The organism is Sphingomonas sp. SP5, from assembly GCF_058313455.1.
This window is the reverse complement of record NZ_JBZFLF010000003.1, coordinates 545030-636177: the sequence shown is the minus strand read 5'-3', so window position 1 is coordinate 636177 and position 91148 is coordinate 545030. Positions and strand designations below refer to the sequence as shown.

At 67.1% G+C, this 91148-nt stretch carries 82 protein-coding genes, 1 tRNA gene, 2 pseudogenes and 1 riboswitch (1 of these 86 cut by a window edge); of the genes and pseudogenes, 39 read left to right on the top strand and 46 right to left on the bottom strand.

What is annotated here, in order from left to right; genetic code table 11:
- A pseudogene (locus tag AC4GY7_RS10830) lies at positions 1-157 on the top strand (IS3 family transposase); the annotation flags it as partial.
- A 292-nt stretch (positions 158-449) separates the two neighbouring features.
- Here the strand turns inward: AC4GY7_RS10830 and AC4GY7_RS10825 are convergent.
- From AC4GY7_RS10825 to gtdA, 5 genes are all read right to left on the bottom strand, one after another.
- Positions 450-689, bottom strand: coding sequence for a transposase (locus tag AC4GY7_RS10825; protein WP_491113702.1), 240 nt, complete (start codon positions 687-689; stop codon positions 450-452).
- Positions 690-1013: 324 nt separating this feature from the next.
- The gene (locus AC4GY7_RS10820) at positions 1014-2591 is read right to left on the bottom strand and encodes a sulfatase family protein (RefSeq protein ID WP_491113700.1); all 1578 of its coding nucleotides are present in this window, start codon (positions 2589-2591) and stop codon (positions 1014-1016) included.
- A 25-nt stretch (positions 2592-2616) separates the two neighbouring features.
- Entirely contained in the window at positions 2617-3252 is a 636-nt protein-coding gene (maiA, locus tag AC4GY7_RS10815) for a maleylacetoacetate isomerase (RefSeq protein ID WP_491113698.1), read from the bottom strand.
- Positions 3249-3944: a fumarylacetoacetate hydrolase family protein gene (locus AC4GY7_RS10810; RefSeq protein WP_491113696.1), complete on the bottom strand. Its 696-nt coding sequence runs from the start codon at positions 3942-3944 to the stop codon at positions 3249-3251. The genes maiA and AC4GY7_RS10810 overlap by 4 nt, the downstream gene beginning before the upstream one ends.
- The gene (gtdA, locus tag AC4GY7_RS10805) at positions 3941-4987 is read right to left on the bottom strand and encodes a gentisate 1,2-dioxygenase (protein WP_491113694.1); all 1047 of its coding nucleotides are present in this window, start codon (positions 4985-4987) and stop codon (positions 3941-3943) included. The genes AC4GY7_RS10810 and gtdA overlap by 4 nt, the downstream gene beginning before the upstream one ends.
- 189 nt (positions 4988-5176) lie before the next feature.
- Here gtdA and AC4GY7_RS10800 point away from each other — a divergent pair, with 189 nt between their 5' ends.
- Both AC4GY7_RS10800 and AC4GY7_RS10795 read left to right on the top strand, forming a co-directional pair.
- A complete protein-coding gene (locus AC4GY7_RS10800) occupies positions 5177-6226 on the top strand; it encodes a LacI family DNA-binding transcriptional regulator (RefSeq protein WP_491113692.1) in 1050 nt (349 codons plus the stop codon).
- A complete protein-coding gene (locus AC4GY7_RS10795; RefSeq protein WP_491113690.1) occupies positions 6223-7005 on the top strand; it encodes an IclR family transcriptional regulator in 783 nt (260 codons plus the stop codon). The genes AC4GY7_RS10800 and AC4GY7_RS10795 overlap by 4 nt, the downstream gene beginning before the upstream one ends.
- Here AC4GY7_RS10795 and AC4GY7_RS10790 read toward each other — a convergent pair.
- The 5 genes from AC4GY7_RS10790 to AC4GY7_RS10770 all read right to left on the bottom strand — a co-directional run bounded on the left by AC4GY7_RS10790 (position 6977) and on the right by AC4GY7_RS10770 (position 15164).
- The gene (locus AC4GY7_RS10790) at positions 6977-8320 is read right to left on the bottom strand and encodes an MFS transporter (RefSeq protein WP_491113688.1); all 1344 of its coding nucleotides are present in this window, start codon (positions 8318-8320) and stop codon (positions 6977-6979) included. The two genes, AC4GY7_RS10795 and AC4GY7_RS10790, sit on opposite strands and share 29 nt — an antisense overlap.
- Positions 8321-8392: 72 nt before the next feature.
- Positions 8393-10111 carry an arylsulfatase gene (locus AC4GY7_RS10785; RefSeq protein WP_491113686.1) on the bottom strand — a complete coding sequence of 573 codons (1719 nt, stop codon included), beginning with the start codon at positions 10109-10111 and terminating at the stop codon, positions 8393-8395.
- The gene (locus tag AC4GY7_RS10780; protein ID WP_491113684.1) at positions 10108-11463 is read right to left on the bottom strand and encodes a DUF1593 domain-containing protein; all 1356 of its coding nucleotides are present in this window, start codon (positions 11461-11463) and stop codon (positions 10108-10110) included. Before AC4GY7_RS10780 ends, AC4GY7_RS10785 begins: the two co-directional genes overlap by 4 nt.
- A gap of 71 nt (positions 11464-11534) precedes the next feature.
- Positions 11535-14051 (bottom strand): TonB-dependent receptor, encoded by a 2517-nt coding sequence (locus AC4GY7_RS10775; protein WP_491113682.1) that lies wholly within the window; start codon positions 14049-14051, stop codon positions 11535-11537.
- 192 nt (positions 14052-14243) lie between these two features.
- Positions 14244-15164, bottom strand: a complete 921-nt coding sequence (locus AC4GY7_RS10770) for a formylglycine-generating enzyme family protein (RefSeq protein ID WP_491113681.1) — start codon at positions 15162-15164, stop codon at positions 14244-14246.
- Positions 15165-15317: 153 nt separating this feature from the next.
- Between AC4GY7_RS10770 and AC4GY7_RS10765 the strand changes: the two genes are divergently transcribed.
- From AC4GY7_RS10765 to AC4GY7_RS10725, 9 genes are all read left to right on the top strand, one after another.
- On the top strand, positions 15318-17477 hold the full coding sequence (locus tag AC4GY7_RS10765) for a beta-glucosidase family protein (protein WP_491113679.1): 2160 nt from the start codon (positions 15318-15320) through the stop codon (positions 17475-17477).
- A 767-nt stretch (positions 17478-18244) separates the two neighbouring features.
- On the top strand, positions 18245-19636 hold the full coding sequence (locus AC4GY7_RS10760; protein ID WP_491113677.1) for an alpha/beta hydrolase: 1392 nt from the start codon (positions 18245-18247) through the stop codon (positions 19634-19636).
- A gap of 235 nt (positions 19637-19871) precedes the next feature.
- Complete coding sequence (locus AC4GY7_RS10755) at positions 19872-21902, top strand: L-dopachrome tautomerase-related protein (protein WP_491113675.1); 2031 nt, start codon at positions 19872-19874, stop codon at positions 21900-21902.
- Between the two features lie 12 nt (positions 21903-21914).
- The gene (locus tag AC4GY7_RS10750; RefSeq protein WP_491113673.1) at positions 21915-23000 is read left to right on the top strand and encodes a catalase family protein; all 1086 of its coding nucleotides are present in this window, start codon (positions 21915-21917) and stop codon (positions 22998-23000) included.
- Between the two features lie 38 nt (positions 23001-23038).
- On the top strand, positions 23039-23608 hold the full coding sequence (locus tag AC4GY7_RS10745; RefSeq protein ID WP_491113671.1) for a type 1 glutamine amidotransferase domain-containing protein: 570 nt from the start codon (positions 23039-23041) through the stop codon (positions 23606-23608).
- The gene (gene budC, locus AC4GY7_RS10740) at positions 23608-24369 is read left to right on the top strand and encodes a meso-2,3-butanediol dehydrogenase (protein WP_491113767.1); all 762 of its coding nucleotides are present in this window, start codon (positions 23608-23610) and stop codon (positions 24367-24369) included. The genes AC4GY7_RS10745 and budC overlap by 1 nt, the downstream gene beginning before the upstream one ends.
- Before the next feature lie 53 nt (positions 24370-24422).
- Positions 24423-24839: an ester cyclase gene (locus AC4GY7_RS10735; RefSeq protein WP_491113669.1), complete on the top strand. Its 417-nt coding sequence runs from the start codon at positions 24423-24425 to the stop codon at positions 24837-24839.
- On the top strand, positions 24832-25554 hold the full coding sequence (locus AC4GY7_RS10730) for an SDR family NAD(P)-dependent oxidoreductase (RefSeq protein ID WP_491113667.1): 723 nt from the start codon (positions 24832-24834) through the stop codon (positions 25552-25554). The genes AC4GY7_RS10735 and AC4GY7_RS10730 overlap by 8 nt, the downstream gene beginning before the upstream one ends.
- A 148-nt stretch (positions 25555-25702) precedes the next feature.
- Positions 25703-26335 carry a tyrosine-type recombinase/integrase gene (locus AC4GY7_RS10725; protein WP_491113665.1) on the top strand — a complete coding sequence of 211 codons (633 nt, stop codon included), beginning with the start codon at positions 25703-25705 and terminating at the stop codon, positions 26333-26335.
- A 122-nt stretch (positions 26336-26457) separates the two neighbouring features.
- Here AC4GY7_RS10725 and AC4GY7_RS10720 read toward each other — a convergent pair whose 3' ends face one another.
- Positions 26458-27144, bottom strand: coding sequence for a glutathione S-transferase (locus tag AC4GY7_RS10720; RefSeq protein ID WP_491113663.1), 687 nt, complete (start codon positions 27142-27144; stop codon positions 26458-26460).
- A gap of 123 nt (positions 27145-27267) precedes the next feature.
- On the opposite strand from AC4GY7_RS10720, the gene AC4GY7_RS10715 reads away from it, so the two are divergent.
- The 3 genes from AC4GY7_RS10715 (at position 27268) to AC4GY7_RS10705 (ending at position 29609) form a co-directional block, all read left to right on the top strand.
- Positions 27268-28149, top strand: a complete 882-nt coding sequence (locus AC4GY7_RS10715; RefSeq protein ID WP_491113661.1) for an alpha/beta hydrolase — start codon at positions 27268-27270, stop codon at positions 28147-28149.
- A 221-nt stretch (positions 28150-28370) separates the two neighbouring features.
- The gene (asd, locus tag AC4GY7_RS10710) at positions 28371-29222 is read left to right on the top strand and encodes an archaetidylserine decarboxylase (RefSeq protein WP_491113659.1); all 852 of its coding nucleotides are present in this window, start codon (positions 28371-28373) and stop codon (positions 29220-29222) included.
- A gap of 108 nt (positions 29223-29330) precedes the next feature.
- Complete coding sequence (locus AC4GY7_RS10705; protein WP_491113657.1) at positions 29331-29609, top strand: hypothetical protein; 279 nt, start codon at positions 29331-29333, stop codon at positions 29607-29609.
- Between the two features lie 399 nt (positions 29610-30008).
- Here AC4GY7_RS10705 and AC4GY7_RS10700 read toward each other — a convergent pair whose 3' ends face one another.
- Positions 30009-30338, bottom strand: a complete 330-nt coding sequence (locus AC4GY7_RS10700; RefSeq protein ID WP_491113655.1) for a DMT family transporter — start codon at positions 30336-30338, stop codon at positions 30009-30011.
- 186 nt (positions 30339-30524) lie between these two features.
- Positions 30525-30748, top strand: a riboswitch (cobalamin riboswitch).
- A 132-nt stretch (positions 30749-30880) separates the two neighbouring features.
- On the opposite strand from AC4GY7_RS10700, the gene AC4GY7_RS10695 reads away from it, so the two are divergent.
- The 4 genes from AC4GY7_RS10695 to AC4GY7_RS10680 are packed head-to-tail and all read left to right on the top strand — an operon-like array spanning position 30881 to position 33534.
- On the top strand, positions 30881-31867 hold the full coding sequence (locus AC4GY7_RS10695; protein ID WP_491113653.1) for a DUF1852 domain-containing protein: 987 nt from the start codon (positions 30881-30883) through the stop codon (positions 31865-31867).
- 31 nt (positions 31868-31898) lie between these two features.
- Positions 31899-32927, top strand: coding sequence for a methionine synthase (locus tag AC4GY7_RS10690; protein WP_491113651.1), 1029 nt, complete (start codon positions 31899-31901; stop codon positions 32925-32927).
- Between the two features lie 40 nt (positions 32928-32967).
- Complete coding sequence (locus AC4GY7_RS10685; RefSeq protein WP_491113649.1) at positions 32968-33231, top strand: DUF3253 domain-containing protein; 264 nt, start codon at positions 32968-32970, stop codon at positions 33229-33231.
- Between the two features lie 48 nt (positions 33232-33279).
- The gene (locus AC4GY7_RS10680; protein WP_491113647.1) at positions 33280-33534 is read left to right on the top strand and encodes a hypothetical protein; all 255 of its coding nucleotides are present in this window, start codon (positions 33280-33282) and stop codon (positions 33532-33534) included.
- Between the two features lie 48 nt (positions 33535-33582).
- On the opposite strand, the gene AC4GY7_RS10675 is transcribed toward AC4GY7_RS10680, so the two are convergent.
- Positions 33583-34047: a hypothetical protein gene (locus AC4GY7_RS10675; RefSeq protein ID WP_491113645.1), complete on the bottom strand. Its 465-nt coding sequence runs from the start codon at positions 34045-34047 to the stop codon at positions 33583-33585.
- A gap of 191 nt (positions 34048-34238) precedes the next feature.
- Here AC4GY7_RS10675 and AC4GY7_RS10670 point away from each other — a divergent pair, with 191 nt between their 5' ends.
- The 8 genes from AC4GY7_RS10670 (at position 34239) to AC4GY7_RS10635 (ending at position 44338) form a co-directional block, all read left to right on the top strand.
- Entirely contained in the window at positions 34239-36269 is a 2031-nt protein-coding gene (locus AC4GY7_RS10670) for an HAD family hydrolase (protein WP_491113643.1), read from the top strand.
- Positions 36266-37411, top strand: a complete 1146-nt coding sequence (locus AC4GY7_RS10665; RefSeq protein WP_491113641.1) for a glycosyltransferase — start codon at positions 36266-36268, stop codon at positions 37409-37411. The genes AC4GY7_RS10670 and AC4GY7_RS10665 overlap by 4 nt, the downstream gene beginning before the upstream one ends.
- Positions 37408-38340: a galactosyltransferase-related protein gene (locus AC4GY7_RS10660; protein WP_491113639.1), complete on the top strand. Its 933-nt coding sequence runs from the start codon at positions 37408-37410 to the stop codon at positions 38338-38340. The genes AC4GY7_RS10665 and AC4GY7_RS10660 overlap by 4 nt, the downstream gene beginning before the upstream one ends.
- A complete protein-coding gene (locus tag AC4GY7_RS10655; RefSeq protein ID WP_491113637.1) occupies positions 38337-39410 on the top strand; it encodes a glycosyltransferase in 1074 nt (357 codons plus the stop codon). The genes AC4GY7_RS10660 and AC4GY7_RS10655 overlap by 4 nt, the downstream gene beginning before the upstream one ends.
- Positions 39407-40309: a polysaccharide pyruvyl transferase family protein gene (locus AC4GY7_RS10650; RefSeq protein WP_491113635.1), complete on the top strand. Its 903-nt coding sequence runs from the start codon at positions 39407-39409 to the stop codon at positions 40307-40309. Before AC4GY7_RS10655 ends, AC4GY7_RS10650 begins: the two co-directional genes overlap by 4 nt.
- Entirely contained in the window at positions 40306-41259 is a 954-nt protein-coding gene (locus AC4GY7_RS10645) for a glycosyltransferase family 2 protein (protein ID WP_491113633.1), read from the top strand. The genes AC4GY7_RS10650 and AC4GY7_RS10645 overlap by 4 nt, the downstream gene beginning before the upstream one ends.
- Positions 41260-41531: 272 nt before the next feature.
- Positions 41532-43307 (top strand): glycoside hydrolase family 15 protein, encoded by a 1776-nt coding sequence (locus AC4GY7_RS10640; protein ID WP_491113631.1) that lies wholly within the window; start codon positions 41532-41534, stop codon positions 43305-43307.
- Between the two features lie 41 nt (positions 43308-43348).
- A complete protein-coding gene (locus tag AC4GY7_RS10635) occupies positions 43349-44338 on the top strand; it encodes an SDR family oxidoreductase (protein WP_491113629.1) in 990 nt (329 codons plus the stop codon).
- 127 nt (positions 44339-44465) lie between these two features.
- Here the strand turns inward: AC4GY7_RS10635 and AC4GY7_RS10630 are convergent, their stop codons facing one another.
- Positions 44466-44660 carry a hypothetical protein gene (locus tag AC4GY7_RS10630; protein ID WP_491113627.1) on the bottom strand — a complete coding sequence of 65 codons (195 nt, stop codon included), beginning with the start codon at positions 44658-44660 and terminating at the stop codon, positions 44466-44468.
- Positions 44661-44719: 59 nt separating this feature from the next.
- Here AC4GY7_RS10630 and AC4GY7_RS10625 point away from each other — a divergent pair.
- Both AC4GY7_RS10625 and AC4GY7_RS10620 read left to right on the top strand, forming a co-directional pair.
- Positions 44720-45481, top strand: a pseudogene (locus AC4GY7_RS10625) (4-hydroxyproline epimerase); the annotation flags it as partial.
- 25 nt (positions 45482-45506) lie between these two features.
- Positions 45507-46154 carry a GntR family transcriptional regulator gene (locus AC4GY7_RS10620; RefSeq protein ID WP_491113765.1) on the top strand — a complete coding sequence of 216 codons (648 nt, stop codon included), beginning with the start codon at positions 45507-45509 and terminating at the stop codon, positions 46152-46154.
- A gap of 166 nt (positions 46155-46320) precedes the next feature.
- Here AC4GY7_RS10620 and AC4GY7_RS10615 read toward each other — a convergent pair whose 3' ends face one another.
- The 7 genes from AC4GY7_RS10615 to AC4GY7_RS10585 all read right to left on the bottom strand — a co-directional run bounded on the left by AC4GY7_RS10615 (position 46321) and on the right by AC4GY7_RS10585 (position 59710).
- Complete coding sequence (locus AC4GY7_RS10615; RefSeq protein ID WP_491113625.1) at positions 46321-48756, bottom strand: glycoside hydrolase family 95 protein; 2436 nt, start codon at positions 48754-48756, stop codon at positions 46321-46323.
- A 14-nt stretch (positions 48757-48770) separates the two neighbouring features.
- The gene (locus tag AC4GY7_RS10610; RefSeq protein WP_491113623.1) at positions 48771-49586 is read right to left on the bottom strand and encodes a rhamnogalacturonan acetylesterase; all 816 of its coding nucleotides are present in this window, start codon (positions 49584-49586) and stop codon (positions 48771-48773) included.
- Between the two features lie 18 nt (positions 49587-49604).
- A complete protein-coding gene (locus AC4GY7_RS10605) occupies positions 49605-52217 on the bottom strand; it encodes a glycoside hydrolase family 3 C-terminal domain-containing protein (protein WP_491113621.1) in 2613 nt (870 codons plus the stop codon).
- Positions 52214-53815: a family 43 glycosylhydrolase gene (locus tag AC4GY7_RS10600; RefSeq protein ID WP_491113619.1), complete on the bottom strand. Its 1602-nt coding sequence runs from the start codon at positions 53813-53815 to the stop codon at positions 52214-52216. Before AC4GY7_RS10600 ends, AC4GY7_RS10605 begins: the two co-directional genes overlap by 4 nt.
- Positions 53812-55065: a family 43 glycosylhydrolase gene (locus AC4GY7_RS10595; protein WP_491113617.1), complete on the bottom strand. Its 1254-nt coding sequence runs from the start codon at positions 55063-55065 to the stop codon at positions 53812-53814. Before AC4GY7_RS10595 ends, AC4GY7_RS10600 begins: the two co-directional genes overlap by 4 nt.
- Before the next feature lie 83 nt (positions 55066-55148).
- The gene (locus AC4GY7_RS10590; RefSeq protein WP_491113616.1) at positions 55149-58739 is read right to left on the bottom strand and encodes a TonB-dependent receptor domain-containing protein; all 3591 of its coding nucleotides are present in this window, start codon (positions 58737-58739) and stop codon (positions 55149-55151) included.
- A gap of 29 nt (positions 58740-58768) precedes the next feature.
- Positions 58769-59710 carry a pectinesterase family protein gene (locus AC4GY7_RS10585; RefSeq protein WP_491113614.1) on the bottom strand — a complete coding sequence of 314 codons (942 nt, stop codon included), beginning with the start codon at positions 59708-59710 and terminating at the stop codon, positions 58769-58771.
- 270 nt (positions 59711-59980) lie between these two features.
- Between AC4GY7_RS10585 and pelA the strand changes: the two genes are divergently transcribed.
- A complete protein-coding gene (gene pelA, locus AC4GY7_RS10580) occupies positions 59981-61261 on the top strand; it encodes a pectate lyase (RefSeq protein ID WP_491113612.1) in 1281 nt (426 codons plus the stop codon).
- A gap of 13 nt (positions 61262-61274) precedes the next feature.
- Here the strand turns inward: pelA and AC4GY7_RS10575 are convergent, their stop codons facing one another.
- Together AC4GY7_RS10575 and AC4GY7_RS10570 are read right to left on the bottom strand one after the other, a co-directional pair.
- A complete protein-coding gene (locus AC4GY7_RS10575; protein ID WP_491113610.1) occupies positions 61275-62621 on the bottom strand; it encodes a sensor histidine kinase in 1347 nt (448 codons plus the stop codon).
- Positions 62618-63280 carry a response regulator transcription factor gene (locus tag AC4GY7_RS10570; RefSeq protein ID WP_491113608.1) on the bottom strand — a complete coding sequence of 221 codons (663 nt, stop codon included), beginning with the start codon at positions 63278-63280 and terminating at the stop codon, positions 62618-62620. The genes AC4GY7_RS10575 and AC4GY7_RS10570 overlap by 4 nt, the downstream gene beginning before the upstream one ends.
- Before the next feature lie 167 nt (positions 63281-63447).
- Between AC4GY7_RS10570 and AC4GY7_RS10565 the strand changes: the two genes are divergently transcribed.
- Positions 63448-64650, top strand: coding sequence for a glycosyltransferase family 4 protein (locus AC4GY7_RS10565; RefSeq protein ID WP_491113606.1), 1203 nt, complete (start codon positions 63448-63450; stop codon positions 64648-64650).
- The gene (locus AC4GY7_RS10560) at positions 64647-65351 is read left to right on the top strand and encodes a hypothetical protein (RefSeq protein WP_491113604.1); all 705 of its coding nucleotides are present in this window, start codon (positions 64647-64649) and stop codon (positions 65349-65351) included. Before AC4GY7_RS10565 ends, AC4GY7_RS10560 begins: the two co-directional genes overlap by 4 nt.
- Before the next feature lie 43 nt (positions 65352-65394).
- Here the strand turns inward: AC4GY7_RS10560 and AC4GY7_RS10555 are convergent, their stop codons facing one another.
- Both AC4GY7_RS10555 and AC4GY7_RS10550 read right to left on the bottom strand, forming a co-directional pair.
- Positions 65395-66273 (bottom strand): SDR family NAD(P)-dependent oxidoreductase, encoded by an 879-nt coding sequence (locus AC4GY7_RS10555; protein ID WP_491113602.1) that lies wholly within the window; start codon positions 66271-66273, stop codon positions 65395-65397.
- 75 nt (positions 66274-66348) lie between these two features.
- Positions 66349-66960 carry a TetR/AcrR family transcriptional regulator gene (locus AC4GY7_RS10550; RefSeq protein WP_491113763.1) on the bottom strand — a complete coding sequence of 204 codons (612 nt, stop codon included), beginning with the start codon at positions 66958-66960 and terminating at the stop codon, positions 66349-66351.
- Positions 66961-67165: 205 nt separating this feature from the next.
- On the opposite strand from AC4GY7_RS10550, the gene AC4GY7_RS10545 reads away from it, so the two are divergent.
- Both AC4GY7_RS10545 and AC4GY7_RS10540 read left to right on the top strand, forming a co-directional pair.
- A complete protein-coding gene (locus AC4GY7_RS10545) occupies positions 67166-68485 on the top strand; it encodes a spinster family MFS transporter (RefSeq protein ID WP_491113600.1) in 1320 nt (439 codons plus the stop codon).
- Positions 68482-70122, top strand: a complete 1641-nt coding sequence (locus AC4GY7_RS10540) for a carboxylesterase/lipase family protein (protein WP_491113599.1) — start codon at positions 68482-68484, stop codon at positions 70120-70122. Before AC4GY7_RS10545 ends, AC4GY7_RS10540 begins: the two co-directional genes overlap by 4 nt.
- A 297-nt stretch (positions 70123-70419) precedes the next feature.
- Here the strand turns inward: AC4GY7_RS10540 and AC4GY7_RS10535 are convergent, their stop codons facing one another.
- The 6 genes from AC4GY7_RS10535 to AC4GY7_RS10510 all read right to left on the bottom strand — a co-directional run bounded on the left by AC4GY7_RS10535 (position 70420) and on the right by AC4GY7_RS10510 (position 76381).
- The gene (locus AC4GY7_RS10535; protein ID WP_491113597.1) at positions 70420-71991 is read right to left on the bottom strand and encodes an AMP-binding protein; all 1572 of its coding nucleotides are present in this window, start codon (positions 71989-71991) and stop codon (positions 70420-70422) included.
- A gap of 3 nt (positions 71992-71994) precedes the next feature.
- Entirely contained in the window at positions 71995-74307 is a 2313-nt protein-coding gene (locus AC4GY7_RS10530; RefSeq protein ID WP_491113595.1) for a TonB-dependent receptor, read from the bottom strand.
- Positions 74308-74474: 167 nt separating this feature from the next.
- Positions 74475-74702 (bottom strand): hypothetical protein, encoded by a 228-nt coding sequence (locus AC4GY7_RS10525; protein WP_491113593.1) that lies wholly within the window; start codon positions 74700-74702, stop codon positions 74475-74477.
- Between the two features lie 9 nt (positions 74703-74711).
- Entirely contained in the window at positions 74712-74990 is a 279-nt protein-coding gene (locus tag AC4GY7_RS10520) for an Arm DNA-binding domain-containing protein (RefSeq protein ID WP_491113591.1), read from the bottom strand.
- A gap of 123 nt (positions 74991-75113) precedes the next feature.
- Positions 75114-75188, bottom strand: a tRNA-Gln gene (locus AC4GY7_RS10515).
- 86 nt (positions 75189-75274) lie between these two features.
- Positions 75275-76381, bottom strand: coding sequence for a branched-chain amino acid aminotransferase (locus tag AC4GY7_RS10510; RefSeq protein WP_491113589.1), 1107 nt, complete (start codon positions 76379-76381; stop codon positions 75275-75277).
- Between the two features lie 60 nt (positions 76382-76441).
- On the opposite strand from AC4GY7_RS10510, the gene AC4GY7_RS10505 reads away from it, so the two are divergent.
- Entirely contained in the window at positions 76442-76930 is a 489-nt protein-coding gene (locus AC4GY7_RS10505) for a MarR family transcriptional regulator (protein WP_491113587.1), read from the top strand.
- 13 nt (positions 76931-76943) lie between these two features.
- Here the strand turns inward: AC4GY7_RS10505 and AC4GY7_RS10500 are convergent, their stop codons facing one another.
- The 5 genes from AC4GY7_RS10500 to AC4GY7_RS10480 form a co-directional block, all read right to left on the bottom strand.
- Entirely contained in the window at positions 76944-77735 is a 792-nt protein-coding gene (locus AC4GY7_RS10500; protein WP_491113585.1) for a pyrroline-5-carboxylate reductase family protein, read from the bottom strand.
- A 5-nt stretch (positions 77736-77740) separates the two neighbouring features.
- Positions 77741-78244: a type III secretion system chaperone family protein gene (locus AC4GY7_RS10495; protein ID WP_491113583.1), complete on the bottom strand. Its 504-nt coding sequence runs from the start codon at positions 78242-78244 to the stop codon at positions 77741-77743.
- 97 nt (positions 78245-78341) lie between these two features.
- The gene (locus AC4GY7_RS10490) at positions 78342-78611 is read right to left on the bottom strand and encodes an accessory factor UbiK family protein (RefSeq protein ID WP_491113581.1); all 270 of its coding nucleotides are present in this window, start codon (positions 78609-78611) and stop codon (positions 78342-78344) included.
- A 33-nt stretch (positions 78612-78644) separates the two neighbouring features.
- Positions 78645-79163, bottom strand: coding sequence for a TspO/MBR family protein (locus tag AC4GY7_RS10485; protein WP_491113579.1), 519 nt, complete (start codon positions 79161-79163; stop codon positions 78645-78647).
- 121 nt (positions 79164-79284) lie between these two features.
- A complete protein-coding gene (locus AC4GY7_RS10480; RefSeq protein WP_491113578.1) occupies positions 79285-80019 on the bottom strand; it encodes a TlyA family RNA methyltransferase in 735 nt (244 codons plus the stop codon).
- Positions 80020-80208: 189 nt separating this feature from the next.
- Here AC4GY7_RS10480 and AC4GY7_RS10475 point away from each other — a divergent pair, with 189 nt between their 5' ends.
- Positions 80209-80880, top strand: coding sequence for an RBBP9/YdeN family alpha/beta hydrolase (locus AC4GY7_RS10475; protein WP_491113576.1), 672 nt, complete (start codon positions 80209-80211; stop codon positions 80878-80880).
- A 1-nt stretch (position 80881) separates the two neighbouring features.
- Here the strand turns inward: AC4GY7_RS10475 and AC4GY7_RS10470 are convergent, their stop codons facing one another.
- The 6 genes from AC4GY7_RS10470 to AC4GY7_RS10445 are packed head-to-tail and all read right to left on the bottom strand — an operon-like array spanning position 80882 to position 84577.
- A complete protein-coding gene (locus tag AC4GY7_RS10470) occupies positions 80882-81289 on the bottom strand; it encodes a PIN domain-containing protein (protein ID WP_491113574.1) in 408 nt (135 codons plus the stop codon).
- Positions 81286-81519, bottom strand: a complete 234-nt coding sequence (locus AC4GY7_RS10465) for a hypothetical protein (RefSeq protein ID WP_491113573.1) — start codon at positions 81517-81519, stop codon at positions 81286-81288. The genes AC4GY7_RS10470 and AC4GY7_RS10465 overlap by 4 nt, the downstream gene beginning before the upstream one ends.
- 51 nt (positions 81520-81570) lie before the next feature.
- Entirely contained in the window at positions 81571-81705 is a 135-nt protein-coding gene (locus tag AC4GY7_RS10460; protein WP_491113571.1) for a hypothetical protein, read from the bottom strand.
- Entirely contained in the window at positions 81702-83627 is a 1926-nt protein-coding gene (dxs, locus tag AC4GY7_RS10455) for a 1-deoxy-D-xylulose-5-phosphate synthase (protein ID WP_491113569.1), read from the bottom strand. Before dxs ends, AC4GY7_RS10460 begins: the two co-directional genes overlap by 4 nt.
- Positions 83628-83680: 53 nt before the next feature.
- Positions 83681-84145 (bottom strand): Fur family transcriptional regulator, encoded by a 465-nt coding sequence (locus AC4GY7_RS10450; RefSeq protein ID WP_491113567.1) that lies wholly within the window; start codon positions 84143-84145, stop codon positions 83681-83683.
- A gap of 42 nt (positions 84146-84187) precedes the next feature.
- Complete coding sequence (locus tag AC4GY7_RS10445) at positions 84188-84577, bottom strand: MerC domain-containing protein (RefSeq protein ID WP_491113565.1); 390 nt, start codon at positions 84575-84577, stop codon at positions 84188-84190.
- Between the two features lie 742 nt (positions 84578-85319).
- On the opposite strand from AC4GY7_RS10445, the gene AC4GY7_RS10440 reads away from it, so the two are divergent.
- The 3 genes from AC4GY7_RS10440 to rpsI all read left to right on the top strand — a co-directional run bounded on the left by AC4GY7_RS10440 (position 85320) and on the right by rpsI (position 87522).
- Positions 85320-86357 carry a COX15/CtaA family protein gene (locus AC4GY7_RS10440; RefSeq protein ID WP_491113563.1) on the top strand — a complete coding sequence of 346 codons (1038 nt, stop codon included), beginning with the start codon at positions 85320-85322 and terminating at the stop codon, positions 86355-86357.
- Positions 86358-86494: 137 nt separating this feature from the next.
- Positions 86495-86974, top strand: coding sequence for a 50S ribosomal protein L13 (gene rplM / locus AC4GY7_RS10435; RefSeq protein WP_491113561.1), 480 nt, complete (start codon positions 86495-86497; stop codon positions 86972-86974).
- Positions 86974-87522 (top strand): 30S ribosomal protein S9, encoded by a 549-nt coding sequence (rpsI, locus tag AC4GY7_RS10430; protein ID WP_491113559.1) that lies wholly within the window; start codon positions 86974-86976, stop codon positions 87520-87522. The genes rplM and rpsI overlap by 1 nt, the downstream gene beginning before the upstream one ends.
- A 66-nt stretch (positions 87523-87588) precedes the next feature.
- On the opposite strand, the gene AC4GY7_RS10425 is transcribed toward rpsI, so the two are convergent.
- The 4 genes from AC4GY7_RS10425 to AC4GY7_RS10410 form a co-directional block, all read right to left on the bottom strand.
- Complete coding sequence (locus AC4GY7_RS10425; RefSeq protein ID WP_491113557.1) at positions 87589-88191, bottom strand: ATP-binding cassette domain-containing protein; 603 nt, start codon at positions 88189-88191, stop codon at positions 87589-87591.
- The gene (modB, locus tag AC4GY7_RS10420) at positions 88181-88870 is read right to left on the bottom strand and encodes a molybdate ABC transporter permease subunit (RefSeq protein ID WP_491113555.1); all 690 of its coding nucleotides are present in this window, start codon (positions 88868-88870) and stop codon (positions 88181-88183) included. The genes AC4GY7_RS10425 and modB overlap by 11 nt, the downstream gene beginning before the upstream one ends.
- Complete coding sequence (gene modA / locus AC4GY7_RS10415) at positions 88870-89619, bottom strand: molybdate ABC transporter substrate-binding protein (RefSeq protein WP_491113553.1); 750 nt, start codon at positions 89617-89619, stop codon at positions 88870-88872. The genes modB and modA overlap by 1 nt, the downstream gene beginning before the upstream one ends.
- A 110-nt stretch (positions 89620-89729) precedes the next feature.
- Positions 89730-91148, bottom strand: partial view of a glycosyltransferase gene (locus AC4GY7_RS10410; protein WP_491113551.1) — the 3' end only. The gene runs 1953 nt beyond the window's last position; the window shows 1419 of its 3372 coding nt (coding positions 1954-3372); its start codon lies beyond the right edge, outside the window; the stop codon is at positions 89730-89732.

Here is a 91148-nt window from a genome sequence, read left to right as displayed (position 1 = left end):
CTACAACACCGAGCGGCCGCACTCATCGCTCGGCTACGCTACCCCGGCCGCATTCGCTGCCGGGCTCGAACAGCAACGGGCGGGGTTAACCCCGCCCGTTGCTTCACCTGCGCTCATGCGCGACAACACCGGTCGGTCTCTGGTTGCCGCTGGATGAGAGATTGGGGTCACGTCAACAGCCTGCCGTCCGATCTCCAATATGCGACACTTGTTCAGGTCCGAGGCGGCACCCCAATGGCGCGAAACGGTTCTGTCAGCCTCGACCACGTGGACAAGAGCAATGCTGAGGCGACACTGACGAAGGCGATATAGAGGTGGGCGGTTTTGTCGTAGCAGGAGGCGATACGTCGCCAGTTCTTCAGCTTGTTGAACACTCTCTCGATGGGGTCGCCAGCGGTACTTCGCGTGGTCGTGCGTTGCCGGGTTGCGACGATTTGCCTTGGCGGGGATCACCGCCTCGACCTGTCATGAGCCAGATCCTCCCGGATCGCGTCGGCATCGTAGCCCTTGTCGGCGAGCAGGGCATCGATCCGGTCTGCGACCATGCGCATGAGCGGGCGGAAGCCTTCGACGTCGTGCGCCTGTCCGGGCGTCAGCACCAACGCGAGGGGGCGCTCTTGAGCATTGCCTCTGGCGTGGAGCTTGGTCGTGAACCCGGCGCGCGAGCGGCGGAGCGCCTCGGCTGGCACAGATCCTCCTTTATCCCCACCGCGCAGCGGTCCGCCCGCACGAGCGTCCTGTCGATCATGTCGGCGCGGGCATCCCGCTCGACCACCTCGGCCAGGGTCTCGAGCATGGCGTCAAGCACGCCAGCCGTCATTTAACGCCGGTAGCAGCGAAACACGCTGTTCCACTTGCCGTACTCGTCCGGCAGCCGCCGCCATCCGGGACTAAGCTGGCCGCGAGCAAAGTTAACCAAGCTGGTCCCATGCGCCTCGCAGGTTTAACGCTGCCTCCGGGGCAAATATCAGCGCCCTGCACCGCCTGCCACGTTGGTTTGCCGGCGCCTAAGGTCAATCATCCAGTATCTGAGATACCGACTTTGCATCTGCATGCGGTGAAAGCGGAGGCGCGAAGTCGGGAACCCCGCGACTGTTGCGTGCATCAGTGGGCACACCGGTCGTGTTGATATACCAGTCGAGCAGACGCCGTTCGAGGTCAGCGCGCGTCGTCGCCAGGCGGCGGTCGTGGATCAGATTGCGCGTTTCGCCCGGATCGCGGTCACGATCGTACAGTTCGTCCAGACCCTGCGGCCGCTGGATATAGGTGTACCGGCGTGTACGGACGGACGCGGCACGCGACACCAGCACCGGCTGTGCCGCGGCGAGTTCGGACTTGTGCCGATAGAGTCCGCCCGATGCAGTATCAAACGCCTGGGGTTCGTAGATGTTGATCCCGGCCTCGGTGAAGGCGGCGCGCTCGGGATCGCCGGCACGGCCGTGCAACTGCGGCATCAGCGATCGGGCAAATTTAGTATGCGTGGCCCGAGTGCCGGCGAGGTCGAGGAAGGTCGGCATGACATCGAACAGTTCGACCATATCCTCCGCGATATGACCGGCCGCGCCATTGGGAACACGCCCGATCAGAGGCACATGCGTCAGGCATGTTTCGAGGCCGCCGTGCCATTTCTCAACCAGGCCGTAATCGCCCGCATAATCGCCGTGATCTGACGATACGAACAGCGCGGTATCACGGTCGCGGCCGGTTCGCTCCAGCGCTTCCATCAGTTCGCCGAGCAGCCAGTCCGAATAGGACACCTGGCCGTAATAGACAGCGCGAACCTTCCGGAGGACATTGTCGCTGACCTCGTCCAGTTGGTAGGTGCGACGGATCGCCTCGTGAAACGCCGGCTTGTCCTTCAGCCCCGGCGGGATCAGCGGTGGCAGGTCGGCGGGGCGATACATATCGTGGAAGCCGTCCGGCGCGCGGTAGGGCGGATGCGGCTGAAACATCGGCAAAAACAGGCAGAACGGGCGATCGCTCTCCTTGCGCTCGACCACCTCGATCGCACGGCGGATCACGCCGTAATCACTCGTTGCGCGGCGGTCCCCCGAGGCGGGCAGCAGCATCGTCGTCGGGCCGTCGCTGCTGCCGCGGCGCGCGCCGGGCGCGTGATCGCCGGGCGCTGCGCCGGGCGCCGGCGGGTCTGCCCAGTCGGTCAGGCTGGTCGCAAATGTCTCCGGCGCAAGGACATCGTTTTTGCCGAAGAAGTAGGTGTCATAACCGGCGGAGCGCAGCAGCGCGAACAGATTGGGCTCATGCGGCTGGATCAGATAGGAAAAACCACGATGCCCGGTCGCGCTGGTCGGCAATCCGGTAAGCATGCTGCACCGTGAGGCGGCACAAACCGGATATTGGACATGACAATTGCGAAACAGCGTTCCCGACCGCGCGAGCGCATCGAAGTTGGGCGTGCGCGTGACCGGATTGCCATAGCAGGCGAGCGCATCCGCGCGCATTTCGTCGGGAAAGAACAAGATAAGATTGGGGCAGCCACCCGCCGCGGCGCGCGCGATCGTGGGCGCGAGCGAGGACAGGAACGTCGCGCCTGCAGCACCGACCAACTGCCGCCGGGTGAAGCCTGTCGTCATCGCGCTCGTCCTTTCCTGTCCACGCTTACTCGGCGTCGGCCTGATTCTCGGGCCTCGCTCGCTCAAATGCATCCAATGCGAGGCATGCCGTCTCCACCGCCAGCAAACGCGGCCAGCGTAGCGCGACGCCGAATCGGCGGGCGTTGACCAACTGCGGCACCACGCAGATATCCGCCAGCGTCACTGCATCACCGAAGCAATAGGGCCCCTGGCGATCGGCGATCAACGCCGCGCAGGCATCCAGCCCGTCCTCGATCACGCCCCGCGCCCACTCGGTCACCTGATCTTCGCCGAGACCAAGGCCGCGAAGCCGAGCCAGTATTTTCAGGTTTTGCACGGGATGGATATCGCAGGCGATCGCCTGCGCAAAGGCACGGACCTGCGCCCGCAGGATTGGATCGCGGGGCAGCAGAGCAGGCTGGGGATAGATCTCGTCGAGATATTCGCAGATCGCGAGGCTCTGCGTCAGCACCGCGCCGTCGACCTCCAGCGCAGGTAGCAAGCCCTGTGGATTGATCGCGCGATACTCCGGCGCGTTCTGCTCACCCTTGCGCAGATGGTGAAAGGCATCGGCGTAAGCGATGCCTTTCAGGTTGAGCGCAATCCGAACCCGGTAGGATGCGGTCGAGCGGAAATAGCCGTGAAGGACAGGCTGGCTCATGCCGGCATGGGCCCCACCGTGACGGTCAGATCGGCCAATCCGTGGATGGCAACGGTGATCACGTCACCCTCCACGACGGCACCCACGCCTTCGGGCGTGCCCGTGTAGATGAGGTCCCCCGGCTCCAGCCGGTAGAAGCGCGAAACATAGGCGATCACTTCCGGCACGCTCCAGATCAGCGCCGCCAGCGTCGAATCCTGCCGCGTCGTGCCGTTGACGCTCAGTGTGATCCGCGCGTCGGCGAGTCCGTTCCAGTCGGCCGCGGGATGGATCATGCCAAGGGGCGAGGACTGCTCGACGTTCTTGCCGGTGTCCCAAGGCCGACCCTTTTCACGCGCGGCGATCTGAAGATCGCGGCGCGTCATGTCGAGACCAGTGGCATAGCCATAGACATGGGCAAGCGCGTCGCTTTCCGCGATCGCGCGTCCACCCGTCCCGATCGCGACGACCAATTCGGCCTCGTAATGGAAGTTCGCCGTTTCGGGCGGATAGGCGATCGTGCTGCCATCGGGCACGATCGTTTCCGCCCATTTGGTGAAGAAGAAGGGCGGCTCGCGATCGGGATCGAACCCCATCTCGCGTGCATGGGCGGCATAGTTGCGACCGATGCAGAAGATGCGCCGCACCGGAAATTGGTTACCGTCGCTCGTCCGGGCGAGGATGGGATCGGCAGGGGCGAACAGGATGGTCACGCGGTCTGTTCCTTGTAGAGGTTGAGCTTTTCCTGCGCCGCCTTGTCCGAATAGCCGAACAGGACGAGCCGGCTATCGGCAATCAGGCGCAATTCATGCCACGAGGGCACGACGACGATGTCGCGCGGGCGCAGCGACACCTCCGCGCCTTCGACAAGGGCAGTGCCCTTCCCCTCGACCACGACGAAGACGGTACCGTCGGTCGATCGCCGTGCGCGGGTTTCGAACCCGGCCGGCAGCAGGCGGACGTGTGCGCTGATCGTCGGCATCACCGGACCGCCATTGGCCGGATTCAAGAACTCCAAGGCATGGCCCAGGTGCGGATCGATTTCGGCGTGGGCCGCCATCGCATCCAGCGCCGGACGCCAGTCGGCATAGGGATAATGGAACAATGGCTGGTGCGCTGGACGCCGGTCGGCGATCGAGCCACGCAGCGGGCGCATGTTGTGACCGTAGCGGGCCAGCGTATCGCCTGGCGGCACGCTTTGCGCCTGCGCCTTCTCTGCGCCATGCTCGGCGAAGCTCGCATCGAAGTGGCGCACCGTCGGAATGTCCAGCCCGTCGAGCCAGATCATCGGCCGGTCGGTCGGATTGCCATGATCGTGCCACTGCCACCCCGGCGTCAGCACGAGATCGAACGGCCGCATCACTGCCTTTTCCCCATCCACCGCGGTGAAGGCGCCATCGCCCTCCATCACGAAGCGGAGTGCACATTGGGCATGGCGATGCGCTGGCGCGATCTCGCCCGGCAGGATGAGTTGCAATCCGGCATACAAGCTCGGGATGATCGCCGATTGCCCCGCAAGGCCGGGATTCTCGAGGATCAGCACACGCCGCTCCGCCTGCTCCGCGCTGATGAGATCGCCGGCGCGCATCAGATAGTCGCGAGCCGCGTCATACGACCAGCGATGAACATGCGCCGGCGAGCGCGGCTGCGGACGCACCAACTGCGCCAGCGATTCCCATAGCGGCGTCAGATGCGCCGGCGCCATTTCGGCATACAGCGCCTCGAGCTGGGCGCGTTGATCGTTGACCAGGGTCACGGTCGATCCTTCTCCATGCAATCATCTCGATCGCCTGCCTTTCATCTGCCCGCGGGAAACTCATTCCGCAATGACAAATCCGCTCCGACGCAAAGTTTATTTTAGCGTTATACCGCCAAATCATCGACGACGATCATTGCTTGAGCGTGACGATGCCGCCCGGTAGCAGGTCCAGGCGAAGGGAACAGAATGGCGCGTGCACAGCGACGATCTCAGCAGGCTGTAACCATCGATGCGGTCGCCCGGCTCGCCGGCGTATCGACGATGACCGTGTCCAACGTGGTCAACGGCACGAAGAAGGTACGCGATACGACCCGCGCCGCAGTACTCGCCGCGATCGAGGAACTGGGTTATGCGCCTAATGCCGCCGCCCGCACGCTGGCATCCGCAGGCGCGACGCGGATCGGCCTTGTCTATCAAAACGCACAGAATGCTTTTCTTAGCGCGATGCTGGTCGGAGCGCTCAATGCCGCTTCGCGATCCGGGGCGCAGGTCATCATCCGCAAATGCGACGCGCCAACGATCGACCTGGCCGCAGAGGCGATGCGCGCGCTCGTACGCAGCGGCGCCAATGCACTGCTGCTTGCCCCGCCTTATTACTCGCTCGTCAGCACCACCGATCTTCCACAGAAACTCGGCGTTCCGATCGGCGCGGTCGCCCATGGTACGCCCCTGCCCCATATCGCCAGCGTGGGGATCGACGAAGCCGCAGCGGCGCAGGCGATGACCCGCCTGTTGATCGATCGCGATCATCGCCGCATCGGCTTCATCGCCGGGCCACCGATCCATGCCTCCAGTAAGCTGCGGCTCGAGGGCTATCGCCTGGCTCTTGCCGAGAGCGGCATCGCGGCAGACGATGGGCTGATCCGACAGGGCGAATATACGTTCGAGTCCGGCCTGGCTGCCGCCGAGAGCCTGCTCAGCCTGCCAGATCGCCCCACTGCGATCTTCGCGAGCAACGACGACATGGCAGCGGCGGTCAGTTCGGTAGCCCATCGCCGGGGACTGGACGTGCCGCACGAACTTGCGATCGCAGGCTTCGACGATGCACCCATTGCGGTGAAGATCTGGCCACCACTGACCACGGTCCGCCAGCGCGTCGATCTGATGGCCGAACGCGCGACCGAGCGACTGATCGCATGCCAGCGCGGCATCGACCCTGATGAGCCGGATATCATCGACCTGATGCCGTTTGAGATCGTCGAAAGGGAGTCGACCAACCCCAGGGTGCCAGTATGAGCTCCGATCCCGATACCGGCGAAGTCGATGGTCCACGTCGCCGGGGTATTCAATCGGTCGAGATCGGCATGCGTGTGCTCGACGCGCTCGTCACCCTGGGTGAGGCATCGAGCCTGGGCCGGATTGCGCAGGCGAGCGGCATGTCGCTGCCTCAAGCCCACCGTTATCTCGTCAGTTTGATTGCCGCGGGAATGGCGGTCCAGGAAAGCGCGACCGGCCGTTACGATCTGGGACCGGCTGCCCTGCGCCTGGGCCTGGGGGCGCTTGCCCGTGTCGACGCGTTCCGCATCGCCGATACCGCGATCGGCGACTTCGCCCGCACCAGTGGGCGGACGGTACAGGTCGCTGCTCTGGGTCCGCTCGGGCCGACGATCGTACGCTGGAACGTGGGGCGCCCGCCGGTGATGACGTCGTTTCACGTCGGGTCGGTGCTACCGCTGCTTTATTCGGCGACGGGCCAGGCGTTCTACGCCTTTCTGCCGGAGGCGGAAACCGCGCATCTGCTCGAGGCCGAACTGGCCAGCGGGGGAATGACGCGTGGTGATGCCGAAGCGCTACGCGCGCGCGTCCGGGCCGCTGGGCATGCCCATGTCGAGGGCACGATGGTTCCGGGACTGCGCGCGACCGCCTTTCCGATCTTCGACCTGCAGGGCCGCGCGATCCTGACGGCGACCGCGCTGGCACCGGGCAGCGTAGCTCCCCGCGACGACGCGGCAACGATCGCCGAACTGGGCGAGGTGTGCCGGCGGATCAGCGCACAGTTGGGCTGGACGAGCTGACCGGGCCGGTCGCGCGATAATCGCAGAGGCCAATCCATAGCATGACAACCGACAGTGGCGATGCGACAGCGCAGACGAGGCTGATCGCCTGCGGCAGAGCATGCGGGTCCGCGAACACGTAATCGGTGACCAGCGCGATGGCAGTCGGCCCCAGCGCCGCGCCGATCAGGTTGATCGTCAGCATGTACATCGCCGAGACGAGCGCGCGCATGCGGTTCGGCGTCAGTTCCTGGAGTGCAGCGAGGCCGCCGCCGAAGTTGAAGCCTGCAAAGAAATTCATGCCGCCGATCAGGGTCAGCGCCAGCAGCGGCGTCGGCATCAGCGGGAAGCCGATCGTCAGCGGGATCAACACGACGAACCCGATCAGCGATGCCTGAAGGTTCGCTGCTGCACGGCCCCGCCGCCGCAACCACGACGCGAACAGTCCGCCCGCCAGCGCACCACCCATGCCGCACACCAGCACCACGGGGCCGTACAGCGCACCGACCTGCGCCGTCGTCCAGCCAAACTTGCGTTCAAAGAAGGCTGGAATCCACACCGCCGTGCCGTTGCCGACCAGTATCATCAGCGCGAAGCCGAGCATGAGTCCGGCATACGCGCGCCAACGCGCCCCGATATGGGCGGCAAACTGCGCCATCGGCACGCTCGCCTCGTTCGGTACGACGCCGCGCCGCGCCGGTTCGCGAATTGTCAGCATCGCCGCCGCCAGCACGACGCCGGGCAGGCCGAGCAGCAGGAAGACGATGTGCCACCCCTTCATCGCCCCCAGCACCGGCACCATGACCGTGGCGCTAGGCGGAACCATCGTGGAAATGAGTCCCCCGACCAGCAACGCCGCCGCGCTGCCAAGGTATAGGCCCATCTGGTAGACGCCCATCGCGGTCGCTAGCCGTTCTTTAGGGAAGTAGTCGGACAGCAGCGAATAGGCCGCCGGGGTCAGGCCACCCTCGCCTGCGCCGACCCCGACGCGCGCCAGGAACAGGCTGCCAAACGACCGCGCAAAGCCGCACAGGCTGGTCGCGATGCTCCACACCAGCACGGCGCCTGCGATGATGTTGCGCCGGTTCGATCGATCCGCGACCCGTGCGATCGGCAGGCCGACGATCACGTAGAACAACGTGAAACTCAGGCCGTACAGCAGGCTAATCGCCGTGTCGGAGATCTGCAGGTCCGCCTTGATCGGTTGCACCAGCAACGCCAGCGCCTGACGATCGACGAAGGCCAGCGTGTTGGCCAGCATCAGCAGGATCGCGACGCTCCACGCGCGGAATGCGCTCGGCCAGGGCAGATCGGCGGAGGCTTCGGGGTCGGTCACGACGAGGGGCGCCTTATGTCGGATTGACAGGAAAATGGAGACGGTCCGCTGGTCGGGCAGGCACTACGCCCATCAGTCGTCGCCCGCCTGTCCGGGGGCAAGGAATGCGTCGCGGTAGTGATCGAGCTTGCGGACGTAGGAGGGCCCCTCGCCCAGCGGCAGGTCGCCATAGCGCCGGGCCTCGCGCGTCCACAGCGCCTTCAGCGCTGCAACGCGTTCGGGATGGCGTGCCGCCAGATCGTTGGTTTCGGCGAAGTCGGCATCCGTGTCGAACAACTGCCAGCGGTCGCCGTCGAACGGCGTGCCGAGGCGGTGCATCGCAACCCCGCGCCACTTGCCCTGCCGGATCGCGCGATTGCCGCGCAGCTCAAAGAACTGGACGTCGCGCGGATTGGGCGCGCGCACCGATGCGACCGTCCGCGCGAAGCTGGCGCCAGCGACGGGAATCTGGGCGACCCCGTTCACGCGGGTGTCGAATTGGCCGCCTGCCGCCTCCAGCAGCGTCGGTGCGACGTCGATCGCGTCGACCACTTGCCGCCGTATCCCGCCAGGGTCGCGGACGTGGCCCGGCCAGCGGACGATCATCGGCGTGCGGACGCCCCCTGCGTAAGGCCATGCCTTGTACCGGCGCAGCGGCGACACGCTCGCCATCGCCCAGGGGCGCTGATACTCGATCATCGCGCGTCCAAAGGTATCCAGTTTGCCGAGCAGGTCCTCGGCACGCGGATGATTGGCCGGGTACAGCTGGCCATAGGCTCCCGCCTGCCCCGCCTCCGCAGCGGCACCATTGTCGGACAGCAGCACGATCATCGTGTTGTTCCAGCTGCCGTTCGCCTTCAGCATCGCGATCAGCCGTCCGATCTGTTCGTCGGTATGTTCCAGGAACCCGGCATAGGTCGCCATATAGCGGGCGTAGACGGTCTTTTGCGCCGGGGTCAGGCTCGCCCAGGCCCGGTCGCCGGGATTGGCGGGGGGCAGTTGCACGTTGGCCGGCACGATCCCCAGCCGCTTCTGGCGCGCCAGCCGCTCTGTGCGGATCGAGTCCCAGCCGCGCTCGTAAACCCCGGCGTAGCGCGCAATATAGGCGATCGGCACCTGCAACGGCGCGTGGGTCGCGCCGAAGGCGAGATAGAGGAAATAGGGTTTGCCCTGCGCCGCATCGATGTCATGGATCGCCCGGTCGACGATGGCGCGCGAGAAATGGTAGTTCGGGTCGGTCGGCTTGCCGATCGCGCGATTGCCGTCGACGAGATCGGGGCGATACTGATCCGCCCATCCCGACAGAAAACCGTAGAAGCGATCGAAGCCGCGCTGCAACGGCCAGGACGCGTTGTTGCCGGGGGCGCCATTCTCGCTTTCGGGCGCAAGGTGCCACTTGCCGATCGCATAGGTCGCATAGCCGCGGCGTTGCAGTGCCTGCGCCACGGTTTCGGCATTGGCAGCCAGCACTCCCGAATCCTTGCCCGGCCGGCCGTTGTCGCGCTCGCCCGCAGTCAGGTCGGCCATTCCCACCGTCTGGTTGTTGCGCGCGGTCAGCAACGATGCGCGCGTCGGCGAGCAGATCGCCCGGCTTTCAAACCGCGTGTAGCGCAACCCGTCGGCGGCGAGCGCGTCGATGTTGGGGGTGCGGATTTCGGATCCGAAGCTGCCGAAATCCGAATAACCGGTATCGTCCAGCACGATGAGGATGATGTTGGGGCGAGCCAGACCTTTGGGTGCGGGCGCGGCAGACGTCAGCATCATGCCGGCGGCAAGGCAGACAAGCCCGCGCGACAGGCGGGACAGAGTCACGATCGGACCTCCGGCGTGACGTCGACGATCAGGCGCCGGTATCGGGTGAGCGAGGGTGCGCCTTGGTCCCGGACTTCCAGGATCAGGTGGAGTTCGGTCGGCTGCGTGACGGACGGCACGTCGAAACCGGCCTGCATGGCGTCAGCGTTGCGGATCGTTAGCACGGGCTGCACGCCGATCCCTCCGACCTCCCGATACTGCCACCAGTGTATGTCGAGTGCATCGCCGTCGGGATCGCGCGTTCCGCGCGCGTCGAGTGCGATCTTCCATCCCGGCCGCGCCGTGATCCGCACCGGGGCCAGCCCGATCGCCCCCTGCAACACGGGTTCGGGCGCATGGTTTGCTGCCTCGCGCGTGTCGGCGATGCTCCACCCCATGCGCGCGGCAAAGTCGCTCTGAAACGCGGCACGCCAGCGATACACGCTCGCCTGGTTGCTCGACACCATGGCGCCATCGACCGTGATGGCATCGCGCACATCACCGAAATGGCCGGCATCGGGCGCAGTGCGCATGTAGCGTCCGCCCCAGCCGCCCCATTCGGGATGCTCGGGATCAGACAGGCCGTTTGGGATGAGGTGGAGAAAGCTCGGCGTGTCTCCCTCCATGATATAGACCGGTAGCGGATATAGTGCGCCGAGCGTCCCGCGCCGGATATGCGCCTGCAGCCAGGGATCGGACACGGTATCCGCATCGGGCCAGCGTTCGCCGTTACGGCGATCGCCCGAGATACCGCTCCACGCCGCCATGTTATACTGGCCCCAGCCATGGATGCTGGCGATCCAAAACAGATCGGGGAAGCTGCGCCGCGCCCAGGGTCCGGCATCGTCCTGATCGGAGATCGAATAGACGCGCAGCTTCTCGACAAAGCGGCGCACCTGCTCGGGTGATCGCTCTGCTCGTATCGTCCATAATGCTTGGGCAAGGTCGACCGCGCCGCCCCAGCACAGCACCCAGACTGGCGCGGGATCATCGCGGTCGACCGCCGCGATGATGAGCCGCGAGGCGTTCGTATCCTGCCCCGCCCCGACACCCGCCATCCCGTAAGCTGCTCGCCCTGAACGCACCACCGCTTGCAACGCGGCCATCGAAGGATAGCCCGGCGCATGGCGCACGAGCCGGTCGCGCACCGCACCATAAGCAGCGATCCGCTGGTCGATCAGAGGGCGCTGCACCCGATCGCGCTGCCAGACCGAGGTGGTGGCGACGAGCCCCTCGATCCGGAAGACGTTGGCGTACAGCAGGAAACGGACCAATGATTCCGAATCGTCGGGTTCGTTGCCGATATCGGTCAATACGATCACCCGCGGCCGCGCATCTGGCGACGCCGCAGCGACCGGCATCGGCAGCAGCACGGCGACCCCGATCAGAAGCGACGCCCGTCGCCACCATCTATCTCGTCCGCTATGCGCCGCCGCACCCTTCATCAGAAGCGCACGCCGAGTGTGGCACCGATATAACGGTTGGCATCCTTGTTGATGTTCGCCCACAGGTCCGTCGCGTTCGTGGCGTTGGCCAAGATCGTGCCGTGGTTGAGTTGAGAATAATAGGTCTGGTCGAGCAGGTTCCGAACGAAGAACGTCAGATTGTAGCGGTTGTCTAGGTCGTGGACGCCGACGCTCGCATCGACCATCACATAGCCGTCCTGCTTCAGCAGCGGATCCTGCGATAGCGAAAAGATGGTGTCGCTCTGATAGTTCATGCCGATCTGGACGAAGCCGCCAATGCCGCCAAACTCATGCTCCCAGCGCGGCGTCACCCCGATGCGGTAACGCGGCGTAGCCGGCAGCTGGCCACCGACCACATCCAGGATCGGCGCCGAATTGGTCGTTACCCCGTTCACCGTCGTCCGTCGGATATAGCAGGTGTTGACGGGGAAGTTCGCCGTATAAGCCTGGGCGGCATTCTGCAGCTGGAACGGACAGCTCTGGCCCGGCACGTCGATCGTAGCATCGATCAGCGTAAAGTTTGCCGCCACCGAGAAGTCACGCACCGGCCGGATGGTCGCCTCCAGTTCCAGGCCCTGCGAGCGCGAGGTGCCAGCATTGCCCAGCACGGTCTGGAACGTGCCCGTCGCGACATCCGTCACCAGCGCCTGCACCTGGAGATCGGTGAAATCCGAACGGAACAGCGCCGCGTTGATGTCGAACACGCCGCCGGGCGCCTGCCACTTCGCGCCGATTTCATACGCATTGACGTGTTCGGGCGCGATGCCCGTCTGTGTCGCGAAGTTGGTGGTCACGTCGATGTCGAGCGCGAACGCCTTATAGCCCCGCGTATAGGTGCCATAGACCTGCAGGTTACGCGTGAATTCATAACGCAGCCCGGCCTTGCCGGTCAGCGCGGTATCGTCGCGCGATCGCGTTCCGCTGGTCAGCGGCGTGCCCGGGAACACCGCGTCGCCCGCGACGAGCGGACCGAACGTCCGGCCGGTTACCGTCTGCTTCTCATATTGACCGCGCAGACCGCCGATCACATGCAGCCCACCGACCGCTCGCCAATCGATCTGGCCGAATAGCGAGGCGCTGTCGCTCTTGAAGTTGCCCGTGAAGCCCGACGAGTCTGCGGTCAGCGCAACGGTGCAGGGCTGCCCCACCACTCCGCTGCCGCACCGCTGGCGCCGCCGCTGCAAGCTGCGGTCCAGGTCTAGATGCGTGTAGAACAGCCCGGCGACATAGGTGAAGTCACTCGATCCATTCGACCCGATGCGCAGTTCCTGCGAATAGTTGCGATACCGGGTCTGCGATCCATTTTGATTCCACTGCGAATAGGGGAAGGCGCCGACATAGCGCACGGGATTTGACAGGATCTGGTCGGGTTCAAACTGGTCGACCTGCGAATAGCGCTGGTATGCGGAGATCGATGTGATCGTCGCCGGCCCGAGGTCCCAATCAGCCTGCAACGATACGATCGTCGCATCGGTATTGAAGAAGCTGAGGTCGTCATTCGACACCGATCGGTTGTCGGCATTCGGCACGATCGCGGGGTTGAGCAAAGTGCGCATCGCGGGCGTGGTGATCTGCACCGGCACGCGCGAGCAGCAATCGGCCTTGTTGGATCGATACTCGCCGGTCAGCAGAAGGTCGAGGTTGGACGCCGCCTGCCAGTCCAGCTTGCCGCGCACGCCCCAGCTTTCATAGCCGTTGACGTCGCGTTGCTTGTCGACATTGCGAATGTGGCCGCCGACGTTGTTGTAATAGCCGCTGACGCGCGCGCGTAGGGTGTCGCTGATCGGCCCGGTGACCGTGCCCTTGACACGATATTCGTCCTGCTCCGCCACCGTTACGTCGAACCGTCCGCCGAAGGTCGACGCGGGCCGGGCGGTGATGATGTTGATGACGCCGGCGGTCGCGTTCTTGCCGAACAGCGTGCCCTGGGGGCCACGCAACACTTCGACCCGCTCCAAGTCAGCCAGGTCGCTAAAGCCTTGCGCCTGACGCGGTGCGACGACGCCGTCGACCACCACGGCGACCGCAGACTCGACGCCTTGGCTGAACAATTGCGTGCCGACGCCGCGGATGCGGAAGCTGTTGTTGCCCGGATTGTTACCAGCTTGGAACGTCAGCGACGGGATCGCGCGAGTCAGGCTATTGGTATCGCTGATCTGCTGCGTCGCCAGCGCATCGCCAGTTACTGCGGTGACGGCAAGCGGCACCTGGACGAGGCGCTCGGAGCGCTTCTGTGCCGTGACGACGATGTCTCCACTATCCTCTGGCGCCGGGGTTTGAGCATCGGAGTCGCCGGCGATCGTGTGGTCGGCGGGAGTGGCAACCTCGCTCGGCAGCGCGCCCGGACCGGTGGCGGAGGCCGCGGCACCGGGGCCGTTCGCCGGGACCTGCCCTGCCGAGGCTTGGGCGGAGGCAGGCTGTGCGACGAGGCCCCCCATCATGAAAGCGAGAGCGCTAACCCCCGCCAATGCGCCGATGCGTTGCATCCCCATCATGACACCCTCCCTTCGCAGCACGTCATTGCAGGACGCGCTGATATGCAGCCACGAGGGGCGAGGATCATGAACCGACCACCCCTAAACCCGCTTAGTCGCCGATGATTAGCGCTAAACTTGTGACCCCCGTGTTGCCGCGTTTATCCGCCTTGTCAATAGGGCAACTCCTTATCCGATGGGAAACTTGGGTCTCTAGCCGCGGACGATGCACCGGAAGCCGATATGGCCGGTGGCCGAATCGATCGCCTGCGGATGGCGCGCCGCGGGCCGATAGCGCTGGCAGTAATTCGGTGCGCACAGATGCGATCCGCCCTTCAACACCTTTCGCGCGATGCGGACTTGCGGCGTCGCGGGATCGAAGCTGTCGCGTTCGCGTCCACCTCGTGGATTGGCCGGCACGCAGCAGGCAGGCCCCCGCTTGCCCCGGCCGCTAAGCGGCCTGTCGGCGTACCAATCGTCTGTCCATTCCCAGACATTGCCGATCATGTCCCACAGGCCAAAGCCATTGGCCGGGTAGTTCCGCACCGGCGACGTCCGCTCCCAGCCATCCAGCAACTGGTTGGCGAAGGGGAACAGCCCCTGCCAGTAGTTGGCGAGCATCGTGCCCTGCGGCGCCAAGGTGTCACCCCAGGCATAATCGGCATCAGGCAGGCCGCCCCGCGCCGCATATTCCCACTCCGCTTCGGTCGGCAGCGCCTTACCCGCCCAGGCGGCATAGGCCTGCGCATCGCCGAAGGCGACATGGACGACCGGATGCTCGTCCATGTCGTCGATCGAGCTGTCGAGTCCCAGAGGATGGCGCCAATCCGCGCCGAACCGGAAATGCCACCATTGCGACGGATCGGTCAGGTCGACCGGACCGACGGTGCGTTCAAACACCAGCGAGCCTGCGTGCGCCATATCGAGGGACATGCCCGGATAGTCAGCGGGATCGGGCGCGACTTCCGCCAAGGTGACATATCCGGTCGCGGCGACAAAGCGCGCAAAGTCGGCATTCGTCACGGGCACCGTGTCGATCCAGAAGCCATCGACCCGCACTTCGCGAGCTGGCGCCTCTTCGGGATAAAAGCGATCGGATCCCATCCGAAAACGCCCTCCGGATACGTAGCGCATACCAGTCGGCGCCGTAGCGCTTGCCAAACCACTGACCCGCGTAACCGCTGCCATTCCATCGTTTTGCATCGGAACGTTTTAGAGGATCGACACATTGCCAACAATAGTTTAGCGCTAATATAATCATGCGCCGGTTGGTGCGAGAGAGGACCGATGCCCGAAAATCACCCTGCCCGGCCTCTTGCCCAGGCTTCTATCCCGTCAAACGCCGCCTTCCCGCTTCGAAACGGTGCCAGCGCAATTGAGATCGAGACTGCGGTCGAGGCGGTGATCGCCGACCTCAGCCTCAGCGAAAAGGTCACGATGATGTCGGGCAAGGGCTTCTTCGCGGCCCTTCAGGAGGATGATCGTGTATGGGGCGCCCGCCCCTATCGTGCCGGTGGTGGAATCGAGCGGCTCGGCATTCCGCCGTTGCTGTTCACCGATGGACCCCGGGGTGTGACGCGGGGCGGATCGACGTGTTTTCCATGCACGATGGCACGCGGTGCGACCTTCGACGCCGATCTCGAACGCCGCATCGGCGAAGCGATGGGGATCGAGGCGCGCGCGCAGGGGTGCAGTTTTTCGGGTGCCGTTTGCATCAATCTGTTGCGCCATCCCGCATGGGGCCGGGCACAGGAAACCTACGGTGAGGACCCCTGGCATTTGGGCGTCATGGGCGCCGCGATGGGCGCGGGCATCCAAGCGCACAACGTCATTGCGACCGTGAAGCATTTCGCGCTCAATTCCATGGAGAATGCCCGCTTCACCGTCGACGTCCGCGTCGACGAGCGTGCCTTGCACGAAGTGTACCTTCCTCATTTCCGGCATTGCCTCCAAGCGGGGATCGCCAGCGTAATGACGGCCTATAATCAGGTGAACGGCGAATATTGCGGACAAAACCGCATGCTTCTGACCGACATCCTCCGCGGCGAATGGAATTTTACCGGCTTCGTCCATTCCGACTGGGTGCGCGGCGTCTACAAGACCTATGGCGCCGCCGCCGGACTGGACATCGAGAACCCCGAACCGCTGGTGTTCGGGGACAAACTGATCGCCGCCGTCGACGACGGCACGATCGAGCCACAGGTGGTCGATCAGGCCTGCCGCCGGATCCTCCGCACGCAATTCCAATTCGCTTCGCGCGAGGATCCCCTGCCCGCCTATCCGCCCGAACTCGTCGCGTGCGAGGCGCACCGCGCCCTGGCGCTGGAAGCCGCAGAGAAGTGCGCTGTGCTGCTCGAAAATGACGGCGTGTTGCCGTTCGACCGCCGGCGGGTGCGCAAGCTCGCCGTGCTGGGTACGCTCGCCGATCTGGAAAATACCGGAGACAACGGATCAAGCCGCGTGCGCCCGCCCTATGTCGTCACGCATCTGGAAGGCCTGCGTCGCTACCTCGGCGAGGATGCGGTACTCTTTGCGAACGGCGACGATTCAGCGCTGGTAACGCAGGCGACCGAGCAGGCGGACGCGATCGTCGTGGTCACCGGCTATACGGCGAGGGAGGAAGGCGAGTATATCCTGGGTGATATCGCGCTGGGCGCAGACAAAGGGAACGGTGGTGCGCCTGCAGGTGCGCCACCGAGACCCAGCCTGTCGGCCACGCCGATCGGCGGTGATCGCGTATCCCTCGATTTGCCCGATCATCAGGTCGCGCTCATTCGCGCCGCTGCCGACACAGGCAAGCCCGTCGTCGTGGTGATCGTCGCGGGATCGGCGGTACTCGTCGAGGCGTGGCGGGAACAGGTCAATGCGATCCTGATGGGATTTTACGCCGGCATGGAAGGCGGTACGGCGCTCGCGCGCCTGCTGTTCGGCGACGTCAGTCCGTCGGGCAAACTACCCTTCACCATCGCGCGCGACGCAGCCGATTACCCCTTCTTCGATCGCGACGCCAAGCGGATCGATTACGAATACTGGCACGGCTATACCCTGTTCGATCGGAACGGGACGGAGCCGCGCTATCCCTTCGGCCACGGCCTGTCCTACACTCGCTTTTCCTATCGCGCGCTGCAGGCGCGTCAAATGGAGCGAGGTATCGAGCTCTCCGTTGCCGTCTGCAACGAAGGCGAGACCGCCGCTGACGAAATCGTGCAGTGCTACGTCACGTTGCCCAACACGGTCCCGGACCGCGCCAACAAAATGCTGCGCGCCTTCGATCGTGTAACACTCTTGGCCGGCAAGGCCAAGATTGTCCGTATGTTCGTGCCCTTGGAAAACCTGCATTGGAGGAACGCAGATCTGCATAGTTGGGTTCTCGAGGAGGGATACTACCGCTTTGCAGTAGGCGGGAACTCCGCAAACCTGATCGAAACCGACATTTTTCTAAAGTAATTTTAGGCACAGTGCATTATTAGCAGTGGTGTTGCCAAAAGCAATGTCCCTCGCCGATCGCTGCTTCATCCCCCTTGCCTGCTGTTTCGCAGGCAAGGGAGATGGACCTCGAGAGATACGAGGCAACTTCGCGGCTCTGGCGGCGGGCCTGTATAGCTCAGGCGACTAGGCCGCGTGGCTTAAGATCGCCGACCCGATGCGACTTTGGAGCAAGGCGGCACAAGGGTTTGACATCACCATCGACGACGTTTTTCGCAGGGCAAGCGCAGCCAAAAACGCGAGCGACCCACTTCCGGTCATTCGGGAGGGTAACGGCTCAGCCTAAAAGCGGACGCTCGTACATGTTGGCGAGGCATACCGTATAGCCGCTGCCAGCGTACCCAGCGAAAGGCTTAAGTTGGGACAAAGCGGTCGATCCGGCTGGGCGGCTCGAACGTCCGGTCGTCCCAGGAACCCGACGTTCGCTGGCATAGCCTCTCACTTTCATGAAGTAGAAGGTCTGGCTGTTTGAAGGCGGACTCCTTTCGGGAGACCGCAGGACGGCTTGAGCCGCCAGACGTTCGGAAAGTATCTCGTGCAACGCCGCAGCCGATAGCCTCATCACCGTGCCGTGTTCGGCCCTCATCACCACGTCATGCGACCAGCGCCCGTTGCCAAGCAGTAGCTGCCAACCGATGAACCCTTCGCTTCCAACCAGCGCGACCGCGTGGCGGCGGTCATCCTCGAGAAAGTCGAGTACCGGGGCGATGCCGGTCGACGGGTAGCAGATGCTTTCCGCCGCGTACGATCATGTCGCCGTTGCGAAACGGCACCAGTTCCAGATGCTGCGCGGGGACGACGCGGTCAGCGTCGTTCAAGACACGCAGCAGCGCATTCGCCTCACCCGGCAGCACCGTCGGAACCGCGTGTTCCAGCCGCTTTCAAAGCCTGATCATCCATGCCGCGGCCCATACTCCCAAACTTCGCTGCTCAAGCCTTGCGTCTATTTTCGTACCGAAACGCGGAGTGTCGCCAGATGGTTAGGAAGCAGACAGTTACAGGAAGAACCATTGCGCAAAACCATCTCAATGCTGATCGCCGCCTCGACCGCGATCACAGGCGTTCCAGCTTTGGCCCAGTCCGCCCGCTCGATCACGGCACCACCTCCGCCACCGCCTCCCGCGACATCCGTGCAACCGCCCAAGGCCGCGCCCGACATGCAGTCGGTCCTGGACGCGCTTGCGTCGTTCGGCGGCAAGCCGATCGAGACGCTCACGCCTGCGGAAGCTCGCATGCAGCCCTCGGCCGCAGATGGAGCCAAGGCAGCGATGCAGAAGAAGGGGATGTCGACCGCGCCTGATCCTGCGGTGATGACGCGGGACCTGCCGTACGGCAGCGATCCCAAGCAGTTCGTGCGGATCTACAAGCCGGCGAATGCTCCCGCAGGTGGCAAGCCGATGCCGGTGGTCGTCTACTACCACGGCGGTGGCTGGGTCATCGCCGACGTCGACACCTACGATGCCGCGCCGCGGGCCATGTCGAAGGCATTAAATGCCATCGTGGTTTCGGTCGAATATCGCCATGCTCCCGAGTTCAAGTTCCCTGCGCAACATGACGATGCGGCCGCGGCCTATCGCTGGACGCTGCAGAATGCGGCGAACTGGGGTGGCGACCCTGCACGGATAGCCACGGTCGGCGAGAGCGCGGGCGGCAACCTCGCGGTTGCGACCGCGATCTACGCGCGCGACAACGGCCTGACTGCGCCGCGGCACATCGTCTCGGTCTACCCAATCGCGAACAGCAGCATGACGCTGCCCTCGCGGAAGGATTCGGCCAACGCCAAGCCGCTCAACGCCGCGATGCTGCCGTGGTTCGGCTATTACTACCAGAACAGCAAAGCCGATGCGCAGGATCCGCGCCTGAACCTGGTTGCCGCGAACCTCCGCGGGCTTCCGCCCACGACGATCATCAACGCGCAGATCGATCCGCTGCGCTCGGATGGCGAGACGTTAGCGGCCGCGATGCGGGCGGCCGGTGACAAGGTCGAGCAGAAGACCTTCCCGGGCGTGACCCATGAGTTCTTTGGCATGGCCAAGGTTGTGAACGGTGCCACGCAGGCGAACGACCTGGCGGTTGTTCGGCTGCGAGCAGCGTTCGCGGCGCCCGCCACCCGGCGCTGAACGTACGGAGCGGCGGCCTGTCGGCCGCCGCCCCTTCTCTGTTTGATAGGATTTGTGACCATGCCCGATAAGGGTGGCGCTTGATCCTTTGATGCTCAGGTGGAGCCGGTTAGTCAGGAGACAAATTGAGCGCTTGGCCGTTCTGCCGGTCGTCCCGTCCATGCTTCCAAAGCAGTGATGGAGCGGCAGGGTCGACCAACGCTCGCAAAAGCTGGAACCGTCAGGAGGCTGATGAATGCCCATGATTACTGCCGGCGACCTGAACATGGACGTGTCGCTTCACGGTGCAAAGGAGGGACAGCCGTTGCTCCTCATTCATGGCTGGCCGGATGACGCATCCACGTGGGATCAGGTGGCACCCGCTCTGGCCGCGGAAGGGTTCCGCGTTATCGTCCCGACGTTGCGTGGGTTCAGCGCCACGCGCTTCCTCAACGACGACGCCCCGCGGACCGGCAACAGCGCGATGCTCGCGATCGACATGATCGCGCTGCTCGACGCGCTCGGCATCGACCGCTTCATGGTCGCCGGGCACGACTGGGGATCGAACACCGCCGAAGCGCTTGCGGTAGGCTGGCCAGAGCGGGTGGAGCGGATGGCGATGCTGTCGACCCCGCCCCGGCTCGGCGGCATGCCGACACCGCCGTTCGAGCAGACGCAGCGGCAATGGTATCACTGGTTCATGGCGACTGCGCGCGGGGCGGAGGCGGTACGTGCTGACCGGCGCGGGTTCACCCATCTGCATTGGGTCAACTGGTCGCCACCGGGATGGTTCGACGAGGTGACGTTCGACCGTGTCGCCCAGTCGTTCGACAATCTCGACTGGGCCGACGTGACGCTCCACAGCTATCGCGCGCGCTGGGGCGAAGCGGAACCCGATCCAGGAAGCGCTTGGTTGGAGCACAAGGTCAAGGCGACCACGACGTTGTCTCTGCCAACGCTCTACATCCACGGCGATGCCGATGGCGTGAATCCGCCTTCGACCGCAGGGGACGTGCGAACAAGGTTTGCCGGACCGTTCGCGCGCATCAACGTGGTCGGGGTCGGTCACTTCCCGCAGCGCGAGAACCCGCAAGCGGTGGTGCGCCACCTCCTTACCCTCTTCGCTGGCGACCCCGCCGCGCTCACCGATACGATCGATAGGAGCCTGACCATGAAGAAAGCCGCCCCCTATGCCGCCGGGATCGCCGCCATCGGCCTGGTTGCCGCTGCCGCAGCCGGTGTCGCCCACGCCCAGGCACGCAGCGCGCAGCTGACCCAGGTGGCGCAGTTCGACCATCAGGCGACCGGCGTCGCCGTGACCGAGGATGGCCGCCGCTTCGTCAACTTCCCGCGCTGGACCGATGACGCGCCCATCTCCGTCGCGGAGGTGATGAAAGACGGATCCTTACGTCCCTATCCCGACGCCAAGTGGAACAGCTGGCGCAACGCTCGTGCCAACGAAATGCCGGTCGGCGACTATTTCGTCTGCGTGCAGTCGATCGTACCCGACGGCCATGGCAACCTCTGGGTGCTCGATCCCGGCGCCCCCGGAAACGAAAAGATCCTCGAAGGCGCACCCAAGCTCGTCCGCATCGATCTGGCATCGAACACGGTGACGAAGACGATCCTGGTCCCCGGCGACGTCGCCCTGCAGGGCACCTACCTCAACGACATCCGCTTCTCGCCCGACGGCAAGACCGGCTACATCACCGACAGCGGCACGCGCGGTGCGATCATCGTTGTCGACCTGGAAAGCGGCAAGAGCCACCGCGCCCTCGACGGGCACGCGTCAACCCAGATCGACAAGACGGTGAAGGTCACGCTTGATGGCAAGCCGCTGGTACGCCCCGACGGTCGCCAGCCTGCCTTCGCCGCCGATGGCATCGCGATCTCCAAGGACGGCAAGACGCTCTACTATCAGGCGCTGACCGGCAAGACGCTCTATTCAATCGCCACCGCCAAGCTGCGGTCGGACGTCAGCGAGCCCGACAGGGCGGCAGCTGTAAAGACGGTCGCGCAGACCCACGTTGCCGACGGCCTGTGGATGAGCAACGCAGGCGTGCTCTACCTGACCTCGCCGACCGACTATGCGATCAAGCGGCTAAACGGCGCAACCGTCGAGACCGTGCTGACCGACCGCCGCCTGCGTTGGCCCGACACCTTCTCCGAAGGGCGCGACGGCACGATGTACGTCACCGCCAGCCATATCCAGGACACCAACTGGTTCACGCCCGGCGCACCGCCATCGATCAAAACGCAGCTATTCTCCTTCGCGCCCGCTAAGTGATCGGAATATTCCATGACCTATCTGCGCTATTCACCCGACATCGAAACACACGAGCCCGACGAACAGGAGAGCATCGACGGCATCATCCAGGGCATGACCCAGGAGAGCCAGACGGTCGAGAAGCGAGACGGGCACGCGGTACGGGCGAGTCATGCCAAGAGCACGGCCTGTGTGATCGGCAAGCTCATCGTCGCGCCCGGGTTGCCGCCCGAACTCGCACAGGGCCTCTTCGCGGAACCAGGCACGTTCGATGTAGCCGTCCGCTTCGCGCAAGGACCGGGTGAGAAGCTCGGAGATCGCGTCTCGACCCACCGCGGCATGTCAATCAAGGTCTTCGGCGTCGAGGGCGCGAAGCTGCCCGGCCATGATGCGCCGACGCAGGACTTCGTCCTCGCCAGCGGCACCACCTTCCCCGCGGGCACCGCCGTGGGTTTCCTCTCGCAAGCCAAGAAAATAGGCCTGACGGTTCCCATGCCCGAGGGAGTGAAGAGCGCGGCCGCCTCCGTCGCTCGCAACATCAACAAGGTGTTGAACGCGGTTGGTGCGGGTCCAAGCCCAACGCTGGACTTCTATGGCCACCCCTTCAGCCACCCGCTGATCGAGGAATATTTCAGCCAGTGCCCAGTGCGCTTCGGTGATCATGTCGCTAAGATCGGGGCCTTTCCTGTTGCGGCCGAGCAACAGGCGCTCGTCGATTGGCAGCTCGACCCTCATCAGGATGAGGATGGCTTCCGCCATGCCGCGGTCGATTACTTCGAGGGCAACGATGCGGTGTTCGAGCTTCGGGCGCAGCTGTGGACCGATGCCGAGACGCAGCCCATCGAGGATACCTCCGTCGACTGGCCGACGAACGCGAGCCCGTATCGCACCGTCGCCACGATCCGACTGCCGCGGCAGTCGGCCTATGGTCCGGACCGCGTACGCTATTTCGATGAGGTGATGACGTTCCGCCCGGCCCATAGCCTGGAAGTCCATCGCCCGCTTGGCGGCGTGATGCGCGCGCGCATGCAGGTCTACCGGGCGCTCAGCGACTTCCGCCACCGCGAGAACGGCATCGCTGCTGCCAACACTGCCACCATCCAAGACATTCCGGCCTGAGCCTAAGCGCTAGTGATGCTGATAGTGAGAGGACAATCATGAAGCTCGAAAGCAAGAAAATCGCCATTCTAATCGCGCCGCGCGGGACCGAAGAGCCCGAGTTTGCCAAGCCGAAGGCTGCGGTCGAGGAAGCAGGCGGCCAGGTCACCGTCATCAGCCTGGACACGGGCGAGGCAGAGACGTTCAACAACGATCTCGATCCCGGCTCGAAGTTCAAGGTCGACAAGGCGATCGGCGACGTCTCGGCGGATCAGTTTGACGCGCTAATCATCCCAGGCGGATGCGTCGGCGCAGACAAGTTGCGTGGGTCGGATGCAGTCATTGCGTTCGTGCGCGATTTCTTCGCCACCAAGAAGCCAGTAGCTGCAATCTGTCACGCGCCGTGGACGCTGATCGAGGCCGATCAGGTACGCGGTCGGACGCTGACGTCGTTCCCGACCCTTCAGACCGACATCGAGAACGCAGGTGGCACCTGGGTCGATCAGGAAGTCGTCGTCGATCAGGGTTTGGTCACCAGCCGCAACCCTGACGATCTACCAGCCTTCTGCGCCAAGCTGGTCGAGGAGTTCTGTGAAGGCAAGCACGACGCACAGGCGGAGAACGCATGATGGCGCGCTTCTCCGACAAGGTCGTCGTCATCACCGGTGCAGCCTCAGGGATTGGTGAGGGCGCCGCGCGTCGCTTCGCCGAAGAAGGAGCGACGCTCGTATTGGGCGACATCGACAAGGGCGCGCTTGACAAGCTGGTGGGCGGGCTGAGCGGCATGGTCAAGGCCTATGAAACCGACGTGTCCGACCGCGCGGCATGCGAGGCACTGGTCAAGGCGGTGGTCGATCGGTTCGGTCGGATAGATGTGCTGGTCAACGACGCCGGCGTCGATCATCTCGGCAAGGTCGATGAGGGCGACTTTGCCGAATTTACCAAGGTGATCGAGACCGACCTGTACGGCGTCGTTCACATGAGCCGCGCGGCAATTCCCCATCTGCGCCAATCTAAGGGCTGCATTGTCAACGTCTCGTCGGTGTCGGGGTTAGGCGGCGATTGGCACCACAGCTTCTACTGCGCGGCAAAGGGGGCGGTCAGCAACTTCACCCGTGCGCTGGCGATGGACGAGGCAAGGAACGGCGTCCGCGTCAATGCGGTCAATCCCTCCCTCACCTATACCGCGCTGACCGCCGGGATGAAGGAACAGCCCGATCTGATCGCCAAGTTTGAAGAGCGCATTCCGCTTGGGCGCGGCGCTGAGCGCGCCGACATCTCGGGCGTGATCGCGTTTCTGGCAAGCGAGGACGCGCGGTTCGTCACCGGTGTAAACCTGCCGGTCGATGGTGGATTGACCGCGTCGAACGGGCAACCGCCGCTGTCGTAATAATCAGGGGCGGGCCCGCGTGTTGCCCCCTTCCCTAACCTTGGGAATCAAGCATGTCGATCGCATCGAACAAGGCCCTTGCTCTCGCCTATTTTTCCGCCTTCCGAGACCGGAATGAGGAGTGGTGGGACGCCCACATCGCGCCCGGTTTTATCCGCCACGATCCCGGACTCGGCTTCGCAGTCGAGGGGCCGGCAGGGATCAGAAAGCTGGCGGAGGTACTGCACGGCGGCTTCTCGGACATCGCTTATCCGATCGTGCACGTTGTGGCGGAGGGCGACCGCGTCCTTGTTCACCTGCGCCAGGTCGCGACCCATTCGGGTGAGTATGAGGGCACCCCGGCGACGGACACTCGCACCGATATCGAGGTCATGGACCTGTTCCGCGTCGAAGGCGACCAACTGGTCGAACACTGGGCGCTAATGGACAATCTTACCCTGCTCAAGCAGATCGGCGCAGTAGATGCCTGACATGTCCAAAAACCCGGCTAAGGTCGCGATCGTCACCGGTGCTTCGCAGGGTTTGGGTGAAGGCATCGCGGCCGGTTACCGTGCGCGTGGCTGGCGCGTGGTCGGCGTCTCGCGATCGATCGAGGCGGCGGATGAGCACGATTGGGTGAAGGTCGCCGGCGATGTTGCCGATCCGGATACCGCCCGCCGTGCGGTTGATCTGGCCTGTGATCGCTTCGGTCGCGTCGATACCCTCGTCAACAACGCCGGGCTCTTCATCGGCGCCGCGTTCACCGACTATACGCTTGAGCAATATGCGCAGATGACGCGCACCAACCTCGATGGCTTCTTCCACATGACGCAGTCGGTCTTGCCGCTGATGTTGAGGGAAGGAAGCGGGCATGTCGTGCAGATCGTCACCACACTTGCCGAGCACGCCAACTCCGACTTCCCCTCGGTCCTTGCGTCGCTGACCAAGGGAGGGCTGGCGGCGGCTACGCGCAGTCTCGCAGTCGAATACGCCGCGCGCGGGGTGCGGGCCAATGCGGTGTCGCCCGGCATCACGGAGACACCGATGCATCCGCCTGAGACACGCGCCGGGCTCGGTCGTTACCATCCGCTTGGTCGGATGGGCACGGTTGCAGACGTGGTCGGCGCGATCATGTACCTGGAAGATGCGAAGTTCGTTACAGGTGAGATCCTTCACGTCGACGGCGGGCAAGTCGCAGGACAGTGACCCAGAACCGATCGTGGCGACGCGCTCTGCCCTTCCGATTTCCGTCTTGCGCTCATAGAACCTATCACCCGGTCAGCCTGTTTTTTACGGCGTGTTTACCTCCCTGGCATATCATTGACTGATCAAGTTGGCTTGATGGAGATGACTGATGGGTCACTCGTCAACGGACCCTGCATATCATGAACTCTGGCCTTGCAACGAAGGCCGATTGGTCGGTGCCAAGCGGGCTCTGAAGCAGCAGCAGGTCTGGGCCATCCGCTTTTGGCTCGATCAACACAGGCGACTCCGTGACCGAGCCCTTTTTGACTTTACTATCGATAGCAAGCTCCGCGGCTGTGACGTGGTCAAGGTACGGATTGGCGATGTGGTTTCAGGCGGGCGTGTGCGCGATCGCGCTGCCGTCGTTCAGCAGAAGACCAAGCGACCCGTTCAATTCGAGTTGATGGGCACGGCCCGGAAGACGATGCGTGCGTGGTTGGAGCGCCGAGGCGGCACCCTGAACGACTTCGTCTTTCCGAGCCGTAACGACTACATGGCCCATATGAGTACGCGACAATACTCGCGTCTTGTGCATGAATGGGTCGTTGGCATTGGCCTTAATCCTCAGGATTATGGAACGCATTCGCTCCGACGTACGAAGGCTTCGATCATCTACAAAGCCACGGGGAACCTCCGCGCTGTTCAGATCCTCCTCGGTCATGCCAAAATAGACAGTACGGTGCGTTACCTTGGCGTGGACGTGGAAGATGCGTTGGAGTTGGCGGAACGAACCGAAGTGTAAGCAGACCCAGTAGCGGTCGTTTTAAGCGTGCTGCCCGCTTCCCAATTCCGGGCGCTCATTCATCTCGGCGTCCGGCGCTTCTCAACCGTTCCGCGTAGCTGTCCGGCTAGCCTTATGGGGGGTCAGAGGAATGCGGGGAAGTCGGGCCATACCCCGGCGTTCGCGGGCGGATCGACCTGCGCCCCGCCCTCCACGATGACGATCCGCTCGCCCGGACACCATGGCGCGACCCGGTCCATAATCCGCTGGAACAGATCGGAGGCAAGGTGCGCCGCAAGCCACGCTTGCAAATGAGGCAGCGTCAGCGTGTTGAACCATTCGCGATCGACTGCGGCGAACTGCCGAACGAAAGGCATGATCGCCGCATCAGCGATCCCCATTCGTATCCCGGCGAGCTGTCCCGTGGAGGCTAGGCGGGCATCGAGTTCTCGCAGGAACAAAAGGCCGAGATCGCGATGCTCGGCCGCGTTAGAACCATGGCGATCGGGATATTTATAGCGGTCGAGGTGGTGCTTGAAGCTGCCGTCGTTGCTGGCGATCAGGGCCGGATCGTCGCGTGCCAGCCAGTCGTCCGGGTCGCGAAGCGACAACGCCCACCGCATGGCCCCGAGACTTTGGTCGATCACCGCGCCATCGGCGGTTCGCAGGACCGGCACGGTACCCTTGGGCGAAATCGCGAGCATCGCATCAGGCTTGGCCGAGAGGCGAACCTCGCGGAGTTCATAGCGCACGCCACTGACGGCCAGTGCCAGTCGCGCACGCATCGCATAGGGGCAACGACGAAAGCTGTAGAGGATAGGGTTGGCCATCACCCCCTATGCGGTGCAGGGACGGCGTTTGAAAGGTGCGCGGGGCGTGCCCCACCCGGCGACGTCGGCTATGCTGCGGGGAAAAACGGGAGGACGCACGATATGATCCGGGGCAGGAATGGCATGAGGCGGCGCGGCGTGGGTTCGGGCATCGGTGCCTTGCTCGGGGCGCTTGCCACCGCCTGTTCGCCGCTTGGTGCCTTCGACAGGCTGGTGCCTAAGGATCGGGGCGGTACCCTGGTCGCCAAGAGGCTGGCCTATGGGTCGGCGCCACGACAGCGACTGGACGTCTACGCACCGCGTGGCGGTTGCGGGCAGCCACGACCGGTCGTGGTGTTCTTCTATGGCGGCAGCTGGAACAGCGGAACGCGGGCGGGCTATACGTTCGTCGGCCGCGCGCTGGCGGCGCAGGGGTTCGTGACCGTCGTCTCGGATTACCGGCTGGTGCCCGACGTCCGGTATCGGGCGTTCGTCGAGGACGGTGCCGCCGCCGTACGCTGGGTGCGTGCGAACGCCGACCGATATTGCGGCGATGGCCGCTTGGTCGTGCTGATGGGCCATTCGGCGGGCGCGTATATCGCCGCGATGCTGGCGGTCGATCCGCGCTGGCTGGGAGAGACGCGGTCGGTCGTGCGGGGGTTCGTCGGGCTTGCTGGACCCTATGACTTTGCCCCGTTCGACGTGGATGCGAGCCGTGCCGCCTTCGGACAAGTATCCGACCCGGCGGAGACACAGCCGGTGACATGGGCCGGAACCGGTGATCCACCCGCACTTCTGCTATACGGGACCGAGGATACCGTCGTGCGTCCCCGAAACAGCGAAGCGCTGGCAGACAGGCTGCGCGCGGGCGGCGTTGCCGTGAAGCAACGGGCATATCCCAAACTGGGCCATGTCGGCATCCTGCTCGCGCTCGCCCGCCCGTTTCGCGGTCGTGGACCGGTCCTGGCGAATGTCGCGGGGCTCATTCGGTCGACGGTGAACGTGGATGATGCCGATCGCCGCTGAGACCAAGTTAGATCAAAGTTCGCAGAGGCCGACCCAGAGGCGGACATTCGGGGCCAGCACGTAGCTTCCAGACAACAGACGCTCATTCATGTTCGATCGCAACGCTGTTCCGGCGGGATGCTCGCAACCGCATTGATCTACCTCGTTGTTAAACGCACGTCACGACGGTCGACCTGCGGGCTCGTGTCACTACAAGGGTGGATCGACGTTTCGAGGTTCCGATGTCCGATCGCCTGACGGTCCTGCTCCAATACATTTTGCCCAAGCAGCACTTGACCACGTTTGCTGGTCGCATCGCCGGAGCGCATGGAGGTTCGATGACAACGCGGCTGATCCGCTGGTTCGTTGGCAAATATGCCGTGGACATGAGCGAAGCCGAAGATGCGGACATCGCCAGCTACAAGAGTTTCAACGACTTCTTCACTCGTCCCCTCAAGGCCGGCTTGCGCCCAGTGGCGAACGCCAGTTTTGTCTGCCCGGTCGACGGCGCGATCAGCCAGTTTGGACGAATCGACGACCGTCATATGCTCCAGGCAAAGGGACATCGCTTCACTACGACGGAGCTGGTCGGCGGCGACGACGCGCTGGCCAATCAGTTTCGCCACGGCAGCTTCGCCAACCTGTACCTGTCCCCTAGGGATTACCACCGCCTCCACATGCCTTGCGATGGCAATCTCACCCGCATGATCTATGTGCCGGGAAAGCTGTTCTCGGTGAACCCTGTCACGGCGCGCGGCGTGCCGAACCTGTTCGCCCGGAACGAGCGCGTGGTTTGCGTCTTTGACTCAGCGGAACATGGCTCGTTCGTCATGGTGCTGGTCGGCGCGACGATCGTCGGAAGCATGGCAACTGTGTGGCACGGCGTGGTCAATCCGAAGCGTACCAACACGACATCCGAATGGACCTATGCCGCCCATGACATCGTGCTGAAGAAAGGCGAGGAGATGGGCCGCTTTCTCTTCGGCTCCACGATCGTCATGTTATTCAGGCAGGGAGCCATCCGCTTCAACGACGATTGGGCGCCAGAGCGAAAAGTGCGTCTGGGTGAAATGATGGGTCATCGCGCAGCCTGAATTGCCCGTCCGCTCGACAAGAGCAAGCAAACACCCAAAAACAAACATGAGTTTGACTTGGCTTGCCCTGACGGCCAGTCTCTTATTCTACCATCAGGGGGCGCCAACATGGTCTATTTGCTCAGCTTTGTTGGTGCGGTAATGGCGACGGCTTTTATCGTCGCGCTATCACGCCTGCTGCTCAACTTCTTCCTGCCGGAAGCGGGAAACAATATACCTTCACTCTGCTTGGGAATAGGTTTCTTGATAGGCCACTACTCGTTCAGCGGTTCGCTTGCCGATCCCGAAACCGCCGTGGCGATCACGAAGTTTTGCGGAAGCGCGATGTGCCTCATCATTCTCGGTGCAAGCATCCGGTATCGGGCGAACCGCATAAAAGTCGCCTGACCACCAGCTTTGCCGAAAAACAGACTGGCCGCTTCCAAGAATACGCCCATCATGCCGCATCATCACGAAGTGCCTTGAATGCATCGATAATCCGCCGTGCCTCCGCTGAAGGCTGTTTGCAAAAGTTCGAGACGTGTCAAATCTGGCTCACCAAGCGATGACAGCCACTTAGCTCGCTACCTCCGCCTTCATCCGGTGTGGAGCCGTTCGCCCGGCAGGTGCGGTTCGCTGGCTTGGTTCCATCCCGGGCCGCCACCCAGCGTCCGTCAGCGGAGAATGACGTCGGAGTTTCCGCGCGGCAGCATGGCCTGCCCTCCCGTGTGAAGCCTGGTTGACACCGCACCGCTCATGCCGATCGGTCCTGACCCGCTGCGCCAGCGGAACGGCTGCGTCCGGGCGTCAGTGCTCGCTGGTGATCGAGAACAGGTTCATGACGATGACGCCGCCGATGATGAGCGCCATGCCGATGAGCGCGGCGGCATCCAGTGTCTGCCCCTGGACGGCCCAGGCGATCGCGGCGACGAGGACGATGCCGACGCCGGACCAGATGGCATAGGCAATACCCGTCGGGATGGTGCGCAGAGCCAGTGACAGACAGTAGAAGGCGATACCGTAACCGGCCGCCATGATGAGCGTGGGAACCGGTCGCGAGAAACCCTCCGACTGCTTCAGGAACGACGTGGCGATCACTTCGCCGACGATCGCGATCGCGAGAAACAGGTAGTTCATGGCTTGCGCCTAGCAGCCAGGTCATCCGGCGCAATGGCGTCGGCACGCCCCCCATCGGACGGACGACACGCACACATGCAGGTCGCCGCTACGCCCATCGCTCCGCCTCTCGCCCAAATCGCGAACAAGCCGGCTCAACATATAAAGAAATCTTTATATCTCGATTGACAGTGCCGCCGGGCTGGTGTTGAAGGCGCGGGTCGAGGTTCCCCGCCTCAGGCGTGACGGCGGGGCTAAGACGGGAAGCCGGTGGCGCTCTTGCAGGGCGGAATCCGGCGCTGCCCCCGCAACTGTAAGCGGCGAGCGATGGTCCCATTTCGTGTCACTGATCCTCCGCAAGAGGCTCGGGAAGGCCGGGATCACCGCATTGACCCGTGAGCCAGGAGACCTGCCTTTCGACGCCATAACGTTCCTCGGACGGGGGTTCCTCCGGTGGATCGCGCTTGACGCAAGGTCCGCGACACGCGCGTGTCGGCACGGGCTTGCCCGTGCCTCGCGCGCTCTATCCTGCGGCTCACCCGTCTGCACAGTGCAGGTGAGTCATGACGAATAGCGGCTTCACGTTCACGATCAGCAGCATCCCGTTCGACGAGGGCTATCGCCCCGCCGACAACACGCGCACCACCACCAATTTCGCCAATCTGGCGCGCGGCGCAAACCGGCAGGAGAATTTGCGCAACACGTTGCAGATGATCGACAACCGCTTCAATTCGCTGGCGCATTGGGACAATCCCGCGGGCAACCGCTACGCGGTCGAACTCACGATCCTGTCCGCGGCACTGACGATCGATGCCGCCGATCCCGCCGACGCGTTTCCGCTGATCGAGATCCTGCAGACGACCATCGTCGACCGGACCACCGGCGAGCGGACCGACGGCATCGTCGGCAACAACTTCTCGTCCTACGTCCGCGACTACGATTTCAGCGTCGTGCTGCCCGAACACCTGCGCCGGCATCCGGAGGGCGGCGCACCCGAAGGGTTCGGCGATCTGCATGGCAATCTGTTCAAGCACTTCCTGAACTCGGCCGCCTATCGCGAGCGGTTCGCCAAGCCGCCGGTCATCTGCCTCAGCGTGTCGAGCAGCCGGACCTACCATCGGACCACGAACGAGCACCCCATCCTCGGCGTGGAATATCGCACCGACGATGTCTCCGCGACCGACGCCTATTTCGCGAAGATGGGCATGACGGTGCGCTACTTCATGCCGCGCCACGCCGTCGCGCCGCTCGCATTCTACCATATCGGCGATTTGATCGGCGATTACACCGCGCTGGAACTGGCCGGCACGATCAGCACCATGGAAACCTTCCAGAAGATCTACCGGCCGGAAATCTACAACGCCAATTCGGTCGCGGCCGCCCGCTATCGGCCCAGCCTCACCTATCAGGATTATTCGCTGACCCGCATCGTCTACGATCGCGAGGAACGCAGCCGGCTGGCGATCGAGCAGGGCCGCTTCGCCGAGGAACATTTCATCAAGCCGCATGCGGCGGCGCTCGATCGGTGGTCCGCACGCTGCCCCCGCTGACTTCCCGCGATCCACAAAGGTATTTTTCGACATGACGACCTTGTTGCCGACCACCACCGCAGGCAGCCTGCCCAAACCCGCCTGGCTCGCGCAGCCCGAAACGCTCTGGTCGCCGTGGAAGCTGGAGGGCGAGGCGCTGGCGGCGGGCAAGCGCGACGCGCTGCGCCTCGCGGTCGACGACCAGCGCCGGGCCGGAATCGATATCGTCGGCGACGGCGAACAAACACGCCAGCATTTCGTGACGACCTTCATCGAGCATCTCGACGGCGTCGACTTTCAGCAGCGCGAGACCGTCCGCATCCGCGACCGCTATGACGCGAGCGTGCCGACCGTGGTCAGCGCCGTCTCCCGCCCGCAACCGGTGTTCGTCGAGGATGCCCGATACCTTCGCGCGCAGACCGCCGGGCCGATCAAATGGACGCTGCCCGGCCCGATGACGATGATCGACACGCTGTACGACGCGCATTACCGCAGCCGCGAGAAACTGGCCTGGGAATTCGCGCTGATCCTCAACCAGGAGGCGCGCGAGCTGGAAGCGGCGGGTGTCGACATCATCCAGTTCGACGAGCCCGCGTTCAACGTCTTCTTCGACGAAGCGAACGACTGGGGCATCGCCACGCTGGAGAAAGCGGCGGAGGGGCTGCGCGCCGAAACCGCGGTGCACATCTGCTACGGCTACGGGATCAAGGCCAATACCGATTGGAAGAAGACGCTGGGCTCGGAATGGCGCCAGTATGAGCAGACCTTCCCCAATCTGCAGAAGTCGACGATCGATATCGTGTCGCTGGAATGCCAGAATGCGCGCGTACCGATGGACCTGATCGAGCTGATCCGCGGCAAGAAGGTGATGGTCGGCGCGATCGACGTGGCGACCGACGCCGTGGAAACGCCGGAGCAGGTCGCCGACACCCTGCGCAAGGCCTTGCGCTATGTCGACGCCGACAAGCTCTACCCCGCCACCAACTGCGGCATGGCGCCGCTGGCGCAGGACGTCGCGCGGGGCAAGTTGCGGGCGCTCAGCGCCGGCGCGGCGATCGTGCGGGCGGAGCTTTCGGCCTGATCGCCAGAGCGGTAGCGGTGTCGGGCGATGGCTTGACCGCATGGCACGCTGGGCCGACGCAGGGCCGATGAGCGATCCACGCGAAGCGACGCTGCTGCTGCTCTCGCGCCGGGCACCGGATGCGACGGTCTGCCCGAGCGAGGTCGCGCGCGCGATCGCGCCGGACTGGCGCGGCGCCATGCCGGCCGTGCACGCCGCGGTGGACGGGCTGGTCCGCGATCGGCTGGTGCGGCTGAGCTGGAAGGGTCGTAGGCTCGCGGCCCGATCCGGCCCCTATCGGATCGGTCGCCCCGATGGCGATTGAAGCGCATCCCCCCTCCCCCGCCGGCGGCGGCCGCGCTATCGCGCGACGATGGCGAGGAAGAAACGCTACCTGACCGCGACGATGGCCGACGGCTATGTGAAGACGATCGGCCCCACCGCGGCGCCGTTCACCCATTACTGGCGCATCGTCGCCCATCTGCACGGCGGCAAGACCGAGGTGTTCTGGGGCCACAGCAATTCGGCGAAAGAGGCCACGGGCAAAAAGGCGCTGATCGAGCAGGCGGCGCGGCGACACGGGTGGAAGGGCTTCGATTTCGAGGTGGTCGCACTCACCGAACACTGACGCCCGCGGGGCATCGCCCGATCCCCCAGCACATCCGGAAACGGGCGATCACCGCGGCCCCGCGCCGTCGAGCAGCGCGGTGATCGCGGCATGCTCGACCCTGAGGTGCTCCAGAAGCTGACCGCTCATCGCGATCATGTCCGCGCGATACGCCTGCCAGTCGTCGGCGACGTTCACATGCTGCCAGCGGCTGACGTAGCGGCCGAACGCCTCCCCCATCATCACGCATTCGCACTTCAACAGGCGGGCGGTAGCCGATCGCGCCTTGTCGCCGCTTTCGATGACCGGATCGAAGATCACGCCGTGCTTGAACCGCTGATAGCGCCCGAGCAGCTCGGACACGCGACCGCGATCGATCTGCAACAGCTCCGAAGCTTCGGTCCGATCCAGTTCGACCAGCGCGCGGGCGCAGGTGACGATCTGCACGGCCTCCGCGACGAACGCTTCCGCGTCCTCCTTTGCATTGGCGCTGAACTGCGGTGTTGGCGCGGCAACCGGGGCATCGAAGGTCATGTCGCGGACCGTGGGCTCGGTCGGTTAACGAACCTGACGTATCGGCGCGATGCGTACGGTTTCGTTCCCAATGCCGCGCAACCGGATCGGCATCGTTCCCGGTCCGGCACAAAAAAATTAATCCAGATCGATACTTCGGACCGATTCCGCTACCGCAACGTTACGCTCCAGCAATCAAAAAAGGGGCGCTCTTGATCATTCTTCATCTGGCGCTCGGCGGCTGCCTGAAGGCGCCGCCCGTCGATTTCGGCATCACGGCAGACACCGGTGGACATATCGCCTATGTGCTCGACGCCGCTCGCCACCAGGCGCTGCGTCCGGAGGTGGAGCAGGTCGTGATCGCCACCCGCCTGTTCGATGACGAGCGGCTCGGGCGCGCCTATGCGCAACCGCGCGAAGCGGCAGGCGACAAGGTCGTCATCGAACGCATCGCCGGCGCGGACCGGCGCTATCTGGAGAAGGAAGCACTGGGTGCGGACCTTGCCGCGTTCACCGCCGCCTTTTGCGACCACCTGGCTGCGGCACCGCGCCGGCCCGACGTCATCCATGCCCATTTCGCCGACGCCGCGGCAGTGGCGATGGCGGCACAGCGCCGCTTCGGCATCCCCTTCGTCTACACGCCGCATGCCCTCGGCATCGACAAGCGCGCGCACGGCGGCGCATGCCCGGGCCTTGATTCCCGTATCGCTGCCGAGAGGACCGCGATCGCCGCCGCCGCCGCGATCGTCGTCTCGACGCGGGAAGAGGCCGTGCGGCAGGTCGGCGGCTATGGTGTACCGCTCGGCACCCGCGTGCACGCGATATCGCCGGGCGTGCCGCGCCGCGATCTCGTTCCCACCGCGCCGACGCTGGCGGATCGGCTGGACGACTGGCTCATTTCCCCCGACCTCCCCATCATCCTCGCCGTCGCCCGCCCGGTCGAGAAGAAGAACCTCGCCGCCCTCGTCCGCGCCTATGCCGCCGATGCGGTGCTGCAAGGCGCCGCCAACCTCGTCATCCTCGCGGGCCAGCATGGCCATGCCTCCGACGAGGAACGCGCCGTCCTCGACGAACTGCATGCCCTCGCCGCCGCACCGGCGCTGCGCGGCCGGGTCGCGCTGCCGCCGCGCCACGACGCCGACGATGTCGCCGCCCTCTATGCACGGGCCGCACGCGGCGGCGTCTTCGTCAACCCGGCGCTGCACGAACCGTTCGGCCTGACGCTGGTCGAGGCCGCCGCCGCCGGCGTGCCGGTCGTGGCGACGCGCAACGGCGGCCCTGCGGAGATCGTCGACACCATCGGCCACGGGCTGCTGATCGATCCCCGCGATCCCGCCGCCATCGCCGCGGCGATACGAGCGATCATCACCGACGCCGCCCGGCACGCGGCCTGTTCGGCGGCCGCGCTCGCCGGCGCCGACGCCTATTGCTGGCATCGCTATGCGTCGGCGACCTCCGTCCTCTACCGGCACATCGTCAGCCCGAAGCTGCTCGCCTCCGACATCGACAACACGCTGACCGGCTGCCGCGACGGCGCCGCAGCCTTTGCCGCCTGGCGTGCGCGCTCGTCGCTGCCGTTCGTGGTCGCGACCGGGCGCAGCTTCGATGCCGCGCGCATGATCCTGCGCCGCTGGCGCCTGCCCCGCCCCGACGCGTTCATCGTCGACGTCGGCACCCGGCTGATGCTCGCCGACGGCCGCGGCGGCTGGCGTGCCTGCGACGATTACGCGCGTGCACTCGATGCCGGCTGGGACCGTGCCGGCGTCGCCGCCGCGCTCGCCCCGCTCGGTATCGAACCCCAGCCCGTCGCCACCGCCGGCCCGCACAAGATCAGTTTCTTCGGGACCGCCGCCGATGCGGAGCGGATCCGCGCCACATTGGCCGACGCCGCGCTTGCCGCGCGCGTCGTCTTCTCGCACGGCCGGCTGATCGACGTGCTCGCGCCCGCCGGCGGCAAGGCGCAGGCGATCGCCGCATATGTCGCGCGCCACGGCTGGACGCTCGCCGATTGCATCGCCGCGGGCGACAGCGGCAACGATGCGGATATGCTGGCGGCATGCGGCCACGCCATCGTCGTCGGCAACGCCAGCGACGATCTCGCCGACCTGCCGCGCCGCGCCGGCCTGCACCGCACGACAGCGCATCATGCCGCCGGCGTGCTGGAGGGGCTGGGCGCCCTGGGCCTTGATGCTGACCGCAACGCGCCACGCGCCGCCGCGGCCGGCGTGGCGGCGGCGGCATGATGCCGCCCTTCGGCTATTTCGTCCACCACCAGGGACGCGGCCATGCCGAACGCTGCGCGGCCATCGCCCATGCGCTGCCGCCGACGCGGCCGATGACGGTGTTCTGCGCACGCGACGACATCTTCCCGCCCTTGCCGGATCAGGTCGATATCGTGCGCCTGCCATCGCTGTTCGAACCGACCGGCACCGAACCGCAGACCATGGACTGGGTGCCGACGCCGCAGACGCTGCACTGCGCGCCGCTCGGCTGGCCCGGCATCCGCCGTGCGATGGCGACGCTGTCCGCGTGGTTCGACACCGCCAACCCCGCCCTGATGATCTGCGACGTGTCGGCCGAGGTCGCGCAGCTCGCCCGCATCTGTTCGGTCCCGCACGTGAAGGTGCTGCAGCACGGCGATCGCGACGATCCCGGCCACCGCGCCGCCTATGACGGCGCGGCCGGCCTGCTCGGCCCCTTCCACGCCGATCTCGCGCAGCCGGAATGGGATGCCGGGCTGCGCGCCAGGACGTGCTTCGCCGGCGGCCTCGGCGTCGACGTGCGCATGCCCGAGCGCGAGGTGGCGCGCCAGCGCATCGGCGTCGCGCCCGATGAAGAGATGATCCTGGTCCTGTCGGGCGGCGGCGGCGAGGGGTTCGCGCAAGCCCCGCTCGGCGTCGGCGCCCGCTCGCACCCGCAGGCCCGCTGGATCACCATCGGCAAGGTGCAGCGCGACTGGCACGCCACCGAACCCGCCAACATCGAACATCGCGGCTGGGTGGCCGATGCCGCCGACCATATCGCCGCCGCCGACCTCGTCGTCGCCTCCACCGGCAACACCACCTGCCAGCAGATCCTCGCGGCCGGCCGCCCCTGGCTGGCGATCCCCGAATGGCGCTATTTCGACGAACAGCATCGCAAGGCGGAGGCGCTCGCCGCCGCCGGCGTCGCCTGCGTCCGCCCGCACCTGCCCTCGTCGGCGCAAGGGTGGACGGCCGCCCTGGCGCAGACGCGCGCCACGCACCGGCCCGATCGCCAGCGCGCGATGATCGACGATGCGCCGGCCGATCGCGTCGCCTTGTGGCTGGAGGCGCTGGCCGACCGGCTGTGGACGCCGCCGCTCACCCCCCTTCCCCTGACCGCTATGGAGACCCGCCGCCCATGACCAACGTTTCCGTCGTCACGCTGGCAAAGGGCCGCGCCGACCATCTCGCCAATGTCGTCCGCGGCCTGTCGCTCCAGACGCAGACGCCCGTCGAGCTGATCGTGGCGGTGATGCAGGACGAATTGTACGTGCTTCCCGACGCCCCCTTCCCGATCCGCCAGATGCAGGTGACGGGCGAGGCATTGCCCCTCGCCGCCGCCCGCAACGCCGCGGCGCGTGCCGCGGTCGGCGACGTCATCGTCTTCCTCGACATGGATTGCATCCCGACGCCGCAACTCGTCGCCGACTATGCCGGCTTCGCGGGCGAGGTGGATGCGCTGCTGATGGGCGAGGTGATGTACCTCCCCGGCGGCGCCACTGCGGGGGAATGGACCTACGATGGCTTCGCCGCCGTGGCGCAAAAGCATTCGGATCGCCGCGGCCCGCCGCCACGGGGCTGGGAGGTCTGCGCCGACTATCGCTGCTTCTGGTCGCTCAATTTCGCGATGCGGCGGTCGACCTTCTTGGCGGTCGGCGGCTTCGACGAACGCTATGCCGGCTATGGCGGGGAGGATACCGACTTCGGCAAGACGCTCGATCAGGCCGGCGTGCCGATCGCGTGGATCAAGGGCGGCCTTGCCTACCACCAATATCATCCGCATCACATGCCGCCCGTCCACCATGTCGACAGCGTGGTGCGCAACGCCCAGCTGTTCGAGGCGAAATGGGGCTACCGGACGATGGGCCACTGGCTCCACGCCTTCCGCCTGATGGGCCTCATCGACGATGCGCCGGGCCGGCCGATCCGCATCCTGCGCCGCCCGGACGCAGGCGACCTCGCCCTCACCGGCCAGCAGAGCCACCAGCCCTATGCCAACACCGCCACCGTGCTGCGTCAGCTCGAGGCGGCTGCGCAGCAGGCCACGCCGCACGATCCCGTCGCCGCATGAGGATCGCGATCCTCGCGCATGTCCGACAGCGCATCGCGCAGCCGTTCGCCGGCGGCATGGAGGCGCATTGCTGGGAACTGGCCGCCGGGTTGCAGGACCGTGGCCACGACGTCGTGCTGTTCGCCTCGGGCGACAGCGATCCGCGCTTCGCCATCGATCCGGTGCTGGCCGAACATTACGAGCGCACCTTCCCTTGGGCGGAGCATCGCGGCTCGGCACCGCTGATCGCGCACCTCGACGCCGGCTATGCCGCCGCGTGCGACCGGATCGCCGCGGGCGGGTTCGACGTGGTCCACAACAACAGCCTGCATCGTTTCCCGCTGGAGCAGCGGCGGACGGCGGCGGTGCCGACGGTCACCTCGCTGCACGTCCCGCCCTATGATGCCCTGCACTGGTTCGTCGCGGCGAGCCCCTCGGCCCGGCATCGCCTGACCGTCACCTCGGCGCGGCAGCTTGCCGCCTGGTGGCCGGACGGCGCGCCGCCGCAGGCGTCGGTGCTGCACAACGGCATCTGCGTCGCCCGCTGGCCCTTCGTGGCGAACGGCAATGGCGAGGCGGTCTGGTGCGGTCGCATCACCCCCAACAAGGGGCCGCATCTCGCCGCGCAGGCGGCGCTCGCCGCAGGAGTCCGCCTGACCCTGTTCGGCGCCATCGAGGATCCCGATTACTGGGCCGCGCAGGTCGCGCCGCTGATCGGGCCGGGCGTCGCCTATGGCGGCCATCTCGATGGGCCTGCACTGGCCGGCGAACTCGGCCGAGCGTCGGTGTTCGTGTTCACGCCCTGCTGGGACGAACCCTTCGGGCTGGTCGCGGCCGAGGCCATGGCCTGCGGCCTGCCCGTCGCCGCCTTCGACATGGGCGCCGCGCGCGAGGTGATCGGCGAAGCTGGCGCCTTCGCGGCCGCCGGCGACGTCCAGGCCCTCGCCGCCGCGATCGGTGCGGCACGCGCCATCCCCCCCTCGGTTCCCCGCGAGCGGGTGCTGCGCCTGTTCACGCAGGACCTCTGGCTGAATCGCTGCGAAGCCCTGTACCACGAGGTCGCGGCCGGCGACACGCAGCTTGCCGCATGAGCGACGTCATCACCGCGCAGCGTAGCGCGCTCGACGCTCTCTATCGCGCTGCCATCGGACCGGGCGAGCGTTACGCCCTGCTCGACTTCCCCGATCACCCGAACGTCGGCGACAGCGCGATCTGGCTGGGCGAATGCGCCATGCTGCGCGCCGTGACCGGGAACGATCCGGCCTACGTCTCCACCTGGCACGACTTCGATGAAGCCGCGCTCCGCCGGGCCTGTCCGGATGGCGTCGTCTTCCTGCACGGCGGCGGCAACCTCGGCGATATCTGGCCGCATCACCAGCGCTTGCGCGAAACGGTGCTGACCCGGATGCGCGACCGGCGGGTCGTGCAGCTGCCGCAATCGATCCATTTCGACGATCCCGCCGCCGCGGCACGCTTCGCGCACATCGCCGCGGCGCATCCCGACCTGACGCTCTACGTCCGCGATCGCCCCAGTCTCGCGACCGCGCAGGCCTTCGTCGGCGCGCGTGCGGCGCTCGCGCCCGATTCCGCCTTCGCCCTCGGCCCGCAACCGCGCAGCGCCGCCGACCGGCCGCTCCTCGCGCTGCTGCGGACCGATGCCGAGCGTGTCGCGGACCGGGCCGGCCCACCCGCCGAAGCCGCACCCGTCGACTGGCTGGAGGATGAGGGCCACCTGCCCGATGACCGCTCAGAGCGGGCGGCCGCCCGTGTCGCGCGGGGCCTCGCCCTGTTGTCCCGCGGCGAGCGGATCGTCACCGACCGACTGCACGGCCACATCCTCGCCCTGCTGCTCGGCATCCCCCACGTCGTGCTCGACAACAGCTACGGCAAGGTCGGCGCCTATATCGATGCCTGGACCGCCGGCTCGCCGCTGGTGGCGCGGGCGGCGTCGTGGGCGGAGGTGGCGGCATCGCCCCGCATCGCCGCATGACCGCGCCGATCGAGATCAGCCTGCTGGTCTGCACCCGCAACCGCGCCGCCGCGCTGCCGGCGCTGCTGGCCTCCATCACCCGCGCCCTCGACCATAGCGCCCGCCGCACGATCGAGGTCGTGATCGTCGACAACGGTTCGACCGATGCCACCGCCGGCCTGCTCCGGACGTGGCGGGATGCGCAGCGCTGCCCCGTCCGCCTGCTCGGCGAGGATCGGCCGGGCCTCGCCCGCGCCCGCAATCGCGGACTGGGCGCCGTCTGCGGGGCGATCGTCGCGATGACGGACGACGATTGCGTCCTGCACGCGGCGTATTTCGAAGGCCTCGCGCGCTGCTTTGCGGAGGTCGGTTCCCCGGCGATCGTCGGCGGGCGCATCCTGCCCGGCGACGCCCGCGACCTGCCCGTGACGCTGAAGCTGGAGGATCATCCGATGGTCGCGCCGCCGGGCACCTTTCCTGGCGGGTTCGTGATGGGCGCGAATCTCGCCATGACCGCCGACGTCCTGTCGCGCGTCGGGGGCTTCGACGAACGCTTCGGGGCCGGCGCGCCGTTCATCGCGGCCGAGGATACCGACTTCCTCTTCCGCGCCCTCGGCCTCGCTATCCCCCTGCACTATGATCCGCGCTTCGTCGTCGATCACCATCACGGCCGCCGTGACATCGCCGACGAGACCCGCCTGCTCGCCGGCTACAGCTTCGGCGATGGCGCCCTGTACGCCAAGCACGTCCTCACGGATCGGCGCGTGATGACCTTCCTCTACCGCGACGTGGCCAGCCTGTGGCTCGACGTCACCCGTCCCATCACCGCGCACCGGGGCATCACCCATTTCCGCGCATTCTGCCTGTGGCACCGGATCAGGGGCTTCCTAGCCTTCGCCCTGCGCCGCCGGGAGACCACCGCACCCAAGACTGACATCTCAGACACAAAACCAAGTAAAATAACAGCTTAACATCACGCCGCAGTGCCAAACCGATAAATGCCCCCAGCACCTGCCAAGATCACAACATCCCCCGGCAATTCTTTTTCGCCGCCTCTGCTTCCGTTTCGGCCGAAAGGCGTTCTGCCTGCCATGAAACGGCCGCGCACAACAGGGAAAGCAGGGGCGTTGTCCGCCGACATCGGCACGCTCCACCACCACGACGCCGATCACTCCATGATCCGCAGCGATCCGGCGCAGGGCGGCCACCCGACGCGGCGCGCCTCGCCCGGCAGCCCTGACGCATGACCTCGCCGATCGCCGACTACGCCCTCATCGGCGACGGCCGCACCGCGGCCTTCGTGTCCCGCAACGGCTCGATCGATTTCCTGTGCCTCCCCAGCTTCGACAGCGACGCCTGCTTCGCGGCGATGCTGGGCGACGCCGGCGATGGCTGCTGGCGGATCGCGCCGACCGGGTTCGTCCACACCGTGGAGCGGCGCTATCGCGGCGACACGCTGATCCTGGAAACCGATCACGCGACCGACACCGGCACGGTGCGCGTCACCGACTTCATGCCCTGGCATGACGGCGAGCCGATCATCGTGCGCATCGTCGAGGGGCTTGCCGGCGAAGTGGAGGTCGCCTCGCTGCTGCGCCCGCGGTTTGACTACGGCCGTGTAGCGCCGTGGATGCACGCCGCAGACGATGCGATACTGGCGGATGCCGGGCCGCACCAACTGGTGCTCCACGCCCCCTGCCCCGCCGCCATCGCCAATGGTCAGGCGCGGGCCACCCTGCAGGTGAAGCGCGGCGAACGCCACGCCTTCTCGCTCGCCTACGCACCATCGCATGAAGCGCCGCCGAAGAAGCCCGACGCGCCCCGCCTGCTGCGCGCCACCGACAAGGCCTGGACCGACTGGATCGGCCGCTTTGACGCGCCCGATCGCTGGGCGGCCCCGCTGCGCCGCTCGCTGCTGACCCTGAAGGCGCTGATCGACCGGCGCACCGGCGGGCTGGTCGCCGCCGCGTCGATGGGACTGCCCGAGGTGCCCGGCGGGGCGATGAACTGGGACTATCGCTATTGCTGGCTGCGCGACGCCACCTTCACGCTGACCGCGCTGCTCAACGCCGGCTTCCAGGACGAGGCGGTGCGCTGGCGCGACTGGATCCTGCGCGCCATCGCCGGCGATCCCGCCGACATGCGGATCATGTACCGCATCGACGGCGGTCGCCGGCTCGACGAATATGAGGCCGGCTGGCTCTCCGGTCACGCAGGCGCCCGCCCGGTGCTGGTCGGCAACGCCGCCTGCGGCCAGACGCAGCTCGACGTCTATGGCGAACTGATCGACAGCTTCCACGTCGCCGCGCGCGCCGGCGTCGCGAGGACGCCGCGCGACATGGCGGTGGAGATCGCGCTGATCGAGCATCTGGAAGGCGCTTGGGACACGCCCGGGGCGGACATCTGGGAAAGCCGCGGCGATCCGGGCTGCTACACCTATTCGCAGGCGATGGCCTGGGTCGGCATCAACCATTTCGTTGAAAGCGACGCGCTGCGCGCGGCGGCAGGCGACGAACTGGTCGGCCGGATGCGGGCCTTGCGCGGGCAGATCCACGACACCGTCTGCGCGCGCGGATATTCCGCAAGCCGCGGGCATTTCGTCCAGCGCTACGATGGCGACGCGCTCGACGCCTCGCTGCTGCTCCTGCCGCTGGTCGGTTTCCTGCCGGCCGACGACCCCCGCATCGCCGGCACGATCACCGCCGTCGAGCGCGAGCTGATGGACGGCGGCCTGGTACGGCGCAAGGCGGCGCGCGGCGACGGGCATGACGAGGGCGCGTTCCTCGCCTGCTCCTGCTGGCTCGCCGACTGCATGGCGATGCAGGGCCGGCGGGACGAGGCGGCGACCATGCTCGACCGGGTGATCGGCCTCTCCAACGATGTCGGCCTGCTCAGCGAGGAATTCCACGTGCCGACCCGCCGCCTGATCGGCAACCTGCCGCAGGCGCTGACCCATCTCGGCGTCGTCAACACCGGCCTGTTCCTGTCGCGTCCGGTGGTGCAGCGCGGCGCCGCCTAGGCGGACGGAACCTCGATCCCGCAATCAGTCAGGAGTGCAACATGGGCAAAGTCGTCGTCGTCACCGGAGCCGGTGCAGGAGTGGGCCGGGCTACCGCCGAGAAATTCGCCAGCGAAGGCTATGACGTCGCCTTGTTGTCGCGCGACCCCGGCCGCCTGGATCGCGCGGCGGCGGAGCTGCGTCGCCACGGCGTGCGGGCGTTGCCGATCCCGACCGACGTCGCCGATGCCGCGGCGGTCGAGGCGGCGGCCGATCGGACCGAGCGCGAACTCGGCCCGATCGACGTGTGGGTGAACGTCGCCATGGCGACCGTCTTCTCGCCGGTGTCCGAACTGACCGCGGAAGAGGTGGAGCGCGGCACCAAGGTCACCTATTTGGGTCAGGTCCACGGGATGATGAGCGCGCTCAAGCGGATGCGCACCCGCCGCGGCACGATCGTCAACGTCGGCTCGGCGCTCGCCTATCGATCGGTGCCGCTGCAATCGGTCTATTGCGGTGCCAAGGCCGCCATCCGCGGCTTCACCGATTCCCTCCGGTCGGAGATCATCCACGACAAGATCGACGTCCACCTGACCGTGGTCGATCTGCCTGCGGTCAACACCCCACAATTCGACTGGGCGCTCAACAAGATGGGGCGCAAGGCAAGGCCGGTCGCGCCGATCTACGAACCCGAAGTGCCCGCCCGCGCGATCTATTTCGCCGCCACCCACAAGCGCCGCGAGCTGTGGCTCGGCTTCTCCAGCATCAAGGCGATCCTCGCGACCCGCATCGCCCCGGGCCTCGCCGACCGCTATCTGGCGAAGGCGGGCTATTCCGGGCAGCTGACCGACGATCCCAGGCCTGCCGACGCGCCCTCCAACCTGTTCGATCCGGTCCCCGGCGATTACGGCGCACACGGCCGCTTCGACGACACGTCGCGCCGCCACAGCATCCAGTTCTTCACCGACCGCCACAAGCTGGCGTTCATCGGCATCGCGACCGCCGGCCTCGCCTTCCTGACCCATCGCGCGGCCAAACGCCTCGGCGTGTAGGGCATCGAGCGGTCAACGCGGTTCACCCTGTTTCCGTCTGCCCTGAGCCCGTCGAAGGGCTTGGGCCAAACGGATCAGGGTCAAGGCTCGACGCTGTAGCCGCCACGCCCAGCATCAAGTGCCGCGCTCAACCCGCCGGCTCCGCCGCGGCCAGCAGCCGCGTGATCGGCCGCGCCGCGACGATCGCCAGCAGCCAACCGGCCGCGGCGATCCCCGCGTTCACCGCCCAGAAGGTCGGCGCCCCCCAGCGTTCATAGGCACTGCCGAGCGCCCCGATCAGCAGCCCGGCGACGAACAGGCTGAGGAACACGCAACTGATCATCGTCGCCGCGATCCGCGGCGGCGCTCCCCGCGACACCAGCGCCAGCAGCGTCGGCCAGTATCGAAACCTCCGGTTGTCTGCCGATGTGCGGTCACGGGACGATCGGCATGGTGACCTTCGCGCTGGAGCACGGCCTGATCCAGCCGGCAACGCCCGGCAGGCTCAAGGTGGAGGTGCCGGCGGGCCTGCTGGATATCCATTACGCCATCGAGGACGGCCGCGTCGCTGCGGTCCGCATCGTCAATGTGCCGTCCTATGTCGCGGCGACCGGCATCGCCATCGACGTTCCGGGGCTCGGCCCCTTGTCCGTCGATGTATCCTATGGCGGCAATTATTACGCGATCGTCGAACCGCAGGGTGGCTATACCGGCCTCGACGCGCTCGGGGCCGATGCGCTGATCGCGTTCAGTCGCGTGGTGCGCGAGCAGGTCCGTGCGGCGGTCGAACCGGTCCACCCGCTCGATCCGACGATCCGCGGCGTCAGCCATGTCTTGTGGGCCGATGCGCCACGCGCGGCGGACGCGGACGGTCGCAACGCTGTTTTCTACGGCGACAAGGCCATCGACCGATCGCCCTGCGGTACCGGCACATCCGCCCGGCTCGCCCACCTCGCTGCGCAAGGACGGCTCGGCATCGGCGACCGCTTCGTCCACGAAAGCTATATCGGCAGCCGTTTCATCGGCCGCGTCGAACGCGCCACCCCCGTGGGTGACATGGATGGAATCGTGCCTTCGATCGAAGGATCGGCGATAACCACTGGATTCAACACGATATGGATCGATCGCGACGATCATTTCTGGCATGGCTTCCAAGTCACGTGACCCAGCGGTCGGTAAAGGGACAAAGGTGAGCATCGTCGTCAGAACTCTGTCGGAGCGGGTCTTCGACATCGTGCGCGAACAGATCGTCAGCGGTCAGCTTGGATCGCAGGCACCGATACGGCAGGATGCGCTCGCCGCGGAACTCGGCGTAAGCAAGATCCCGGTCCGTGAAGCGCTCGCCCGACTGGAGCAGGAAGGGCTGCTGACCAGCCAAGCCAACCGTGGGTTCTTCGTGCAACCGATGTCGGCGATCCAAGCCGAGGAAATCTACGCGTTGCGCCTGGCCATCGAACCGGCGGCGGCGGCCTATGCAGCGACGCAGGCGGACGAGGACGCACGCGCCAGCGCCGTCGCCGCATTCGAACGGCTCGATCGCGCCGCGGAGACGAACCTCGCCGAAGTCGCGGTGCGCAACCGAGACTTCCATGTAGCGCTCGTTCGTCCTGGCGGCCGGCTGCTGACGACGCAGCTCGTCGAAAGGCTGTCGATCCTGGCGGAGCGCTACGTCGTCGCCCACCTACAACCCTCGGGCCGCGGATCACGCGCGCACGATGAGCATAGCGCGCTGCTCGCCGCCTTCCTCGACCGCGACAGCCCGCAGCTTGAAGCCCTGCTGGCGCGCCACATCGGTGCGACGCTGGACGATTTGCAGGTGCAGTTCGCCGCCCGATAGCGGAACGGTTGCCAGTGTCCATATCGGCGCTGCCGCGACTTCAGGCGTAACGAGATTCTAAACTGCCCACGTTATGCGCTGCACGTCAAATGCCGCCACGACCCCCCGGGCTTCGAACGCACCTCATCGACGCTCGTGAGGCCACCTACCGTCCGTGCGCAGCCATTCACACGAAGCTGGCGCCCGTCACCTCCACGGGCTTTGCGGGTCTGGCTGAAAACGCGCGCATCGTGTCCCCGAGGCGGACGTTGACCGTTCCGGCGGTTGCTGTAGTGATCGTCGCCGATACCAGCCGCTTATTGCGCCACACCACCGCGACACGATGGCCGCCGCGCACGCGCAGGCCCTTTACCTCACCCGAAGGCCAGGCATCGGGCAGTGCGGGTAGCAGGATGATCTCGTCGGGCGTGCTGCTCACCAGCATCTCGGCGATCGCGGCGGCGCCGCCGAAGTTGCCGTCGATCTGGAACGGCGGATGGGCGTCGAACATATTGGGGTAGGTGCGCTTGGGACCGACCAGGAAGCGCAGGATGCGATGCGCGCGATTGCCGTCGCGCAGCCGCGCCCACAGCGCGATCCGCCAGGCGGTCGCCCAGCCGGTCGCCTCGTCGCCGCGGATGTCGAGCGAGCGCCGGGCCGCGGCGGCGAGCGCGGGGGTAGCGACGGCGTCGATCTGCCGGCTGGGGAATACGCCGTACAGGTGGCTGACGTGGCGGTGATGGATATCCTTGGCATCGCCGTCCCAATCGGCCTGCCATTCCTGCAACTGGCCCTGCTGGCCGATCTTGTACGGGGCGAGCCGCTCCCGGGTGGCGAGGAACTGCCGGGCAAGTTCGGCATCCGTGCCGAGGATCGCCGCCGCCTGGGCTGCCTGACCGAGCAGGTCCCTGATGATCGCCATGTCCATCGTCGGCCCGGCACAGATCGACGAGCCATGGCCATGGTTGTTTTCGGGCGACAGCGATGGATTGGTGACGAGAAAGCCCGTTGTGGGGTCCTGCTGCAGCGTGTCGACGAAGAACAGCGCGGCATCGCGGATCAGGGGATAGACCGACGCCAGATAGGTCGTGTCGCGGCCATAATCGTAATGGTCCCACAGATGCGTGCACAGCCACGCGCCGCCCGTCGGCCACATGCCGAATGCGGGGCCGTCGATCGGCGCGGTGGCGCGCCAGAGATCGGTGTTGTGATGGCAGACCCAGCCACGCGCGCCATACATCGCCCGCGCCGTGCGTGCGCCGGTGACGGCGAGATCGCGGACCATCGCGACGAGCGGTTGGACGCATTCGGGCAGGTCGGTCGGCTCGGCCGGCCAATAGTTCATCTGGGTGTTGATGTTGATCGTATATTTGCCGCCCCAGGGCGGATTGGGCGTGTCGTTCCATAGGCCCTGGAGGTTGGCCGGCTGGCTGCCCGGACGCGAGCAGGCGATCAGCATGTAGCGAGCGTAGTTGAAGTAGAGCGCGGCGAGCGACGGATCGCCGCCGCCCTCGCCATCGCGGATGCGGTGATCGGTCGGCCGGGCGGTACCCTCGCCGCGACCGAGGTCGAGCGACACGCGGCGGAACAAGGTGCGATGCGCCGCCGTCGTATCGCGGGCGATGCGCGCATAGCCGCGGCGCGCCGCGGCGTCGATCTGGCCGGAGGTGATCGCGGTCGGATCGCCGCTCACATCGTCGAAGCGGCGGTAGCTGGTCGCCATCGCCACCAGCACGACGCATTCGCGTGCGCCACGCACGCTCAGCCGCCCGGCCTCGTGGCGGACCTGCCTCCCGGTGGCGACCGCCCTCACCCGCGCCTCGAAGCGGAGCGCGCCGGCAATGCCGTTGGAGGCGTCGTTGCGGCCGGCCAGCACGATCTCGCCATCGCCACGCCCGGCGACGACCTGCGCCTGCTTCACCGGCGTGGTCAGCGACAGGTCGACATTGATCGTTCCGCCCCGGCCGGCGGTCAGCCGAATCGCGACGACCTGATCGACCGGCGAGGCGATCACCTCCCGCCGATAGGCGATGCCGCCAGCCGTCCAGCGCGTGGCGGCGACCGCCGCGTCGAGATCGAGCTCGCGGCGATAGCCGGCGATCGGCCGCGACGGCTCGATCGGGGTGACGTCGCTTCTCAGCCCCTTGGGCGCTGCGGCGGGCGCGGGCGCGGCGGGCGCGCCGGCGGAGTCGATCACCAACGTGCCGATGGTGCCGTAGGCCATCTGGCGGATCGGCCGCGCCATCAGCTTTTCGCCGACCAGCGCCTGCGCCTCGGCAAAGCGACCGGCGAACACCAGCCGCCGCACCTCGGGCAATGCGGCGAGCGCCTCCGGGCTGACCGGATCGTACGGACCGCCCGCCCACATCGTGTCTTCGTTGAGCTGGATATGTTCGTGTTCGATGCCGCCATGCACCATCGCGCCGATCCGGCCGTTGCCGACCGGCAGCGCCTCCACCCAGCTGGTGGCGGGCTGCGCATACCATAGCAGCGTCGATGCCGGGTCGGGCTCGCCGGCCGAAGCCGGCCGGGCGGCAGCCGCAACGGGCACCGCGAGGCTCGCGCCGACCGACAGCGCCGCAAGCGCATCGCGACGGCTGATATCGCATCCGGTGTCCGGCATCGTCGACCTTTCGTTCATGGGACCAGCAGCGGCCGCATCTCGGGCACCGCCTCCGCCAGTTCCTTCGTCACGATCGTCGCGAAGAAGGCGGCCCCCGCCTTGCCGAGATGGGTGTTGTCGAAGGAGAGCTTCGGCATCGCCAGCGGCTGCACCTGTACCTCGGTCGCCACGGGCGTAGCGGCGGGGCCGGTGGCCTGCGTTCCCGCGGGCAGCTGCGCGAACATCTGCGACACGGTAGGGCCGAGCGCCTGCACCGCGGCGCGGCTGTCGGCATGGAGATCGAGCAGCGGCACCTTCAGTTCGGCGGCGACCTGCCGCGTCGCCGCGGCCCAGGGGGCGAGGTCGTCGACCAGCGTGCCGCCTTCGAAGATCCGGCGGGTCAGCGGCGTGACCAGGATCGGCGTGGCGCCCAGCGCCCGTGCCTCGCGTACGTAGCGGCGCAGGTTCTCGGGGAAACCGGTCGCAAGGTCGGTCGAGCGCCCCGGCTTGCCCGGCTGGTCGTTGTGGCCGAACTGGATCAGTACCCACGTCCGGCGATAGCCGGGCACGCGCATCTCATTGCGCGCGACGTCCCATGATCCCTCCCAGCGGTAATTACCCGAACTGCGGCCGCCGCGCGCAAGATTGACGCAGGCGAGGAACGAGGTGACGTGATCGGCGCAGAAAGCCGGCCCCCAGCCGCCGATCACAGCCGTGGTGGAATCGCCCACCAGGATGACCTTGGACGGCTCGATCCGCTTGACCGGCGGGCTGCCCGGCGGCGGCGTCAGCTGCGCAGGCGCCGCACCGGCAGCGGCGAGCAGCATGGCGGCAAGCACGTATCGGCTCATGAGTGTCTATCCTCCCGGTCAGTCGAGCCGGCGCGTGCCGGCGATGGTGAGGCGTGCGGCGGTGCCGGGGGCGGCATCGCGGCCGCGCGGCTGGCCGCCGCCGATCCACAGGTCGAGCGTGCCGGCCACCACCGCACGGTTGCCGGCCGGATCGACGACGCTCATCGTCCGCGGGTCGATCGCGAAGCGCAACTCCCGACTCTCGCCGGCCTTGAGGTGGATGCGCCGGAACCCCATCAGCGCGCGCAGCGGCGCGCCGGGCGCGGCCTGCGTGCCATAGAGCTGGACGACCTCGTCCCCGTCGATGCGGCCGGTGTTGGTGACGCGGACGCTGAGGCCGGCGGGATCACCGGCCCGGATGCCGGCGCGATCGAGCCGGGCGTTGGCATAGGCGAAGCGGGTGTAGCTGAGGCCGTGGCCGAACCGGTACAGCGGATCGCCTGCGAAATAGCGATAGGTGCGCCCCGCCATCGCATAATCCTTGAACGGCGGCAGCTGATCGGCAGACCGATAGAAGGTCACCGGCAGGCGACCCGCCGGGCTGAAATCGCCGGCGATCAGTTCGGCGACCGCCTGCCCGCCCTCGCCACCCGGATACCAGGCCTCGACGATCGCGGGCACGTGACGGTCGGCCCATTCCACGCCGAGGGCGCTGCCGTTCATCAAGACCACCACCAACGGCTTGCCCGTCGCCGCCACGCGTTCGAGCAGGTCCTGCTGCGGGCGGGGAAGGTCGAGGCTGGTACGATCGCCGCCGGCGAAGCCTGGTGCCTGGACGCGCATCTCCTCGCCCTCCAGCCTGGCGGTCAGCCCGCCGACGAAGACGACGAGATCGGCGTCGTGCGCCGCCGCCACCGCGGCCTCGCCGCGCGCGCCGAAGTTGCTCCAGGCGAGGCTCTGGTCGCCGCGGCTGCCGGTCTGGATCGCCTCGACGACGAGCGGATAGCGCCGGCCGGCCTGCAAGGCGATCTCGCCGTCGGCGATCGAGGCGGGATCGGCGGCGTCCCAGGCATCGACCACGATCCTGCCATCCACCCGGATGCGATAGCCGCCGTCACCGTTGAGGCGGAAGCGGTACGGCCCCGTCTCGCCTGCGGTCAGATAGCCGGTCCAGCGGATCGAAGTCGTCCGCTCGCGCCGTTCGGGCTTGCCCCATTCGAAGCGGACGGCGGGGTCGGTCGCGGTGCGCACCGGTGCGCCGGCGAGCGCGGTGCCGGCGAATTCCTCGACGCGCAGGCCACGCGTGGTGCAGGCGCGATCCACGCACACGACATCGGCGGGTACGGGCTTGAGCGGTGCGCCGATCAGCCCCGTCCCCTCGACATAGCGGACGTCGGCCTGCGGATAGCGTTGCCTAAGGCCGGCAAGCACGGTGACCGGCGCGGACGGCGTGCCGGCATAATTGCCGACCAGCGCATCGACGCTGTCGGCATTGGGGCCGATCACCGCGATCCGGCGGGGTTCGCCCTTGATCGGCAGCAGACCGTCGTTCTTCAGCAGCACCAGTGATTTGCGCGCCGTGTCGAGCGAACGGGCGCGATGCGCGGGCGTGTCGAAGTCGGTGGCGGCAATGCCGTCGGCGGGGGGCGCGGCGTCGAGGATACCGAGGCGGAAGCGCGCCTCGAACAAGCGGGTCACCGCGCGATCCAGCACCGCCTGTGTCAGCAGGCCCTGGCGAACCGCGTCGACGACGATCTGCGGATCGCTGCTCTTGCCGAGGCCGAATTCGGCGCAGAACAGGTCGGTGCCGGCGTTGAGCGCGGCTGCCACCGCTGCCTGCGAGGTCGGCACATAGCCGTGCGACCCCGGCATCACGATATCGGCGATCGCGGCGCAATCGGAGACGACATGGCCGGTGAAGCCCCAGCGCCCGCGCACCCGGCTGGCGAGCAGCGGACTGGCGCAAGCGGGGATGCCATCGACGGCGTTGTAGGCACACATCAGCCCCTGCGCGCCCGCCTCCACCACCGCGGCGCGGAAGGCGGGCAGATAGGTGTCCTCGAGGTCGTGGACAGAGGGGTGTATGTCGTCGCGGTGGCGATCCGCCTCCGGCCCGCTATGCACCGCGAAATGCTTCACCGCGGCGATCGTCCGCGGATGCGCCGGATCGCGACCCTGTAGCCCACGGATGAAGGCGACGCCCATGCGTGCGGTCAGATAGGGGTCCTCACCGAACGTCTCTTGCCCCCGTCCCCAGCGCGGATCGCGGAAGATGTTGACGTTGGGCGACCAGACGGTGAGCCCGCGGTACTTGTCGGACGATCCGTCGGGATGCCGGGCAGCGAGATATTTGGCGCGGAACTCGATCGACGTGACGTCGCCGACCTCCTGCACCAGCGCGGCGTCCCAGGTTGCCGCAAGGCCGATCGCCTGCGGGAAGACGGTGGCCTCGCCCGCACGGGCGACGCCGTGCAGCCCTTCGCTCCACCAGGCATAAGCAGGAATGCCGAGCCGCGGGATGGCGGGCGCCAGATCCTTCAGCTGCGCCGCCTTTTCCGCCAGTGTCAGCCGGCCGACGAGGTCGGCGGCGCGCCGCTCCGCCGGCTGCGACGGATCGCGGAACGGCAGGTCGCTGGCACCGGCGATCCCCGATGTGGCGAGGAGCACGAGGGCGGCGGCGCGGGCGATCACAGCGCGCGGAACCGGAAGTCGCGGAAACGCGCCTCGCCCGCCCCCGCCGAATAGAGGCCCGGACGCAGCATCAGGAACCCGCCGCGCACGTTGTGGTGATAGCCCGACACCTCCATGCCGCGGTCGAAGCGCTGCCACGTCCGGCCGCCGTCGCCGGAGGTGTGGATGGCGACGATGTGCCGTTTGTTGGCGATCCGGATCAGCATCCGCCGGCCGTGCGGGTTGGCGGGACGGCCGCGTTCGATGCCATATTGATGGGTGACGAAGCGCTTCTCGTCGAAGCCCAGGCCGCAATAGAGCTTGTCGTCGTAGAAGAGGACGAGCCCGGCGGTGCCGCCCGGTGCAATCTCGACATCGCACTGGAATTCGTAGGCCTGATCGCCGGCGATGAGCAGCAGCGGCGAGGAATCGACCGGCGCCTTGCCGCTCGCCTTAAGATGGAGCACGCCGCCATCGACGCGCACCCGGTCGCGCTCGGCCGGGCTGGGGCGGAAGAAGTTCCAGCGCGCACCCAGCGCCAGCGGCTTGCCGAAATCGTCCGACAGGGGCTGGCCGTGCGGGCCGCCCTGCCCGCCCTTCGGCTTGGGCAGCGGCTTCGACAGGTCGCCGCCGGTCATCCGGAACCAGCCGTCGGCGGTCCAGCGCACCGGATCGAGCAGCACCTGCCGCCCCAGCGTCCAGAAGCCGTTCTCATAGCCGTGGTAGACCGACCACCAGCTGCCGTCGGGTGCCTCGACCAGGCTGGCGTGGCCGCGCGACCACCATTTCTCGTCGTTCGACACGGTGCGGACGATCGGGTTGCCCGGATCGTTGACCCAGGGGCCGTGGATCGAACGCGAGCGGGCGACGATCACCATATGCCCGGTCGGCGGCCCGGCGGTGCCCCCGACCGCCGTAATCATGTAGAACCAGCCGCCGTGGCGGTGGATCTTGGGGCCTTCCGGACTGAACCCCTCGACATCCCAATCGTCGGGGTAGCGCCACGGGTCGTAGACGTGCTCGACCTTGCCGACCGTCGACAGGCCGTCCTCGGCGAGGCGGATGCGGTCGCCGCCCGACAGGAACAGCCAGCGCGAGCCGTCCTCGCCCACCGCATGGCAGGGATCGATATGGTCGTGGAGGCCGAGGCTGACGGGATCGGACCACGGACCGTCGATGCTGTCGGCGTGGATGACGTAGATGTCGTTCTTCGGGCTCGCCTTGACCGGAATATAGAGGAAATAGCGGTTGCCGTGCTTTTCGAGGCTGACCGCCCATACGGAGCCGATGTTGCGGGTAAGCGCCGGCCCACGCGGGCGCCAGTTGACGAGGTCGCGGCTGTGCCAGATCGTCAGGCCCGGATAGCTGTCGAAGCTGGAAAAGGTCATGTAATAATCCGCGCCGTCCTTGAGGATGGCGGGATCGGGGCGGTCGCCGCCGATCAGCGGATTGAGGAAACGGCCATCGCCGAGGTCGGCGATGCGCTGGCCGTCATAGCCGCGACGCCAGGGCGAGGCGTTCGCAGGCGCCGCGGCCGAGGCGGGCGCCCCGGGGATCAGCGCAGCGCCGCCGGCGAGCGCGGCGAGTCCGAAGGCGTCGCGCCGGTTGAAGTCGGTCATGCAGGCTCCTGGATCAGAAAGGGCTGGTCGGGATGGACGACGACACGGCCACGCGCGTCGAAATCGATGCGGACGATGCCGGGCTTTTCGCGGAAGTGGCTGGCATCGTCGTTGCCGAAGAAGGTCTGCCACCAGCGGCCCGTCCGGTCGCGAAAGATGTTGCCGCCGCCGCAGCACGGCGCGCCTTCGTGCGGTTCGCGCCAGGGGCCGGTCGGCGCGTCGCTCATCCAGATGCGGAACGAATAGCGCCCCTCGTAGCGATCGACGACACCGAGATAATAGATGCCGTCGCGCTGGAACATGGTCGCGCCCTCATAGCCCAGTTTGCGGCAGCCATCGGGGCCGCAAGGGGTGCGATGATGGCGCTGGTCGTTGTCCCACTCGGTCGCGGTCATCTTTTGCCACTCGCCGGCAAGGCCCGACAGATCATCCCTCAGCCGCACGATCTCGTCGGCGGAGCCGTAGGTCAGCCACACCGCCTTGCCATCGTCGAACAGCGTCGCATCGATGCTGCGACGGATCGGCGCGGTCGGCGAGAAGGCATGGACATAGGGCCCTTCGGCGCGCCCGGTGGTGCTTCTCAGCACGGCAAGACCGGCGCGGCTGATCGAGTGGCAGATGTAGTAATTGCCGCGGATGAAGTGGATTTCGGGCGCCCAGAGCGCGCGGAACGGCACCCCTGCCCGCATCCGCCACGCCTTTTCCCACACGCCGTCGCGCTCGATCGACCAGACGAGCCCGCGATATTCCCAAGTGTCGAGGTCCTTGGAACGCCACAACTCGACGCCGTCGTTGACCGCCCAGATGTTGTCGCCCGTGGATCCCGTCATGTAGTAATAGCCATCGCCGCCCGGGCAGACGATCGTGTCGCGGATATGCACGTCGTGCAACGGCCGGATCCGCGGCAGCAATCCCGCCTTCACCGCGGTGCCCGCATCGGAATCGTTCCAGGGCGCGACCGGATAGCGCGGCGTGCCCGGCCCCTTGTAGCGGACGTCGGGCATGCCGCTGGTCCAGCCGCCGCTGGCGCTCGCCGCCGTGGCGCGCCGGCCGGCACCGCTCACGCCGCTGAACCGCCAATAATCCTTGGGCGGCGGCGGTACGATACGACCACTGTCGTCGGCATCCGCCGCGCGCTTGGTGCCAGGCAGCGGTGCCGGGCCGTAGCCAGGCCCTGCCTGCACCAGCGGCCGGGCGACCGCACCGCCTGCGCAGACGAGGCCGCCGATCAACACATCGCGTCGTTTCATGCCCACGCCTTTCGTTCAAAGCGGCCCCGCGATCCGTCACCGGTACGCGGGGCCGGAGGAGCCCCCGGGGAGGTTGGGGGTAATCAGAAGCTGAAGCGCGCGCCCAAGCGGTAGACGCGGCCGGAGCTGCCGTATTGGGACACTGCCTCCTGCCCGTCATAGGCATAGCGGTTGCTGGTCTGGTTGGTGAGGTTCAGCCCCTCGGCCGAGATCGACAGCCCCTTCATCAGGTTGATGTTGATCGAGGCATCGACGTTGGTCGTGCCCCGGCTGAAGCCAAAGTCGTTGATGAGCGGGCTATCGCAGCCGACGCTCTCGACCACCGCACCGGCGACGACCGCGCCGCCGACGGTGGAGAGGCCGGGGCTGCACGAACCCGCGGCCAGCGGATAGGTGGTGCTGTAGCCGGCACGCTGTGCGACCGAGACGCGGGCGCGGAACGCCTTGGTCTCGTAGAACAGGGTCGCGTTGATCGCATCCGGCGACACGCCCAGGAACGGTCCCTTGCCCAGCACCTGCGGCCGGGTCACCACGCCCGCCGCGCTGACCGCGCCCGGATCGAGGATGTAGTTCAGCTCCGACTTGATGTGCGTATAGTTGAACAGCACGCCGAGGTTGCGGAACGCCCAGGGCAGGAAGGTGAGGTTCTGCTGGAAGTTGACCTCGATCCCCTTGATGTAGCCGCCCGGCGCATCGCGATACTGGCGCGCGATGAACGGGAAATTGGCATCGAGATAGGCGAGCTGGTTGACGTTCGTATACTGCGCCCGGATCGCGGCGCGGGTGGCGTCGTCGACGAACTGCGACAGGGGCGCCGCGAACAGCACCGTCTGCGGGAAATTGTCGACGTCCTTCTTGAACACCGCGACCGAGAACAGGCTGCTGCGGGTGAAATACCATTCGGCGCTGAGATCGATGTTGCTCGACCGGAACGGCGCCAGCTTGGGATTGCCGATGGTGAACGAGGCGCCCTGGTTGTCGCCGTTGCTCGGGATCGAGATGGAGGTGATCGTCGGCGATAGATTGCCGAGCAGCGGGCGCGCCATCACCTTCGATGCGCCGAGGCGCAGGATCAGGTTGCGCACGATCTCGTAGTTGAGGTTCAGCGAGGGCAGCCAGTCGGTATAGCTGTTGCGTCCGACGATCGGGCGCCCGGCCTGCGACGTGCCGTTCGAGGTCACGTCGGTGAAGGCGACGCGCGTCCCCGCATTGCCGCGCAGCGATCGGCCGAAAATCTCCGTGTTGAAGTCGAATTGGAGATACAGGCCCTTGTCATATTCATCGACCCCGAACGTCGCCGACCCGCCGTTGCGCTTGGTGGTCAGGCGCCAATCGCCGTATTTGTTGATGCAGTCGCACTGGAAGCCGAGCAGGTTGTTGAATTTGGCGATGTCGGGAACGAGGAAGCTTGACACGGTCCCGGCCGGCGTCTGCAACCCCTGACCGAACGGCACGACCTTGCTGTTCGCCGCGGTGGTCGATCCCGCCTCCAGCAGGGTCGGGTTGAGCGTGTCGGTGTTGCGTTCGCCCTGCGAGGTGAAGAAGCCGAAGCGGCGCAGCGTACCGCCGAAGCCGATGTTGAACTGGTCGTTGACCCGCCAGTCGAAATCGGCGCGCATCGCCTCGTAGGTGTTGCGGACGTAGCGTTCGTAATGGCGGATCGCCGAGAAGCCCTTGACCGTCGTCCAGTTGGCAGGATCGGCGACGTCGAAGCCGAAGTCGAGCAACGGCATGTTGCCGTGCGCGCGATCGTCGAAAACGAAGTTCTGGGGCGAATCCATGCGGTTGAATTCGACCAGCAGGCCTGTGGAATAGTTCACCGACTTCGACCGGCCGTAGATGGCGGTCATCTTGAAATTATCGGTGAATTCCTGGTCGAGGCGGAACGTGCCTTGCCAAAATTTGGTAGTGTATTCCGCATAATCCACCGCGGACCGCATGTCGACGTTGCGCAGGACGAGATAGTCGGCAAGCCCGTTGGTGACATTGGCGTCGAGCACGTCGACGCTGGGCCGTCCGATCAGCTGGCCGCGATAGGCAAGGCCGTTGCTCGACGGGATGTACCCGACCGAGTTGGGGTTGTTGTAATAATCATAGGGGTCGAGGTTGTAGGGATTGGTCGAAAAGATGTTGGCGTTGGCAGGGCTCGTCGCACCCGGCACCACCGCTGCGCTGCCGAGCACCGAAGGCACCAATTGCCCTTGCGCGTTGAGCGCGGTGCCGAACGCCGGCGTGGTGCCGTAGAGCGACTGGCCGCAATCCTGCGACACGGCGATGGCGCTGCCCGCAGCGGGCGTGCAGAGGCCGGGATAGGCGGCGCGCGCCGCCGTCGGCGTGAGGCGTCCGGCGGCGGTGTTGTAGGCCGCGTTGGTATTGTTGCGATTGAGGCCGACGGGCGACAGCTGATCGTTCTCGCTCTCGTTGTGGAAGCGCGAATAGAGGCCGTCGATCGAGATGCGCGTCTTGTCCGTCACATCCCATTGATAGGCACCGGTGAGGCCCAGGCGCTGATTGCGGACGACCTGGTGCGTCAGCGCCGGCAGCGCCGGGATGCGGACGGTGGAATCATCGAAGCGGCCGGCCGTGTTGTACGGCGCGCCGGGATAGAGTTTGGCATAAGCCGCCGGATCCGACCCGGTCTGGAAGGCGGTCGCATCGGGATTGGCGTAGTTGATCGTGCCGACCGGTGCCGAGAAACCGGCGCGCTGCGTCGTGCCCTCGCCGACGAACTGGCTGCTGCGATAGAGATAATCCGAAGCGCCGACGCCGCGGTTATACTGGTCGATGATGTTTTCGGTCTTGTTGTAGGCGCCCGAGAACAGGAAGCCCATCCGCTTGTCCTTGCCGAAGCGGAAGGACGCGAGGCCGGCGAGGCGCGGGTTCGCCTTCTTGCTGTTCTCGTTGTAGCTGGCGGTCGCCGATCCGCCGATGCGCGTGCCCTTGAAATCGAAGGGCCGGCCGGTTTCGAGATCGATCGTGGCGCCCAGTGAGCCTTCGTCGGTTTCGGCGGACGGCGTCTTCTGCACCTTCAGCGCGCTGAACAATTCGGACGCGAAGGTCGAATAGTCGAACGAGCGACTGCGATTGGGGCTGGTGCCGGAATCGTTGGAGCCCGCGGTCGACAGCGCCTCGATGCCGTTGAGGCGCGTGCGGTTGAAGTCGCCGCCGAGGCCACGGACGGTGATGCCGCGCCCTTCGCCATTGTCGCGGTCGATCGACACGCCCGGCAGGCGCTGCAGCGATTCGGCGAGGTTGGCGTCGGGGAAGTCGGCGATATCCTGCGCATTGATCGCGTCGATCTGCACGTCGGAGAACCGCTTCTGGTTGAGCGAATTCTGGATCGACCCGCGGAAACCGGTGACGACGATGTCCTGCGCCGGGTCGAAATTGTCGGCATTGGCGCCCTTCTGCTCGCCGACGCTGGAGCGGGTCTGCGTGGTGTCGGCACCGGTATCGTTGACGCTGGAGGGGCCGTCCGCGGCCGGCGTCAGCGTCGGGTTGCCGCTGGTGTCCACCGCCGGGTCCGAACCGGCCGCCACGGACGCAGGTTGCTGGGCGGGCGCGGCCGGGGCGGCCTGGTCTTGCGCGCCGGCGGGGATGGCGAACAGGCTGGCGAGCGCCAGCGCGCCGAGCGACGCACCGCGCCTGAAGGGGGTCACCGTCGAATAGTTCATCATGTTCTCCCTGGATGTGGCTGGTGACCTCATGGGACCCAGCCTTGTAGAATTGCGTCCGGCGTGAAGGCCGCAGCCTCCGCGTCTGTGAGCTGCTTGCGTGTCGCTGCCGGCGCGGCGGCACCGGGGCCGGTCGAGCGCCATTCGAACAGTCGCGCCTCCTCGGGCGTCAGCGTGCGGCGGACGCCGGCGGGATCGGTGAAGCCCATGCCGGTCCAGCCCGCGGCCTTGATGTGCGCATCGAGCCGGCAGCGCAGGAAGGCGGCGGCACCGAGGATCGCCATGTTGCCGCCGGCCCGCCACGGGCGGCCGAGCCAGGTCGAGCCGTCCGGCACGCCGGCTTCGCGGGTGACGTGGCAGCGATCGAAGACGAGGCCGAAGCGGTCGGCAGCCAGGGTGCTCGGCGCGGCGACGAAGCCGCTTTCGGGGGCGCCGGGCACGTGGCGCGTGACGATGTCGCAATTCTGGAACAGCGCCGCCGCGCCGCCGAAGATGAAGTCGACGCCGCCCGCGATCCTGCACCGGCGAAAGAGCGCGCGGGCACCGACGTAGAGCGTGTCCTGATAGCCTTGGAGCACGCATCGCTCGACCAGCACCCGGTCGGCGGTGCGCGCGATCGACAGCGCCACGGCCTGCGCGCCGCCGCTCGCATGGCTGACGGTGTCGGCGATGTAATCGAAATCGTTGCGGATCGTCAGGCCGCGCAGCGTCACGCCGGGCGCATCGATGGTCAGCGTGGCGGACCGGCCGGTGCCCCAAGGCTTGCCGTCGGGCGCGATGTGGCCGGCGGCCGCGCCATTGGCGATCACCACGCCGGGTCCGGTCGCGACCAGGGTGACGCCGGGGACGGCGACGTGCAGCTTCTCGCGATACAGGCCGGGTGCGATGGTGATCGTCACCGGCGCCGGCAGGGACGCGGCCCGGCGCAGGGCATCGGCAAGGCTGTTGCTACCGGTGTCAACAGCACTCACATGCAGCTGGTTCGAGGGCACCGCGAGCGCGGATGCCGGGGTCGTCGCAACGGCACCCAACACGCCGATCGCGACTCTGCGCGAAACCTCAAGCTGTTGTTTTGCCGCCGAACCGATCGACATGCCCCCTCCTCTGCCAGCGGTCCTATCGGACTCTGATGGTAGCGCTAAAGCTAGCCGATTCGCGGCGGGCTGCAAGCTTTTATTGCTACCGGTGTCACTTGAAGGCAGGATGGCATTGCAATGATAATAAAGGGAAGAGGATCGAGCATGAAAAGCCTTGTCCTGGCATGTCTGATGACCATGACCGCGGTACCGGCGGTCGCTGCGGTAATCGGCCATATGGCGCCGCCGCCATCGCTGACCGTGGAGCGGCTCGGCGCGCTGCCCCCGACGGCCCGGCGCGCCTGGGCCGACTACATCGCGCGTTCGACCGCGGCGATGGCGCGCGACAAGGCGGCGCTGGCCGCCGAGCGGCAGGGGCTGGCGACGATCCCCGCCCCCCCGCCGGAGGGCAAGACGGCGACGATGCCGCTCGATCGCGATGCCGCCTGGTATGCCGGCGACGCAGGCCGGCGCATCGCCGACAATATCGTCAGTTATCAGACGCCGACCGGCGGCTGGGGCAAGAACCAGGATCGCAGCGCCCCGCCCCGGGCGCGCGGGCAGATGTACCTCCCCTTCGACAGCAAGGCGGGCGTCTATGCCGCCGCGGACCTCGCCGGCGGCTGGAGCTTCATCGGGACGCTGGACAATGATGCGACCACGACCGAGCTGTCCTTCCTGGCGCGGGCGCAGGCGGGCCGCCCCGGCGCGGACGGCGAGCGCTACCGCACCGCATTCGTGAAGGGCGTCCGCTATCTGTTGCAGGCGGAGTTGCCGTCCGGCGGCTGGCCGCAGGTCTATCCGTTGCAGGGCGGCTATCACGATGCGCTGACGCTGAACGACGATACCATGATCCAGGCGACCGCGCTGCTGCAACGCACCGCCGCGGGCACCGGAGATTACGCGTTCGTGCCGGATGCGCTGCGTGCCGAGGCGCGTGCGGCGGCGGCACGATCCGTGGCGACATTGCTCGCCACGCAGGTGGTCGAGGGCGGGCGGCGCACGATCTGGGCGCAGCAATACGACTCGCTGACCCTGCGCCCCGTCGGCGCGCGCAACTTCGAACCGATCGCGCTCGCCACCGCGGAAAGCGCGGCGGTGTTGCGCTTCCTGATGCAGCAGCCCGATCCTTCGCCCGCGGTCCGCCAGGCGATCACCGACGGCGCGGCCTGGTTCGCGAGCCACGCCGTCAGCGACCGAGCCTGGACCGATGCGACCGCTCCCGGCGGCCGCCGCCTGGTCGAGCAACCGGGTGCCAAGCCGCTCTGGGCACGCTTCTACGATCCCGTCACGCAGAAACCGGTCTTCGGCGACCGCGACCGATCGATCCACGACGACGTGAACGCGATCAGCCTGGAACGGCGGAACGGCTATTCCTGGTTCAATGCGACCGGGGCGAACGTGGCGGCCGCTTATGCCAAGTGGCGGAGCCGCCACGCCGCCTGATCGCGGGCGCGCGTCAGCGGGGCGACAGATGCAGGGTGAACCGCGTCCGTCCGGGTTGCGATTCCAGCATGACCCGCCCGCCGTGCAGTTCCGCCACGCGCTGGACGATCGCGAGACCCAGGCCGGCGTTGCCCGTGGCGGCACGGTCGCGGCGCCAGAAGCGGCGGAAGACATGATCCTGCTCGGCGGGCGGGATGCCGCGGCCATCATCCGCCACGGTGAGGCTGGTTGCCGCGACGCTCACGTCGATGCGTGTACCCGGAGGATTATGCTTCACCGCATTCTCCAGCATGGCGTTCAGCGCGCGCGCCACGAACTGGGGCTGTGCGCGCACGACGATCGGCCGCTCGGCATCGTGCAGCGCGATCGATCGGCCGGTCCGGAATACCAGAGGTGCGATTCCGGCGACGCACTGCCGCGCCAGGTCCGACAGGTCGACCTTTGCCATCGGCACCGTGTCGGATGAATCCATCTCGGCGATGTCGAGCAGGTGTCCGACCGTCTGCGTCAGCGCATCGAGATCGTCGATCAACGCGGTGCGCAGCGCCGGATCGGGGATCGCACTCGCCCGCATCCGGGCGAGCGTGATCGGCGTGCGCAGCTCGTGCGCGGCATCGGCGGTGAAGTCGCGCTGCATCCGCACACTGTCGGTGAGCCGGTCGAGCGCGGCATTCACCGCATCGGCCAGCGGGCGCACCTCCAGCGGGATCGCCGGATCGGTCAGCCGGACGTCGAGCCGCGTCGAGCCGATCGTGCGCACCAGTGCGGAGGCGCGACGCACCGGGCGCAACGCCCGGCGTACGATCAGCGCGTCGATGCCGAGAAGGATCAGCAGCAACGGCAGCACGATGGCGACGCCGTAGAGCAGGAACTGGCGGACGATATCGTCGACGGTGCTGGCGGGATGATCGAGGTTCTGCGTCGCGACGATCCACAGCGATCGTCCCTGCCGCACGATCGGCACGCTCAGCCCGGCAAAGACGCTGCGCCGCGAACGCCGGGTGAAATAGGCCGCCTCCGGCCGGCGTGGAATGCGGCGAACCGCGATCGGCGGTGGCGGCGACGATGCAAGAAGCGCACGTCCGTCGCGATCGACGACGATATAGCCCATGCCCGCGTCCGCCCCCGGCACGCTCGCCTCGCGCGACGCCGCTATGCGTAGCCGTCCCCCTGCTTCGACGACGAGCGCGCCCGCGATCGCCGCAGCCTGCGAGCGCAGCGTCTGCCGTTCGAGATGGTCGGCGGTGGCATCCAGGAACAGGTACACGCCGAGCGCGACGGCGAAGGCGGTGACCACCACGGCGACCGCATGCCAGCCAAGGATGCGTAACAGCAGCGACCGGGGGGCGATGATCCTCACGCCGATGCGACCAGCATATAGCCGACGCCCCGCACCGTGACGATCTGCGCGCGGGCGGCAGCCTCGGCCAGCCGGCGGCGGAGGCGGTGGACGTACACTTCGAGCGCGTTGGAGCCCAGCGCGTCGCCCATGCCAAACAATTGCGCCTCGAGCTGCGCCTTGGCGACGACCCGATCCTGACGCTGGATCAGGGATTCGAAGATGCTGAGTTCCCGCGCCGACAGCACCGTCACGGTGCCGCCGATGCGGACATCGCGTGATGCCGGGTCGAAGACGATGTCGCCGCAGGTGATCTCACGATGCGCGACCATGCCGCTGCGCCGGAGCAGCGCCTGGACGCGCGCGACCAATTCTTCCGGCGCGAAGGGTTTGACGAGATAGTCGTCGCCGCCCGACTCCAGCCCGGACACGCGATCGGCCACGCTGCCGCGCGCGGTGAGCAGGATGACCGGCGTCGGATCGTCGCGCATCCGCATCGTCCGGGCCACATCGCGTCCGTCGCGGTCCGGCAACCCGATGTCGAGGATGACCGCGGCATAATGCCCGACCTCCAGCATCAGCAGGCCGTCTTCCGCGGTGCCGGCATGGTCCAGCGCGTAGCCCGCGCCCGCGAACACGTCGCGCAGCATGCCCACCAGATCGGCACTGTCTTCGATCATCAACAAGCGCATAGCCCCTCCGGCTAGCGCATCTCCCCTGCCCCTGTCGTCGTCGGCGCGATGTAAGGTTCACGTAATCCAGCAGATTTAGCCCGCCTCCAGCGCCCGCTTCGCCACCGTTGCGACCATGGGCGATCACGCACTCGCTTGAGGTGGAGATACCGACCATGGCGATCACCGCCAGCCGCGCCCGTACGGAACCGCTGGACCCGCAGCCGGCCGCGACCCCGCGGCGGGGCGCCCGCATCGCGCTGTTCTCGGGCAACTACAATTACGTGCGCGACGGAGCGAACCGCGCGCTCAACCGGCTGGTCGACGACCTCGAACGGCGTGGTGCCCATGTTCGCGTCTATTCGCCGACCACCGCCGATCCGGCCTTCGCGCCGAGCGGCACATTGGTGTCCGTGCCTTCCATCCGGTTGCCGGGACGCGGCGATTACCGGCTCGGGCTCGGCCTCCCCAGGGCGGTGCGGGAGGACATCAGGGCGTTCGCCCCCGATCTGATCCACGTATCGGCGCCCGACTGGACGGGGATCGCGGCGCAGCGGCTCGCGCGGACGATGCGCGTACCGCTCGTCGCCAGCCTACACACCCGCTTCGAAACCTATGCGCAATTCTATGGTGCGAGCCTCGTCCGTCCGGCGATCGAGCGCCACCTTCGGCAATTCTATCGGCGCAGCGATCGCGTTCTCGTGCCGACGGATCCGATCCTCGACCAGTTCATCGCCGCCGGTTGCGGCGAGACGGTGCGGCTGTGGAGCCGGGGAGTGGACCGGCAGCAGTTCGATCCGGCCCGCCGCGACGCCTCGTGGCGGCGCGTCCATGCGATCGACGACGCCTGCGCGATCCTGTTCTTCGGACGGCTGGTCAAGGAAAAGGGGCTGGCGGACTATGTGGCGGTCGTCGACCGCCTGCTCGCCGCCGGCGTCGCCGTGAAGCCGCTCGTCATCGGCGACGGGCCGGAACGCGAGTGGCTGCGGCAGCGGCTGCCGGCGGCACGGCTGACCGGCCATCTCGACGGCGATGCGCTGGGGCGGGCCGTGGCCAGTGCCGATATCTTCTTCAATCCCAGCGTCACCGAGGCATTCGGCAACGTCACGCTGGAGGCGATGGCGAGCGGCCTGCCGACCGTCAGCGTCGATGCGCCGAGCGCCGAGACCCTGCTCAAGGACGGCAGCGGCGTCCTCTACCCCGCCGGAAATCACGAGGCGGCGAGCGAGGCGATCGCCCGCCTCGTCATGTTTCCCGAACGGCGCCGGGCGATCGGCCGGCGCGCGAGAGAGGCGAGCGCCGCCTATAGCTGGGATCGCGCCTCCGCGATGGTGTGGGAGGCCTATAGCGAACTGCTGCCGGGGGATGTGGCGCGATGACCCGGCTGCGTTTCGGCCTGCTGCTGCTCGCCGCCCTCCCCATCCCCGCCGCCGCGCAGGACGCTCCGGAAATCGCCGAGCCGATGGTCTTCGACCTCGTCCGCCCGCTCGGCGCGCGGCGCGGCGAACTGGAGATCAACGCGCTGGCGCAACGCGACCTGTCGGGGCCGCACCGCACGGTCGAATGGGCGCCGGAGATCGAATATGCCTTTGCCCACAACATGGCGGTGGAGCTGGAACTGCCGTTCGAGAACCGCCGGGTGACCGACTACAAGCTGGGCCTGCAGGGCACGTTCGGCCTGTTCAACAAGGGCCGCGGCATTCACGGGGTGCAATATCTCGGGCTGTGGAACCGCGAGCACCGGCGTTTCCAGAGTTCGCTGCTCTACGTCATCGGCAACCGCTTCGGGGCGAAGACCAGCACGCTGACCATGGTCGGCGTCGGCGATGTCGGCGCGGCGGGCGCGGAGACCCGTGCACTGCTGGTCAATCACACCAGCTTCTACGACATCGCCGCCGCCACCACCGCGGGCGTGGAGGTCAACCTGAGGATCGGCGCGACGCGTTCGACGCTGGTGATGCCGCAGCTGCAGCAGGGATTGAGCCGGCGCATCCAGCTGCAGGCCGGCGTGGGTGCGCAGCGCGACGAAGGCAGCGCATGGCGGCCGCGTGCCGGACTGCGTCTGGTGCATCAGCTCTGAACGGGCCGGTGCCGACGGGGCGAGGCCCGTCGGCCGACGGCGCTCAGCGATGGCCTCGCGCCGCCGCAACCTCGCGCTCCGCCTGGACGAAGCCATAGGCCGGGACGATCTCGTCGGCGCGATCGGCGATATCCGGCCAGTGCGCGACGATCTGTTCACCCGCATCGTCGCCGGCGCCGATGTAGCGCCCCGCGGTCAGCGTCACATGCGCGGCCGCGACATGGCCCGCCCCCGCACAGACGATGGCGCGCGTCGGCGCATCGTCGCCGACCAGCGTCAGCAAGGCGGGCGACACCCGATCCGGCGCCAGCAGCGCAAGGCTCTCGGCATCCAGCACGCCTTCGGTCATCTGCGTCGCCGCCGTCGGCGCCAGGCAGTTGACGCGGATGCCGTATTTCTCGCCCTCGATCCCCAGCGTCTGCATCAGCCCGACCAGCGCCATCTTGGCCGCGCCATAATTCGCCTGGCCGAAATTGCCGTAGAGGCCCGACGAGGATGTGGTCATCACGATCCGGCCATGGCCTTGCGCACGCATCGGCTCCCACACCGCCTTGGTGCAGATCGCGGCGCCGATCAGGTGCACGTCGACGACGGTGCGGAAATCCGCGATCGTCATCTTGGCGAAGCTCTTGTCGCGCAGGATGCCGGCATTGTTGACGAGGATGTCCACCCGCCCCCAGGCACCCAATATCGCCGCGACCATCCGCTCGACCGCTTCCTCGTCGGTCACCGACGCGCCGAAGGCCATCGCCTCACCGCCGGCCGCCACGATCTCCGCCGCGACGCGCTCGGCCGCCTCCACCGATACGTCGTTGACCAGCACCCTGGCGCCCTTGCCGGCCAGATAGAGCGCATGCGCCCGCCCCAGGCCACCGCCCGCACCGGTGATGATCGCCGTTCGTCCGCCAAGCGCCACAGTCACTCTCCTGATTATCATTCGCTCTCTTGATAGCGAATGATAATCAGCGCGCAATATCGATCTGACACGCGATGCCGATCAGGTGCAGATGGAGCGGAAGCCTGCTGCCATGAACGTCGCCATCACCTCCTTCACCGCACCGAAATCGTCGGAATGGCACAGACCGCCGGACAGTTTGTCGATGCGTCCGGTGCGTGCCAGCGTCAGCATCAGCGCGCCCGTGACGAAGTGATAGCCCCAGAAGATGCGCTCTTCCGGGCATTCCGGCATCGCCGTCTTGAGCAGGGCGATCAGGCGCAGCACGACGGGGTCGAAATGCTGGTCCATCAGCTCGGCGCCCCATTCGGGCGTGTTGGCCACCTGCGCGCCGAGCTTGGCGTAATTCTTCCAGCCCTCGCCCCCCTCGATATAGGTGTCGAGGTCGGTATCGAGGAACGCGCGTAGCGCCCCCTCCACCGTCGGCTTGTCGCCGACCGCGGCCTCGTAATCGTCGAGCGCCTTCATCCGCCGCTCGCTGGTCACGCCGGCGCGGCGCGAGAAGACGGCGTCGAACAGCGCCTTCTTGTCGGCGAAATAATAATTGAGCAGCGTATGGTGGACACCGACCTGCTTGGCGACATCCTTCAGCGTGACGCCGTGGAGGCCGTGCTTGGAGAACAGCTCCTCGGCCGCGTCGTAGATCTGCTCCATCGTCGCCGCGCGCTGGTCGGCCTTGCGGGAGCGGCGGGCGGGTTTCTCGGCTTGCGTCACCCGTCCGTCCCTCCGGCGTTCGGGCGTTACCGTCAAGCCATTCCGGTCCCATCACGATAAGTTCACACGCAAGTGAGTGTGCATTGACAGGCCCGGAGGAGTGGATCATCCTTCCACCACAAACCACGACACAGTGGGAGAGGGTATGGCGGTTACGAGCAGCATGGCACCGGGTGTGCCCCGGCAGGAACGACGGACGGCACGCGCCCGCCACCCCGGCATCGTGCTCGCGATGCTGACCTTCGTCTACGTCCTCAACTTCCTCGACCGCCAGCTGCTCGGCATCCTCGCCAAGCCGATCCAGGATTCGCTCGGTATCACCGATGGCCAGTTGGGGCTGATCGGCGGGCTGTATTTCGCGATGTTTTATTGCTTCATCGCCATTCCGGTGAGCTGGCTGGCCGATCGCACCAGCCGCGTCGGCGTACTGACGATCGCCTGCGCGATCTGGAGCGCGGCGACGATCGCCTGCGGTCTCGCCCGCACCTATCCGCAGCTGGTCGCCGCCCGCATGGTCGTCGGGTTCGGCGAGGCGGGCGGGGTGCCGCCCTCTTACGCGCTCATCACCGATACGTTCGCACCCGGCCGCCGCGGCGTCGCCTTCGGCATCTACAATCTCGGCCCGCCGATCGGGGCGGCGCTGGGCATCGCGCTCGGCGCGACGATCGCCACGCTGTTCGACTGGCGCGATGCCTTCGTCGCGATCGGTGCGATCGGCGTCGTCGCGGCGATCGCCCTGCCCTTCGTCATTCCCGAACCCGCCCGCGGCGCCGCCGACCCCGGCGGCAGCGTGCAGCGGGACATGCAGCGGGACAAGGCGCCGTTCTGGGCGACGCTGCGCGCCTTCTTCACCAATCCGGTGATGACGCTCGCCGCCTTCGGCAGTGGCGCAACGCAGTTCGTCACGTACGGCCTCGGCAATTTCGCCGTCCTCTTCCTGATCCGGGAAAAGGGCATGACGCTGCCGGAGATCGCGATCTGGTATGCGCTGGCGATCGTCATCGGCATGGGCGGCGGCATGGTCGCATCGGGCCGGATCATCGATCGCCTGTCACGCCGCTCGCGCCGCGTCTTCGCGGTCGCACCGGCGGTATCGCTCGCCATCGCCATGCCCTTCTACGTCGCCTTCGTCTGGGCACCGTCCTGGCCGCTCGCGCTGTCGCTGCTGACGGTCGTGATGTTCTTCAACTATTTCTATCTCTCCTGCTCGGTGACGCTGGTGCAGGAAGAGGCGGCGCCCAACCAACGCGTGCTGGCGGGCGCGCTGCTGCTGCTGGTGATGAACTTCATCGGCCTCGGCCTCGGGCCGACCTGGGTCGGCGCCGCCAGCGACCGGTTCGCGGCCGGCGGCGCCGCCAACGCGCTGCAACTGGCGCTCTACACCCTCACTCCCTTCTACGGCATCGCGATCGGCCTGTTCCTGTGGCTGGCGCGAACGCTGCATCGTCAGGAGACCTCCGCATGAAAGCCCTGCTGATCGCCACCGCGCTGTCCGGCGCCCTTGCCGGCGCCTCACCCGTTCTCACGGCCGATCCCGCGCCCGTCGTCACCGCACCCGCCGGCACGGTGCGCGGCACCAGCGATGGCGACCTCCGCGTCTTCAAGGGCATACCCTATGCCGCGCCGCCGGTCGGTGCGTTGCGCTGGCGCCCGCCTGCGGCCCTGCCCCGCTGGGCCGGCGAGCGGTCGGCCACGTCCTTCGGTGCCGCCTGCGTCCAGCCGCAAGGTTCCAACGCCACGATCTACGCAGGGCCGCCGATGCCGGTCAGCGAAGACTGCCTGACGCTCAACATCTGGACGCCGGCGAACGCCCGCAATGCGCCGGTGATGGTCTGGATCCACGGCGGCGCCCTGGTCAGCGGATCGAGCCGCGAACCGATGTACGACGGCCGCAAGCTCGCAGAACGCGGCATCGTCGTCGTGTCGATCAACTATCGGCTTGGCGTGCTCGGCTGGCTGGCGCACCCCTGGCTCAGCCGCGAATCGCGCCAGCGCGTATCGGGCAATTACGGCCTGCTCGATCAGATCGCCGCGCTGACCTGGGTCCGCGACAATATCGGCGCGTTCGGCGGCGATGCGCGCCAGGTCACGGTGGCGGGGGAAAGCGCCGGCGGCCTCAGCACGCTGTACCTGATGTCCTCGCCCGCGGCGCGCGGCCTGTTCACCCGGGCGATCGCGCAGAGCGCCTATATGATCTCGATGCCGGAACTGCGCAAAGCCGCCTTCGGCATGCCGTCCGGCGAAGGCGGCGGGCAGCTGCTGACCGGCGCGTTGCAGGTGCCGGACATCGCCGGCCTGCGCGGCATGGATGCGCAGGCGCTGACCGACACCGCGGCGAAGCTCGGCTTCGCGCCGTTCGGCGTGGTCGACGGCGCGGTCCTGCCGCAGCAGGTGGTCGATGCCTTCGATCAGGGGCGCCAGGCGCCGGTGCCGGTGCTCGCCGGCTTCAACCAGGGCGAGATCCGCTCGCTGCGCATGCTCGCGCCCAAGGCGCCGGCGGATGCCGCGGCCTATGAAAAGGCGATCCGCGCGTCCTACGCGGACCTCGCCGGCCGCTTCCTGCAACTCTACCCCGCCGCCGATTATCGCGAGAGCATCCTCGCGACGACGCGCGATGCGCTTTACGGCTGGACCTCGGAGCGGCTGGTCCGCAAGCAGGCGGCGCTCGGCCAGCCTGCCTATCTCTACCTGTTCGATCATGGCTATCCGGCGATGGACGGGGCCGATCTGCACGCCTTCCACGCCAGCGAACTGCCGTTCGTCTTCGGCACGCCGGGCGGCACGCCGCCACGCTGGCCGAAGGTGCCCGATACGCCGGGCGAACGCGCGCTGTCCGACGCGATGCTCGACTATTGGGCAAGCTTCGTGCGCGACGGCAAGCCGGTCGCCAGGAATGCGGCGCCGTGGCCCGCCTATGACGCTGCGCGCAGCTACATGCATTTCGCCGCGACGCCCCAGCCCGCGCGCGACCTGATGCCCGGCATGTTCGCGCTCAACGAAAGCGTGATGTGCCGCCGCCGCGCGACCGGCACGATCGGCTGGAACTGGAACGTCGGCCTCGCCGCCCCGAAGCTGCCGCCGAAAGCGGCCGGCTGCGAATGAGCGTCGGGTAGAGCCCCTTTCCGTGCCGGGCAGCGCTATCGCATATGGGCTGTCTGATCCGCGCTGATGTTCTCTATTCCTTCGTCACCCCGGACTTGTTCCGGGGTCCACCGCGCCGCACACCGATAGGCTATGGATTTACGGCACGGTGGACCCCGGAACGAGTCCGGGGTGACGGAGAATATTGGGAAGGCATGCCCTTCACCCGAGCCCAGCAGCCGTCGTAGCGATATGCGATAGCCCTCCCCTCAAGGGCCGGGCGCGTCTCACCGAGACCGCTCACAACGATCCCGCAGGTCACCCCACGGTGCGGGCGACGATCCGCCCCTGTGCGTAATCGGCGCGCAGGCGCTGTTTGTCGATCTTGCCCGTCGCGGCGAGCGGCATCGTGCCGACCGTGGCGACCCGGTCCGGGATCCACCAGTCCGCCACGCGGCCGCGGAGCAGCGCGAGCAGCTGGCCCGCATCGCCTTCCGCCCCCTCGATCACCAGTACCGGGCGTTCGCCCCAGCGCGGATCGGGCCGGGCGATGACCGCGACATGGCGGACGGAGGGATGCGCACCGACGATCGCCTCGATCTCGGCCGGATTGATCCATTCGCCCCCCGACTTGATGAGATCCTTGGCCCGGCCGCAGATCGTCAGGTGACCGGCGGCGTCGATCATCGCGAGATCGCCGGTGTCGAAATATCCCTCCGCGTCGAGCACGTCCGCGTCGGCGCCATAATAGCGGTCGAGCACGCTCGGCCCGCGCACCTTGAGGTGGCCCAGCGTTCCGCGCTGCTCCGCCAGCGTCCTGCCCTCGGCGTCAGTCAGCTTGAGGTCGAGTCCGACCGGTGGCCGACCCGCCGATCCCGACGGAACGGGGGGCGCGTCGGCGGGCGCGATCGTGCCGACCGGCGACAATTCGGTCATGCCCCAGCTCGTCTGGACGCGGGCGCCGAGGCGGCTCTGCAACCGCTCGAGCAGCGCATCGGGACAGGCCGATCCGCCGATCACGATCCGCTCCAGCGTCGGCACCGCCTCGCCCGTCCGGTCGAGGTGATCGACCAGCCCCAGCCATACCGTCTGGACGCCGACCGCCACCGTCACGCCTTCATCGCGGATCAGCCGGGCAAGGCTCGCGCCGTCGAGATGCCGCCCCGGCAGCACCAGCTTCGTGCCCGCCGCCGGCGCCGCGAAGGGCAGCCCCCAGCCATTGGCATGGAACATCGGCACCGCCAGCAGCAGCGTGTCGCGCGCGGTGATCGCGATCGCGTCCGCCTGCAACGCGCGCAGCGTGTGCAGATAGTTCGACCGGTGCGTATAGAGCACGCCCTTGGGCCGCCCGGTGGTGCCGGAGGTATAGCATAGCCCCGCCGGCGCCTCCTCGGCGAACGCGCCCCACGGCACCGGCGCGCCCCGTTCGGCGAGCAACGCCTCGATGCCGATCGCGCCCTCGGCATCAGCCTCGCCGTCGAGCACCACGACGTGGCGGACGCGCGGGCAGAGCGGCAGCACCTGGCGCAGCAACGGCATCAGGTCGGCGGCCACCGCCAGGATGCGGTCGTCCGCCTCGTCGACCATCGCCGCCAGTTGCGCCGCGGTCAGCCGCGGGTTGAGCGTGTGGCACACGCCCCCCGCCCCCATCACGCCGTAATAGACCTCCAGATGGTGCTGCGTGTTCCAGGCGAGCGTGCCGACGCGGTCGCCCTGCGCCATGCCCAGCGCGATCAGCGCCCCCGACAGCCGGTTCGCCCGCTCGCGCAACGCCGCATAGCCGAGGCGCGCGACCGCCCGGCCCTGTTCGGCCCACACCACCTCCCGCTCGCCGAACCATTTGCCGGCGTGGGTCAGGAACGTGTCGACGGTCAGTGCGAAGCTCTGCATGCGTCAGAACGCCTTCAGGATCTTCAGCCCGTATTGCCGCGGCGGCCCTGCGAAATAGAGGCCGCTGTTCAGCGCCGCGGGGTAATGCTGGTCGGTCAGGTTGGTCGCATAGGCGGTCACCGTCACCGATCCCTTGGCGAGCGCCAGCTGCGCGTTGACGATGTTGCGCGCCGGCAGCCGGTCGCCGAGCAGGCTGTTTTCGAACAGCGTCGCCCATTGCGGCGCGATATGGCCGTAGTTCGCGCGCGGCGTCAGCGTCGCGCCGCCACCCAGCGCGATCTCATAGGCAGCACCGACGTTGAAGGTGAAGTTGGGCGCATAGCTCTGGTCCATGCCCTCGAGGTTGCGGCACGATGCGCTCGCCGGCCCGGTGTTGATGTTGCACGCCGCCGTTGCCGGGATGCGCGGGTCGGTCGCGTAGAAGCGGCCGAGCTCGCTGTGCAGCACGTTCATGCCGACATCGAAGCTGAACGCACCGAGCTTCACGTCCGCTTCCGCTTCGAAGCCGTAGATCTTGGTCTTGCCCGGCACGTTGACCTGCAGGCCGAACACGGGGATCGCCGGATTGCCGATCGTGACCTGGAAATCCTCGTAATCGTTGTAGAAGGCGCTGACCGTAGTGCGGATGCGGCGATCGGCGAAATTCGCCTTCCACCCCGCTTCGTAGGATGTCACCTGCTCCGCCCCGAACGGCGCCGGGTTGCCGAGCCCGACGGGCACGTTGAGCCCGCCCGGCTTGAAGCCCGTCGCGACGAAGGCATAAAGGTAATGGTCGCGCGTCGCCTCCCAACCCAGCGACACCTTGTACGACACGTCGTCCGATCGGGTTTCCTGCTCCGCGACGATCGGCGTGCCATATTGCAGCACGTCGATATCGTTGCGGCTGCGGCTGGCGGTGTAGCGGGCGCCGGCCTCCAGCTTCAGCTTGGGCGTGATGACGAAGCCGACCTGCCCGAATGCGGCAAGCGAGCGGTTGGGGTTGATCCCCTGCAACCGGTATTCGGTCAGCCGGTCGCCGAGCGGCGCACCGATCACGAACTGGTAGGGCGACAGGAACGTATATTTGTTCCACAGGCCGAACGCGCCGAGCAGGTAGGTGAACCGCTTCGTGTCGGGCGAGATCAGCGTGATCTCCTGCGAGATCTGGCGTTCGTCGACGCTGTCGAAGAAGGTGCGGTTGGCCGTCGCCGTGCCGTCCAGGTCGGCGCGGTACATGGTGTTGCCGCTGGCATAGGCGCTGACCGAGCGCAGCTGCATGCCGTTGTCGAATTCGTAGTTCACCCGCAGGATCGAACGGTAGAATTTGTCGCGCGCCGCCTGCGGGGAATTGGCGGTGATGTCGAACAGGTCGCGGAAATTCGGGTTGGCGATCGTGGTGCCGGGCAGCGTGCGGAACTGGTTGGTGTAGGGGCTGGCCGGATAGGCCCCCATGTCGAGATAGTCGACGTCCGTCTTCGACAGAATCGTCAGCTGCGTCGTCGGCTTCCACAGCAGGCTGAAGCGCCCGGCGAGCTGGCGGACGTCGCCGTTGTTGCCGTTGTACGGCGCGCCGTTCGGGCCGGTGATATGGTAGAAGCCGTTGCGCCGCGTGCCGAACACCGCGAAGCGGGCGGCGAGCGTATCGCTGACCGGGATGTTGAGCGCGCCCTGCACGCCGGCTTCGGAATAATTGCCGACGTTGGCGTTGACATAGCCGTGATAGTCGCCGCCGATGATCGGATCGTTGCTGTTGACGAACACCGCGCCGCCGGTGGCGTTCTGGCCGACGATCGTGCCCTGCGGGCCGCGCAGCACCTGGATGTTGGCGACGTCGTAATAGGGTTCCTGCTGGAAATAGCCGGGAAAGGTCGGCGCGCCGTCGCGATAGGTGATGACGCCGGTCGCGGTCTGCGTGTTATGCTCGCCCTTGCCGATGCCGCGGACGTTGAAGTCGATGCCCTGACCGAAATTGTTGACGACGATGCTGGGCGAGGCGAACTGAAGCGCATCGACGTTGGCGACGCCCTTGTTGGCGAGGTCGGTGCCCGACAACACCGAGCCCGACAGCGGCGTGGTTTGCAGGTTCTCGTTGCGGCGGCGGGCGGTGACGATGATCTCGCCCTGGTCGGGCGACGGGCTTTCGGCCTGCTCGCTCGAAGCGCCGGGATCGGCGGGAACGGTCTGGGCGAGCGCATCGCCCGTCCAGACGAGAGCCAAAGCAGACACACCGAGCCAGCACGTACGAAGCCGCATAATCCCCTCCACCGACACATCGCGCTCTTCGGCGCCACTGACGCAGGGGTGCATGATCGCCACGGCGATTGCAAGCTTATTCACTCACGTGATAGCGATTTAGTAGCGGGCGGTGGCACGTGACCAATGCCCTACCGCCGGGTTATCGCCGCTCGATGACCTGCTGCGGGGTAACAATTTCCACTGGCAGCCCGAAATCCTTTAACCGCGGCGCAATCACCTTGGGGTTACCCGCCACCATTCACGACCATTCAGACGATTTCGCGCGGCCCGATGATCGGGAAGATGCCAGCCTCGAGCCTGCCCCCAACCAGCGCCGCGTAGCGCGGGGCGCAAGATAGCAGGCGGATGTCGAGCCACGCGCGCGCCACGTGCTCGAATCCGTTGTGCACACGTCCGCTTTGCTGCGCTTCAGCGATGGCGCGCTCCTGTCGTCGTTCTTCGGACGGATCAAGTCCGAGCGCAAGTTGCTGTTTCATCCCGTCGCGCTAGACACGTGCTGCCAGCAGCGACAGTCGCAGATAGGGTCCGCCAGAGAGCAGCTTCTGCTTGCCGACGAACCAGTAGGCTAAACGCCATAGCTTGGCGCTGTTGGGCTGGACATGGATGAACAGTCCGCCGCTGTCGGACCGCTTGTACGGCCGGTTTTCGGGCGTGAGCGACTTGATCGCGATGTTGGTAAAGATGTTGCTACATCGAGCCTCCGAAACAGGTTCGAATCCCGCTACGCCGAAATCTGTTGGTATGGGTGATGAAGCTACCAACATTTGGGTCGGGCTGTGACGACCGGTCGTGAAACCGCCCGAGGCGCAGATCGCTCGCAAGTTGCTGATCAGCCAGTGCTTATCGGGACGTTCCGGGATGTCGTGGGACGTCCCTGGAAAACGGACTGGCTGGGGCGGCAGGATTCGAACCTGCGTATGACGGTACCAAAAACCGTTGCCTTACCGCTTGGCGACGCCCCAACAGAGAGGCGGCCTTATAGCCGTCGCGGCGGGCGTGAAAAGCCCTGCCGTGCTGGCTTTTTCGCCGCCCCGAACCTGCCCCAGCGTCAGCCGAGCCGTTCCAGCCAGCCGTGCGGGTCGGACGCGCGGCCGCGCTGGATCGCCGACAGGGCATCGAGCATACGTTGGGTCAGTTGGCCGGTGCCGCCGCCGCCGATGGTGAAGCGGCCGTCCGCCTCCACCACGTGGCCGATCGGCGTCACCACCGCCGCGGTGCCGCAGGCGAAGGCCTCGGTCAGGCGGCCGCTGGCGGTGTCGGCACGCCACTGGTCGATGCCATAGGGCTCTTCGCGCACCGCGATGCCCTGGTCGCGGGCGATGCGGATGATCGAATCGCGTGTGATGCCGGGCAGGATGGTGCCGGTCAGCGGCGGGGTCACCATCGATCCGTCGTCGAAGACGAAGAACACGTTCATGCCGCCCAGTTCCTCGACCCAGCGGCGCTCCACCGCGTCGAGGAAGACGACCTGGTCGCAGCCCTGGCGGATCGCCTCCGACTGGGCGGCGAGGCTGGCGGCGTAATTGCCGCCGCACTTCGCCTCGCCGGTGCCGCCGGGCGCGGCGCGGGTGTAATTCTGGCTGACCCAGATCGACACGGCGCGCGCGCCCCCCTTCCAATAGGCGCCGACCGAGGAGGCGATGACCATGTAGAGATATTCGGCGGACGGCTTGACGCCCAGGAATGCCTCGCTCGCGAACATGAAGGGCCGCAGGTACAGCGCCCCGCCGTCGATCTGCGGAAACCAGTCCCGCTCGGTCAGCACCAGCTGGCGACACGATTCGAGGAACAGGTCCTCGGGCAGTTCCGGCATCGCCAGCCGCCGCGCCGAATTGTTGAAGCGGCGCGCATTGGCATCGGCGCGGAACAGCGCCATCGCGCCATCGTCCAGCCGATAGGCCTTCAGCCCTTCGAAGATTTCCTGCGCATAATGCAGCACCGCGGTGGAGGGATCGACGGTCACCGGCGCCCGCGCGGTGATCGCGGCATCGTGCCAGCCCTTGTCCTCGCTGTAGCGGATCACCGCCATATGATCGGTGAAGACCCGGCCGAAGCCGGGATCGACCAGTCGGGCCGCCCGCTCGTTGGCATCGACCGGGGTCGCGGTCGGATCGAAGCGGAAAGCGGCCGTGTCGGCCGTCAAATGCGCGTTCATCGATTTCTCTCAGGCGTAAGGGGTTGCGAACGCGTAAGGACGGTGGCTAAACCGGTCAACATGGCTGCCACAGCTCCCTCCGCCTCCGCCCAGTTTCTCCGCGAGCCCGAACTCCGTCGCGGCATGGAACTTCTGTATTTTGGCCATAGCCATCTCACCCGCTCCATCGATCAGGGGCTCGCAGCACAAGGATTGGGCCGCGCACACCATCGTGCACTCTACTTCATCGCCCGCAAGCCGGACCTGACGGTCAGCGAGCTGCTGGCGCTGCTGGCGATCACCAAACAGTCGCTCGGTCGCGTACTGAACGAATTGACCGACCGCAAGCTGGTGAGCACCCGCCCCGGCGAACGCGACCGGCGCCAGCGCCTGCTCCGCCTGACCGACGACGGCGCCAGGATGGAGAACGAGCTGTTCGAGGCGATCCGCGTCAAGATGTCGCAGGCCTATCAGGCCGCCGGCCAGGGCGCGGTGTCGGGCTATTGGGCGGTGCTGGAGGGGATGATCCCCGACACCGACCGCGCGCAGGTCGAGGGCCTGCGCAACTGAGGCGTGGCGGCGCTCAGCGCGCCGCCGCGGCCATCTCACGATTGCGCCGCGCCGCGGCGGCCAGCGTTTCGGTGAGCAACGCCACCAGCCCGTCGTCGCGATCGAGCACGTTCAGCCCCTGTCGCGTCGATCCGCCGGGGCTCGCCACCCGGTCGGCGAGTGCGGCCGGCGACAGGTCCGATTCGGCCGCCATCGCTGCCGATCCGGCCAGGGTCGCCAGCGCCAGCCGCGCCGCCTGATCGGCGGGAAGGCCCAGGGCAGCACCCGCCTGCGCCAACGCATCCGCGAAACGAAAGACGAAGCCGGGGCCGCAGCCGGCGAGGGCAGTCACGTCGTCGAACTGCGCTTCGTCCGCGATCCATTCCACCGTGCCGAGCGGCTGCATCAGCCCGGTCACCGCCTCGCGCGCCGCAGCGTCGGCCGAGGCCGAATAGAGCGCCGTCACCCCGCGGCCGATCGCGACCGGCAGGTTGGGCATGGCACGCACCACCGCGGCGGCACCGGATAGCGGGGCAAGCGTCGCTTCCTCCACCCCGGCAAGGATCGAGACGAGCAGCCGCGGCTTGTGGCCGGCAAGCGGTCCGCCCTTCAGCGTCGCCAGCTGCTGCGGCTTGAGGCCGAGCATGATGCCGTCATAGCCGCCGTCTGAAGCATCGGGGATCGCGGGCAGCACGCGCACGCCGTCCGGCATCGTCCGGCCGCTGGGGCTGACCACGGTCACGTCGGCGGGGTTCATGCCCGCGTCCAGCCAGCGGCGCAGCATCGCGCCGCCCATGTTGCCGGCGCCGATCATCAGCAATCGCATGGGCGTCAGGCCTCGCCCTGCGTCTCGATCAGCGCGGCGGCCAGCGCCTCACGCGGGGTCTTGCCGCCCCACAGCACGAACTGGAAGACGGGGTAGAAGCGCTCGCATTCCTCGATCGCCGATTCGACCAGCAGCTCGGCAGCACCCAGCGACATGGTGCCCTCCTCCTCGCCGTCGATCATCGCCGCGTGGCGATAGAGCAGCACGCCGGATGACGACCACAGTTCGAAATGGCCGATCCACAATTGCTCGTTGACCAGCCCGATCGCCTCATAAACGCCGGCGCGGCGATCGTCGGTGACCTTGATGTCCGGAAAGGCGAGGAATTGCAGGACGCTGTCGTCCTCGCGCCAGAGCGCGCGCAATTCGTAGCTCGTCCAGCTGCCCTTGACCGTCGCGACGATCTCGTCCTCGTGGCGCTCATGCTCCCAGCCGTGGGCGGCATAATAGGCCTCGAGCATGTCGATCGGGGCGGCGGGTTCCTGGTCGTGTTCTGCGTGGTCGAGCATCGTCGCGCCCCTTATCGCACGACAAGGCTGCCGAGGCAAAAGCCCGCCCGCAACCCCGTTGTGGACAGGCATGTCGATAAAACTGTGGAAAAGTCGGTCAGGCGGTCGGCACCGGATCGCCGCCGGCGGACTTGCCCTCCAGCGCATCCAGCCGGGCCTTCAGCGCGTCGTTCTCGTCGCGTGCGGCGACGGCCATCGCCTTCACCGCCTCGAACTCGTCGCGGCTGACGAAATCGAGGCCGCCGATCCAGTCGCGCATCCGCGCCCGTGCGCCCGCTTCCGCTTCGCGGCCGACACCGGCGAGCGTGCCGGCGGCGCCGTTCACGAGCTTGGCAAAATCATCGAACAGGCGATTGTCGGACTGCATGGTATCTGTTTCCCGGCGGACGAGGATCGTTCGTCAGAGCATCTGGGACGTATGCGCCGCCGGCACAAGGGTTTCCGCATCGGGGTTGAGCTGGCCGATCCGCCAGGTCAGCACGCCGGCAAAGCTGATCCAGACGAGATAGGGCACCATCAGCCAGGCGGCGAGCGAGCGGATGCGGCCGAACAGCATCGTCGTGCCGATGGCGAGCAGCAGCATCGCGACGATCACGCCCAATGCGGTGCCGACCTGGTGCATGCCGAAGAACAGCGGCGTCCAGGCAAGGTTGAGCAGGAACTGCACCGCGAACAATGCGAGCGCGAGGCCCCTGCCCCGCGATCCGCGCGCATGCAGGATCATCGCCACGGCGAGGCCGAGCAGGATGTAGAGCGAGGTCCAGGCGACCGGGAAGACCCAGCCCGGCGGGGTCAGCGCCGGCTTCTGCAAGGCGACGTACCAGGCATTGTCGCTGCCCGAGGGCACAGCGCGGCCGGACGCGAAGCCCAGCAGCAGGATCAGCGGTACGGTGAACACCGCCCAGCGCAGGAAGGACATGCGCAACTGACCCCTGGATGCGATGCCGCCCACCCCGTGCTCCCTCGAACCTTTGCAGCCGCCATGCCGCGCCCCGCAGCCTTCGTAAAGCACCCGTTGGCGATATCGTTCCGATAGCGGTTCAATTGCGGGACGCGGCGACCAGAAATTCCACATTGCCCTCCGGCCCGGTGATCGGACTTTCGACGATGCCGGCGACCGGCCACCCCGCCCCCTCCAGCCAGGCGGCGACCTCCGCACAGACGCGGGCATGGATGGCGGGATCGCGAACGACGCCGCCCTTGCCCACTTCGTCGCGCCCCGCCTCGAACTGCGGCTTGATGAGCGCCATCAGCCGCGCGCCGGGGCGGGCGAAGGTCATCGGCCGTTCCAGCACCTTGGCGAGGCCGATGAAGCTCGCATCGCAGACGATGAGGTCGATGGGCTCGGGAATGTGATCGGCGGTCAGGATGCGCGCGCTGGTCTGTTCGTGAACGGCGACGCGCGGGTCCTGGCGCAGCTTCCAGGCGAGCTGGTTGGTGCCGCTGTCGACCGCGTGGACCCGCGCCGCCCCGCGCGTGAGCAGCACGTCGGTGAAGCCGCCGGTCGACGATCCGACGTCGATCGCCACCGCCCCCGTCACGTTCCAGCCGAAATGGTCGAGCCCGTGCGCCAGCTTGATGCCGCCGCGCGATACCCAGGGATGATCGCGACCGCGCACGTCCAGCGTCACGTCGTCGGCGATCTGCTGGCCGGGCTTGTCGACCTTCCGCGTGCCGGCGAAGACGAGGCCAGCCATGATGAGCGCCTGTGCCCGCGTCCTCGATTCGACGAGTCCGCGATCGACAAGCATCTGGTCTGCACGCAATTTGGCCATGCCTGTCCTTACTCCCTTAGGCACGCGCGCGTCACCCGTTTCGCTCCGGCGCTGGCCGCCATCGATTGGCCGCATTCTCCATTGCCTACTGGAACAGTGGGATTAACTTGGCGGTTGAGGACGGCAGGTCGAACGGCGTGTCCGACACGCACCGACGGCCACCGTTCCCAGTAGGAGGGAGACGCAGCCATGACCGGATTTTCCCACTTCGACAGCGCACAGCCGACGATCCTGACCGTGCCGGGCCTGGGCGGCTCCGGCCCCTCGCACTGGCAGACCTTGTGGGAAGAGGCCCGCCCCGACACCGTCCGTGTAGAACTCGGCATGTGGAACACGCCGCATCGCAACGCTTGGGTGACGAAGCTCGACCAGGCGATCGCCCGCGCCGAGGCGCCGGTGATCCTGGCGGCGCACAGCCTCGGCTGCCTCGCGGTGGCCTGGTGGGCCGAGCTGTCGCCGCAACCCTATGGCTGGCCGGTCGCGGGCGCATTGCTGGTGGCGCCGGCGGATGTCGACCGGGCGGGCGCGCCCGCCGAGTTGAAGGGGTTCGCACCGACGCCCAAGACGCCGCTGCCCTTCCCCTCGATCGTGGTCGCCTCCAGCGACGATCCCTGGATCGGCATAGACCGCGCGCACAGCCTGGCGGCGCAATGGGGCAGCCATTTCGTCGACGCCGGGCCGCAGGGGCATCTCAACGCAGCGAGCGGCATCGGCTGGTGGCAGGAGGGGCAGGAACTGCTGAACCGCGTCATTGCCGCCGGCACCGACGGCCACGGCCGCGCCCGCCCACCCGGCGATGCACGCTCCATCCTGGCGATCAACGCGACGGACGCCGCCCAGGCGCATTACTTGGGTCGATAGGTCAGGCGGCGGCCGCGAACGGGTTCACGATCCGCACGCGGCCGTCGACGACCAGCCCGTCGTGCATGTCTTCCGAATAGAGCGTGTCACACTCCGCCGTGAGCGCAGCCGCCACGATCATGCCGTCATACACCGACAGCCGATACCGCTCGGCAAGGCGCAGGCCGAGGTGGTGGAGCGCGGGAGTCAGCGTGACGATCGAAGGGCAGCGCAGGACCACCGCTTGAGCCGCATCGGACACTTGCGCCCACGTCCACCGACGCTTTCGCAGAAGCACGCTCGCCAGTTCGTTGAGGCATTGCACGCTGATCGCACCGCCGCCATCGAGCAATCGCGATGCGGCCGCACCACGCGCATCCTCTTCGAAAGCATAGACGAGGACGTTCGTATCGAAGAAGGCGCGCGTCACCGCGCGTTGGCTTCCTCTCGATCGAACTTATAGTCCGGCGGCAAAGGATTATTCCGCGCCAACTCCCTCATCGTGTCGATCGCCCAAGCACGCTGCTGGTCCGACACGTCGATCGTCACCACCGAAGGCTTCGTCACCTGCACGAGGTCGCCCTCATGCAGCCCCAGTGCCGCGACCACGTCGTCGGGCACCTGCACCACATAGCCGTCTGGGGTCCGGGTCAGCTTCATCTCACCGGCCATAGCATAGGTCCGATCCGGATGCGAGCGCCAGTGCCAGCGTCAGTCCCGCCCGGCCTCGCGCTCCCGCCCCCTGGCGGTCGCCGCCTTCATCGCGCGGTACATGCGGATGTTGATCGCGACGAGCATCACCACCGCCAGCGCGATGATGATCGCCGCCTTCACCGGTCCGCTCATGCCCGCGCGCCCTCGCTCACCCCGCTGCTGTTGTGGCGCAGCGCGGTCAGCACCGTGCTGACGATGTGCTCGGCGTCGAGCCCCGCCTCGGCATATTGCTTCTCGGGCTTGTCCTGATCCTGGAAGGCGTCGGGCAGCCGCATCGTGCGCAGCTTCAGCCCGCCGTCGATTAGCCCCTCGTCGCTCGCCAGCGTCAGCACATGCGCGCCGAAGCCGCCGACCGCACCCTCCTCGATCGTCACCGCCACCTCGTGCGTGGTCAGCAGGCGCCGGATCAGCGCCTCGTCGAGCGGCTTGGCGAAGCGCAGATCGGCGACCGTGGTCGACAGCCCCTTCGCCTCCAGCGTCTCGGCGGCCTTCAGCGCCTCCTCCAGCCGCGTGCCGAGCGACAGGATCGCCACCGTCTTGCCCTCGCGCACGATGCGGCCCTTGCCGATCTCCAGCCGCTGCGGCACCTCGGGCAGCGCGACGCCGGTGCCCGCGCCGCGCGGATAACGCACCGCGATCGGTCCGTTGTCGTGCACCGCGCAGGTATGCGTCATGTGGACGAGTTCCGCCTCGTCCGCCGCCGCCATCACCACGAAATTGGGCAGCGTCGCCAGATAGGTGACGTCGAACGATCCGGCATGCGTCGCGCCGTCCGCGCCGACCAGCCCGGCGCGATCGATCGCGAAGCGGACGGGCAGGTTCTGGATCGCCACGTCGTGCACGACCTGGTCGTAGGCGCGCTGGAGGAAGGTCGAATAGATCGCGCAGAACGGCCGCATCCCCTGCGCGGCCAAACCGGCGGCGAAGGTGACGGCATGCTGTTCGGCGATGCCGACGTCGAAGGCACGATCCGGAAACGCCTTGGCGAAGCGGTCGACGCCGGTGCCCGACGGCATCGCCGCGGTGATCGCGACGATCGTCGGATCGCGCATCGCTTCCTTGACGAGCTGGTCGCCGAATACGTTCTGATATTGCGGCGGCCCCGGCGGCGCCTTGGCCTGCGCGCCGGTGATGACGTCGAACTTCTGCACGCCGTGATATTTGTCCGCCGCCGCCTCGGCCGGGCCATAGCCCTTGCCCTTCTTGGTGACGACATGGACCAGGATCGGCCCCTCCTCCGCGTCGCGCACATTTTCCAGCACGGGGATGAGGTGGTCGAGATTGTGGCCGTCGATCGGCCCGACGTAATAGAAGCCCAGCTCCTCGAACAAGGTGCCGCCCATCGTCATGCCGCGGGCGAATTCGTCGGTCTTGCGCGCCGCGTGATGGAACGGCCGGGGCAGGCGCCGGGCGAACTTCTTGAGGATTTCGCGCACCCCCAGGAATTCGCGGCTCGACACGATCCGCGACAGATAGGCGGACAGGCCGCCCACCGGCGGCGCGATCGACATGTCGTTGTCGTTGAGGATCACGACCAGCCGGTTGCCCGCCTGTTCGGCGTTGTTCATCGCCTCATAGGCCATGCCCGCCGACATCGAGCCGTCGCCGATCACCGCGATGCCGCGGCCCGGCGTGCCGGCGAGCTTGTTCGCCACCGCAAAGCCAAGCGCCGCCGAGATCGAGGTCGAGCTGTGTGCGGCGCCGAACGGGTCGTATTCGCTCTCGCTCCGCTTGGTGAAGCCGGACAGGCCGCCGCCCTGGCGCAGCGTGCGGATGCGGTCGCGCCGCCCGGTCAGGATCTTGTGCGGATAGCATTGGTGGCCGACGTCCCACACCAGCCGGTCGCGCGGGGTGTCGAAGACGTAATGGATCGCCGTGGTCAGTTCGACGACGCCGAGGCCCGAACCCAGGTGCCCGCCGGTCGTACCGACCGCGGAAATCGTCTCCTGCCGCAGCTCGTCGGCCAGTTGCCGCAGCTGTTCGGGCTTCAGGTTTCGCAGCTCTTCCGGCGTGTTGACGGTATCGAGCAGCGGGGTTGCTGGTAATTCGGCCATCCCGCCCGTCTACGCGCTTCGGGCCAAGCTGTCGATTGGGACCGCGCCGACGCTCAATCACAGTCGGCGCACTTGCCCCGCACTTCGATCACGGGACGAACCGGTGAAAAACCAGCGGCTTGCGCGGCATTCCTGACGCCACGCGTCACGGTGTCGTCGTCGAGGTGCACCGTCTGTCCACAGGAATCGCACACCAGGAAGATGCAATCGTGCAGGCAATCGGGATGCGCGTTGGCGACATAGGCGTTCGAACTCTCGACCTTGCGGGCGAGGTTCGCGGCGACGAACACGTCGAGGATGCGATAGACGCTGTTGGCGGCGACCCGGCGCCCCTCGCGCTTCGACAGCGCCTCGGCGATGTCATAGGCGCTCGCCGGCTTGGCGAAGCCAGCCAGTGCGTCGAACACGTTGGCGCGCATCTGCGTCCATTGCTCGCCGGACTTTTCCAGCGTCGCCTGCGCGGCGCGGGTCAGGTCCTCGCCCTGCGGCTCGTGATGGTCGTGATGTGCGTGCGCCATGATCGAGATTTAGGGCGTGGCGGCCCTATCGACAAGCCGGCTTCAGATCACCGCACGGCGGTTCAGGTCGTGGCCGAAGGCGAGCAGGCCGACGCCGATCACGGTCCACAGCGTTTCCGCTCCGCCGCCGTCGTGCGGCAGGCTCATCGCGCCCGCCATGATGCCGAGGCCGAAGGCGCCCATCGACGCCGGCATCATATAGCCATGTTCCAGCACCCCGCGTCCCAGCGCGATGGCGCCGAGTCCGATGGCGATGGTCAGGCCCACTTCGTGGAAGATCGGATTGAGCAGCAACCCGCCCGCCGCCGACAGCATGGCGAGCAACACCGCACTGGCGATGCAATGCACGACGCACAGCCCCGACAGCGCGATCGCCGCGCGATCGAGCCACGCCCAGCCGAAGCGGCGTACAGGGTGAGTGGTGTGCGTCATCCGTCGCCGACATTTAGGCGAACCTGCCGGAGGTTACAACATCACATCAACGACTTTTCTTCGGCGCGACAGCGGGAATGGCCCCGCGGCCGGGGCATGCCCATACTACCAGGGCTGATCGACATTCAGGATGAGGGGCCTTCTCTATCCTCCCCCGCCAGAGCAGCCATCGCATATGGCAATGATGGCTGCCGGCTACCCGCTTCGGGTAAAGGGGCATGCCATCCCAGCATCCTTCGTCACCCCGGACTCGTTCCGGGGTCCACCGTGCAGCGCAACCAATAGCGTATGGGTGCCCGGCACGGTGGATGCCGGACCGAGTCCGGCATGACAGAGGATTAACCGGATCAGAAAGCCCATATGCGATGGCCCTGCCCCGGCGGGCGGGGGGTTGAATGTCGGTTGGTCCTCGGGCTCGACCTCTCCCCGAACGACGCAACCGGTCCCTCTGTCCTATTTGGAGAAGCCGTGAAACACGCGCCACATGGCTGATTCGGCACACCACCCCGTCCATTGCCCGCCCCTATCGGAGGACGACCGGTCTGACGCTCCGGATAGGCAAGCGCCCGCCCATCCACGGCCGCTCGACAGCGTTGCCGCGCTGCCCCGGCCGCGCGCGGCGAGGGGCATTTCGAGCGCGACGTAGTGGCAACTTCGCCAACTTCCGCGGCCGTTCGCCCCGCCAACCGGCCGGCCGACACGCCGCTGGCTCCTCCCCCGCAACAGGCGTATGACGCTCCGCATGCTTCAGCCCAGCGCCGCCTTCCTCTCCCCTGCCCGCCCGCGCCTCGTCGCACGGTGGCTGTTCGTCGTCGCCGCGCTGATCGTCGCGATGGTCGTGATCGGGGGAATCACGCGCCTCACCGAATCCGGCCTGTCGATCACCCAGTGGAAGCCGATCAGCGGCACCATCCCGCCGCTCGACGAGGCGCAATGGCAGGCCGAGTTCGCCAATTACCGGCGCATCCCCGAATATGCCGCGTTCAACCAGGGGATGACGCTCGACGGGTTCAAGCGCATCTTCTTCTGGGAATATCTGCATCGGCTGCTGGGACGGGTGATCGGCCTCGCCTTTGCGCTGCCGCTCCTCTGGTTCGCGGTCCGGCGGCGGATTCCGGCAGGCTATGGCTGGCGGCTCGTCGCGCTGCTCGCGCTCGGCGGGTTCCAGGGCGCGATCGGCTGGTGGATGGTCGCCTCCGGCCTGTCGGTGCGCACCGACGTCAGCCATGTGCGGCTCGCCGTGCACCTTTTGACCGCGCTCACCATCCTCGCCGGCATCGTCTGGACCGCGCTCGACCTGATGGCGCTGCATCGCGATCCGGCGGCGCGTCCGGCGCGGATGACCGGGGTCGGCATCGTCGGGCTGGGCCTGCTCGCCGTGCAGATCCTCTACGGCGCCTTCACCGCCGGGCTGGATGCAGGCTATGCCTTTTCCAGCTGGCCGCTGATGGGCGATGCCTTCTTCCCCGCCGGCGTGCCGATGGTCGACCCCGCCTGGCGCAACGCGGTGGACAATCCCGTGGTCGTGCAGTTCATCCACCGCTGGTGGGCCTTCGCCGCCGCGGCCGGCCTGCTCTGGCTGTCGGCACGCGCCACCAGGGCGGGATCGAAGGCCGGCTTCGTCGTCGTCACCCTGCTGACCGCGCAGATCATCCTGGGCGTCGCGACCCTGCTGTCGGGCGTGCAGATCGACGTCGCCGTCGCCCATCAGGCGAACGCCGCGCTGCTGCTGATCGCCGGCGTCTTCGCTGCCCATGCGACCGGGCGCCGCACGGCCTGATCCAGCACCGGGTATCATTTTACCCGTCAGCAAAGCCGCGGGTTTCTTGACTTCAGCCCGCCGTTCGATCACTAGCGCCATCAATCACGCCGTCCTTCGGGGCGGCGTGCATCGTTTCAAACCGAAAGGTCTGCCCCATGAAGGCGCTCATGAAGACCACCAAGTCGGCCAAGCCGCACGAGGTGGAAAAGAAGTGGCACATCGTCGACGCCACCGACCTGGTGGTCGGTCGCGCTGCGACGATCATCGCCAACGTCCTGCGCGGCAAGCACAAGACGTCGTTCACCCCGCACGTCGATTGCGGTGACAATGTCATCGTCATCAACGCCGACAAGATCCGCTTCACGTCGAACAAGGCGCAGAAGAAGGTCTATTATAAGCACACCGGCTATGCCGGCGGCATCAAGGGCGTCACCGCCGCCAAGGTGCTGGAAGGCCGCTTCCCCGAGCGCGTGCTCGAAAAGGCCGTCGAGCGCATGATCCCGCGCGGTCCGCTGGGTCGCGAGCAGATGCGCAACCTGCGCATCTTCGCCGGCACCGAGCATCCGCACGAAGCGCAGAACCCGGAAGTCCTCGATATCGCGGGCATGAACCGCAAGAACAAGGTGGGCGCGTAATGACCGACAATCGCCAGTCCCTTTCCGATCTCGGCGCGGCGCTGAACCAGCAGCGCGAAGCTGCGCAGACCGCCTCGGACGACCGCGCCGACGCCTATATGGCCGGCGAGATCAACGAGCCGGTGCAGCGTGCGCCGCTGCGTGAGCAGGAACTCGACAAGCTCGGCCGCGCCTATGCGACCGGCCGCCGCAAGGATGCCGTCGCGCGCGTCTGGCTGAAGCCGGGTTCGGGCAAGATCACGATCAACGGTCGCGATCAGGAAGTCTATTTCGCGCGTCCGACGCTGCGCCTCGTCATCAACCAGGTGTTCGGCATCACCGAGCGCGAAGGCCAGTATGACGTCGTCTGCACCGTCAAGGGCGGCGGCCTGTCGGGCCAGGCCGGCGCGGTGAAGCACGGCATCAGCCAGGCGCTGACCAAGTACGAGCCGATCCTGCGTTCGCCGGTGAAGGCCGCAGGCTTCCTCACCCGCGACAGCCGCACCGTGGAGCGCAAGAAGTACGGCCGCGCCAAGGCACGCCGCAGCTTCCAGTTCTCGAAGCGTTAAGCGCCGGGAACATCGCTGGTCGAAAGGGGCGGTCCGGCAACGGGCCGCCCTTTCTCGTCAGGCTGGTCAGACCCGCACGATGCGCGTGCCCAGCACCTCCGCCTCCTCGGGATCATGGGTGACCATCAGGATCGGCAGCCCCGCCTCGTCGCGAATGCGCAGGATCGCCGCCATGATCTCCCCCCGGCGCCCGCGATCGAGCGAGGACAGCGGCTCGTCGAGCAGCAGGAAGGCAGGATCGCTGAGCAGGGCGCGGCCGATCGCCACCCGCCGCGCCTCGCCCCCCGACAAGGAGCGCGGCCAGCGATCGAGCAGATGGCCGATGCCGAGCATCGCCACCGTCGCAGCCAACGCCGCATCGCTGCGGGCGCCATAGAGCAGATTGGCGCGCACCCGCCGATGCGGAAACAGCCGCGGGTCCTGAAAGACGTAGCCGGCACGGCGATGCTGCGGCGCGACGTTCACGCCCGCCGCCGCATCGAACAGCACCCGCCCCGCCACCGCGATCCGCCCGCGATCGGGCCGCAGCAGGCCGGCGACCATGTTGAGCACGCTCGTCTTGCCGACGCCGGAGGGGCCGAACAGCACGGTCAGCCCCGCCCCCGCCGTCAGGTCAAGCGCGACCTGCGCATCGCCCAGCCGCTTCTCCACGCACAGCTCAAAGGACATGCAGGCCCCGCCGGACCCGCCGGGTCAGCAGCTCGGACGCGATCAGCGCGACGAGGCTCAACACCACTGCAATGCCCGACAGCCGCCACACCGTTGCTTCGGCTCCCGGCTGCTGCAGCGCCGAATAAATGGCGAGCGGCAACGTCCGCGTCTCGCCCGGCACGTTGGAGACGAAGGTGATCGTCGCGCCGAACTCCCCGATCGACCGCGCGAAGCCCAGTACCGCGCCGGCCAGAACGCCTGGCAGGCTGAGCGGCAGCGTCAGTGTCACGAACACCCGCCACGGTGAGGCGCCGAGCGTGCGCGCCGCGCTCTCCAGCCGCCGGTCGACCGCCTCGATCGACAGGCGCATCGCCCGCACCATCAGCGGCAGCGCCATCACCGCCGCGGCGATGGCGGCGCCGGTCCAGCGGAACAGCACGCTAGCCCCGAACCACCGCTCCAGCCATCCGCCGATCGGACCTGCGGGCGCGAAGGCGAGCAACAGCAGCCAGCCGGTCACCACCGGCGGCACCACCAGCGGCAGATGGACGATCGCATCGACCAGCATTTTGCCCGGAAAGCGCACCCGCGCCAGCAGCCAGGCGAGCGCAAAGGCGACCGGCAGCACCGCGATCATCGCGACGCCGCCGACCTTCAGCGACAGCGCCAGGATCGCCCATTCCTCGCCCGACAGCATCAGCGCGGGGTGAACCCGTAGCGGACGAAGATCGCCTTGCCAGCCGCGCTGACGAGGAAGCGGCGGAATGCCTCGGCCTCCCGGTTGTGCGAGGCGGCGAGCCGCGCGACGGGATAGGTGATCGGCGGATGGCTGGCGGCCGGAAACACGCCGGCGATGCGCACATGGGGCGAGGCCTTGGCATCGGTGGCGTAGACGATCCCGAGTGGCGCGGCGCCGCGCTCCACCAGCGTCAGCGCGCCACGCACGCTGTCGGCGCGCACCACCTTGGGCGCCACCGCCTGCCACACGCCGAGCGCCCGCAGCGCCGCCTCGCCATAGCGTCCCGCCGGCACCGGCGCGTCGGCCATCGCGAGCGGGCCGGCGCCGAGGACCCGCGCCAGCGCGGCGGCGGGTCGCACCGGGATGCGCACCGCATTGCCCCTGGCCGCGACCACCACCAGCCGGTTGCCGAGGAACGTCACCCGCGTGGCCGGGACGATCAGGCGCTTGGCCGCCAGCGCATCCATCCAGTCCTGATCGGCCGACACGAACAGGTCGGCGTCACCCCCCGCCTCCACCTGCCGCGCCAGGGCGGAGGAAGCCGCGAACGAGATCACCGGCCGGGCATGGCCCTGCTTGGCCCAGGCATCGGCGGCGGCGCTCATCGATTCCTGCAGACTGGCGGCGGCAAGCACCAGCGGCGGCCTGCCCTGTGCCGTAACGGGCGTGGCGAGCAGCAGCAGGACGAGCAGGACAGACCGGATCATGGCGGCACCTCGGGCGGCGGAACGATATCCGGCCATATACAGCACTTGCCGCCGCCGTCATGCCATGCCGTATGATCCAACGGGATCGCGAACCGCTCGGCGCCGCCCCGTCAGGATGCCTGTACCCGGCCGGTGCGCTGCAACTTGCCCCAGCCGACCATCGGCCCGCGCATCGCCTGGGCGATCGCCTTCAGCACCACGTAATACATCACCTGGCGATAGCCGATGCGCTGCGGGATCAGCAGCCAAAGCAATCGCCATCTCTCGCGGCGCTCCAGCGCGAAGGCGATGGTCGCGGCGAGCAGGTCGATCGCGGTGAACACCACCCAGAAGGCGAGCATGACATAGACGTCGTGGCTGGTCTGCGCCCAACCGTGCGCCTGCACGTCCATATAGGTGACCGCGAAGCTGACCAGCAGCGCCAGATCGATGATCGGGCTGATCGCCGCGAGCAGGATCTGGAAGACGATCGCCTGCGGCAGGCCGATCCAGCCGAGCCCGCGCGGGCGGCTGCCGCCGATCGCGGACCGGTGCTTCCACAGGCATTGCAGCGTGCCGAACGCCCAGCGGAAGCGCTGCTTGGCGAGCGCGCGGAAGGTTTCGGGCGCCTCGGTCCAGGCGACGGCATATTGATCGTAGCGCACGTGCCAGCCGGCGCGCTGGATGGCGATGGTGAGGTCCTGGTCCTCCGCCAGCGTATCGTCCGGATAGCCGCCGACGCTGCGGATCGCCGCCAGCCGCCACGCGCCGACCGCGCCCGGCACGACGGTGATCGCATCCAGGCGGGCGAACGCGCGGCGCTCCAGGTTCTGCGCGGTGATATATTCCAGCGCCTGCCACCGGGTGACGAGGTTCACGCGGTTGCCCACCTTGGCATTGCCGGCGACGGCCCCCAGCGCCGGATCGTCGAACCAGCGGGCGAGCCGCGCGATCGTGGTCGGTTCGAACTGGGTGTCGGCGTCGAGCGCGATGACGATCTCGCCCTTCGCCAGCGCCAGGCCGGTGTTGAGCGCGCGCGCCTTGCCGCCGTTCTCCAGCGTCAGCAGGCGCACGCGCGGATCGTCGGCGAAGGCTTCGGCGACGATCGCCGAGGTCGCATCCTTCGACCCGTCGTCGATCACGATCACCTCGATCCTGACGTCGGTGGAGGCGAGGACGCCGCGCACCGCCCGCTCGATCACTCGTTCCTCGTTATAGGCGGGGATCATCACCGTGACGAACCGGTCGGGATCGATCGCGGGGAACACCGTGCGCGCTTCGCGGCGGGCCTGGATCAGCGCCAGCGCCGACAGGATCAGCGCACGCAGGATGCCGACGGTGATCGCGATGCCGAACAGCCAGTGCAGCCCGACGACGATCCCGCCGAGCGCCGAGAACAGCGCGAGATCGACCCGCGCGGCCAGCTGGTCGCTCGCGCTGATCGGCGGCATCGACTGGTTGCGCGACAGCCCGGCCAGTGTCGACACCGGCACGAAGCGATAGCCCAGGGCGCGCAACCGCTCGATGATGACCGGCAGCGCCGCCACCGT

Excerpts from the sequence above, each read along its gene's own strand:
- AC4GY7_RS10480 (WP_491113578.1), bottom strand. The coding sequence starts at position 80,019 with ATGGCCAAATTGCGTGCAGACCAGATGCTTGTCGATCGCGGACTCGTC.
- AC4GY7_RS10695 (WP_491113653.1), top strand. The coding sequence starts at position 30,881 with ATGACGAATAGCGGCTTCACGTTCACGATCAGCAGCATCCCGTTCGAC.
- AC4GY7_RS10610 (WP_491113623.1), bottom strand. The coding sequence starts at position 49,586 with ATGAGCCGATACGTGCTTGCCGCCATGCTGCTCGCCGCTGCCGGTGCG.
- AC4GY7_RS10600 (WP_491113619.1), bottom strand. The coding sequence starts at position 53,815 with ATGACCGACTTCAACCGGCGCGACGCCTTCGGACTCGCCGCGCTCGCC.
- AC4GY7_RS10505 (WP_491113587.1), top strand. The coding sequence starts at position 76,442 with ATGGCTGCCACAGCTCCCTCCGCCTCCGCCCAGTTTCTCCGCGAGCCC.
- rpsI (WP_491113559.1), top strand. The coding sequence starts at position 86,974 with ATGACCGACAATCGCCAGTCCCTTTCCGATCTCGGCGCGGCGCTGAAC.
- AC4GY7_RS10690 (WP_491113651.1), top strand. The coding sequence starts at position 31,899 with ATGACGACCTTGTTGCCGACCACCACCGCAGGCAGCCTGCCCAAACCC.
- dxs (WP_491113569.1), bottom strand. The coding sequence starts at position 83,627 with ATGGCCGAATTACCAGCAACCCCGCTGCTCGATACCGTCAACACGCCG.
- AC4GY7_RS10615 (WP_491113625.1), bottom strand. The coding sequence starts at position 48,756 with ATGCCGGACACCGGATGCGATATCAGCCGTCGCGATGCGCTTGCGGCG.
- AC4GY7_RS10550 (WP_491113763.1), bottom strand. The coding sequence starts at position 66,960 with ATGGAGCAGATCTACGACGCGGCCGAGGAGCTGTTCTCCAAGCACGGC.
- AC4GY7_RS10705 (WP_491113657.1), top strand. The coding sequence starts at position 29,331 with ATGGTCTATTTGCTCAGCTTTGTTGGTGCGGTAATGGCGACGGCTTTT.
- AC4GY7_RS10570 (WP_491113608.1), bottom strand. The coding sequence starts at position 63,280 with ATGATCGAAGACAGTGCCGATCTGGTGGGCATGCTGCGCGACGTGTTC.
- AC4GY7_RS10800 (WP_491113692.1), top strand. The coding sequence starts at position 5,177 with ATGGCGCGTGCACAGCGACGATCTCAGCAGGCTGTAACCATCGATGCG.
- AC4GY7_RS10660 (WP_491113639.1), top strand. The coding sequence starts at position 37,408 with ATGACCAACGTTTCCGTCGTCACGCTGGCAAAGGGCCGCGCCGACCAT.
- AC4GY7_RS10755 (WP_491113675.1), top strand. The coding sequence starts at position 19,872 with ATGCCCATGATTACTGCCGGCGACCTGAACATGGACGTGTCGCTTCAC.
- rplM (WP_491113561.1), top strand. The coding sequence starts at position 86,495 with ATGAAGGCGCTCATGAAGACCACCAAGTCGGCCAAGCCGCACGAGGTG.
- AC4GY7_RS10425 (WP_491113557.1), bottom strand. The coding sequence starts at position 88,191 with ATGTCCTTTGAGCTGTGCGTGGAGAAGCGGCTGGGCGATGCGCAGGTC.
- AC4GY7_RS10665 (WP_491113641.1), top strand. The coding sequence starts at position 36,266 with ATGATGCCGCCCTTCGGCTATTTCGTCCACCACCAGGGACGCGGCCAT.
- AC4GY7_RS10595 (WP_491113617.1), bottom strand. The coding sequence starts at position 55,065 with ATGAAACGACGCGATGTGTTGATCGGCGGCCTCGTCTGCGCAGGCGGT.
- AC4GY7_RS10535 (WP_491113597.1), bottom strand. The coding sequence starts at position 71,991 with ATGCAGAGCTTCGCACTGACCGTCGACACGTTCCTGACCCACGCCGGC.
- AC4GY7_RS10795 (WP_491113690.1), top strand. The coding sequence starts at position 6,223 with ATGAGCTCCGATCCCGATACCGGCGAAGTCGATGGTCCACGTCGCCGG.
- budC (WP_491113767.1), top strand. The coding sequence starts at position 23,608 with ATGGCGCGCTTCTCCGACAAGGTCGTCGTCATCACCGGTGCAGCCTCA.
- AC4GY7_RS10630 (WP_491113627.1), bottom strand. The coding sequence starts at position 44,660 with ATGATCAGTTGCGTGTTCCTCAGCCTGTTCGTCGCCGGGCTGCTGATC.
- AC4GY7_RS10760 (WP_491113677.1), top strand. The coding sequence starts at position 18,245 with ATGCTTTCCGCCGCGTACGATCATGTCGCCGTTGCGAAACGGCACCAG.
- AC4GY7_RS10750 (WP_491113673.1), top strand. The coding sequence starts at position 21,915 with ATGACCTATCTGCGCTATTCACCCGACATCGAAACACACGAGCCCGAC.
- AC4GY7_RS10540 (WP_491113599.1), top strand. The coding sequence starts at position 68,482 with ATGAAAGCCCTGCTGATCGCCACCGCGCTGTCCGGCGCCCTTGCCGGC.
- AC4GY7_RS10465 (WP_491113573.1), bottom strand. The coding sequence starts at position 81,519 with ATGAAGCTGACCCGGACCCCAGACGGCTATGTGGTGCAGGTGCCCGAC.
- AC4GY7_RS10545 (WP_491113600.1), top strand. The coding sequence starts at position 67,166 with ATGGCGGTTACGAGCAGCATGGCACCGGGTGTGCCCCGGCAGGAACGA.
- AC4GY7_RS10715 (WP_491113661.1), top strand. The coding sequence starts at position 27,268 with ATGAGGCGGCGCGGCGTGGGTTCGGGCATCGGTGCCTTGCTCGGGGCG.
- AC4GY7_RS10680 (WP_491113647.1), top strand. The coding sequence starts at position 33,280 with ATGGCGAGGAAGAAACGCTACCTGACCGCGACGATGGCCGACGGCTAT.
- AC4GY7_RS10440 (WP_491113563.1), top strand. The coding sequence starts at position 85,320 with ATGCTTCAGCCCAGCGCCGCCTTCCTCTCCCCTGCCCGCCCGCGCCTC.
- AC4GY7_RS10735 (WP_491113669.1), top strand. The coding sequence starts at position 24,423 with ATGTCGATCGCATCGAACAAGGCCCTTGCTCTCGCCTATTTTTCCGCC.
- AC4GY7_RS10560 (WP_491113604.1), top strand. The coding sequence starts at position 64,647 with ATGACCCGGCTGCGTTTCGGCCTGCTGCTGCTCGCCGCCCTCCCCATC.
- AC4GY7_RS10495 (WP_491113583.1), bottom strand. The coding sequence starts at position 78,244 with ATGCTCGACCACGCAGAACACGACCAGGAACCCGCCGCCCCGATCGAC.
- AC4GY7_RS10460 (WP_491113571.1), bottom strand. The coding sequence starts at position 81,705 with ATGAGCGGACCGGTGAAGGCGGCGATCATCATCGCGCTGGCGGTGGTG.
- AC4GY7_RS10650 (WP_491113635.1), top strand. The coding sequence starts at position 39,407 with ATGAGCGACGTCATCACCGCGCAGCGTAGCGCGCTCGACGCTCTCTAT.
- AC4GY7_RS10520 (WP_491113591.1), bottom strand. The coding sequence starts at position 74,990 with ATGTTGGTAGCTTCATCACCCATACCAACAGATTTCGGCGTAGCGGGA.
- AC4GY7_RS10445 (WP_491113565.1), bottom strand. The coding sequence starts at position 84,577 with ATGACGCACACCACTCACCCTGTACGCCGCTTCGGCTGGGCGTGGCTC.
- AC4GY7_RS10645 (WP_491113633.1), top strand. The coding sequence starts at position 40,306 with ATGACCGCGCCGATCGAGATCAGCCTGCTGGTCTGCACCCGCAACCGC.
- AC4GY7_RS10720 (WP_491113663.1), bottom strand. The coding sequence starts at position 27,144 with ATGGCCAACCCTATCCTCTACAGCTTTCGTCGTTGCCCCTATGCGATG.
- maiA (WP_491113698.1), bottom strand. The coding sequence starts at position 3,252 with ATGAGCCAGCCTGTCCTTCACGGCTATTTCCGCTCGACCGCATCCTAC.
- AC4GY7_RS10485 (WP_491113579.1), bottom strand. The coding sequence starts at position 79,163 with ATGTCCTTCCTGCGCTGGGCGGTGTTCACCGTACCGCTGATCCTGCTG.
- AC4GY7_RS10725 (WP_491113665.1), top strand. The coding sequence starts at position 25,703 with ATGGGTCACTCGTCAACGGACCCTGCATATCATGAACTCTGGCCTTGC.
- AC4GY7_RS10775 (WP_491113682.1), bottom strand. The coding sequence starts at position 14,051 with ATGATGGGGATGCAACGCATCGGCGCATTGGCGGGGGTTAGCGCTCTC.
- AC4GY7_RS10765 (WP_491113679.1), top strand. The coding sequence starts at position 15,318 with ATGCCCGAAAATCACCCTGCCCGGCCTCTTGCCCAGGCTTCTATCCCG.
- AC4GY7_RS10770 (WP_491113681.1), bottom strand. The coding sequence starts at position 15,164 with ATGCGCTACGTATCCGGAGGGCGTTTTCGGATGGGATCCGATCGCTTT.
- AC4GY7_RS10475 (WP_491113576.1), top strand. The coding sequence starts at position 80,209 with ATGACCGGATTTTCCCACTTCGACAGCGCACAGCCGACGATCCTGACC.
- AC4GY7_RS10745 (WP_491113671.1), top strand. The coding sequence starts at position 23,039 with ATGAAGCTCGAAAGCAAGAAAATCGCCATTCTAATCGCGCCGCGCGGG.
- AC4GY7_RS10675 (WP_491113645.1), bottom strand. The coding sequence starts at position 34,047 with ATGACCTTCGATGCCCCGGTTGCCGCGCCAACACCGCAGTTCAGCGCC.
- AC4GY7_RS10655 (WP_491113637.1), top strand. The coding sequence starts at position 38,337 with ATGAGGATCGCGATCCTCGCGCATGTCCGACAGCGCATCGCGCAGCCG.
- AC4GY7_RS10490 (WP_491113581.1), bottom strand. The coding sequence starts at position 78,611 with ATGCAGTCCGACAATCGCCTGTTCGATGATTTTGCCAAGCTCGTGAAC.
- modA (WP_491113553.1), bottom strand. The coding sequence starts at position 89,619 with ATGATCCGGTCTGTCCTGCTCGTCCTGCTGCTGCTCGCCACGCCCGTT.
- AC4GY7_RS10820 (WP_491113700.1), bottom strand. The coding sequence starts at position 2,591 with ATGACGACAGGCTTCACCCGGCGGCAGTTGGTCGGTGCTGCAGGCGCG.
- AC4GY7_RS10450 (WP_491113567.1), bottom strand. The coding sequence starts at position 84,145 with ATGGCGCACGCACATCACGACCATCACGAGCCGCAGGGCGAGGACCTG.
- AC4GY7_RS10590 (WP_491113616.1), bottom strand. The coding sequence starts at position 58,739 with ATGAACTATTCGACGGTGACCCCCTTCAGGCGCGGTGCGTCGCTCGGC.
- pelA (WP_491113612.1), top strand. The coding sequence starts at position 59,981 with ATGAAAAGCCTTGTCCTGGCATGTCTGATGACCATGACCGCGGTACCG.
- AC4GY7_RS10635 (WP_491113629.1), top strand. The coding sequence starts at position 43,349 with ATGGGCAAAGTCGTCGTCGTCACCGGAGCCGGTGCAGGAGTGGGCCGG.
- modB (WP_491113555.1), bottom strand. The coding sequence starts at position 88,870 with ATGCTGTCGGGCGAGGAATGGGCGATCCTGGCGCTGTCGCTGAAGGTC.
- AC4GY7_RS10640 (WP_491113631.1), top strand. The coding sequence starts at position 41,532 with ATGACCTCGCCGATCGCCGACTACGCCCTCATCGGCGACGGCCGCACC.
- AC4GY7_RS10525 (WP_491113593.1), bottom strand. The coding sequence starts at position 74,702 with ATGAAACAGCAACTTGCGCTCGGACTTGATCCGTCCGAAGAACGACGA.
- AC4GY7_RS10500 (WP_491113585.1), bottom strand. The coding sequence starts at position 77,735 with ATGCGATTGCTGATGATCGGCGCCGGCAACATGGGCGGCGCGATGCTG.
- AC4GY7_RS10565 (WP_491113606.1), top strand. The coding sequence starts at position 63,448 with ATGGCGATCACCGCCAGCCGCGCCCGTACGGAACCGCTGGACCCGCAG.
- AC4GY7_RS10685 (WP_491113649.1), top strand. The coding sequence starts at position 32,968 with ATGGCACGCTGGGCCGACGCAGGGCCGATGAGCGATCCACGCGAAGCG.
- AC4GY7_RS10730 (WP_491113667.1), top strand. The coding sequence starts at position 24,832 with ATGCCTGACATGTCCAAAAACCCGGCTAAGGTCGCGATCGTCACCGGT.
- AC4GY7_RS10700 (WP_491113655.1), bottom strand. The coding sequence starts at position 30,338 with ATGAACTACCTGTTTCTCGCGATCGCGATCGTCGGCGAAGTGATCGCC.
- AC4GY7_RS10510 (WP_491113589.1), bottom strand. The coding sequence starts at position 76,381 with ATGAACGCGCATTTGACGGCCGACACGGCCGCTTTCCGCTTCGATCCG.
- asd (WP_491113659.1), top strand. The coding sequence starts at position 28,371 with ATGTCCGATCGCCTGACGGTCCTGCTCCAATACATTTTGCCCAAGCAG.